The sequence below is a fragment of the Campylobacter sp. P091 genome (assembly GCF_002138935.1).
Lineage (GTDB): Bacteria > Campylobacterota > Campylobacteria > Campylobacterales > Campylobacteraceae > Campylobacter > Campylobacter devanensis.
The window spans coordinates 57,672-173,014 of record NZ_MJKZ01000002.1; the positions used below are offsets into that span (position 1 = coordinate 57,672).

At 33.3% G+C, this 115,343-nt stretch carries 112 protein-coding genes and 1 tRNA gene (2 of these 113 cut by a window edge); 64 read left to right on the forward strand and 49 right to left on the reverse strand.

Going from position 1 to position 115,343, the window contains the following annotated elements; all coding sequences use genetic code 11:
* The 4 genes in view from CIGNP91_RS02250 to CIGNP91_RS02265 are tightly spaced (at most 23 nt apart) and all read right to left on the reverse strand, a layout consistent with a single transcriptional unit that may run on beyond the window.
* A protein-coding gene (locus tag CIGNP91_RS02250) for an ABC transporter ATP-binding protein (RefSeq protein WP_086243904.1) crosses the window boundary here: on the reverse strand, positions 1-1,631 show its 5' portion. 88 nt of this gene lie to the left of the window's left edge; 1,631 of the gene's 1,719 nt are visible here — the first part of the coding sequence; it begins with the start codon at positions 1,629-1,631; its stop codon lies off the left edge, out of view.
* The gene (gene cysS / locus CIGNP91_RS02255; RefSeq protein ID WP_086253259.1) at positions 1,619-2,995 is read right to left on the reverse strand and encodes a cysteine--tRNA ligase; all 1,377 of its coding nucleotides are present in this window, start codon (positions 2,993-2,995) and stop codon (positions 1,619-1,621) included. Before cysS ends, CIGNP91_RS02250 begins: the two co-directional genes overlap by 13 nt.
* Positions 2,982-4,379, reverse strand: coding sequence for a murein biosynthesis integral membrane protein MurJ (gene murJ / locus CIGNP91_RS02260; protein WP_086253260.1), 1,398 nt, complete (start codon positions 4,377-4,379; stop codon positions 2,982-2,984). The genes cysS and murJ overlap by 14 nt, the downstream gene beginning before the upstream one ends.
* A gap of 23 nt (positions 4,380-4,402) precedes the next feature.
* Entirely contained in the window at positions 4,403-5,275 is an 873-nt protein-coding gene (locus tag CIGNP91_RS02265) for an EamA family transporter (protein ID WP_086228963.1), read from the reverse strand.
* A gap of 103 nt (positions 5,276-5,378) precedes the next feature.
* On the opposite strand from CIGNP91_RS02265, the gene CIGNP91_RS02270 reads away from it, so the two are divergent.
* The 4 genes from CIGNP91_RS02270 to CIGNP91_RS02285 are packed head-to-tail and all read left to right on the forward strand — an operon-like array spanning position 5,379 to position 9,216.
* The gene (locus CIGNP91_RS02270) at positions 5,379-5,783 is read left to right on the forward strand and encodes an RrF2 family transcriptional regulator (RefSeq protein ID WP_086253261.1); all 405 of its coding nucleotides are present in this window, start codon (positions 5,379-5,381) and stop codon (positions 5,781-5,783) included.
* A 2-nt stretch (positions 5,784-5,785) separates the two neighbouring features.
* Positions 5,786-7,954 carry a flagellar biosynthesis protein FlhA gene (gene flhA / locus CIGNP91_RS02275; protein ID WP_236847959.1) on the forward strand — a complete coding sequence of 723 codons (2,169 nt, stop codon included), beginning with the start codon at positions 5,786-5,788 and terminating at the stop codon, positions 7,952-7,954.
* 12 nt (positions 7,955-7,966) lie between these two features.
* Positions 7,967-8,980: a DHH family phosphoesterase gene (locus tag CIGNP91_RS02280; RefSeq protein WP_086228964.1), complete on the forward strand. Its 1,014-nt coding sequence runs from the start codon at positions 7,967-7,969 to the stop codon at positions 8,978-8,980.
* The gene (locus CIGNP91_RS02285; protein ID WP_086224584.1) at positions 8,980-9,216 is read left to right on the forward strand and encodes a hypothetical protein; all 237 of its coding nucleotides are present in this window, start codon (positions 8,980-8,982) and stop codon (positions 9,214-9,216) included. The genes CIGNP91_RS02280 and CIGNP91_RS02285 overlap by 1 nt, the downstream gene beginning before the upstream one ends.
* On the opposite strand, the gene CIGNP91_RS08570 is transcribed toward CIGNP91_RS02285, so the two are convergent.
* Entirely contained in the window at positions 9,202-9,372 is a 171-nt protein-coding gene (locus CIGNP91_RS08570; protein ID WP_179187299.1) for a hypothetical protein, read from the reverse strand. The genes CIGNP91_RS02285 and CIGNP91_RS08570 overlap by 15 nt on opposite strands.
* 244 nt (positions 9,373-9,616) lie before the next feature.
* Between CIGNP91_RS08570 and CIGNP91_RS02290 the strand changes: the two genes are divergently transcribed.
* The 3 genes from CIGNP91_RS02290 to dnaK are packed head-to-tail and all read left to right on the forward strand — an operon-like array spanning position 9,617 to position 12,826.
* On the forward strand, positions 9,617-10,405 hold the full coding sequence (locus CIGNP91_RS02290) for an HrcA family transcriptional regulator (protein ID WP_086253262.1): 789 nt from the start codon (positions 9,617-9,619) through the stop codon (positions 10,403-10,405).
* A gap of 38 nt (positions 10,406-10,443) precedes the next feature.
* Positions 10,444-10,932: a nucleotide exchange factor GrpE gene (locus CIGNP91_RS02295; protein WP_439097976.1), complete on the forward strand. Its 489-nt coding sequence runs from the start codon at positions 10,444-10,446 to the stop codon at positions 10,930-10,932.
* A gap of 22 nt (positions 10,933-10,954) precedes the next feature.
* Positions 10,955-12,826, forward strand: coding sequence for a molecular chaperone DnaK (gene dnaK / locus CIGNP91_RS02300; protein WP_086253263.1), 1,872 nt, complete (start codon positions 10,955-10,957; stop codon positions 12,824-12,826).
* A 16-nt stretch (positions 12,827-12,842) separates the two neighbouring features.
* On the opposite strand, the gene hemW is transcribed toward dnaK, so the two are convergent.
* Positions 12,843-13,877, reverse strand: a complete 1,035-nt coding sequence (gene hemW, locus CIGNP91_RS02305; RefSeq protein ID WP_086253264.1) for a radical SAM family heme chaperone HemW — start codon at positions 13,875-13,877, stop codon at positions 12,843-12,845.
* A gap of 114 nt (positions 13,878-13,991) precedes the next feature.
* On the opposite strand from hemW, the gene CIGNP91_RS02310 reads away from it, so the two are divergent.
* From CIGNP91_RS02310 to CIGNP91_RS02365, 12 genes are all read left to right on the forward strand, one after another.
* A complete protein-coding gene (locus CIGNP91_RS02310) occupies positions 13,992-14,462 on the forward strand; it encodes an RNA pyrophosphohydrolase (protein ID WP_086253265.1) in 471 nt (156 codons plus the stop codon).
* Entirely contained in the window at positions 14,462-15,679 is a 1,218-nt protein-coding gene (locus tag CIGNP91_RS02315; RefSeq protein WP_086253266.1) for an aspartate kinase, read from the forward strand. Before CIGNP91_RS02310 ends, CIGNP91_RS02315 begins: the two co-directional genes overlap by 1 nt.
* Positions 15,679-16,218, forward strand: coding sequence for a HobA family DNA replication regulator (locus CIGNP91_RS02320; protein ID WP_086253267.1), 540 nt, complete (start codon positions 15,679-15,681; stop codon positions 16,216-16,218). Before CIGNP91_RS02315 ends, CIGNP91_RS02320 begins: the two co-directional genes overlap by 1 nt.
* A complete protein-coding gene (locus CIGNP91_RS02325; RefSeq protein WP_236848362.1) occupies positions 16,215-16,838 on the forward strand; it encodes a DNA polymerase III subunit delta' in 624 nt (207 codons plus the stop codon). Before CIGNP91_RS02320 ends, CIGNP91_RS02325 begins: the two co-directional genes overlap by 4 nt.
* Positions 16,835-17,974 carry a dihydropteroate synthase gene (folP, locus tag CIGNP91_RS02330; protein WP_086253268.1) on the forward strand — a complete coding sequence of 380 codons (1,140 nt, stop codon included), beginning with the start codon at positions 16,835-16,837 and terminating at the stop codon, positions 17,972-17,974. The genes CIGNP91_RS02325 and folP overlap by 4 nt, the downstream gene beginning before the upstream one ends.
* Positions 17,971-19,917: an NAD-dependent DNA ligase LigA gene (gene ligA / locus CIGNP91_RS02335; protein ID WP_086253269.1), complete on the forward strand. Its 1,947-nt coding sequence runs from the start codon at positions 17,971-17,973 to the stop codon at positions 19,915-19,917. Before folP ends, ligA begins: the two co-directional genes overlap by 4 nt.
* Entirely contained in the window at positions 19,907-20,608 is a 702-nt protein-coding gene (gene tlyA / locus CIGNP91_RS02340) for a 23S rRNA (cytidine-2'-O)-methyltransferase TlyA (RefSeq protein WP_086253270.1), read from the forward strand. The genes ligA and tlyA overlap by 11 nt, the downstream gene beginning before the upstream one ends.
* The gene (locus tag CIGNP91_RS02345) at positions 20,577-21,470 is read left to right on the forward strand and encodes a bifunctional riboflavin kinase/FAD synthetase (RefSeq protein WP_086253271.1); all 894 of its coding nucleotides are present in this window, start codon (positions 20,577-20,579) and stop codon (positions 21,468-21,470) included. Before tlyA ends, CIGNP91_RS02345 begins: the two co-directional genes overlap by 32 nt.
* Positions 21,467-22,171 carry a carboxy-S-adenosyl-L-methionine synthase CmoA gene (cmoA, locus tag CIGNP91_RS02350; protein ID WP_086253272.1) on the forward strand — a complete coding sequence of 235 codons (705 nt, stop codon included), beginning with the start codon at positions 21,467-21,469 and terminating at the stop codon, positions 22,169-22,171. Before CIGNP91_RS02345 ends, cmoA begins: the two co-directional genes overlap by 4 nt.
* A gap of 202 nt (positions 22,172-22,373) precedes the next feature.
* Positions 22,374-23,807 (forward strand): catalase, encoded by a 1,434-nt coding sequence (locus CIGNP91_RS02355; protein ID WP_086253273.1) that lies wholly within the window; start codon positions 22,374-22,376, stop codon positions 23,805-23,807.
* Positions 23,808-23,890: 83 nt separating this feature from the next.
* A complete protein-coding gene (locus tag CIGNP91_RS02360; protein WP_086228037.1) occupies positions 23,891-24,367 on the forward strand; it encodes an ankyrin repeat domain-containing protein in 477 nt (158 codons plus the stop codon).
* Positions 24,368-24,413: 46 nt separating this feature from the next.
* Complete coding sequence (locus CIGNP91_RS02365; protein WP_086253274.1) at positions 24,414-24,827, forward strand: hypothetical protein; 414 nt, start codon at positions 24,414-24,416, stop codon at positions 24,825-24,827.
* A gap of 27 nt (positions 24,828-24,854) precedes the next feature.
* Here CIGNP91_RS02365 and cysK read toward each other — a convergent pair whose 3' ends face one another.
* Genes cysK through CIGNP91_RS02380 form a run of 3 tightly spaced genes read right to left on the reverse strand, consistent with a single transcriptional unit; the run spans position 24,855 to position 27,454 of the window.
* Positions 24,855-25,763 carry a cysteine synthase A gene (gene cysK, locus CIGNP91_RS02370; RefSeq protein ID WP_086228035.1) on the reverse strand — a complete coding sequence of 303 codons (909 nt, stop codon included), beginning with the start codon at positions 25,761-25,763 and terminating at the stop codon, positions 24,855-24,857.
* Between the two features lie 9 nt (positions 25,764-25,772).
* Positions 25,773-26,186, reverse strand: coding sequence for an RrF2 family transcriptional regulator (locus CIGNP91_RS02375; protein WP_086226983.1), 414 nt, complete (start codon positions 26,184-26,186; stop codon positions 25,773-25,775).
* Entirely contained in the window at positions 26,183-27,454 is a 1,272-nt protein-coding gene (locus tag CIGNP91_RS02380) for an O-acetylhomoserine aminocarboxypropyltransferase/cysteine synthase family protein (protein ID WP_086228034.1), read from the reverse strand. Before CIGNP91_RS02380 ends, CIGNP91_RS02375 begins: the two co-directional genes overlap by 4 nt.
* A gap of 256 nt (positions 27,455-27,710) precedes the next feature.
* Here CIGNP91_RS02380 and pseA point away from each other — a divergent pair, with 256 nt between their 5' ends.
* From pseA to CIGNP91_RS02460, 16 genes are all read left to right on the forward strand, one after another.
* Positions 27,711-28,847, forward strand: a complete 1,137-nt coding sequence (pseA, locus tag CIGNP91_RS02385; RefSeq protein ID WP_086253275.1) for a pseudaminic acid biosynthesis protein PseA — start codon at positions 27,711-27,713, stop codon at positions 28,845-28,847.
* A gap of 141 nt (positions 28,848-28,988) precedes the next feature.
* Positions 28,989-30,215 carry an argininosuccinate synthase gene (locus CIGNP91_RS02390; RefSeq protein ID WP_086232118.1) on the forward strand — a complete coding sequence of 409 codons (1,227 nt, stop codon included), beginning with the start codon at positions 28,989-28,991 and terminating at the stop codon, positions 30,213-30,215.
* A gap of 17 nt (positions 30,216-30,232) precedes the next feature.
* The gene (locus CIGNP91_RS02395; protein WP_086232117.1) at positions 30,233-31,294 is read left to right on the forward strand and encodes a tyrosine-type recombinase/integrase; all 1,062 of its coding nucleotides are present in this window, start codon (positions 30,233-30,235) and stop codon (positions 31,292-31,294) included.
* A 9-nt stretch (positions 31,295-31,303) separates the two neighbouring features.
* Positions 31,304-32,491 (forward strand): FtsW/RodA/SpoVE family cell cycle protein, encoded by a 1,188-nt coding sequence (locus tag CIGNP91_RS02400; protein ID WP_086235366.1) that lies wholly within the window; start codon positions 31,304-31,306, stop codon positions 32,489-32,491.
* Complete coding sequence (gene murG, locus CIGNP91_RS02405) at positions 32,488-33,504, forward strand: undecaprenyldiphospho-muramoylpentapeptide beta-N-acetylglucosaminyltransferase (protein WP_086253276.1); 1,017 nt, start codon at positions 32,488-32,490, stop codon at positions 33,502-33,504. The genes CIGNP91_RS02400 and murG overlap by 4 nt, the downstream gene beginning before the upstream one ends.
* A gap of 151 nt (positions 33,505-33,655) precedes the next feature.
* On the forward strand, positions 33,656-33,952 hold the full coding sequence (locus tag CIGNP91_RS02410; protein WP_086226990.1) for an HU family DNA-binding protein: 297 nt from the start codon (positions 33,656-33,658) through the stop codon (positions 33,950-33,952).
* Positions 33,953-34,051: 99 nt separating this feature from the next.
* On the forward strand, positions 34,052-34,297 hold the full coding sequence (locus CIGNP91_RS02415) for an RNA-binding S4 domain-containing protein (protein ID WP_086227203.1): 246 nt from the start codon (positions 34,052-34,054) through the stop codon (positions 34,295-34,297).
* Positions 34,281-34,679, forward strand: a complete 399-nt coding sequence (gene tsaE / locus CIGNP91_RS02420; protein WP_086226991.1) for a tRNA (adenosine(37)-N6)-threonylcarbamoyltransferase complex ATPase subunit type 1 TsaE — start codon at positions 34,281-34,283, stop codon at positions 34,677-34,679. The genes CIGNP91_RS02415 and tsaE overlap by 17 nt, the downstream gene beginning before the upstream one ends.
* Entirely contained in the window at positions 34,672-35,400 is a 729-nt protein-coding gene (gene lptB / locus CIGNP91_RS02425; RefSeq protein WP_086228028.1) for an LPS export ABC transporter ATP-binding protein, read from the forward strand. Before tsaE ends, lptB begins: the two co-directional genes overlap by 8 nt.
* A complete protein-coding gene (locus tag CIGNP91_RS02430; protein ID WP_086253277.1) occupies positions 35,400-36,638 on the forward strand; it encodes an RNA polymerase factor sigma-54 in 1,239 nt (412 codons plus the stop codon). The genes lptB and CIGNP91_RS02430 overlap by 1 nt, the downstream gene beginning before the upstream one ends.
* A gap of 50 nt (positions 36,639-36,688) precedes the next feature.
* Positions 36,689-37,723 (forward strand): 3-dehydroquinate synthase, encoded by a 1,035-nt coding sequence (aroB, locus tag CIGNP91_RS02435; protein WP_086253278.1) that lies wholly within the window; start codon positions 36,689-36,691, stop codon positions 37,721-37,723.
* On the forward strand, positions 37,720-39,273 hold the full coding sequence (locus CIGNP91_RS02440) for a mechanosensitive ion channel family protein (RefSeq protein ID WP_086253279.1): 1,554 nt from the start codon (positions 37,720-37,722) through the stop codon (positions 39,271-39,273). Before aroB ends, CIGNP91_RS02440 begins: the two co-directional genes overlap by 4 nt.
* Positions 39,270-40,514: a tRNA (N(6)-L-threonylcarbamoyladenosine(37)-C(2))-methylthiotransferase MtaB gene (gene mtaB, locus CIGNP91_RS02445; RefSeq protein ID WP_086253280.1), complete on the forward strand. Its 1,245-nt coding sequence runs from the start codon at positions 39,270-39,272 to the stop codon at positions 40,512-40,514. The genes CIGNP91_RS02440 and mtaB overlap by 4 nt, the downstream gene beginning before the upstream one ends.
* Positions 40,501-42,174 (forward strand): AAA family ATPase, encoded by a 1,674-nt coding sequence (locus CIGNP91_RS02450; protein WP_180383201.1) that lies wholly within the window; start codon positions 40,501-40,503, stop codon positions 42,172-42,174. Before mtaB ends, CIGNP91_RS02450 begins: the two co-directional genes overlap by 14 nt.
* A complete protein-coding gene (mog, locus tag CIGNP91_RS02455; RefSeq protein ID WP_086228022.1) occupies positions 42,164-42,691 on the forward strand; it encodes a molybdopterin adenylyltransferase in 528 nt (175 codons plus the stop codon). The genes CIGNP91_RS02450 and mog overlap by 11 nt, the downstream gene beginning before the upstream one ends.
* A 29-nt stretch (positions 42,692-42,720) precedes the next feature.
* Entirely contained in the window at positions 42,721-44,469 is a 1,749-nt protein-coding gene (locus tag CIGNP91_RS02460; protein ID WP_086253281.1) for a DUF262 domain-containing protein, read from the forward strand.
* 132 nt (positions 44,470-44,601) lie between these two features.
* Here CIGNP91_RS02460 and CIGNP91_RS02465 read toward each other — a convergent pair whose 3' ends face one another.
* Genes CIGNP91_RS02465 through CIGNP91_RS02505 form a run of 9 tightly spaced genes read right to left on the reverse strand, consistent with a single transcriptional unit; the run spans position 44,602 to position 52,673 of the window.
* Positions 44,602-45,621, reverse strand: a complete 1,020-nt coding sequence (locus CIGNP91_RS02465) for a bifunctional 3,4-dihydroxy-2-butanone 4-phosphate synthase/GTP cyclohydrolase II (protein WP_086234510.1) — start codon at positions 45,619-45,621, stop codon at positions 44,602-44,604.
* A 1-nt stretch (position 45,622) separates the two neighbouring features.
* Positions 45,623-46,501 carry a GTPase Era gene (gene era, locus CIGNP91_RS02470; RefSeq protein WP_086233172.1) on the reverse strand — a complete coding sequence of 293 codons (879 nt, stop codon included), beginning with the start codon at positions 46,499-46,501 and terminating at the stop codon, positions 45,623-45,625.
* Positions 46,498-47,820 carry an HslU--HslV peptidase ATPase subunit gene (gene hslU / locus CIGNP91_RS02475; RefSeq protein ID WP_086253282.1) on the reverse strand — a complete coding sequence of 441 codons (1,323 nt, stop codon included), beginning with the start codon at positions 47,818-47,820 and terminating at the stop codon, positions 46,498-46,500. Before hslU ends, era begins: the two co-directional genes overlap by 4 nt.
* A 3-nt stretch (positions 47,821-47,823) precedes the next feature.
* Positions 47,824-48,360: an ATP-dependent protease subunit HslV gene (gene hslV / locus CIGNP91_RS02480; protein ID WP_086224543.1), complete on the reverse strand. Its 537-nt coding sequence runs from the start codon at positions 48,358-48,360 to the stop codon at positions 47,824-47,826.
* Complete coding sequence (gene rplI / locus CIGNP91_RS02485; RefSeq protein WP_086253283.1) at positions 48,360-48,803, reverse strand: 50S ribosomal protein L9; 444 nt, start codon at positions 48,801-48,803, stop codon at positions 48,360-48,362. Before rplI ends, hslV begins: the two co-directional genes overlap by 1 nt.
* Before the next feature lie 39 nt (positions 48,804-48,842).
* Complete coding sequence (locus CIGNP91_RS02490) at positions 48,843-49,589, reverse strand: 4-(cytidine 5'-diphospho)-2-C-methyl-D-erythritol kinase (protein WP_086252451.1); 747 nt, start codon at positions 49,587-49,589, stop codon at positions 48,843-48,845.
* Positions 49,586-49,813, reverse strand: a complete 228-nt coding sequence (gene csrA / locus CIGNP91_RS02495) for a carbon storage regulator CsrA (RefSeq protein WP_086224540.1) — start codon at positions 49,811-49,813, stop codon at positions 49,586-49,588. The genes CIGNP91_RS02490 and csrA overlap by 4 nt, the downstream gene beginning before the upstream one ends.
* Positions 49,801-50,628 carry a tRNA pseudouridine(55) synthase TruB gene (gene truB, locus CIGNP91_RS02500; protein ID WP_086253284.1) on the reverse strand — a complete coding sequence of 276 codons (828 nt, stop codon included), beginning with the start codon at positions 50,626-50,628 and terminating at the stop codon, positions 49,801-49,803. Before truB ends, csrA begins: the two co-directional genes overlap by 13 nt.
* The gene (locus CIGNP91_RS02505; RefSeq protein ID WP_086253285.1) at positions 50,625-52,673 is read right to left on the reverse strand and encodes an ATP-dependent helicase; all 2,049 of its coding nucleotides are present in this window, start codon (positions 52,671-52,673) and stop codon (positions 50,625-50,627) included. The genes truB and CIGNP91_RS02505 overlap by 4 nt, the downstream gene beginning before the upstream one ends.
* A gap of 185 nt (positions 52,674-52,858) precedes the next feature.
* On the opposite strand from CIGNP91_RS02505, the gene CIGNP91_RS02510 reads away from it, so the two are divergent.
* Positions 52,859-53,725, forward strand: coding sequence for a LysR family transcriptional regulator (locus CIGNP91_RS02510; protein WP_236845018.1), 867 nt, complete (start codon positions 52,859-52,861; stop codon positions 53,723-53,725).
* On the opposite strand, the gene CIGNP91_RS02515 is transcribed toward CIGNP91_RS02510, so the two are convergent.
* Genes CIGNP91_RS02515 through sstT form a run of 3 tightly spaced genes read right to left on the reverse strand, consistent with a single transcriptional unit; the run spans position 53,712 to position 57,107 of the window.
* Complete coding sequence (locus CIGNP91_RS02515) at positions 53,712-54,158, reverse strand: hypothetical protein (protein ID WP_086227014.1); 447 nt, start codon at positions 54,156-54,158, stop codon at positions 53,712-53,714. The two genes, CIGNP91_RS02510 and CIGNP91_RS02515, sit on opposite strands and share 14 nt — an antisense overlap.
* Before the next feature lie 2 nt (positions 54,159-54,160).
* The gene (locus tag CIGNP91_RS02520) at positions 54,161-55,873 is read right to left on the reverse strand and encodes a M3 family oligoendopeptidase (protein ID WP_086228997.1); all 1,713 of its coding nucleotides are present in this window, start codon (positions 55,871-55,873) and stop codon (positions 54,161-54,163) included.
* 1 nt (position 55,874) lies between these two features.
* Positions 55,875-57,107, reverse strand: a complete 1,233-nt coding sequence (gene sstT / locus CIGNP91_RS02525) for a serine/threonine transporter SstT (RefSeq protein WP_086253286.1) — start codon at positions 57,105-57,107, stop codon at positions 55,875-55,877.
* 333 nt (positions 57,108-57,440) lie between these two features.
* Here sstT and metK point away from each other — a divergent pair, with 333 nt between their 5' ends.
* The 12 genes from metK to CIGNP91_RS02590 all read left to right on the forward strand — a co-directional run bounded on the left by metK (position 57,441) and on the right by CIGNP91_RS02590 (position 71,355).
* Positions 57,441-58,634: a methionine adenosyltransferase gene (gene metK / locus CIGNP91_RS02530; RefSeq protein ID WP_086253287.1), complete on the forward strand. Its 1,194-nt coding sequence runs from the start codon at positions 57,441-57,443 to the stop codon at positions 58,632-58,634.
* A 4-nt stretch (positions 58,635-58,638) separates the two neighbouring features.
* Positions 58,639-60,411 carry a protein-disulfide reductase DsbD gene (gene dsbD, locus CIGNP91_RS02535; RefSeq protein WP_086253288.1) on the forward strand — a complete coding sequence of 591 codons (1,773 nt, stop codon included), beginning with the start codon at positions 58,639-58,641 and terminating at the stop codon, positions 60,409-60,411.
* A 10-nt stretch (positions 60,412-60,421) separates the two neighbouring features.
* A complete protein-coding gene (locus CIGNP91_RS02540) occupies positions 60,422-60,808 on the forward strand; it encodes a rhodanese-like domain-containing protein (RefSeq protein ID WP_086253289.1) in 387 nt (128 codons plus the stop codon).
* On the forward strand, positions 60,805-61,122 hold the full coding sequence (locus tag CIGNP91_RS02545) for a hypothetical protein (protein WP_086228009.1): 318 nt from the start codon (positions 60,805-60,807) through the stop codon (positions 61,120-61,122). Before CIGNP91_RS02540 ends, CIGNP91_RS02545 begins: the two co-directional genes overlap by 4 nt.
* Complete coding sequence (locus tag CIGNP91_RS02550) at positions 61,115-61,729, forward strand: HAD family hydrolase (protein WP_086224530.1); 615 nt, start codon at positions 61,115-61,117, stop codon at positions 61,727-61,729. The genes CIGNP91_RS02545 and CIGNP91_RS02550 overlap by 8 nt, the downstream gene beginning before the upstream one ends.
* Positions 61,730-61,852: 123 nt before the next feature.
* Complete coding sequence (locus CIGNP91_RS02555; RefSeq protein WP_086253290.1) at positions 61,853-63,529, forward strand: acetolactate synthase large subunit; 1,677 nt, start codon at positions 61,853-61,855, stop codon at positions 63,527-63,529.
* 2 nt (positions 63,530-63,531) lie between these two features.
* A complete protein-coding gene (gene ilvN / locus CIGNP91_RS02560; protein ID WP_086224528.1) occupies positions 63,532-63,996 on the forward strand; it encodes an acetolactate synthase small subunit in 465 nt (154 codons plus the stop codon).
* Positions 63,996-64,943 (forward strand): UDP-3-O-(3-hydroxymyristoyl)glucosamine N-acyltransferase, encoded by a 948-nt coding sequence (gene lpxD, locus CIGNP91_RS02565; protein ID WP_086229002.1) that lies wholly within the window; start codon positions 63,996-63,998, stop codon positions 64,941-64,943. The genes ilvN and lpxD overlap by 1 nt, the downstream gene beginning before the upstream one ends.
* Positions 64,944-64,958: 15 nt before the next feature.
* Positions 64,959-67,049, forward strand: a complete 2,091-nt coding sequence (locus CIGNP91_RS02570; RefSeq protein WP_086253291.1) for an RNA degradosome polyphosphate kinase — start codon at positions 64,959-64,961, stop codon at positions 67,047-67,049.
* A gap of 418 nt (positions 67,050-67,467) precedes the next feature.
* Positions 67,468-69,729: a 5-methyltetrahydropteroyltriglutamate--homocysteine S-methyltransferase gene (gene metE, locus CIGNP91_RS02580; RefSeq protein WP_086253292.1), complete on the forward strand. Its 2,262-nt coding sequence runs from the start codon at positions 67,468-67,470 to the stop codon at positions 69,727-69,729.
* 52 nt (positions 69,730-69,781) lie between these two features.
* Positions 69,782-70,732 (forward strand): methylenetetrahydrofolate reductase, encoded by a 951-nt coding sequence (locus CIGNP91_RS02585; RefSeq protein ID WP_141081094.1) that lies wholly within the window; start codon positions 69,782-69,784, stop codon positions 70,730-70,732.
* Between the two features lie 344 nt (positions 70,733-71,076).
* The gene (locus tag CIGNP91_RS02590; RefSeq protein ID WP_086227028.1) at positions 71,077-71,355 is read left to right on the forward strand and encodes a hypothetical protein; all 279 of its coding nucleotides are present in this window, start codon (positions 71,077-71,079) and stop codon (positions 71,353-71,355) included.
* 148 nt (positions 71,356-71,503) lie between these two features.
* On the opposite strand, the gene glnA is transcribed toward CIGNP91_RS02590, so the two are convergent.
* The 3 genes from glnA to CIGNP91_RS02610 all read right to left on the reverse strand — a co-directional run bounded on the left by glnA (position 71,504) and on the right by CIGNP91_RS02610 (position 73,960).
* Positions 71,504-72,931 (reverse strand): type I glutamate--ammonia ligase, encoded by a 1,428-nt coding sequence (glnA, locus tag CIGNP91_RS02600; RefSeq protein ID WP_086227029.1) that lies wholly within the window; start codon positions 72,929-72,931, stop codon positions 71,504-71,506.
* 87 nt (positions 72,932-73,018) lie between these two features.
* Positions 73,019-73,798, reverse strand: a complete 780-nt coding sequence (locus tag CIGNP91_RS02605) for a histidinol-phosphatase (RefSeq protein ID WP_086253293.1) — start codon at positions 73,796-73,798, stop codon at positions 73,019-73,021.
* A gap of 85 nt (positions 73,799-73,883) precedes the next feature.
* Positions 73,884-73,960, reverse strand: a tRNA-Arg gene (locus CIGNP91_RS02610).
* A gap of 158 nt (positions 73,961-74,118) precedes the next feature.
* Between CIGNP91_RS02610 and CIGNP91_RS02615 the strand changes: the two genes are divergently transcribed.
* Genes CIGNP91_RS02615 through CIGNP91_RS02655 form a run of 9 tightly spaced genes read left to right on the forward strand, consistent with a single transcriptional unit; the run spans position 74,119 to position 81,296 of the window.
* Positions 74,119-74,856, forward strand: a complete 738-nt coding sequence (locus CIGNP91_RS02615; protein WP_086253294.1) for a chemotaxis protein — start codon at positions 74,119-74,121, stop codon at positions 74,854-74,856.
* A complete protein-coding gene (locus CIGNP91_RS02620; RefSeq protein ID WP_086253295.1) occupies positions 74,853-76,124 on the forward strand; it encodes a peptidase U32 family protein in 1,272 nt (423 codons plus the stop codon). Before CIGNP91_RS02615 ends, CIGNP91_RS02620 begins: the two co-directional genes overlap by 4 nt.
* Positions 76,125-76,631 (forward strand): 5-(carboxyamino)imidazole ribonucleotide mutase, encoded by a 507-nt coding sequence (gene purE, locus CIGNP91_RS02625; RefSeq protein ID WP_086224519.1) that lies wholly within the window; start codon positions 76,125-76,127, stop codon positions 76,629-76,631. It begins immediately after the preceding gene.
* Positions 76,628-77,113: a DUF3972 domain-containing protein gene (locus tag CIGNP91_RS02630; protein WP_086224518.1), complete on the forward strand. Its 486-nt coding sequence runs from the start codon at positions 76,628-76,630 to the stop codon at positions 77,111-77,113. Before purE ends, CIGNP91_RS02630 begins: the two co-directional genes overlap by 4 nt.
* Positions 77,110-77,964: a glycine--tRNA ligase subunit alpha gene (gene glyQ / locus CIGNP91_RS02635; RefSeq protein ID WP_086229008.1), complete on the forward strand. Its 855-nt coding sequence runs from the start codon at positions 77,110-77,112 to the stop codon at positions 77,962-77,964. The genes CIGNP91_RS02630 and glyQ overlap by 4 nt, the downstream gene beginning before the upstream one ends.
* Positions 77,965-78,690: a Nif3-like dinuclear metal center hexameric protein gene (locus tag CIGNP91_RS02640; RefSeq protein WP_086253296.1), complete on the forward strand. Its 726-nt coding sequence runs from the start codon at positions 77,965-77,967 to the stop codon at positions 78,688-78,690.
* 13 nt (positions 78,691-78,703) lie between these two features.
* The gene (locus CIGNP91_RS02645) at positions 78,704-79,417 is read left to right on the forward strand and encodes a zinc ribbon domain-containing protein (protein WP_086233190.1); all 714 of its coding nucleotides are present in this window, start codon (positions 78,704-78,706) and stop codon (positions 79,415-79,417) included.
* A complete protein-coding gene (gene waaA / locus CIGNP91_RS02650; protein WP_086253297.1) occupies positions 79,414-80,529 on the forward strand; it encodes a lipid IV(A) 3-deoxy-D-manno-octulosonic acid transferase in 1,116 nt (371 codons plus the stop codon). The genes CIGNP91_RS02645 and waaA overlap by 4 nt, the downstream gene beginning before the upstream one ends.
* A 2-nt stretch (positions 80,530-80,531) precedes the next feature.
* The gene (locus CIGNP91_RS02655; protein WP_179187352.1) at positions 80,532-81,296 is read left to right on the forward strand and encodes a pseudouridine synthase family protein; all 765 of its coding nucleotides are present in this window, start codon (positions 80,532-80,534) and stop codon (positions 81,294-81,296) included.
* A gap of 144 nt (positions 81,297-81,440) precedes the next feature.
* On the opposite strand, the gene tgt is transcribed toward CIGNP91_RS02655, so the two are convergent.
* The 5 genes from tgt to hsdR form a co-directional block, all read right to left on the reverse strand.
* Positions 81,441-82,568 carry a tRNA guanosine(34) transglycosylase Tgt gene (gene tgt, locus CIGNP91_RS02660; RefSeq protein ID WP_086253298.1) on the reverse strand — a complete coding sequence of 376 codons (1,128 nt, stop codon included), beginning with the start codon at positions 82,566-82,568 and terminating at the stop codon, positions 81,441-81,443.
* Between the two features lie 291 nt (positions 82,569-82,859).
* A complete protein-coding gene (locus CIGNP91_RS02665) occupies positions 82,860-84,440 on the reverse strand; it encodes a restriction endonuclease subunit S (protein WP_180383202.1) in 1,581 nt (526 codons plus the stop codon).
* Between the two features lie 131 nt (positions 84,441-84,571).
* Positions 84,572-85,702: a Fic family protein gene (locus CIGNP91_RS02670; protein WP_086252460.1), complete on the reverse strand. Its 1,131-nt coding sequence runs from the start codon at positions 85,700-85,702 to the stop codon at positions 84,572-84,574.
* A gap of 8 nt (positions 85,703-85,710) precedes the next feature.
* Entirely contained in the window at positions 85,711-87,201 is a 1,491-nt protein-coding gene (locus CIGNP91_RS02675) for a type I restriction-modification system subunit M (RefSeq protein WP_086253300.1), read from the reverse strand.
* An 88-nt stretch (positions 87,202-87,289) separates the two neighbouring features.
* Positions 87,290-89,743, reverse strand: a complete 2,454-nt coding sequence (gene hsdR / locus CIGNP91_RS02680) for an EcoAI/FtnUII family type I restriction enzme subunit R (RefSeq protein ID WP_201790878.1) — start codon at positions 89,741-89,743, stop codon at positions 87,290-87,292.
* Positions 89,744-90,087: 344 nt separating this feature from the next.
* Between hsdR and CIGNP91_RS02685 the strand changes: the two genes are divergently transcribed.
* Genes CIGNP91_RS02685 through trmA form a run of 3 tightly spaced genes read left to right on the forward strand, consistent with a single transcriptional unit; the run spans position 90,088 to position 93,372 of the window.
* Positions 90,088-91,509 (forward strand): COG3400 family protein, encoded by a 1,422-nt coding sequence (locus tag CIGNP91_RS02685; RefSeq protein WP_086253302.1) that lies wholly within the window; start codon positions 90,088-90,090, stop codon positions 91,507-91,509.
* Positions 91,510-91,518: 9 nt separating this feature from the next.
* Entirely contained in the window at positions 91,519-92,265 is a 747-nt protein-coding gene (locus tag CIGNP91_RS02690; RefSeq protein ID WP_086253303.1) for an SDR family oxidoreductase, read from the forward strand.
* A gap of 9 nt (positions 92,266-92,274) precedes the next feature.
* Positions 92,275-93,372 carry a tRNA (uridine(54)-C5)-methyltransferase TrmA gene (gene trmA, locus CIGNP91_RS02695; protein ID WP_086253304.1) on the forward strand — a complete coding sequence of 366 codons (1,098 nt, stop codon included), beginning with the start codon at positions 92,275-92,277 and terminating at the stop codon, positions 93,370-93,372.
* 848 nt (positions 93,373-94,220) lie between these two features.
* On the opposite strand, the gene CIGNP91_RS02700 is transcribed toward trmA, so the two are convergent.
* From CIGNP91_RS02700 to rpe, 19 genes are all read right to left on the reverse strand, one after another.
* Positions 94,221-94,700 carry a hypothetical protein gene (locus CIGNP91_RS02700; protein ID WP_086253305.1) on the reverse strand — a complete coding sequence of 160 codons (480 nt, stop codon included), beginning with the start codon at positions 94,698-94,700 and terminating at the stop codon, positions 94,221-94,223.
* A 231-nt stretch (positions 94,701-94,931) separates the two neighbouring features.
* Entirely contained in the window at positions 94,932-95,282 is a 351-nt protein-coding gene (gene acpS, locus CIGNP91_RS02705) for a holo-ACP synthase (protein WP_086253306.1), read from the reverse strand.
* Positions 95,279-95,794: a flagellar basal body-associated protein FliL gene (fliL, locus tag CIGNP91_RS02710; protein WP_086232079.1), complete on the reverse strand. Its 516-nt coding sequence runs from the start codon at positions 95,792-95,794 to the stop codon at positions 95,279-95,281. Before fliL ends, acpS begins: the two co-directional genes overlap by 4 nt.
* A 56-nt stretch (positions 95,795-95,850) precedes the next feature.
* Complete coding sequence (locus tag CIGNP91_RS02715; protein ID WP_086253307.1) at positions 95,851-96,720, reverse strand: fumarylacetoacetate hydrolase family protein; 870 nt, start codon at positions 96,718-96,720, stop codon at positions 95,851-95,853.
* Positions 96,717-97,871: an aminotransferase class III-fold pyridoxal phosphate-dependent enzyme gene (locus tag CIGNP91_RS02720; protein WP_086253308.1), complete on the reverse strand. Its 1,155-nt coding sequence runs from the start codon at positions 97,869-97,871 to the stop codon at positions 96,717-96,719. Before CIGNP91_RS02720 ends, CIGNP91_RS02715 begins: the two co-directional genes overlap by 4 nt.
* A gap of 3 nt (positions 97,872-97,874) precedes the next feature.
* Positions 97,875-98,498: a trimeric intracellular cation channel family protein gene (locus CIGNP91_RS02725; RefSeq protein WP_086253309.1), complete on the reverse strand. Its 624-nt coding sequence runs from the start codon at positions 98,496-98,498 to the stop codon at positions 97,875-97,877.
* Between the two features lie 24 nt (positions 98,499-98,522).
* Positions 98,523-99,008 (reverse strand): flavodoxin domain-containing protein, encoded by a 486-nt coding sequence (locus CIGNP91_RS02730; RefSeq protein ID WP_086253310.1) that lies wholly within the window; start codon positions 99,006-99,008, stop codon positions 98,523-98,525.
* A gap of 120 nt (positions 99,009-99,128) precedes the next feature.
* Positions 99,129-99,683: a 2-oxoacid:acceptor oxidoreductase family protein gene (locus CIGNP91_RS02735; RefSeq protein ID WP_086224498.1), complete on the reverse strand. Its 555-nt coding sequence runs from the start codon at positions 99,681-99,683 to the stop codon at positions 99,129-99,131.
* On the reverse strand, positions 99,680-100,525 hold the full coding sequence (locus tag CIGNP91_RS02740; RefSeq protein ID WP_086227983.1) for a 2-oxoglutarate ferredoxin oxidoreductase subunit beta: 846 nt from the start codon (positions 100,523-100,525) through the stop codon (positions 99,680-99,682). The genes CIGNP91_RS02735 and CIGNP91_RS02740 overlap by 4 nt, the downstream gene beginning before the upstream one ends.
* A 2-nt stretch (positions 100,526-100,527) precedes the next feature.
* On the reverse strand, positions 100,528-101,649 hold the full coding sequence (locus tag CIGNP91_RS02745) for a 2-oxoglutarate synthase subunit alpha (protein ID WP_086224496.1): 1,122 nt from the start codon (positions 101,647-101,649) through the stop codon (positions 100,528-100,530).
* A 9-nt stretch (positions 101,650-101,658) separates the two neighbouring features.
* Complete coding sequence (locus CIGNP91_RS02750) at positions 101,659-101,964, reverse strand: 4Fe-4S dicluster domain-containing protein (protein WP_086224495.1); 306 nt, start codon at positions 101,962-101,964, stop codon at positions 101,659-101,661.
* Positions 101,965-102,161: 197 nt separating this feature from the next.
* A complete protein-coding gene (locus tag CIGNP91_RS02755; RefSeq protein ID WP_086253311.1) occupies positions 102,162-103,061 on the reverse strand; it encodes a lactate/malate family dehydrogenase in 900 nt (299 codons plus the stop codon).
* 3 nt (positions 103,062-103,064) lie between these two features.
* Positions 103,065-105,257, reverse strand: coding sequence for an NADP-dependent isocitrate dehydrogenase (locus CIGNP91_RS02760; protein ID WP_086253312.1), 2,193 nt, complete (start codon positions 105,255-105,257; stop codon positions 103,065-103,067).
* 98 nt (positions 105,258-105,355) lie between these two features.
* Positions 105,356-105,841, reverse strand: coding sequence for a SixA phosphatase family protein (locus CIGNP91_RS02765; protein WP_086253313.1), 486 nt, complete (start codon positions 105,839-105,841; stop codon positions 105,356-105,358).
* Positions 105,838-106,626 carry a ferritin-like domain-containing protein gene (locus tag CIGNP91_RS02770; RefSeq protein WP_086253314.1) on the reverse strand — a complete coding sequence of 263 codons (789 nt, stop codon included), beginning with the start codon at positions 106,624-106,626 and terminating at the stop codon, positions 105,838-105,840. The genes CIGNP91_RS02765 and CIGNP91_RS02770 overlap by 4 nt, the downstream gene beginning before the upstream one ends.
* Positions 106,623-107,141, reverse strand: a complete 519-nt coding sequence (locus tag CIGNP91_RS02775; RefSeq protein WP_086253411.1) for a rhomboid family intramembrane serine protease — start codon at positions 107,139-107,141, stop codon at positions 106,623-106,625. The genes CIGNP91_RS02770 and CIGNP91_RS02775 overlap by 4 nt, the downstream gene beginning before the upstream one ends.
* An 18-nt stretch (positions 107,142-107,159) precedes the next feature.
* Positions 107,160-107,780: an NlpC/P60 family protein gene (locus CIGNP91_RS02780; protein WP_086253315.1), complete on the reverse strand. Its 621-nt coding sequence runs from the start codon at positions 107,778-107,780 to the stop codon at positions 107,160-107,162.
* Between the two features lies 1 nt (position 107,781).
* Positions 107,782-108,594 (reverse strand): 3'-5' exonuclease, encoded by an 813-nt coding sequence (locus CIGNP91_RS02785; RefSeq protein WP_086253316.1) that lies wholly within the window; start codon positions 108,592-108,594, stop codon positions 107,782-107,784.
* A gap of 15 nt (positions 108,595-108,609) precedes the next feature.
* Complete coding sequence (gene rpe, locus CIGNP91_RS02790; protein ID WP_086253317.1) at positions 108,610-109,251, reverse strand: ribulose-phosphate 3-epimerase; 642 nt, start codon at positions 109,249-109,251, stop codon at positions 108,610-108,612.
* A 129-nt stretch (positions 109,252-109,380) separates the two neighbouring features.
* Here rpe and rseP point away from each other — a divergent pair, with 129 nt between their 5' ends.
* Both rseP and CIGNP91_RS02800 read left to right on the forward strand, forming a co-directional pair.
* Entirely contained in the window at positions 109,381-110,487 is a 1,107-nt protein-coding gene (gene rseP, locus CIGNP91_RS02795; protein ID WP_086253318.1) for an RIP metalloprotease RseP, read from the forward strand.
* 1 nt (position 110,488) lies between these two features.
* Complete coding sequence (locus CIGNP91_RS02800; protein WP_086253319.1) at positions 110,489-111,109, forward strand: YggS family pyridoxal phosphate-dependent enzyme; 621 nt, start codon at positions 110,489-110,491, stop codon at positions 111,107-111,109.
* Positions 111,110-111,159: 50 nt separating this feature from the next.
* Here the strand turns inward: CIGNP91_RS02800 and CIGNP91_RS02805 are convergent, their stop codons facing one another.
* A complete protein-coding gene (locus CIGNP91_RS02805) occupies positions 111,160-113,733 on the reverse strand; it encodes an ATP-dependent Clp protease ATP-binding subunit (RefSeq protein ID WP_086253320.1) in 2,574 nt (857 codons plus the stop codon).
* Positions 113,734-113,898: 165 nt separating this feature from the next.
* On the opposite strand from CIGNP91_RS02805, the gene CIGNP91_RS02810 reads away from it, so the two are divergent.
* Both CIGNP91_RS02810 and purC read left to right on the forward strand, forming a co-directional pair.
* Positions 113,899-115,176: a S41 family peptidase gene (locus CIGNP91_RS02810; RefSeq protein WP_086229038.1), complete on the forward strand. Its 1,278-nt coding sequence runs from the start codon at positions 113,899-113,901 to the stop codon at positions 115,174-115,176.
* Between the two features lie 11 nt (positions 115,177-115,187).
* Positions 115,188-115,343: the 5' end (the start) of a phosphoribosylaminoimidazolesuccinocarboxamide synthase gene (purC, locus tag CIGNP91_RS02815; RefSeq protein WP_086229039.1), read on the forward strand. The gene runs 558 nt beyond the window's last position; the window shows 156 of its 714 coding nt (coding positions 1-156); its start codon is at positions 115,188-115,190; its stop codon lies beyond the right edge, outside the window.

A 115,343-nucleotide genomic window follows, 5' to 3' on the forward strand; every position in this document is an offset into this window, starting at 1 on the left:
TGACCTATAACAGCAATTTTATCAGCATTTTTGATAGTTGATAGACGGTGAGCAATAACAAATATAATCTTATCTTTGCTTAAATTTTCAATAGCTTTTGTTATTTCTTGTTCGCTTTCATTATCTAGTGCGCTAGTGGCTTCATCAAATATTAGAATTTGTGGATTATGATAAAGAGCTCTAGCTATGGCGATTCTTTGTCTTTGGCCACCGCTTAAATTTGCGCCATATTCATCTAAAGTTGTATAGATTCCATTATCTAAATTTTGAACAAAACTATACGCATTTGCCATCTTAAGTGCCATTATAACTTTAGCCTCATCTAGTGGAGCAGCATACGCCACATTAGCTGCTATTGTATCGTTAAAGATATATACACGCTGAGTAACTAAACCAATATTTTGCCTTAGGCTATCTAGTTTAAATTCGCTTAAATCATTATCATTGATTAAAATCATTCCAGAATTTGGGTCATAAAATCTCATTAATAGATTAATAAGTGTGCTTTTACCGCCACCACTACTACCTACTAGTGCTATCATTTGACCCTTATAGACTTTAAGATTTATTCCATTTAGTGCAGTTTTATCACCGTAGCTAAATTTTAAATCTTGGATTGTGATTGAATTTACCTTAGCTGGGAAATTTATATTTCCATCAACAATACTTGGCTGCATATCAAGTAATTCAAATGTTCTTTGGCTAGCTACTACTGCATCTTGCATTTGATTATATATATTTGTTATGCGTTTTATAGGCGTATAGAGCATAAATAGCGCTGTAAGAAAGCTAAAAAAGCTACCTACTGTAATTTGTCCATCAATAACTTGCTGGCCGCCTATAATTATAGTAACTGCGATTCCAACTGAGCCTAATGTTTCCATCATTGGACTAACTAAAGCATTTACCTTAACGCTTTTTAAATTTAAATGAAATATTTTAGTATTGTGATTATCAAATTTGCTTAGCTCTTTTTCTTGGGCACTACTAGCTTTAACTATTTCGATATTTGAGAAAATTTCATTTAACACCGATGTGATATCGCTAGAAGTTTCTTGTGATGTTCGGCTAAGTTTTCGCATTCTTTTAGCTAAGCGTGAAAGCGGATAAAAGGCTGCTGGTAACACAATAAGTGAAAATAGTGCTAAAGTAGGGCTTTGATAAATTACAACACAAAGTAATCCAATAATAGTTACAAACTCACGCACCAGTTCAGGAATGAGCGATGAGACGATATTGCGAATACGCTCAATATCACCCATGATCCTACTCATTAGCTCGCCAGTGCGATATTTATGGAAAAAACTCATATCTAATCCAAGTAGATTATCAAGTAGTTTGTATCTAAAACGCCTTACCATATCTTGTCCGATATAAGCGGTAAAATATACCTGTAGATATACTCCAAGGCTTTTTATAAAATATATTGCAATAATCGCATATGGAAGCAAATATAAAAGTGTTTCATTTTTTTCAACAAATATATAATCAAGCACAGGTTTAACTAGCCATGCAGATACTGCTGTGCCAATGCTAGCCATAATCATTCCCAAAATTGCAATAGCAAACTGCCACACATACTCTTTATAATAGGATTTAAACCGTCTAAAGACTTCTGTTATTCCGTCCATATTTTCTCCCATTTTACTCCATTTGGCGTATCCATTATCGCTACACCAAGGGCGGTTAATTTATCTCTTATAGCATCAGCTTTAGCATAGTCTTTAGCAGCCTTAGCGCTATTTCTAGATTCTATTAAATTTGCAATTTGCTCTTTTTGTTCTAAGCTAAATCCATATTGAAACCACTCAAACTCATCTATATAAAGAATTCCTAAAATCTCTTTTATAAATTCTAAATTTGCCATTATATCAGCTTTTAGTGCTTTGTTTTTTGGTTCTTTATCTAGATTTGTATTGGCTATATTTACCATTTCATCAATTTTTGCTAAGGCTTCTGAAATATTTAAATCATCGCTTAGGGCTTCTATAATCGCATTTTTAAACTCTAAATTTATCTCTCCAGGAGTTACGCCGCTTAAGCGTTTTTTAAGTCTATAAATTTTATCGAGCCGTTTTTTACTAGAGAGTAAATCTCCTATATCGTAGTTGAAATTTGCCCTATAATGACTACTCATCAGATAATATCTTACCGCTTCACCCGGAGCAATAGCTAAAGCATCTTTAACAAAAAATGAATTGCCAAGACTTTTGCTCATTTTTTCGTTATTTACTTGAATAAATCCATTATGTAACCAATGTTTAGCTAGCTCTTTATGATTGGCACATCGGCATTGTGCAGCTTCGTTTTCATGATGTGGAAAGAGCAAATCAGCTCCACCAGCGTGAATATCAATGCTTCCATTAAAGATCTCTTCAATCATTGCTACACACTCAGTATGCCAACCAGGACGCCCCTTGCCAAACGGACTATCATACCATTGTTCATCAAATTTCCATAGCACAAAATCTTTTTCATCTTTTTTAGCTCCACTGCTAGTAACTCTTGCGATTAGATTTTCGTCTTTTCTGCCGCTTAGACTAAGATATTTTTGATCTTTGCTAGTATCAAAATAAATTCCATCATCTAGCCTATACGTAGCGCCATTTTGTTCTAGTTTTTGAATATAATTTATGATCGCATCAAGCGACTCTGTGGCTTTAGGTTCTATATCGGCATTTAGGACATTTAAAGCGTTCATATCGTTTTTATATCTATCTATATAGTAGGTCGTTATCTGCTCTAAGCTTTGATTACTAGATTTCATTTTAGCTAGAATTTTATCATCTATATCAGTAAAGTTTTTGACAAACTTAACCTTATACCCAAGAGCTATTAAAACTCGCCTAAGCAGATCAAAGCTAATACTAGATTTTGCATGCCCTAGATGAGCATCATCATAAACAGTTGGTCCGCAGACATAGATATTTATATCATTGCCATTAAGTGGAACAAGTTTAACTTTTTGTTTTAAAACTGTATCATAAATTTGCATATATTATATTCCTTAATTCTATTAATAAATAGCCAAAAATTACTGCTAAGATTATAGTTATTAGATTTATCCTATTAAAGATTATATCCAAAAATTGCCTAATTCCAAATACAAAAATCGCATATCCTAGTAAAAATAGTCCGCTAATACTCCCAGCAAGTGCTAGTCCGCTTGCTCCTAAAGGTTTAAAAAGAAGCAAGCATAAAGCAGTATTTATAAAAAGTGAATATATAGCTATTTTAGCAGCGATTTTTTGTTGCATTTTAGCATATAGCCAGAGCGAAAAGAGCTTATAAAGCCCAAAAGGTAAAAGTCCTAACATATACATTTGCAAGACCTTAGCTGATTCTATAGTATTATTAGTGTTAAATTCACCCCTTTGAAATAGCAGCCAAATAATCTCATTAGCTAAAACAAATCCGCCAATAGTAGAAAATAGTAGTAAAAAAAATAGTAAACTAAAGCTTTTTTTTAGCAAATTTATGGCGTTTGTATCGTTTTTAGATTTTATTGCTTTGGCAATTTTAGGAAATATTGCTGTAGAAAGTGCGATAGCAAAAAGTGCTAAAGGCAATTGAAAGATTCTATTTGCGTAGTATAGATAGCTAATTGCCCCAGTAGCTAGAAAGCTAGCAATAAAAGTGGAGATAAAGTCACTTAGTTGATTGGCGCTACTACCAATAATTCCATGGCCAAAGTTTTGCCAAAAACCTTTAGCTTTAGCTCTTTTGCCTTTGGCAAATTTGGCTATACCAAGAGTTAATAAACGGAGTAAATTTAATCTTTTAAGTGCGATAATATGAGATAAAACCTGCAACATCCCTCCAGCTACAACCCCCCAGCTAAGATACATTGCAGCACTTTTTTGGTCTAAATTTAATGCTAAAAGCAAAGCAATTATCATCGATATATTTAGCAAAGCTGTACTAAAAGCTGTAGTGGCAAAGTGGTTTTTATATTGAAGAAGCGCTGAGAGTAGTGTAACAATAAAAATTGCCAAAAGATACCAAAAATTTATTCTTACTAGTGGAACAGCTAGAGCAATTGTCTCGGGACTAAATCCAAATGCAAGCGCCTTAGTAACTAAAGGAGCAAAGAGCATTACAATAAGACTAAGACCAAGCATCGCAAGGCTAAGCTTGATTAAAATTTCAGTGCAAAATAACCCTTTTTGACTAACTTTTACTAAATTTGGCATAAAGGCTTGAGAAAATGCCCCCTCCCCAAAGAGTCTACGAAATAGATTAGGTAGCTTAAACGCTACAAAAAATATATCGCTCCAAATGCTTGCACCAAGAGCATTTGCCGTCATTAAATCTCTAATAAATCCAAGCACTCTAGAACATAAAATTCCGATACTATTTGTAAAGAAATGTCGCAGCAACTATCAAATCCCAAATTTAAAAACTATGTATTATACTTAAAATTAATTTGATTTTTATAAAATGTCTCAAACTTACTCTGTAAAAATAGGGCTAAAACAATCAAAAATCCACCGATTGTCATCTTATAAATATCAAAATCTACTCCCCAAAAAATTGCATTTACCAAAATTGCTATTGGAATTATAGCATTATTCATAATTGCTAAAGTGCCACTATCGACCATAAGCGAGCCACTACTCCACAAATAATAGCCAAACCCAGAAGCTACTACACCAAGGTAGAGTAAAACTACCCAGCTTTGCAAATTTTGTGGAAGCATTGTAAAATTCCCAAAGAGAATAAAGCTAACCCCTGAAACCAAAACCGCCCCAAGATAAAAATATCCAAAATTTGATCTATTATCTTTTAAATTTTTACAAGTAAGCTTATAAAATGCTTGTGCTGCCCCAAAGCAGATATTTGCCATCTGCACGAGTATAAATCCATATAAAGAACTAAGGCTCCAACTTTCAAATTTAATAATAAAAGCACCAATTATACATAAAGTAATGCTAATTAAGTATAGTTTTTTAAATTTGCACGATATAAGATCATAGATTAGGCTTAGATAAAATGGTGTAAATATAGTAAAAAGAGCAACTTCGCTTACGCTAAGATATAAAAATGAATGATAGTAAAATATACTCATAAGACCAATTTGTAGGCCACCAATAGTGATTAATTTTAGCTTTAAATCAAATTTTAACTTTAAATTTAAAAATGGTAAAAATATCAAAAATGCTATACAAGAACGAAAAAGTATAGCAAAATAGTTATCAACAACTCCGACGATATAGTATCCAATAAGCGGAAATGAGAATGCCCATATAAAAGTTGTTACCCATAAATTGGCCATTTTTTATCCTAAAATTGAAATTTGATTTATAGTATCACTAAAAAAAGTTAATATTAATCTATTTTTTAGTAAAATATCCGATTAAAAATCTTAAGGAGTCTAGGTGTTATTTACCAAAGCCAGTGAATATGCTATGCTATCATTGATTTTATTATCACAAGCTAATCACCCAAAAGATGTAGATACTATATCGTCTGAACTTGGAATTTCAAAAAGTTTTTTAGCAAAAATTTTGCAAAATTTAGCAAAAGAGGGTATATTGCACTCCTTTAAAGGTGCAAATGGTGGGTTTGTTTTAGCCGATAAACCATCAAATTTAAGCATTAAGCGTATTTTAGAGAGTGCTGAAAAGCGTAAGGTAAATGTATTTGAGTGCGCAAATTCTAGATGCGATTGTCCTAGCAGCAAAGGCGATGAATGTAAAATTTGGCCTATGTTTAATGATTTACAAGGTCGAATTGATGACTTTTTAGACCAGATTACCTTAACTGATATTATAAAGAAATAACCTTGGCTAAGCGCAATATTCTAACAATGGTGGCGCCATTTTTAGCGCCAGTGATGAAGGCAAAGAGTTTAACTGTAGTTTTTGTTATTGTAGCGATTTTAGCTATTATCATTGTGCCATTACCTAGTGCTGTGTTAGATTTTTTCTTAGCACTATCTATAGCTATATCTGTTCTTATAATATTAATATCTATTTATATACCAAAGCCTACAGACCTTAGTACATTTCCTACTCTTGTTTTAATTGTTACTCTATTTAGATTAGCGCTAAATATTGCAACAACTAGAATGATTTTAAGCGAAGGGCATAATGGACCAGAAGCTGTAAGTGAGATTATTGCTAGTTTTGGTGAATTTGTTGTCGGTGGAAACTATGTAATTGGGGTTATTGTATTTTGTATTTTAGTTCTTATAAATTTTATGGTTGTAACTAAAGGCTCAACTCGTGTAAGTGAAGTTCAAGCTAGATTTACCCTAGATGCGATGCCTGGTAAGCAAATGGCAATTGATGCTGATTTAAATGCTGGATTAATAGATGAACAAACAGCCAAGCAAAGACGCCAAGATATCATATCTGAGGCGAATTTTTATGGAGCTATGGATGGTTCTAGTAAATTTATAAAAGGTGATGCGGTAGCTGGGATTATTATTACTATTATTAATATTATTGGCGGATTTTTAATTGGTGCATTTCAATATGATATGGCTATCAAAGATGCAGCAGCTACATATACTATTCTTACAATTGGTGATGGATTAGTGAGTCAAATTCCTGGACTTATTACTTCAACTGCAACAGCAATTATAATTACTAGAGCTAGTAAAGATGAAGATAATTTTGCTGAAGGTGTTGTAAGTCAGTTACTTGGTGAGTATAAGACGCTTTTAATTGTCGGTTTTATACTATTTGTATTTGCTTTAGTGCCAGGTCTTCCAACATTCTCTTTAGGATTTATGGGCTTATTATTTTTAGGGATTGGATTTATTTTAAAAATGATAGAAGAGGGAAAAATAGATTTTAGTGCTGTCAAAACCGATAAAAATGGCTCCCAGCAAGCTGGAAATGGTAATAAGGCTGCACCATCGGCTAATAAACTACCTAAGAAAAGCGAAGAAGAGATTGCCCTTGAAGAACAAGCTAAGATTGATGATATATTAAAGATTGAAATTTTAGAGTTAGATTTAGGTTATGGACTTTTAAAACTTGCTGATGGGGATTTGGTTGAGAGAATCCGTGCTATGAGGCGAAATATGGCTACAATGTTAGGATTTTTGATGCCTAAAATTAGATTAAGAGATAATATCTTGCTTGGGCCAAATGAGTATAAATTTAAATTAAAAGGCGTAGTAATCGGCTCTGGCGTAGTATATCCTGATAAATGTTTAGCAATGGATAGCGGTTATGTAAGTGCTGATATTGATGGAATTGCAGTAAAAGATCCAGCCTTTGGGCTTGATGCATTATGGATTGATCAAAATTATAAAGAGGATGCAATTTTAAGTGGTTATACAGTAGCTGATGCAGCTAGTGTTATCTCAACCCATATGAGCGAGTTAGTTAAGCAAAACGCTAGTGAGTTACTAACAAAACAAGAGGTTCAAAATATCCTTGAAAAGGTAAAATCAGAATATTCTGTAGTTGTAGATGATGCTCTAAAAGTAGTTGGCGTGGGCGTTATCCAAAAGGTATTAAAAGCTTTGCTTAAGGATAATATCCCAATTAAAGATATGCTAAGTATACTTGAGGCTATTAGTGATGTAGCTGAAGTTAGTAAGAATTTAGATATGATTATCGAACATGTACGTGCAGCTCTAGCTAGAGTTATTACCTCTATTTATACAGATGAAAATGGTCAGTTAAACTTCTATATTTTAGATGCACCAGCCCAACAAAAGCTAATTGATAGCCTAAGTTATAAAGATGGAGCGTATACCTTAATGATAAATGTAGCCCAAACCTCAGCTATAGTTAGCGCACTAAGGGCAAAAAGAGAAAATAGACCTATAAGCGAACAAGGCGATATGGTGCTTTGCGTTGAACCAAGTATTCGTAAATTTATAGCTAATATAGTTCAAAATTTTTCAATCGATATAGCAGTGCTAAGTTTTGCTGAGATTGCTCCAAATACTCAGTTTGAAACACTTGGCACTATAGAGATACCAGAACTTTAATAAAGGAATAAAATGAAGATTTATCATCTTAGTCACACTGATTTAGATGGATACTCTTGCCAATTTGTTAGTAGTTTTTATTTGAAAAATGTCGAATTTTATAATTCAAACTATGGTAAAGAGATTGATAAAAAGATGTCGCATATAATTTCAAAGATAGGCGATGAAAAGGCGGTGATTTTAATCACTGATCTAAATTTAACCAAAGCTCAATGTCAAAGCTATCAAGATCAGCTAAAAAACAAAGATGTTAAGCTTATTTTGCTTGATCATCATCAAACAGGAGCTGAGTGTGCAGCAGAGTTTTCTTGGTATTATTTAGATAATGCTAGAAGTGCGACAAAAATTTGTTATGATTTTTTTAGTGCAATTTTTGGCAAAGATGAGAGGCTAGGAGCATATTGTGATGTGGTAAATGCTGTCGATATATGGCTAAAAAATGATCCAAATTTTGAACTTGGCAAGGTCTGTATGGGTGCAATTGCTGGGGCAAAAGAGATAAATAAGGTAATGTTTGAAGATGAGCATATAGAGTATATTTTTTATCTTATGAGAAGCTTTTGTGAGTTTTTAAGTCTTAATAATGCCCATATTGAACTTGATAATAGACTCCATGGGATTAAGAAGGAGTTTTTTTACCTTAAAAATGATGATACTTTAAGTAATCTAAACTCTAGTTATCTAGTTAGACGTCTTGAAGCTAATAAGGATAAATTTAGTATAAATTACCGTGGTAGTAAAGGGATATTGACTTATAATATTGGTAGTGCAAGTGTGATTGGTAATGATTTTTTAGTAGCAAATCCTGAATTTGATTTTTTTATAGATATGACTAGTAAAAAAACTATGAGTTTTAGATCAAATGGCGAATTTGATGTGAGCTTAATGGCAAAAGAGCTTTGCGATGGTGGAGGGCATAAAAATGCCAGCGGTGGATTTTTTGCTGGATTTGTAGATAGCTATAATTATGATGAGATAAAATCACAAGTTGTAAATTTGATAAACAAAAAAACAGGAGAATTATGATGAAAAATTACGAAAATGATGTTACGCTAGAAGAGATGAGCTATGAATTGGAGTTAGCTACTCTTGGAATGCTTTACTACGCTGGAGTAAAAAAAGAGCGTTTAAATGACGCCTTTGATAGATATATAGATGTTATAGATGATGTATTAGAAAACAGCGATGCAAATGGCGTTGATGAAGTTATTACTGTGATTGAACATCTCAAAAAGAGCTGCCCAGAACTATTTAAAAAATAGTCTTTTGCTCTTAAATTTTAGTAATCTGATCGCTAGTTGACCTTTTTTATTTAAGATTTTATAATAGTTCCAAATATTAAAATTAAATCTAGCGATCTGAATTTGGGCAAAGATTTGCTCTAAATCATCTCTTTCTTTTGCAGTTAAACTATTCATCAAATTATCTCCTTTGAATTAAAACGAAATTATACTTGATAGCTTATTAAAAATCAATAAAATTTAGATTGTTTATATTTTATATTTTTATTTTGTATAGATAATATTTAATAAAATAAGCAATCAATCATATAAATTGCTAAATAAATTTACAAATTTTAATCTTTTTGCTTAAAATACTTGACAAAGATAGGCTCAATGTTGTATAATTATCTTAGCAATTAAATATAAAGAGTGCTAATAAATGAAACTAGATAAAAGAGATTTGATATTAGAATCTATCATTCATGCTTATCTTGAGGTTAATGAACCAATCGGCTCTAATGAGCTTGGCATGAGAATGAATGTAGCGATTCCAGCATCAACTATTAGAGTCTATTTTAAAAAGCTTAGCGACGAAGGAGCGATCACTCAACTTCATATTAGCGGTGGTCGCATACCAACAGCTAGTGCGATGGAGTTTTATTGGCAAAATAGGCTAAAATTTAGCTCTGTTTTATCTATTAATAATATAGATTTGCTAAATTTATTAGTTTATAAAAATGATATTTATTGCATGATTTTTAAAGATCAAAAGCTATTTTTACAAGATGTTTTAAATCTCAAAGATCGCTTTTTGGTGCTTGATTTTCTTACTGAGAGCATATCAATTAAATTTAGCTCAAAAGTTGAAAGATTTTTAAGTAACTTAATTGGCGTTAGCTTAGAAGAGCTTGAAGATATCTCTATACAAGTGGGATTGAGCGAGTTAAGAGCAAAGATTAAGGCTTTAAAAAGAGGCGAGATTTTATTTCAAGAAAATGAGAAAATTGCTTTTGAAATTTGTAAAGATGATAGCATAAAGGCGATTTTAGATCCATCATTTGGTGATAATTTTAATGGAAATTTAGCCTTTAGTCCGCTATTTTCTACTGGCTATATGGGGTTAAAAACTGATGTATTATATCAAGGTAAGCCCGCTGTAATGGTCTGTGCTAGTAGTGTGTATAGTGATTATGAAAAGTTTTTTAATATGTTAAAGGAGGCGGCGTGAGTCAAAACAAAAAAGAAAATTTAGATGAAAATCCAGCTTTGGATGAGCAAGATTGCCAAGAGTGCGAATCAGATGGGCAAGATTGTCAAGATGATTTAGCAGATGAGCTTAATAAAGTTAAAGAAGATTTGATAAGGGCTACGGCTGATTTTGAAAATATCAAAAAGCGTTTAGAGCGTGAAAAGGCTGAAGCTTTGAAATTTGCAAATGAGAGCTTTGCTAGAGATCTTTTGCCAGTTATTGATGCTTTGGAGATTGCTGCGAATTTACAAAGCGGAGATGATGAGATAACAAACAAGATAAAAGATGGGATAAATCTAACTATCGAGCAGTTTAAAAAGTGCTTTGAAAAGTATGGTATAAAAGAGATTGATACCAATGTTGAGTTTAATCCTGAATTTCATAACGCTATAAATTATATAGAGACAGACGAGGTAGAAAGTGGCAAGATAGCTACTGTTTATCAAAAAGGCTATCTATATAATGATAGAGTTTTAAGACCTTCAATGGTTGTAATAGCAAAATAAATTTTAATAAAAAGGATACAAAATGAGTAAAGTAATAGGAATTGACCTAGGAACAACAAATTCATGCGTAAGCATATATGAGAGAGGCGAAAGTAAAGTAATACCAAATAAAGAAGGAAAAAACACAACTCCTTCTGTGGTGGCTTTTACTGATAAGGGTGAAATTTTAGTTGGTGATACTGCTAAACGACAAGCCGTAACAAACCCTGAAAAAACCATATTTTCTATCAAAAGAATTATGGGTCTTATGATGAATGAGAAAAATGCTAGCGAAGCCAAAGCTCGCCTTCCATATCATATCGTAGATAGAAATGGTGCGTGTGCTGTTGAGATAGCTGGCAAAACATACACTCCACAAGAGATTTCGGCTAAAGTATTGATTAAGCTAAAAGAAGATGCTGAGGCGTTTTTGGGTGAGAGTGTTACTGATGCGGTTATAACTGTGCCTGCATATTTCAACGATAGTCAAAGAAAAGCTACAAAAGAAGCAGGAACGATAGCAGGATTAAATGTACTTAGAATCATAAATGAACCAACAGCAGCGGCTTTGGCTTATGGTTTAGATAAAAAAGAGGCCGAAAAAATCGTAGTTTATGACCTAGGTGGCGGAACTTTTGATGTAACTGTGCTAGAAACTGGCGATAATGTGGTTGAAGTTTTAGCTACTGGTGGTAATGCGTTCTTAGGTGGTGATGACTTTGATAATCGCTTAATTGACTTTTTGGTAAATGAATTTAAAAGTGAAAGTGGAATAGACCTTAAAAACGATGTTATGGCTCTTCAACGCTTAAAAGAAGCTGCTGAAAATGCCAAAAAAGAGCTAAGTAGCGCTATGGAAACAACTATAAATCTACCATTTATCACAGCTGATGCCACTGGACCAAAACACCTTACAAAGAGTATTAGTAGGGCTAAATTTGAAAGTATGATAGATGATTTGGTATCTCAAACAATATCAAAAATTAGCGAAGTTGTCAAAGATGCAGGTGTGAGCAAAAGTGATATAAAAGAAGTAGTTATGGTAGGTGGCTCAACTCGTGTGCCTTTGGTACAAGAAGAGGTTAAAAAAGCATTTGATAAAGAGCTAAATAAATCAGTAAATCCTGATGAAGTAGTGGCAATTGGCGCAGCTATACAAGGTGCGGTAATTAAAGGCGATGTAAAAGATGTGTTGCTATTAGATGTTACACCTCTTAGCCTTGGTATTGAGACTCTTGGTGGAGTTATGAGTAAATTGATAGAAAAAGGTACCACAATCCCAACTAAAAAATCTCAAACTTTCTCAACTGCTGAAGATAACCAAAGCGCCGTTACTATCAATGTTTTACAAGGTGAGCGTGAATTTAGCCGTGATAATAAAAGTCTTGGTAATTTCAATCTTGAAGGCATTATGCCAGCACCAAGAGGCGTGCCACAAATTGAAGTTACATTTGATATAGACGCAAATGGAATTCTCACAGTCTCTGCTAAAGATAAAGCTAGTGGAAAAGCTCAAAATATCACCATTTCAGGTTCAAGCGGTTTAAGCGAAGAAGAGATAAATAAAATGGTAAATGACGCTGAATTACACAAAGAAGAAGATAGAAAGAGAAAAGAGGCCGTTGAAGCTAGAAACGCAGCTGATAGTCTAGCTCACCAAACTCAAAAATCTCTTGATGAACTTGGTGAGAAAATTTCAAGCGAAGATAGAGCTAAGATTGAAGCAGCCTTAAATGATTTAAAAGAGACATTAAAAGATGAGAGCGCCACAAAAGAGCAGATCGATGCGAAGGTAAAAGCCCTAAGCGAAGCAAGCCATAAGCTAGCTGAGGCAATGTATCAAAATCAAACCGCTGGCGCTAACGCACAAGATAAGAAAAAAGATGATGATGTTATCGACGCAGAAGTAGAGTAAATTTATAAGCTGGCCTTTAAGGCTGGCTTAAATACAAAAATATCTCATCAGCTAATAAAAAATTTGGATTATAGATTCTCTTATTTTCTAATATCAATTTTTTCTCTTCAATTAATATTTTAGCTCTTTGTCTCATCTCTAAGCTTAAATCTAATAAATCAATCCCAACGCAACTCCTAAGCCCCAAAAAGACTCTTTCATCTCTTTTGTTTTCATCATTTAAAATTTCAATAGATTTTTTAAAGGGATTATCGATATAATTTTTAAGATTAGTAGCACCTTTGTATCTTTTAAATCCAGTTGTCCCCACAGCATACGCACCAAATCCATAGTAATCATCGCCACGCCAATAACTTAGATTGTGGTTACAAATTTGACCAAAATTTGATATTTCATACTGCTTAAATCCGATATTTTCAAGTGAATTTATAAGATATTTAGCTAAGATTGGGCTATCTTTTTGATATGATTTTTTAGAGCTAAACTCACTCTCAAGCATTAAGCTATAAGCTGAAATATGCGTAATTTCTAGCTCTTTTAGGGCTTGAATTTCACTAGATAGCAAGGCTTTTGTATCAAGCTTGGTGCCATACATTATATCTACATTTATATTTGTAAAACCAGCTATTTTAGCATCTTTTATGGCTTTAAAGACTCTTTTTGAGTCGTGAATTCTACCTAGAAATTTAAGCTTATTTTCATTAAAGCTTTGCGCTCCAAGGCTTAGGCGATTTACACCGAGTTTTCTCATATATTTTAGCCAATTTAAATTCGCTGAGTTTGGGTTTGCTTCGCTAGTGATTTCGCAATTGATATCTAAATTTGGCACTAAATACTCAAAAATCTCATCATATAATCCAGCTTCAACGCTACTAGGGGTGCCACCACCTATGAAAATTGTAGAGATTTTATCTTTGAATTTTATGCTTTTTATCTCTTTGGCTAGAGCTTTAAAATACTCTTTAGTTATATTAAATTTATCACTATGAGAGCCAAAAGCACAATATGGGCATTTTGATTCACAAAATGGAATATGGATATAAATATGCAACTTTTGTCCTAAAATTTATTCTAAATTTAACAAATAATTTATTAAATTTAGTTGATTTATTAAACTTTAAACGCTTTTAAGGTAGGATTTTACCAAATTTTTAGGAACAAAAAAATGGATAAAGGCAAGAGATATCGCCCAAATGTAGCGGCTATTATCTTATCTCCATCTTATCCTTTAGAGTGTAAGGTATTTATCGCCCAAAGGCACGATATTAGCGGTGCTTGGCAGTTTCCACAAGGTGGAATTGATGAGGGTGAATCACCTAAGGAGGCTCTTTTTAGAGAGCTTGAAGAGGAGATAGGAACAAATGAAATAGAAATTTTGTGTGAGCATCCTAAGTGGCTAGAGTATGATTTCCCTAAAAGCATAGCTAAAAAGATGGCTCCGTATGATGGACAGACTCAGAGATATTTTTTGGTTAGATTAAAGCCAAATGCAAAAATAGATCTAGCGACTAAACACCCTGAATTTGATGATTACTGCTTTATGCCTATAAATGATGTATTAAGCAAGGTTAATCACTTTAAAAAGGGTGCTTATGCTAAGGTGCTTAAATATTTTAAAGATGAAGGGTTTATATAATGCTAATTGTACAAAAATATGGCGGAACTAGTGTTGGAAATTTAGAAAGAATAGAAGAAGTAGCTAAGAGAGTAATCGCTACAAAAGATGCTGGAAATGATGTAGTAGTAGTGGTTTCAGCTATGAGCGGGGTAACTAATCAGTTAATAGAATATGCTGAGCATTTTGCTAAAATTCAGCCACAAAGTGCTGATATGGATATGCTACTTAGCTCTGGTGAGAGAGTTACAAGCTCACTTCTTTCAATAGCATTAAATTCAAAAGGTTATAAGGCTGTAGCATTTAGCGGTGATATGGCTGGGATTATCACTAATGATGATTTTACTAAAGCTAGGATTATCGATATAGATGGCAAAAAGATGAAAGAGGCGCTAAAAGAGGGCACAATAGTCGTAGTAGCTGGATTTCAAGGGGTCACAAAAGATGGAGATATAACAACTCTTGGGCGTGGCGGGAGCGATCTTAGTGCTGTGGCTGTGGCTGGAGCGTTGGACGCTGATTTGTGTGAAATTTATACCGATGTAGATGGGGTATATACCACAGACCCAAGAATCGAGCCTAAGGCTAGAAAACTTGATAAAATCAGCTATGATGAGATGCTAGAGCTAGCTAGTATGGGGGCGAAGGTATTACAAAATAGAAGTGTAGAATTAGCTAAAAAATTAAAGGTGAAATTGGTCACTAGAAGTAGTTTTAACAATAATGAAGGAACACTAATAACAGGAGAAGCGGATATGAATACATCAGGAATGGAACAAGCACTAATAAGCGGTATAGCACTAGATAAAAATCAAGCAAGAGTAACTATGAGAGGGGTTATAGATAAGCCAGGAGTTGCTGCTAGTATCTTTAAAAAATTAGCTGATAAAAATATAAATGTAGATATGATTATCCAAAATACAAGCCACGAAGATGGCACTACAAGTCTTGGCTTTACAGTGCCTCAAAATGAGATGGAAGCGGCTAGAAATGTTGTTGATGATGGTAGCGCAAAATCTATTGAGATAGATAGCGAAGTAGTCAAAGTAAGCGTAGTAGGCGTAGGTATGAAAAGTCATAGCGGTATAGCATCTATGGCGTTTTCTGTGTTGGCAAATGAGGGGATTAATATTCAGATGATCTCTACAAGTGAGATTAAAATTTCAATGATAGTAGCAGCAAAATATGGTGAATTAGCTGTTAGAGCACTTCATAAAGCTTATGAGTTAGAGAAGTAATGGATCTAATCAAATGGAGTTTGGACGCTATTAGGAGTTCAAGCAAGGAGCTAAGCTGGATGGAAGAGAGGCGTCTAGAGTGGGCGCCACTACTTGCATCTAGGCTTAGATATTTGATTGATGGAGCGCCGTTTATTGTAATATGCGATGAAGATAGAGAGTGGTTTGAGAGCTATTTTTTACGCAGTATTAATCGCAAAGGCTCTCATCGCCCCATATTGCCATTTATCTCGCTTAAATCTTTATATCCAAGATTAAATGATATAAATTCCAAAGAGGAGATAAGCTTGCTTGATGATATGCTTAGTATCGCATTTCCAAATGGATTTGTATATTTTTACATTGGTAAAAGTAGCTCAAAGCTATGCGCAATAGCCAAAAATCGCACCAGTAGCTATATGTGGTTATTTGACGAACAAGCAGAAAATAGCTTCTATCTTAGCTCTACAGATGAGAATTTGGATTTTAAGCTTTTATCTATGTTTAGGCTATTTGATCGCACTATTGATGCTGTGTTATTTGGTCAGGTTGAGCTTTGAGTATAGATAGTAAGATTATCATTAGTGATGATTTTGAGAGTATTAAATCTGAGTATGTCTCTATTTTAAAACCTGAATATTTAAAAATTTTTGAATATGAGAGTTTATTGATAGACGGAGTCAAAGAGATAATATCTCAAGCCTATATTGCAGAAAAAGAGCCAAAAGTTTTGCTAATTATGGCTAATAAATATGGCATTGAGTCACAAAATGCTCTACTTAAAATCCTTGAAGAGCCACCAAGAAATATAATCTTTGTCTTAGTCGCACCAGCTAAAAATATATTTTTAGCTACAATTCGCTCTAGATTAAGTATAGAAAATAGGGTTAAATTAACCAAAAGTGAGCCAACGGGGATAGACTTTACTAAGCTAAGCTTAAGTTATATCAATGAGTATGTATCTACTCAAACAGCACTTGAAAAGAGCGATAAATTAAGCAAAACTCAACTTCTAAATTTACTTAAATCCATAATAATAGACGCAGTCAAAAATGGGGTTAAATTTACCCATGAAGATTATATATACTTTAATAAATTATATAGAATTACAGATCTAAATTCCAAAGCTCAAACCACGCTTTTACCGCTACTTTTACTAATAATGCAAAGGATAAAATGAGAGCGTATAAATTAAATACAGATAGCGATTTTGACCAAATTTGCCACTTTATATCACCGCATAAAAGTGGGGCGAAAATTATGAGAAAAAAGGCAAATTTAAATTTCATTTTAATTAAAGATATAAAGGCTGTAGCTGTAAATATCTTAAAGCAAGATGCCCTTAGTATCGGTGCTGAATTGGTAAGTTCTCATAACGCAATTTTTGGTGGAGTAGAGTTAGAAAACGCACTTTTAATAGCAAATGATAAGCAAATTCAAATTCTAGCCAAAAAGGAGCTAGCTCAAGATTTTGGCCTAGATAAATTGGCTAAATTTCTATCAAATTCATTTACAAAACCATCAAAATGCGAGATTATGGCGGTTTTAAATTTCAATAATGATAGCTTCAATCCAGCAAGTAGAGTTGGCATTGATGATACGATTTTGCGCATTGAGAGTGTGATTGATTTGGGCGCCGATTATATAGATATCGGTATGGTAAGCTCACGGCCAGGGAGTGAATATATCGGTGCTAAGGCTGAATTTCAAAGAGTCAAGCCAGTTATAGATCTAATCTATGCTAATAAGCTTTATGAGAGGGTGGAGTTTAGCCTTGATAGCTTTGATCCATTGTGTTTGGAGTATGCCTTAGATCATGGATTTAGCTTTGTTAATGATATAACCGCAGATCCAAATTTGGCTTTTTTAGCCGGTAGATACAATGCCAAGTATTGTCTAATGCATAAAAATGGCGATCCTAAAACTATGCAAATCAATGTCAAAGATAGCGATATTTTAGAGCTTATAAGTGAGTTTTTCGCTCAAAAATTAGAAGAGATTAAAGAGTCTAAGGCTAAGCAAATTTATCTTGATATAGGTATAGGATTTGGCAAAACTGCTCGTGATAATATGGCTTTGATTAAGCATTTGGAGCATTTTTTGTCTTTTGGATATCCGCTTTTAGTGGGTGCTAGTAGAAAATCTATGATAGATTATTACAGCCCAAGTAGCGTAGATGAGCGCTTAGCTGGGAGTTTGTATCTACATCAAAAAGCGATAGAAAATGGAGCTAGTATCATTCGCACACACGACCCTAAAGAGCATATACAGATGTTAAAATTGCATAATGCATATAAGGATTTAGAGATAGTATGAATCAAAAAGAGTATTTAGAAGCAGTAAATAAGCTAAATGATTGGGCTAGAGCCTACTACACAGATGATACACCTATGGCAAGTGATGATGAGTATGATGCTTTGTATCATAAGGTGGCTGAGTTTGAGAGCCAAAATCCAAATTTAAAAGCGATATTTTCGCCTACTAATAGAGTTGGTGGCGAGATTTTAGAGCAGTTTGAGAAGCTAGCCCACAAAGCTAGAATGTGGTCGATGGAAGATATCTTTAGTGATGATGAGCTTTTGGCGTGGATAGAGCGCGGGGATAAACGCTCACAAAGATTTTTTGTAGAGCCTAAATTTGATGGGGCGAGCTTGAATTTAACCTATGAAAATGGAGTTTTAAAAAGCGCAGCCACAAGGGGTGATGGATCCATTGGTGAAGATGTTACTAGCAATGCTAGGGTTATTAGTTCTGTGCCTTTACAGATTCCATATAGCGGTCTTATTGAAATTAGAGGTGAAGTAGTTATAACTAAAAGTGATTTTGAAAAGATTAATGCTAATCGTGCTAAAGATGGCCAAAATTTACTAGCTAATCCTAGAAATGCAGCTGCTGGTAGCCTAAGACAATTAGACTCAAGTATAACAAAATCAAGAAAATTAAAATTTTACCCATGGGGCGTGGGTGCAAATGATCTTAAATTTGATACTCACAGTGATATGATGGATTTTGTTAGATCTTTAGGATTTTTAAGGGATGATTTTGTTAGGGTTTGTAATAGTATAGATGAGATTAGACAAGCTTATGATGAGCTTTTATCTTTCAGAGATGAAAAGCCTATAATGATGGATGGTATGGTAGTTCGTGTTAATAGCTTGGCAAAATGCGATGAATTAGGATTTACAGTAAAATTTCCTAAATTTATGGTAGCTTATAAATTTCCAGCTATTCAAAAATCAGCTAAGCTTATAGATGTAGCCTTGCAAGTTGGTAGAACAGGTGTAGTTACACCTGTTGGAGTTCTTGATGGGGTTGAGATTGATGGGGCTTTTGTTAGAAATGTTACATTGCATAACTTCGATGAGATTGAGCGTCTAGGTCTTATGAAGGGCGATATGGTTTGCGTGATTAGAAGTGGCGATGTAATACCTAAGATTACTGATGTATATAAGGCTAGAAGAGATGGCCAAGAAGTAGCGATAAGTCGTCCATGCAAATGCCCTGAGTGTGGAAGTGAGCTTTTAGATGAAGGGGCGTTTATTAAGTGTCAAAATTTAAGTTGCAAGGCTAGAGTTTTAAGCTCTATTATATATTTTGCTTCTAAGAAGTGTATGAATATAGATGGTCTTGGTGATGCAATTATAGAGCTTCTTTATAAAAATGGTAAAATCTCAAGTATAATTGATATATATAGATTAGATAGTTCTAGTTTTGATAAATTAGACGGTTTTAAGAGTAAAAAAATTGAAAATACTCTAAATGCTATAAAAGCAAGTCAAAGACCACCACTTCATAGATTTATAACTTCGCTTGGGATTGAACATATTGGTGAAGTAGCAGCTAAAAAGATAGCTACAGTTTATCCTAACAAATGGCTAGATCTTAGTATGGATGAGCTTTTAAATTTAGATGGTTTTGGCGAAGCGATGGCGCTTAGCTATTTGGAGTTTATGCGTGTTAATCATATCAAAGTAGTAGAGTTATTAGAGTATATAACTCCAATTATAGATGAAATAAACACTACTCAAAATATATTTAGCGGTAAAACAGTAGTAATAACTGGCACTCTTTCTCGCCCTAGAGATGAGATTAAGGCTGAATTAGAGAGCTTTGGAGCAAAGGTTAGCGGGTCAGTATCATCTAAAAGTGATTTTGTATTAAGTGGAGAGTCAAGCGGAAGTAAATATCAAAAGGCTCTATCTTTAGGTATTAAAATAATAGATGAGATAGAGTATGAAAGATTAAAAAATGAGAGCTGATCTAGCTGTATCAAAGGCTTTAAATATTAGTAGAAATCAAGCAGCTGGACTTATAGAAAATGGCGTAGTATTGGCTGATTCAAAAATTATCAAAAAAGCTAGCCAAGAGATTGATAAAGATCAAATCATAGAGATAAAATCTCAAATTTATGTTAGTAGAGCCGCACTTAAATTGGCTGGATTTTTAGACGAGATTAAGCTAAATTTAAAAGATAAAATTGCTTTAGATATTGGCTCAAGCACAGGAGGCTTTGTGCAAATTTTATTAGAAAATGGCATTAAGCAAGTTACAGCTCTTGATGTAGGAACTATGCAACTTAGTGCAAATTTAAGAGATGATAGCAGAGTAATAATTCAAGAAAATAGAGATATTAGAGATTTTGTAAGTGAGTTTAAATTTGATCTTATTACTGCTGATGTGAGCTTTATTTCGTTGTTAAATATTATTATGCATATTGATAGGCTTGCACTTGATGATATTATACTATTATTTAAGCCGCAGTTTGAGGTGGGAATAAATGCTAAACGCACCAAAAATGGTGTAGTAAAAGATGAAAAAGCTATAAATAAAGCGATGATAAATTTTGAGATCCAGTGTAATGCTTTAGGTTGGAAGTTAATCAAAAAAAGTGAATCAAAAATAAAAGGCAAGGAAGGCAATATTGAACTATTCTACTATTTCAAAAAGTAGTGTAAAATCTGTAGCTATTGGAAGTTTTGATGGTATTCACAAAGGACATAAAGAGTTAATTAAAAAGCTTGGCGATGGTGGCGCTTTGGTTGTAATATGCAATGGCAGAGCCTGTTTAACTCCAGGAGATAGACGCCAAGAGTATAGCGGTGTGCCGTGTTTTTACTATGATTTAGATGATATATCTGAGCTTAGGGGTGATGAGTTTATAGATATGCTTAAAAAAGATTTTGTGAATTTAAAAAAAATTGTAGTTGGATATGACTTTAAATTTGGCAAAGATAGAGCATGGGATAAGCACGATTTAAAGCATCTATTTGATGGTGAAGTGGTTGTGGTAGATGAGTTTTGCTTTGATGGGCTTGGAGTGCATAGTTCAGCTATAAAAAGATTTTTACGCGATGGTGATATATATAGGGCCAATAGGCTTTTGGGGCGTGAGTATAGTGTAGTTGGCAAGGTGATAGCTGGTCAAGGAATTGGCAAGAAATATCTATATCCAACTTTAAATTTAGATATAACCCCATATCTAGTGCCTAAAAATGGCGTCTATGCCACAAGAACAAAGATAGATGATATCACTTATAGCTCTATAACTTTTATCGGTAATAGACTTAGTACCGATGGAGAGTTTGCGATTGAAAATCATATTTTAGATAAAAATATCGATTATAGGCCAAATTTTGTCAGAGTTTGCTTTGTTGAGTGGATTAGGGATAATATGAAATTTGATAATTTAGAAGATCTAAAAAGGCAAATTTCAAAGGATATAATAATAGCTAAAAATGTTGCTAAAAGCTGTGATTTGAGCATAGATGAGATAAGCTTGCACTCAAGAAATTTAGAAGGGGTTTATAAGTGAGAGATGAGGTCTTTAAAAATGTAATAAGCAAGCAGTTTGAATTTGATGAAAGTGTAGCTAGTGTATTTGATGATATGGTATCTAGATCAGTGCCATTTTATAAACAGACTCAAGAGCTTATTGTTTTATTTTTATCTAAAAGATTAGAGCAGGGTGCTAAGGTTGTCGATCTTGGATGTTCTACTGCTACTACGCTTTTAGAACTTTATAGATTGCGTCCTGATCTTGAACTTGTAGGTTTAGATAGTAGTCCTGCTATGTTACAAAGAGCTACAAATAGGGCTAATGGATATGGTGCAAAGCTTAATCTTATACAAGCTGATATTTTAGAATATGATTATGGCAAGGCTGATGCAGTGCTTTTAAATTATACATTGCAGTTTATTAGACCTATTAAAAGAGATGATTTTGTAAAGAAAATTTTTGCTAGTTTGGAATATGATGGTTTATTTGTATTTAGTGAAAAGCTAGTATATGATGATAAAAAGCTAGATTTAGAGATGATTAATATATATCAAGAGTATAAAGAAGCTCAAGGTTACTCTAAATTTGAGATAGCTCAAAAGCGTCAAGCGTTAGAAAATGTTTTGATACCATATAGTGAAAATGAGAATAAAGAGCTATGTAAAAATGCTGGATTTAGCAGCGTAGAGACATTTTTTAAATGGGCAAATTTTGCTTCTTTCATAGCTTTTAAATAAATTATTAATTAAAATGGGTTAATATTTAATTTTAATATCAATTTTAATCATACTAGGATTGCACTAAAACCAATATTTATAAAATATCCCCAGCAAAAATAGTTTTATATTTTGTAAATAATAATTTTTATTATTTACAAAATATTTTAAAAAAAGCCATATAATTTTGCTACATATTAAATTTATTAAAAAGGAAAATCATATGGCAAAACAATTAAATACAGCTAGCGGAAATCCGATTAGCTCAAATCAGTTTAGTATCACAGCAGGTGCTAAGGGCCCAGTATTACTTCAAGATTATCAATTGATTGAAAAACTTGCTTTTCAAAATAGAGAGAGAATCCCAGAAAGAACAGTTCATGCTAAGGGTAGTGGTGCATATGGTGTTTTAGAGATTACTGAAGATATTAGTAGATATACTAAAGCAAATGTACTTCAAAAAGGTGAAAAAACTAAATTATTTTTACGCTTTAGCACGGTTGCTGGTGAGGCTGGTGCAGCAGATGCAGAAAGAGATGTTAGAGGATTTGCAATTAAATTTTATACTAAAGAGGGCAATTGGGACTTAGTAGGTAATAATACACCGACATTTTTTATCAAAGATGGTATGAAATTCCCAGATTTTATCCACTCGCAAAAAAGAGATCCAAGAACACACTTAAGATCGGCAAACGCTGCGTGGGATTTTTGGACGCTAAATCCTGAGACAATGCATCAAGTTATGATCTTAATGAGCGATAGAGGAATTCCAGCAAGTTATCGTCATATGCATGGATTTGGCTCTCATACTTATAGTCTTATAAATGATAAAGGTGAGAGATTTTGGGTTAAATTTCACTTCAAAACTCGCCAAGGTATCAAAAACCTAACAAACAAAGAAGCTGCTGAGCTTATCGGTAAATGCCGTGAGAGCCATCAAAGAGATCTATATGAAGCGATTAATAAAGGCGATTTTCCTAAATGGGATTTTAAAATTCAAATTATGAGTGAAGAACAGGCAAATAATGCTAAATTCAACCCATTTGACCTAACCAAAATTTGGCCACACGCTGATTATCCGCTAATACCAGTTGGTGTGATGACCTTAAATAAAAATCCTGAAAATTACTTTAACGAAGTAGAGCAAGCAGCATTTAGCCCAAGCAATATAGTGCCAGGTATCGGATATAGCCCAGATAGAATGCTACAAGCTAGAATTTTTAGCTATCCAGATGCTCAAAGATATAGAGTTGGTGTGCATTATCAACAACTTGAAGTTAATAAGCCAATAGTTGAAGTCAATAACTACTATGTAGGTGGAGCTATGAATAATGGTAGCTATGCACAAGAAAAATCAGCATATTATGAGCCAAATAGCTTTGGTGGGCCAGTAGAGAGTGCTAAATTTGCTGAGCCAGATTTGGCTATTGGTGATATAGCGCAAAGATTTAGCCATAGAGAGCATTATGCTGATTACTACACAGATGCAAGAGCTTTATATAAGATACTTCCGGCTGATGAAAAAGATAGATTATACTCTAATATCGCTGAGAGTATGGAAGGGGTCAAAGATGAGATAATCCAAAGAGCGATTAATCACTTCGAACAGATAGACCCAGAATACGCAAAAGGCGTTAAAGCGGCTTTGGCTAAATAATAAAACATCCCCCATATTTGGGGGAGATATTGTAAATTTAAGTATCATAAAAATGGAATTTAAATTTACAATAAGGATAGAAAATGATAACTCCAGAAGAAGAAAAACGCTATGAAGAGCTTTGCGGATATGCATTTAACTTTGCTAGAAATAATGAATTTGCTCAGCTAGAGTTAATGCTAAATGCAGGATTAAATGTAAATCTTAAAAATCATAAAGGCGATAGTTTGTTAATGCTAGCTAGTTATAATGGCTCATATGAGACAACTAAGATGCTTTTAGAGCGTGGTGCAAATGTTGATGAGAGAAACGATCGAGGTCAAACCCCGCTAGCTGGAGTATGCTTTAAAGGGAATCTTGAAATAGTTAAGCTACTTGTAGAAGCAGGAGCTAATATCGATGCAAATAATGGAATGGGGCTTACTCCATATAGTTTTGCTATTATGTTTAATAGAGCAGAAATTGCTAAGTATCTATTAAGTAAGAGTAAAAAAAGAGGTATATTTAAAATAATAAGTGCTAAAATACTTGGAATATTTAGTAAAAATAGTGCTGCTTAAGGAATAAAAATTGCTTATTTTATCTAATAATTATTAAGGATAAAATATGCAAATAAATAATATATCAAAAAATCAAAATGAAGTATATGACACTTCAAAGCATTATAAAAGCGATGCTGAATTTAAAGATATATTATCTCAAATGCTACAAAGTGATAGCAAAAGTAGTAGTGTAGATAGCGTTGATACTTTTAGAGATAATATAAATAAATACGGTATAATGAATACTGTAAATATTATGAATAATGAGAAAATTGAAAAGCAATTAGAGATCAAAAGAGCCGAGCTTTTAAAGGCATTAGATGTTTCAAATATGAATCCATCTGATAAAGCAGCAGCGCTTGCTAGTATCGAAGAGACACTAGATAGGTATAAAAAAGATTTACAAAAATTAAATTCAGCCTACGATAGTGAAAAATTAGAAAATAGCAGTCTTAAAAAGTTATTTGCAGTTATATGATTTGGAGTGAAATCACTCCAAAAAATTTTAATCATAAAGCACAGTTGATAGATATCTCTCGCCAGTATCGCATAAGATTGTTACGATTGTTTTGCCTGGATTTGCCTTTGCTACTTGGCTAGCGGCGTATATATTTGCTCCACTTGATATCCCGACTAATAATCCTTCTTTTTGAGCTAATGCTTTAGCAGTTGCGATAGCATCTTCATTTGAGACAGTTAAAAACTCATCTATAACATCTCTATTTAAATTTTTTGGTATGAAGTTAGCACCTATACCTTGGATCATATGTGGGCCGGCTTCGCCTTTGCTTAGAAGTGGTGATTTAGCTGGTTCAACTGCGATTACTTTGATATTTGGATTTTTAGATTTTAGTATCTCACCAACACCGCTTACCGTCCCGCCAGTACCAAATCCAGCGACTAATATATCGACTTTACCATCTGTATCATTCCAAATTTCAAGTGCGGTTGTCTTTTTATGCATTTCTGGGTTTGCAGGGTTATCAAATTGACTTGGGATAAAGCTATTTGGTATCTCTTTTGATAGCCTTAATGCTTCATCTACAGCGCCTTGCATACCATATTTTGGATCTGTTAATACTAGCTCAGCACCAAATGCTTTAAGTAATTTTTGGCGCTCAATACTCATTGAGCTTGGCATTGTTAAAATAATTTTAAGCCCACGCTCAGCTGCTATCATAGCTAGGCCTACACCTGTGTTGCCACTTGTTGGTTCTATGATTGTAGTGCTTTTATCAATTTTATTAGTTGCGATTGCGCTCTCAATCATATTTAAAGCGATTCTATCTTTAACCGAGTGGCTAGGATTTAGAAATTCGCATTTAGCTAAAATATTAGCCTCAACGCCGAATTTATTTATTTTGATAAGCGGAGTGTTGCCGATTAATTCGCTTACGCTATTTGCAATTTTCATCTTTATTCCTTAAATTATATAGTTCAGATATTTACCAGCTTGAGCTTGATCTATTTTAATACTGCTTAAAGGCTGCATAAAAAGCTCTTTTAACTTATCATTATACTCTTTGAAAAATAGATTATATAGATTATTTTCTAACTCTATATTTATTAGATTAAATTCATTTTCTAAGCTGTTAAATAGATCATAAAGGGTGATCTCATCTATAGGTTTGCTAAGATAATACCCACCCCTAATTCCTTTAATACTACCTACTATTCCATCTTTGCGAAGACTATTTAGAAGTTGTTCTAAATAGTTTTTTGAAACATTTATAGCTAATGAGATATCTTTTAAGGAGATAGGATTGCTTCTATCTCCTTTTGATATCTCAAGAATAGCCATCAAGCCATACACACCTTTGGTTGTAAGCAGGCTCATTTTAATGCTTCTTGAAGATCGCTTATTAAATCATCAGCGTTTTCTAGACCTATGCTTAATCGTATTAAGCCTGGACTAATGCCAGTGGCTGCTAATTCATCAACTGGAATTTGCTGATGAGTTGTGCTAGCTGGGTGAGTGATTATAGATTTGCTATCACCGATATTTACTACTACGCTAAAGATTTTGACGCTATCTAGCACTTTTTTAGCTGTTTCATAATCAGCTACTTCAAAGCTCAAAAGCCCACTAGCTAGGCCATCTGTGAAATTAGCTTTGACATATGCATTTAAATTTGAGCTTTTTAAGCCTGGGTAATTTACAGATTTTACCTTTGGATGAGATTCTAAGAACTCAGCTACTTTTAGCGCGTTTTTAGAGTGTTCTTTGACTCTGATACTTAGAGTTTCTAAGCCTTGTATTAATTGCCAAGCGTTAAATGCTGAAAGTGTAGCGCCAATATCTCTTAATAGACTTAGGCGAATTCTCAAAGTATATATATCAAAAGCCTCAACCAAATCAGCATATACTAGGCCGTGATAGCTCTCATCGGCTAGATTGAAGTGGTCATATCTTTTGTTGCCGACTAATTTTTGGTTTAGTTGTTCGCCAGCTACGATGGCACCAGCTACGCTAATGCCTTGTCCGCTGATATATTTGCTAGCACTATGAACTACGACATCTACACCTTTTTTGATTGGGTTAAATAAAATTGGAGTTGCAACTGTGTTATCAGCTACTGTCACTACGCCATATTTGTTGGCTATTTCAACGATTTTTTCTACATTTGCGATAGCTATTTGCGGATTTGATAGAGTTTCAAAGAATATAGCTTTTGTTTTATCATCTATCAAGGCTTCTAAATCATCAGCACTATCAGAATCAAAAATTTTAGCTTTTATACCAAATCTTTTAATAGTGTGAGTTAGAAGTGTAGTGGCACCACCATAAATTTTCTTAGCTACTATTATATTGTCGCCAGCTTCAGCTAAATTCGCAATTGCAAAGAATATCGCCGCTTGACCACTTGAAGTGCTAATAGCTGCTTTCCCATCTTCAAGGGCTGCAATGCGAGCTTCAAATATATCAAGAGTTGGGTTTGTAAGACGAGAATATATAGGCCCAAGCTCTTTTAGAGCAAATCTATTTGCCGCAGTCTCAGCTGTACCAAAATCATAAGCTGTGCTTTGATAAATAGGCACTGACATAGCACCTGTGCCAACCTTTGTATCATAACCATAATGTGTTGCTAAAGTTTCTTTTTGCATTTTATCTCCTTTTTACTCAAATTAATAAGCAAATTGTAGCAAAAAAATTTAATAATGTCAAGTAAATCAATAATATATCTATATTTTATTAAATTTATTTAATTTTTATCGGTAAAATGGATATTAAAATTATATACTATATTTATATTTATTTTTAAATATATCTATATATATGATTATAAATTTTAATTTTTTATTTTTTTTTTTTTTCAATTCAAGGTATAATTTGGCAAAAATTTTAAATTTAGGAGTTTTAATGAAATTCTGTAAAAGATGTGTCATGCCAGATACCAAGCCAAATTTAAATTTCGATGAAGATGGAATTTGCGATGCTTGTAGATCTCAAGAGGCAAAAAATAGTGATATTGATTGGCAAAGTAGAAGGGCTGAATTATTAGAGATTGTTAAAAAGTATAAAAAGCACCCAATTTATGATTGTGTGATTGGAGTAAGTGGTGGCAAGGATTCTACTTTTCAAGTTTTAACAATGTTAAATTTGGGTCTTAAACCACTTTGTGTATGCTTTGAGCCGACTATTCCAACAAAAGTAGGTCGCAAAAATTTAAAGAATTTAAATAGCATAGGTGTAGATATCATCCATATAAAAAGAGATCCAAATGTCTATAAAAAACTTGCCAAAGCAGCTTTTAAAAAAACTGGAGATAATGAGTGGCAAAACCATCTTGGGATATTCTCTTGTGTGCCACGCATTGCTGTGAGTTTTGGAATTCCATTAATAATTTGGGGCGAAAGTCCGCAATTAGAGTATGGTGGCCCAGCTTCATCAAAGGATAATAATATCTTAGATAAGGCTTGGCTAGATAGATTTGGCGGGCTTTTAGGAAGTAGTATAGAAGATATGATAGGTGTAGATGGCCTTACGCAAAAAGATCTATATTTTTACACTTATCCAAGTGATGAAGAGTTAAAAAGGGTAAATGTAACTGGTGTATTCTTAGGATATTATGTAAAATGGAATTATAAAGAGAATTTAAGAATTGCCAAAGAGCATGGCTTTAGCTGTTCTGATCGCCCAGTAGAGACTACATATGAAAATTTTGAGAATTTGGATTGCTATTCTAATCATCTACATGACTATTTAAAATACTGTAAATATGGCTTTGGTAGAGCCACTGATAATGCGTGTATCGATATTAGATTGGGTTATATAGATAGAGAAGAGGGCGTAAGATTAGTAAATAAATATGATGGCAAACCACCTAAAAAGGCTATTAAAAAATATCTTGAGTATAGCGGATTTAGCGATGATGAGTTTTGGAAAATTGTAGATTCATTTACCAATAAAGATATATTTAAATGTGATGAAAATGGCAAATTTTTGCGTGATATAGATGGCTCATTAATCCGCAAAGAGAATACAATACTCAAATAATTTTATAAATTTGGAGCAACTCTAGCTCCAAATTTAACCAAGCTTCATAATAACTTAAATTCAAAATAACCAAATCATATAAAATATCAAATTTTAAGCATATTTTGGCTACAATACCCCATTTTATTTAAGGGAGCAAAGATGAAAGCAAAAGATGTCAAAAAGGTAGTTTTGGCCTATAGTGGCGGACTTGATACTAGTATAATTTTAAAGTGGCTACAAGATGAGTATAAATGCGAAGTTGTTACATTTACAGCTGATATCGGTCAAGGCGAAGAGGTAGAGCCAGCAAGAGCCAAAGCGATTAGCCTTGGTATAAAACCTGAAAATATATTTATTGAAGATCTTAAAGAGGAATTTGTGCGTGACTTTGTATTTCCTATGTTTAGGGCAAATGCTATATATGAAGGTGAGTATCTTTTAGGCACATCGATTGCTAGACCATTAATAGCTAAAAGACTTGTAGAGATAGCAGCAAAGACTGGGGCTGATTGTATCAGCCATGGCGCTACGGGCAAGGGAAATGATCAAGTTAGATTTGAGATTGGTGCTTATGCTTTAAATCCAAATATCAAAGTTATTGCCCCTTGGAGAGAGTGGGATCTAGATAGTCGTGAAAAACTTCTAGCTTACGCTGCAAAACATGGTATAGATATTAGTAAGAAAAAAGGTAAATCTCCATACTCAATGGATGCGAATTTGCTTCATATATCTTATGAAGGGTTGATTTTAGAAAATCCAAATAACGCACCTGAAGATGATATGTGGCGTTGGACTACAAGCCCAAAAGATGCTCCAAATGAGAGCGAAATTATAGAAATTACATACAAAAATGGCGATCCAGTAGCGCTAAATGGCAAAGAGCTAAATCCTAGCCAAATGCTTCAAGAGCTAAATAGACTTGGTGCTAAACATGGTATTGGCAGACTTGATATAGTCGAAAATCGCTATGTAGGGATGAAAAGCCGTGGCTGCTATGAAACCCCAGGTGGGACTATAATGCTAAAAGCTCATAGGGCAATTGAGAGTATAACCTTAGATAGAGAGGCAGCGCATTTAAAAGATGAATTAATGCCAAGATATGCTAAATTAATCTATAATGGATATTGGTTTTCTCCAGAAAGAAAGATGCTTCAAGCTGCTATCGATGAGAGCCAAAAGCATGTAAATGGCGTAGTAAGAGTAGAATTATATAAAGGCAATGTTATAATAATTGGTAGAGATAGCAAGAGCGATAATCTATTTAACGAAGCTTATTGTACCTTTGAAGAAGATAGTGTATATGACCAAAAAGATGCAAATGGATTTATCAAACTAAATGCTCTTCGTTTTATCATCGCTGGTAAAAATGGTAGAAAAATTGATTAATAGAATTTAACCAAGCTATGAAGTATAAGTTAGATTGTAAAGATAATTTCAAAAGCTCTATGCTATTTTGGCTTGGTAGATTTGTAAAGTATAAGTTAAATTCTTTATCAAATAAAGAATTAAAAGATCCTAAAGCCCTAGCTAGTATCAATTTAGCTCTATCAAAGAATATAGATAATATTGATGAGCTTGATATTTTAGCAAAGGCTGCTAGAAATGCAGGATTAACAGGGATAAATACATATTTTAACCCACTGAAAAAAATTTACGAAACGCTATGTTATTATGAATTAGAAAGCATTACACAGATTGATGAGGATTTAATCAGTGAGGTGTTAGCTAGTTGCACTGGCTCATTAAGCGATGCGAGTAAGAAAAATTATAGAATAGCAGCTATAAATTTCTTTGGCTATTTAAGCAAACAAAATGAAGAAAATGGCAAATCTCATATATTTGATATTGAGCTTAAAAATTGGGGTGGAATTAGCGGAAGGCGTGGTGCTAAGCTACCTGAATTTATGGGTGAAGATGAAGTAAAGAGATTTATAGCGGCTATTGATACGGCTGAATTTAAGAGCAATACGCATAGAAATAGATTAATTATAAAGATTATTATTTTTACTGGAATGCGTGTGAGCGAAGCTATAAATTTAAAACGAAAAGATATTAGCCAAGAGGGTGATTTGTATATCATTAGGATACGAGGTAAGGGTAATAAATATAGGGTTGTGATGGTCAAAAAACATCTCATAGATACACTTTTAGACTCTATAGCTATCAACTATATAAATCAAGATGGATATATATTTGTCAATCGCAATGGTGGGAAATTAACCCAAGCTTATGTGAGTAGAATAGTGGAGCAAATTTTGTTTCAAGCTGGCATTAGAAAGGGCAAAAATGGCGCTCACATGCTTAGGCACACATTTGCCACAATGCTATATAAAAAGCAAAAAGATCTAGTCTTAGTCCAAGAAGCGCTAGGTCACGCTAGTCTAGACACATCTAGAATTTACACACATTTTGATAGTGATAAGCTCAAATTAGCCGCCAAAGTGGCTGAAGAGTTAAATGATTAGGAGAGCTAAATGTATGAGGTAGATTCTAGGCTATTTTATGCTTGTATTGTGCTAATTGCTATTGGAATGATATTTTCGCTCTCATTGCCAGCTTTTACTGTGCTTTATTACGATTATTCTAGTTATCACTTTTTCCTTAGGCAGTTCGTGGTTGGATTTGTGGGGATTTTTATTATGTGGAAGCTCTCACAAATAGACCCAGATAAGCGTTGTATTGGTTCGCTTACAACATTTGAAGTAATTGGTTTTACGCTATTTTTTGGTTCATTTTTAGCAATGATTGTGATGCAATTTTTACCCACATCGCTTGTACCAGTTACTGGTGGGGCAAAGCGTTGGATACGGCTTGGTCCAATTTCTCTCTCTCCGGTTGAATTTTTTAAAATCGGTTTTGTGTTTTTTTTAGCATGGAGTTTTACACGTAAACTAGATCACAATAAAAAGCGTTTAAAAGATGAGTTTGTCTTACTTTTTCCATATTTTATTTTATTTGCTATTGCGGTATTTTTGATTGCAATTTTGCAAAAAGATCTAGGTCAAGTGGTGGTTTTAGCACTAACTTTGATAGTTTTGGCGACATTTGCTGGGACTAGTAAGAGATTTTTTGGTTTGTTTGGTTTGGCTGGGGTGATTTTGGTGTTTTTTGCTATTATAACCCAAGAGCATAGGATTAGGAGATTTCAGTCTTGGTGGGTAACAAATCAAGATTTTGTATTGTCATTTTTACCTGCTAGTATGGCTGATATTTTAAGAGTTAGTGGAGCAGAAGAGCCATATCAAATAGGCCACTCTCTAAATGCAATTTATCATGGCGGGTTTTTTGGTGTGGGGCTTGGTAATGGGACTTTTAAGCTTGGATTTTTAAGTGAGGTTCACACAGATTTTGTGCTAGCTGGAATTGCTGAAGAACTTGGATTTATTGGTATTTTTTGTATTACTTTGATGATGATTTATGTAATTTTTAGAATACTTAAGATCTCTTCAAGAAACAAAAATAGAGTATATCATCTATTTGGGCTAGGTGTTGGTACGATTATTACTATGGCATTTTTGATTAATTCATATGGTATTACATCAATTACGCCAATTAAAGGGATTGCTGTTCCGTTTTTAAGTTATGGTGGTAGCTCTATTTTAGCACTTTGTGTAGGAATTGGAATGGTACTTATGATTAGTAAAAAGGCGGATTTATCATGATAGCGATAACTGGCGGTGGAACTGGCGGGCATTTGGCTATTGCTAGAGCGCTTGGGCGTGAGCTAAATTTGCGTGGCCTTAAAGCTATTTTTATTGGTTCAAGTAGTGGGCAAGATAGAATGTGGTTTGAAGATTCAGATATATTTAAAGCTTGCTATTTTTTAGATAGTAGTGGTGTAGTAAATAAACGTGGATTTGGCAAGGTATTATCTTTAGTTAATATTTTAAATTTAGCATTTAAATGTAAGCATATTTTTGATACTCATGGCATTAAAATGATAATTAGTGTAGGCGGATATAGTGCAGCACCTGCGGCTATTGGAGCGATTATATATAATAAAAGGCTATATATTCACGAGCAAAATGCAATAATTGGTAGATTAAATTTATTGTTAAAACCGTTTGCTAAAGGATTTTTTAGCTCATATTTTAAGCCAAAATTTGATTATCCAGTAGATGATAGATTTTTTAAAATTGCTAGAATTAGGCAAGATTTTAAAGTAATTTTATTTTTAGGTGGTTCACAAGGAGCTAATTTTATTAATACTTTAGCATTAAATTTAGCTCCAAATTTAGCCCAAAATGGTATAAAAATTATTCATCAATGTGGCCAAAAAGAGTATGATGCAATGATACGTAAATATCAAGAACTAAATATAGAGGCTGAAGTTTTCGCTTTTAGTAAAGATATTGAACATTATATGAATAGAGCTGATTTTTGTATTAGTAGGGCTGGAGCTAGTACTATTTGGGAGCTTTGTGCGGCTGGGTTACCTACGATTTTTATTCCATTTCCTTATGCGGCTAATAATCATCAATTTTATAATGCAAAATTTTTGTGTGATCAAGGTGCTGGAATGATTGTAAGTCAAGATGAGTTAAATTTAGATAGTGTAAAAGAGATGATTTATAATGCAAATTTAAAAGAAATTTCTCAAAAACTATTAAATTTAATAGATAAAAATGGCTCAAAAATTATCATTAATGAGATTTTGAAAAATTGTAAAAAATAGTGATTTTATGGTTATTTATTTAGAAGTTTTAAATTTATATCAAAAAATTGTGCAAAATGGCTTAATTTTTATGTAAAAATGGACTAAACCCTTGAATTTAGCGGTAAAATAGTGTAGAATTAGAATGTAAATTTCCACATAAGGATTAACAATGACAAAAGCAGAATTTGTAAGCCTAGTAGCTGCTAAAGCCAGCTTAACTAAAAAAGATGCAGAAGCTGCACTTGATGGTGTGCTTGAGACAATCAGCGAAGTGCTAACAAAAGGCGATAGCGTAACTTTTGTTGGTTTTGGTACTTTTAGTATATCAGAAAGAGCTGCTAGAACGGCTAAAGTTCCAAGTACTGGTAAAGAAGTTAAAGTTCCAGCTAAAAAAGTTGTTAAATTTAAAGTTGGTAAAAATTTAAAAGATGCAGTTGCTAGCTGCAAAACTTGTAAGAAAAAATAATCTTCTCCCTCTTCACTTGAAGAGGGTTTTATGTTATATTCCATCGTAAAATTTATAAATTAAAATCAAAATTCAGCCAAATTTAGCTAAAATATGTCTATGAGAGTAGATAAATTTTTAAATACAGTTAATATTACTAAGCGTAGAGCCATTAGCGAAGATATGTGTAAAAGTGGCGTTGTGAGTATCAATGGTATTGTAGCAAAACCTAGCAAAGATGTTAAAATTGGCGATAAGATTACGATTAAATTTATTGCTAAAGAGGTTAGCTATGAGGTTTTAGCTATTCCAGCAACCAAATCAATTCCAAAAAGTGATCAAAATAGCTATGTTAAAGAGATTTAAGTTAGGCTTAAATGAGCTAGATGCTCTTATAAATGAGTTACCAAATAGTGGAATTATTGCCCTTAGAGGTAATCTAGCCAGTGGCAAAACAACACTTAGTAAAGCTATCATAAATAAGAATAATCCAGCCATTGTAACCTCTCCAACTTTTAGTATAATGCAAGATTATGGTCAAATTTACCATTATGATATTTATCAGGGCGGATTTGAGGCTATTAAAAGAAATGGTCTGTATGAGAATTTATATGAAGATGGTTTACATATTGTTGAATGGGCTGATGATGAGCTGCTTAAATTTGCTAACAATAATGGGTTAGATATATGTATTGTAGATATTATAGTTAGTGGCAATGAGAGAGTTTATGAGGTAAGATATGCATAGATTAGAAGTCTTAAATTTAAAGAAAAATATTAAAAAAACAAATATTATAAACGGTGTTTCGTTAGAGATTAAAAGCGGTGAAGTCGTAGGACTTTTAGGGCCAAATGGTGCTGGTAAAACTACGACATTTTATATGATTTGCGGATTAATCTTGCCTAGTAGTGGACAGATTATGCTAGATGGTAAAGATATAACTTCTAATCCATTACATAAAAGAGCTATGCAAGGTATTGGCTATTTGCCTCAAGAAAGTAGTATTTTTAAGGATTTAACAGTTGAAGAAAATCTAACTTTAGCAGCACAAATAGTATATAAAGATAGCAAAAGCATCGATGCAAAGGTTGAAGAGATGCTAAATTTGCTAAATATAGAGCCGATTCGTTCTAGAAAAGGGCTTAGTCTAAGTGGCGGTGAGAGGCGAAGATGTGAAATTGCTAGAAGTTTGATGATTATGCCTAAATTTTTACTACTTGATGAACCTTTTGCTGGGGTTGACCCAATTGCAGTAGCTGATATTCAAAATATTATAAATGATTTAAAAAAGCTAAATATTGGAATCTTAATCACTGATCATAATGTGCGTGAAACTTTAGCAATCTGCGATAGGGCTTATGTAATAAAAAGTGGAACGCTACTAGCTAGTGGAAGCGCAAACGAGGTGGCAAATAATCAGCTTGTTAGAACCCATTATCTGGGTGAAGAGTTTAGATTGTTAGACTAATGAAACTATCTCAAAAACTCACTACTAAAGCTAAATTAAATCAAACTTTACGAAGTTGGTTGCCTATTTTACAGGCTTCTAGTGATGAGTTAAAGGAGACTTTAGAACCATTTATCGAGAAAAATCCATTTGTACAGCTTGAGCCAAATCCAAAAAGTAGATCGTTAAATTTCTATAACGACCTATACAAAACCAGCATAAGCGATACGATAGAATCAAGTATAGTTTATAAAGAGAGTCTTTATGAGAAATTATATAGGCAAATTGATGATAGATTATTTCCATCTAAAAAATCCAAAGAGATTGCAAATTTGATCATAGAGTGTATTAATAGTGAGGGTTATTTTGAGTGGGATGATGGAATTTTTATAGGATTTAGTAAAGATGAAGTTGAGCGAGTTCGTGCTAGATTTGCCTATTTAGAGCCTGTTGGGGTAGGGGCCGTAGATTATAAAGAGAGTTTTATATTTCAACTTGATGAGCTTTGCGATGATGATGAGATTTATGAGCTGTGTGTTGAAATTATTCAAAATTTTGAAAATATAAGTAAATTTACAAAGCGTAAAAATTATGAAGCTGCTATGAGCTTACTAAAGAAATTTAAAAATCCTCCAGCAATTGAGTATATGGATGATGAGATGTTGGTAATACCTGATATATTTGTCTATGATAGTGATGGCGGGATTGAAGTAGCTATAAATGATGAATTTTATCCAAATATTCATATAGATATTGAAGGTATAGATGAAAAAAGTGAATTCGTCTCAAGTAAAATAAAAGAAGCAAAAGATCTAATTGATGCTTTAGAGATGCGTAAATCCACACTTCACAAGATTGGCTTAATGATAATAGAGTATCAATATGACTACTTTTTTGGTGGCGATATAAAGCCGATGAAATTAAAAGATATTGCTGAGGATTTAGGTAGAAATCCATCTACAATTAGCCGTGCTATCCAAAATAAATATCTAAGCTCAAAGCGTGGAATCGTCCCGCTTAAAAACTTCTTTGCAGCTGCAGCGTCTCAAGAGGTTTCAAATGCTGCTATTAAGGAATTTTTATTAAATTTAATTAAAAATGAAAATAGGGCTAAGCCACTTAGTGATGAGGCGATTTTGGCTAAGATTGAAGATGAATTTAATATCAAGCTAGTTAGAAGAACAATAACTAAATATCGCAAAATGCTAAATATCGCTAGCTCAAGCGAACGCAAAAAATTATACGCAATTCAAGGATAATTAAAGAGTAATTAAAGGTGAGTTGGATAAAATCAAAAAAAGGATAAAATATGCAAATTGATATAAATTTAGACAAAAATAGCTACAAAGTATATATAGATGAGCTTTCTAAGCTTAAATTCAAAGGCAAAGTCGCAATCATCACAAATTCCAAAGTCGGTGGATTATACCTAAATGATATCTTATCAATAGTTGAAGCTGATGAAAAGTATGTAATCACCATAGCAGATGGAGAAGAGTATAAAAATTTAGCTACAATCGAAGATATTTTAGAACAGCTTTTTGTAAGTAGATTGGATCGCTCTAGCACTATAATTGCTCTTGGTGGTGGGGTGATTAGCGATATGAGTGGATTTACGGCTAGTATTTATGAGCGTGGGATTGACTTTATTACTATCCCTACTACTCTTTTGGCTCAAGTTGATGCTAGTGTGGGTGGCAAAACTGGGGTAAATAATAAATTTGGTAAAAATCTAATCGGTAGTTTTTATCAACCTAAGGCGGTCTATTGTGAGAGTAGATTTTTAAAGAGTTTGCCTAAGCGTGAATTTGCCGCTGGGATCGCTGAGGCGATTAAGATGGCTATTATGTTTGATAGAGAGTTTTTTGAATTTTTTGAGAGTTGTGATATAAATAATCAAGATGATTTAACCAAAATTATCAAACGATGTGTTGAGTTAAAAGCTATGGTAGTTAGCCAAGATGAGCGTGAAAAGGGGCTTAGAGCAGTGTTAAACTACGGACATACCTTTGCTCATGTGATAGAAAACGAGCTAAATTACAAGGGGCTTTTACACGGCGAAGCGGTGGCTATAGGGATGAATATGGCAAATAGATTAGCTCTAAATTTAGGGCTTTTGAGTGTTAAGGAATTTGATAGGATAGAGAATTTATTAATCAAATTTGATCTACCAACAAAGTATAAAATCAAAGATGAAAACGCATTTTATAACGCATTTAGTCTAGATAAAAAGAGTGAAAATAGCGTGATTAAATTCATCCTACCTAATGGAATTGGCAAAAATCTTATAAAAAGTGATATTTCTAAAGAGCGAGTATTAGAAATTTTAGGGCTATTTAAATGAGTAAAATTATAAAAATTTTGCTATTTTTGGCTCTCTCTTTGATGGCTGAGGAGAGTCAAATTTCGATACTAAATGAGAATATAAATAGATTAGACGCAACTCTAAAAGGCAATATCTGGCTGATAAAATATGCCAATTACAACACATACCAAAATCTTCTTTTGGAGTTAGAACAGGCTCAAAATCAATTAAAAAATGGTAAATTTGAACAAAATAAAGATGAATTAAATAGCAGAGTTTCAAGCTTAAAAGAGCAGATTGAGTTATTAAAAGAGTATGAAAAATCTCCATTTCAAAGTATGCTAGCTGTGCCAGATGTAGAAGAGGAGTATAAGATCACAAATCCAATTGCAATAATTGGAGGATTTTCGTATCTTAAGAGATTAAAAGGACAAAAAAGTGAGTATTATAGTCGCTTAGCTCAGCTTGAAGTAGCTGTAGATATTCTTAGCAAGAAGCAAAATTTGCTTCAAGAGCTATATGATTTAAATAAAACAGCAACAAATTACGCAAATTTAGTTGAGATTAATAGAACTTTAAGTGAATTTAATATCGCCAAAGAGATTGCCACAACAACATTTGGAGTATATCAAACTAGATTAGATGAGACAATTAGCCGTGCTACTGATAGCCTAACTTCACAGATCAAAGAGACATTAACTATATTTTTTACTATTATTATTGTGATTTTGATTGGATTTTTACTTAAATTTACAGCCAAAAAATATGTAATTGATAATCAAAAATTCTACACTATAAATAAATTTATAAATGTTATAAACTTTACTATTATTATTTTTATTTTACTTTTTGCATATATAGAAAATGTTAGCTATATGGTTACGATTCTTGGTTTTGCCTCTGCTGGTTTGGCAATTGCTATGAAAGATATGTTTATGAGTTTGCTTGGGTGGAGTGTGATTATCTTTGGCGGGACATTCCATGTGGGCGATAGAATTCGTGTAAGGTATCAAAATGGAGATTATGTAGGTGATATTATAGATATTAGCTTACTTAGAATGACAATTTATGAAGACATTACACTAACGACATATAAAGTAAATCGCAGAAGTGGTAGGATTATATTTATACCAAATAACTATATATTTACAGAACTCATTGCCAACTACACTCACAGCGGTATGAAAACCGTATGGGATGGGATTGATATAATGCTAAGTTATGATAGCAACCACAAAAAAGCGATGCATATAATCAAAAATATAGCAAGAAAGTATTCAAAAGGTTATACTGATATAGCTAAGCAGCAGATGAATAAATTACGAGATCAGTATAATATAAAAAATACAAATGTAGAGCCTAGAATATTTAGCTTTTTTGAGCCTTATGGGATTAATATTAGTGTTTGGTATATGAATAATTCTTATGGTACATTAGCTCTTCGTAGTACTATTAGTGCTGAGATTATAGAGGCATTAAATGCTGAAAATGATATCAAAATCGCTTATCCGACTCAGACGCTATTTATGGGAAGACATACTGGTAAAATCGAGCAACAATTAGAATTAGATAAGGAAAATTTAGATTGAGAGTATATTTTAAAACATTTGGATGTAGGACAAATATCTATGATACTGAGCTTTTAAAAAGTTATGTAAAAAATTATGAAATAGTTAATGATGATAATATCGCTGATATTATAGTGGTAAATTCATGTACTGTTACAAATGGTGCAGATAGCGGAGTAAGAAACTATATAAATAGTATGCGTAATAGCGGCAAAAAAGTAATCTTAACTGGTTGTGGAGCAGTTAGCAAAGGTGATGAATTATTTAAAAGTTCAGCTATTTTTGGAGTTCTTGGTGCTAGTAATAAGAGTAAAATTGATGAAATGTTAGGTAAGAGTGAGCCGTTTTATGAGCTAGGAGATCTAAATTTCATCGATAAAAATATAGTAAGTAACTATGAAAATCACACCAAAGCTTTTATTAAAATTCAAGAAGGATGCGATTTTGCCTGTAGCTACTGTATTATTCCAAGTGTTAGGGGATTTAGTAGAAGTATAGATGAGGATATAATATTAAAAGAGGCTAAAATTTTAGCAAGTAATGGCTATAGCGAGATAGTATTAACTGGTACAAATATCGGTAGCTACGGCAAAGGTGTTGGAACTAGTCTTGGCAGATTAGTAGCGCATTTGGGTAAAATTAATGGAATTAAGCGAATTCGTCTTGGAAGTATTGAACCAAGTCAGATTGATGAGAGTTTTAGAGAAATTGTACACGAGCCATGGTTAGAGAGACATCTACATATAGCACTTCAGCATACCAGTCAACAGATGCTTACTATAATGAATAGAAGAAATAGAGCCTTAAGAGATTTAGATCTATTTTGTGAGCTAAGCTCAATGGGGTTTGCGCTTGGGACTGATTTTATCGTAGGGCATCCAGGTGAAACGCCGCAAATATGGAATGAAGCTATAGAGAATTTTAATAAATTTCCATTAACGCATATTCATGCCTTTATCTTTAGCCCACGAAATGGCACCAAATCAGCCACAATGCCTATGGATGTTGATTCTCAAATTGCTAAAGAGCGGCTAAAAACGCTTCAAAATATCGTAGCACAAAATAATCTAAAATTTAGACAAAACAATGCTGATAGACCGCTAGATGTGTTAGTAGAGAAGCAATCAAATGGAGATATCTATGAGGGTTGGGATCAATATTATAATAAAATCAAAATTAAAAGTTCTAAAAATATAGCAAAAGAGTGGATACATATAACAGATTATGAAATTATGCAGGAATCTAATTATGCTCAAATTTAGCCAAATAAAGCTACCTAAATTTAATAAAAAATCAGCCATAATCGCAGCTAGTATTGTTTTAGTATTGCTATTTGTAATTGCTATTTTTCGCTCAATGCCTAGTAAAATTACCCTATTAGAGTATGATAATTTTTTGCAAGCCGGAGTTATTCAAAATGCTATAATAGATGGCGATAGTGTGATAATTAAAGCATTAAATAGAAGTTATATAATTCCAAAAGAGATGATAAGCTTAAGCGAGTTAGGTCAAAGGGTCGCAGTAGAGAGTAGTGGTGATGGTGGCTTGATTTGGGTAGTTTTGATTTTAATGCTTTTAGCTGTAGTTGTATTTGTGGTTATTAAATTTACACCATTTATTAAGGTGGCAAAAAAACCACAAGAAAAAAGTGAGTCAGCCAATCTACTTGAGGGTGTATCTAATCAGATAACTCCAGTAGTCTCAGATATCTCATTTAACGATGTTGCAGGGATTAAAGATGTAAAAAGTGAGCTAATTGAGATAGTAGATTTTTTAAAAAATCCAACTAAATATTCAAATTTAGGCATTAAAATGCCAAAAGGCGTGCTAATGGTAGGCCCTCCAGGTGTTGGCAAAACACTAATAGCCAAAGCAGTAGCCGGAGAGGCAAATGTGCCATTTTTTTACCAAAGTGGAGCAAATTTTGTTCAAATTTATGCTGGAATGGGGGCAAAGCGTGTCAGAGAGCTTTTTAGTATGGCTAAAACATATGCACCAAGTATAATCTTTATTGATGAGATTGATGCTGTAGGCAAAGCTCGTGGTGGCAATAGAAGCGATGAGAGAGAGGCTACACTAAATCAGCTCTTAACTGAAATGGATGGGTTTTTAAGCAGTAGCGGTGTAGTTGTAATAGCAGCAACTAATAAGATTGAGATGATGGACGAAGCTTTATTGCGTAGTGGAAGATTTGATAGGCGTATATTTGTAGGAATGCCTGATATTAGCGATAGAAATGATATACTTAGTATATATTTGCAAGGCAAAAGACACTCAGTAGATATTGGTTTTGTAGCTAGAAGTACAACTGGATTTAGCGGAGCAGCACTTGCAACACTAGTAAATGAAGCAGCCATAAATGCATTAAGAAATGGCAGAGAGATTATAAATAATGATGACTTCAAGGCAGTGGAAAATAGGGTAATTGATGGTAAAAAACATCTTCATAGTCTAAGTCAAAACGAAAAGAAAATCCAAGCTATTTATCAATCAGCTAAGGCACTAATGGCTGAGTTTTGCGGTATTAATTTTAATCAAATTTCACTTTTAAATGATAAATTTGGTGCTAGCGATACATTTTTAAGCTCAAAAAGTGATCTTTTGGGGCTTATTAAAGTTCATTTAGCTGGTATTTGTGCGATGAATTTAATCACTGGTGAACTATATACTAATTCCAAAAATGATATAAAAATAGCTAAAAATATCGCTAGGGAACTAGTAATGGAGTATGGAATGGGGGATAGGATTATGCCTAGTGATGATGAGACTAGAGAGCTTTTAGAACGAATTCGCAGCGAAGTAAATGAGCTAATAGATAAGATGAGATCTGAGATAGATGCCTTGGCTAAATTTTTACTAGAAAATGAATTAGCAAGTAGAGCTGATGTAATAATGATAATACAAAGGATAAATAATGGCTAAAATAGGAGTATTAACACTAAGCGATAGAGCAAGTGCTGGAGTCTATGCAGATGAGAGCGGTGTGGCGATTCAAAATATACTAAAAGAGTGGGTAATAAGCGATTTAGAGTTTATTTATAGGGTTATACCTGATGATTATAAGTTAATAGTAAATAGTCTAGAACAAATGTGTGAGCAAGGTTGTGATATAGTATTTACTACTGGCGGGACAGGGCCAGCACCTAGAGATGTAACACCTGAAGCAACTGAAGCTGTATGTGAGAAAATGCTACCAGGATTTGGTGAATTAATGCGAAGTAGTAGTTTAAAGTATGTTCCTACAGCTATTTTATCTCGCCAAACAGCCGGCATTAAAGACCAGAGCTTAATAATTAATCTACCAGGTCAACCAAAAGCAATTAAAGAGTGTTTGGAACCTATTTTCCCAGCAATTCCATATTGTCTAGACCTAATTGGTGCGGCTTATATTGAGTGCGATGAGAATATTATGAAAGTATTTAGACCAAAGAAGAAGTAGATAATTAAAAATAATAAAAGGAATATTAAATGGCAGAAATGAGAGCGGAAAGAAAGAGTATATTTGAGTATCTATCAAAAAATAAATTTTTAATCCCTATGTATCAAAGAAATTATGTCTGGAGCGAAGATGAGTGCGAACAGTTATGGGAAGATGTTTATAATTTCTTTGAAAATAAGGAAGAAGATGAGGAATATTTTTTAGGTTCTGTGGTGATTTATAAGGAAAATGGCAAACAAAACATTATTGATGGACAACAAAGAACTACAACTTTATGTTTATTTATTCGTGCATTATATGAAAAGGCAAGAGGGCAAAATGGTATTGATAAACTAAAAGACAATTTGGCTTCTTGTCTTTGGGATATAAACTCTTTGACTGGAAATATTAATTTTGATGAAGCTCATTTTAAAAGCGAGGTGGCTACAGATTTAGACAATCAAAGCTTGGAAAATATTTTTAAAGATAACTTAATTATTGATAAAGAGAGTAAAAAACTATCTTTATATGAGAAAAATTTTATATTATTTCAAAATAAAATTGATGAATTAGCAAAAGACAAACCTACGGAGTGGTTTAATTTTTGTTTATGTTTATTGCAAAATTGTGTAATTTTACCAATTGAATGCGATGGTCGTGATAAAGCTTTAAGAATTTTTAATACATTGAATAATAGAGGTGTCTCTTTAAGCCCGGCTGATATTTTTAAAGGATTGATTTTTACTAATAAAAATGATAAAGATAGGATGGAATTTGCAAAAGAGTGGAAAGCTTTAGAAAATCAAATTCAAAACTCAAGCTATCTTAAAAAAGAAGATATTAGTTTCTTATTTACTCAATATGAACACATCATTAGAGCGCAGTATAGTGAGGTTGATACAGTTATTCCTGGCGTGCTTGAGTTTTGGACTAAAAAAGATAAAGAAAACTCTAAAAATAAAAAAGCGAATTTTGCTGCAAATGAAGATTTATTAAATAAAGAAGAAACTTTTGAATTTATTAAACAATTGGGTGAGTTTTGGTGCAATCCTTATAATTATTTAAATCCACAAGCTCAAAAATATTTTGCGATTTTAAATGCCTTTCAAAATAGATTATGGCAAATGGTTGTAAGTGTGTGTTTTTATGAGTATAAAAAGAATAAAAATAGTGATATTTTTGATATAATCTTGCCGCAACTTGTAGCGTATAATGCATTGGGGCTTATATATGGAAAAGGTGGAAGTTCTGGATTATTCTGGGGTCTTATGAAAGCAAATGTAAATATTATTAGAGAAAATAAAAGAACAAATATTTTTGAGCCAAGTATAAATTTACCAGATTTAAAAATACCATCATTAGAAAATTTTATAGACTTCTCAAAAAAAGCTAGACCTCAGCAAATTCGCTATATTCTAGCTCTTTATGCTATTATGTATAATCAAAATCAAGTAATGGAATGGAATAAAGATAATAAAAATTATAGTTTAGTAAAAGCTGAGATCGAGCATATTTTTCCTAGAAATTGGCAAAATACAAATTATAATGGCTGGGATGAAAAAGAAGCACAAGAATATTTAGAACAAATTGGTAATAAAATGTTTTTAGAGAAAAAATTAAATATTCAGGCTGGAAATGGGTATTTTAATAAAAAGAAAGAGATATACAAAGATTCTTATTTTATAGAAGCACGAGATTTATCTGCAAGTTCACAAAAGGATTGGTTAAAATGCGATATCGAAAAAAGAAATAAGCAAATTTATGATGCATTTAGTAAATTTTTTACCAGTGTATTTTAAGAACTTTTATCATGAGGATAGATATAAAGCTATTAAGATTTTACCTGGTTTAATTTGATAAAATCTAGCTTAAATTGATTAGAATATTTATAAAACTTATAAATATTCTAACATTATAACTTTCAATTGATTTTATTGTGATTTTTGTCCTAAAATATTTAACCCAAATCCACTAATAGCTACAAACTCTTTAAATTCGCTCGAACTTAAAATCTCAATATCGCTAGCACCGAAGTATTTTAAAATCTGCGCTCCTATACCATAGTTTTTAATAAGTCCGCTATCATCTTCATTGCCGGCTAAAAATATCAGTATTCCGCCTTCACTATCTAGCAACTCTATATGAGATAAAAACTCATTAAATTTATATGAATTTAAAAGTTCTATATCATCTTTTATCTTGTGAAATTTTACATTCGTTTTAGAAGCTATTTGACCAAAAATAAAGGCGTAATGTTTATTTCCAAGGTGATCTATTATGCTATACTTGATTGCTTTTTTACCAGCTATTTGCGACTCTCCTAGCTCATCAACACTAATTAATTTTTCATGATGTAGGCGATACTCTATAATCTCGGCTATGCTTACCATATTTAGATTAAATTTATCGCAGAATTTTTCTAAATCATCGCGTCTAGCCATCGTACCATCATCATTTACTATCTCGCAGATTACAGATACTGGAGCAAGACCAGCCAATCTACATAGATCTATACTGCCTTCAGTATGTCCAGTTCGCTCTAACACGCCACCACTTTTAGCAATTAGTGGAAATATATGACCTGGACGGACAAAATCATCAGCCTTTGTGGCACTATCTACTAACATTTTAATTGTCATATCTCTTTCATATGCGCTTACTCCAGTGGTCGCCTTTTTAGCATCAATGCTAATAGTAAATGCTGTCTCATGAGAGCTAGTATTTGCTCCAACCATAGGATATAGATCAAATTTATCAGCTAACTCTTTACTAAGTGGGGTACATAAAACACCTCTAGCGTGAGTGATCATAAAATTGACTTTTTGCACATCACTAAAGGCTGCAGCAAATACTATATCACCCTCATTTTCTCTATCTTCATCATCTACCATGACTATCATTTTGCCATTTTTTATATCATCTATAGCTTGCAAAACTCTCTCAAAAGCCATCTTAATTTCCTTTTAAATCTAAATATTTTTTAATGCTATTTTCATTAGTATGCCAGTTTTTATCTATCTCTACATTTAATTTAATAAATACTTTTTGATTATTAAATTCACTTATAATTTTGCGAGCCACAATTCCAATACGCTTAATAGTAGCACCATTTTTGCCTATTAAAATTGCCTTATGGTGGGTATTATCTGTTATAATTTTAGCCTCGATTTCTAAGATATCGCTCTTTTGTTTTACCTTTGATACAATCGCATCAGAACTATATGGCACCTCTTGACTAACACACTCAAATATAGCCTCTAATATAAAATCTCTATAAATATCTTTTTCATTTGTTGTGGTGATAAACTCTGGATCATAGTAATGAGGATGCTCTGGAAGCAGGGGGGTAAGAGCATCTAAAAAAATCTTTCTATAGGCTTGCTTTTTAATAGTTATTGGGACTATAGCTTGAAAATTATTTGAGTATTTTTGATACTCATTTAACTTTTGAAATAGCTTATCTTGGCTCGCTTCATCTATCTTTGTAAGTGCGATTATATGAGGTAAAGTAGTATTTAAGCTTAAGAACTTTTCGTAATTTTCTAAACTATCAAAAACACTAGCTACAAATACTACTGCATCTGCATCACCTAAAGATTTAATAGCGCTTTGAACCATTAGTTTGTTTAATGTCTTAGCGCTATCATGAAGACCTGGGGTATCTATAAAGATTGCTTGGTCTTGCTCATTCATTACAATGCCTAAAATTTTTCGTCTTGTAGCATTTTGCTTATGTGAGACCATTGATATTTTTTGATCAAGCAAATAATTTAAAAGGCTACTTTTACCAGCATTTGTTCTGCCTATTAAGGTTACAAATCCGCTTCTCATAATATATATTTTGCCCTATCTTCATCTTGGCAAATTTGCCCTAATTTTTCATCAACTAACTCTTTTGTTATGCTAAATTTCTGGCCTTTATATTCATCAGCATTAAAGCTAATATCCTCAAGTAGTTTTTCGATAACAGTATGAAGTCTTCTAGCTCCGATATCTTCTACTTTTTGATTGGTACTTTGAGTTAGTTTAGCAATTTGCCTTAAAGCATCATCACTAAATTCAAGTTCTACACCCTCTACATTAAGTAAGGCTTGATATTGATTTAAAAGTGAATTTTTAGGTTTTGTTAGAATTTCATATAGGGCATCTTCATCTAAGCTATCAAGACTTACACGCAGTGGAAATCTACCTTGAAGCTCAGGAATTAGATCGCTTGGCTTTGAGATATGAAATGCTCCAGCAGCTATAAATAGTATATGATCAGTTTTAATAGTTCCAAATTTAGTAGATACATCACTACCTTCTACAATAGGCAAAAGATCTCTTTGAACGCCTTCTTTGCTAGGGTCTTGGCGAGATGAACCAGAGCTACTTACAGCAACTTTATCTATCTCATCAATAAATATTATTCCTTCATTTTGAGCTCTTCTTAATGCTTCGGCTTTAATGCTTTCCATATCTAATATTTTTTCGCTAGCTTCGTTTTTTAGACTCTCTTTGGCGTCTTTTACTTTTAGCTCTTTTTTGACTTTTTTGTTTGTAATTCCAATTACTTTTATAAAGCTCTCTTGCATAGCTGCCATATCAGGTGGCAAATTCGCCCCAGCTTCAAAGCTCGATTGATCTACTTCAATCTCGATTGTAAGGTCATCAAGTTTGCCATCTTTTAGTTTTTGTTTCATCTTCTCATAGCTGATTTGGTATTGCTCTTTTTTCTCATCAGTTGCGCCATTTGGTAGTGGTGGGAGGAGCTTTTCTAGAATTCTCTTTTCTATATACTCTTCTATTTTATCACTATTTTTCTCTCTATGCTCTTGCTTGACTAAATTTAGCGCCGCCATCGCTAAGTCTCTTATCATAGACTCTACATCTCTACCTACAAAACCAACTTCTGTATATTTACTAGCTTCAACCTTTATAAATGGTAAGCCAAAAAGCTTTGAAAGACGCCTAGCAATCTCTGTTTTACCTACGCCTGTTGAGCCTATCATTAAGATATTTTTAGGCACTATATCATCTTGAATATCGCTTGGTAATTGCATACGCCTATAGCGATTACGAAGTGCGATAGCAATAACTTTTTTAGCATCATTTTGACCAATCACATAATCATCTAGAAATTTTACTATATCTTTTGGTGTTAAGTTCATATTTTAATCCGTTAATGTATAAGTTTTTATATTTGTATTTGTATAAATACAGATCTCTCCGGCTATTTTTAGACTCTCTTTTACCAATTCCTCACTACTAAGAGATCCAAATTTATCTAAAGCCCTAGCAGCTGAGAGTGCGTAGTTTCCACCACTTCCAATGGCTGCTATCTTGCCATCTTCTGGTTCTACTACATCTCCAGTTCCACTTAGTAAAAATATATGATCACGATTTAGTACTAACATCATAGCCTCTAATTTTCTTAATACTTTATCTTTTCTCCACTCTTTGCTAAATTCAATTACAGCCTTAAGTAAATCACCCTTGACTCCATCAAGAATTCTCTCAAACATATCAAAAAGATTAAACGCATCAGCGGTTGACCCAGCAAATCCAGCTAAAATTTTCCCGCCATATAGCTTTCTTATCTTAACAGCATTGCCTTTTAAAATTGTAGAACCAAAGCTTACTTGACCATCGCCACCTATTACAGCAGCATCTTTGCCTCTATAAGCTAGTATAGTAGTAGCATGAAACATTACTCACCTACTATTTCAATCTTAAATTTAGCGTGAATTTGATGGGTTAATTTAACTGAAATTTCATGTTCGCCAAGTGATTTGATATTATCACACTCTAGGGATTTTTTCTCTATTTCATAGCCTTTTTGCTCTTTTAATGCTTTTGCAATCTCATCTTTGGTAATGCTACCAAATGGGCTTCCATTGGCGCCTAATTTTGTTTTTATAGTGATTTTGACCCCAGCTAGCTCATCTTTTAACTTCTCATTTTGGCTAATCTCATACTCTTTAATTTGAGCTTCATTTCTTTTGGCTGCTTCCCATTGTCTTAGCACAGCGTCTGTAGCGGCCTTGGCATATCCTTTGCCTATTAAAAAATTATTGCCATAGCCATCTTTTACCTCTTTTACCTCTCCAGCCTTACCTAGACCTTTGACATCTTTTATTAGTAGTACTTTCATTACTTTTCCTTTAAATTTGATTTGGGTTATTTTACTTTTTTATGTTAAATTTTTGGTTTTAAATTTAGTGCTTCCACTTCCACTTAAAAACTCATCGTTAGCAATATCTAGCTCACGATAAATCTGCTGACATGGCTTTAAAAGATCATTTAACTGTATATTTGTAAAATTTACTAAAATTTCGCTACTTTTTAGCTTTTTTAAATCTCTAGCTAAATTCTCATCAAATCCATTAAAATTAGCTCTATATTGGTTAAAAACTTTTGGAGTAGAGCAAAAAATAGGGCTAGTGATAATATCTAAATTTGGTATATCATCATCAAATTCTTCTACAATTTCACCAATTCCACTTACATTTGCAGCTTTAAATTTGCTTACAAAAAATGCTACATCAGCACCAATTTTATGAGCTATTTGCATTAATTTTTTTTGTGAAATATTTAAATTTAATGTATCATTTACTAAGTGTAAAAAGGTTGCTGCATTACTGCTACCACCACCTAAGCCACCACCAACTGGAATATTTTTAATTAGACTTACTTGATGGAATTTAAAAAACTCTTCAAGCTGTTTGCTAAAACCAAGCGCTACTAAAGCATCATAAGCCTTAAAGATAATATTATCGCTAAATGGATTATCTATAATAAGACCATCGCTTATTCGTTTAACTAGTTCAACCTCATCATATAACCAATCACAGATAATAAATCTAGAGCTTATTTCATGATAGTTCCCACGAAATCCAGTAATTTTTAAGAAAATATTAATTTTAGCAAAACTTCTCATTTAAATATCTTTTTGGCTAGAATTTCTAGCAAATTTTGCTTTGGCTCGCTAGCAACTGTGTTATTATCGGCAATCTCTCTTACTAACTCTTTGCGTAGAATTAAGATATCTTTTGGTGCTTGAATTGCTATTTTTACATTTTGTGTACCAATACCTAAAATTGTAATTTCGATATCATCTCCAATTTTGATTGATTCTGTAACTTTTCGTGTTAATATAAGCATTTTTCCATCCTATTTATTGCGTATTTTACCTCTTGATTTTCTATTTTAATTATGCTAAAAGTATCATCTAATTCAATTAGATACTCCCCATCGCTACTAGTTTCAAAATCACTACATTTAAGTTTTTTACCTAAAACTATATCTAAAATATCGCCTTTATAGCTATTTTTAGTTAAATTTAGATATTCTAATGGATTTAGTGGAGTTTCGTTTTGAAATTTAAATTTTCCTTCACTGATTCTTTCAAGCGCACTTAATGTACCTATTAATCCTAAATTTTTTGCTAGAATTTGTGCATAAGAGCGTATATATGACCCAGCTGAAACTGCTATATCAAATGTGATAAATGGGTGGCAATAGCTTATAAATTTAGTACTAAAAACTTCCATTTGACACTCTTTTAACTCAAATTCACTCCCAGCCCTAGCTAGTTCATAAGCTCTTTTGCCATCAATTTTTTTAGCACTAAATTTTGGTGGTATGTAGTTTATTTTGCCTTGAAGATTTTGTAAAGCGTTTTTTATCTGTGCTTCATCTAGAGTAGGTGGAAGGTGAATTTGGTTGATATTTTCATTATCTCCACTATTTGAACTAGCCCCTAGCCAGAGCGTGGCTCTATATACCTTAGGCTCAATTTTAAGATAGTTAAATAGCCTTGTATATGCTCCAAATGCCACAATCAAGCATCCGCTCGCAAATGGATCTAAAATCCCAGAAAATCCAGCCTTTTTGACTCCATATTTTCGTTTAAGTCTGCTTAAAAAGTGGTTTGATACCATACCTTTTGGCTTATACGCTACAAATAGCCTATTCATATAACCTTCTCTACAAATGATGACATTATATCTTTGATATTTCCACCAAAATTTATTTTTAGTTTAAATTCATTTTTGATTTTAGCCACCTCTACAACTCGTCCGATACCAAAAATTTTATGCTTGATTAGATCGCCTTTTTTAAACTCATTTTGGCTCTCTATCTTTAAAGAGCCTTCGCAAAGGCCAGCTTCACTTAGAAATCTTGATCTATTTAGCCTTGATCTTTGGCCTTTGTAAAACCGTGAATTTGAGTATGATAAATTTAAGCCCCTTTTAGCCCTAGTGATGGCTACATACGCTAGGCGTCTCTCTTCTTCTATATCGCTTCCATCGCCAAGAAGCGGGAAAAATCCCTCTTCAAGCCCAATTACAAATAGATGCTCAAACTCAAGCCCCTTGCTAGCATGCACACTCATAATAGATATAGCATCATCGCTAATTCTATCTTGTTCGCTCTCAAGCGCAAGCTCATTTAAAAACTCTTCTAAATCAAATTCAGGAGTATTTAATATATGATCTTTCAATAAAGCATAAAATTCATCAATATTTATAACCCTCTCAGCTCCATCAGGCAGACTCTCATAATAGGCCTTAATACCAAATGTAGAGTCAAATCTACTTATCAAATCGTATGGTGCTAGAGTTGATAGCTCTTTTATATTGTTTGCTAGTTCAATTAATGTTTGGCTTAATTTCTTGCTCAATACATCCTCACCAGCAATATATATCGCATTATATAAAGAAGTTTTGCTATCAAAGGCAAATTTCTCTAATTTAGCTAGGCTTACCTTGCCTAGACCCCGTTTTGGGCGATTGATAATGCGAGTTAGAGAGAAGTCATCATTTGGATTTAAAATCAGCCTTAAATAGCTTATGATATCTTTGATTTCAGCTCTTTCATAGAATTTGACTCCGCCTACCATTTTATATGGAATTCTAGCTTTGTTTAATCCATCTTCTAAGCTTCTTGATAGAGCATTAACTCTATATAAAATAGCAATTTCGTTAGCCGATACACCACTTGATAGGAGTTTATTTATCTTTGTAGCGATGTTTTTAGCTTCAGCATTTTCATCACTATGCTCTAAAATTTCTATAGGATTTTCATCTGCTAATTGACTCACTAGTCTCTTACCAAGCCTTGTTCTATTGTGATCTATTAGCTCATTAGCGGCATTTAGTATAGATGGGGTAGAGCGGTAATTTGTCTCTAATTTGATTAGTTTGACGCTACTAAATTGATCTTTAAAATTCAAGATATTTTCTATCCTCGCACCTCTCCATCCATATATGCTTTGGTCATCATCGCCTACGACAACTAAATTTTGGTGATTATAGCAAAGCTGGCGAAGTAGTTTGTATTGTAAATCATTTGTATCTTGATACTCATCTACCATTATATACTTATATCTATCTGAAATTTGATCGCTCAAATCTGGATTTTTAGCCAAAATATTATAAGTCAAGCACAAAAGATCATCAAAATCAACTAAGTTATTGCTCTTTAAATACTCTTCATATAATTTATAAGCTTTGGCTATTTTTTCGTAATTTGTCTTTGTGTATTGAGCGTCTAATTTGGAGCTATCCATAACAGCTTCAACACTTAAAAGCATATTTTTGTATTTTGATATCTCATTTGCTACTATGGCGGTTTGGACTTCGCTCTCTATCTCTTTTATAATCTTTTTTTTATCATCAGTATCAATTATTATAAAGTTATTGCTTCTATCTAGTTCATTTATATGAAATTTTAAAAATAATAGACCAAACTTATGAAATGTGCAAAGCAATGGATTTGTATTATAATTACCAAGCATAGCCATAGCACGCTGTTTCATAGTAGTGGCTGCTTTATTAGTAAATGTAAGTGTAAGAGTGTTTAGTGGATCTATGCCAACTTCACTTATTAAATAGGCTAGACGCGAAGTTATGGTTTTTGTTTTACCGCTTCCAGCTCCAGCTAAGATTAGCATTGGGCCATCTATATGGGTGGCGGCTATTTTTTGATTTTCATTAAGTGAATTTAATAAATTGTTCATAAATTACTCTTTTTTGTTAATAAAGCTAAGATTATATCAAATTTTAACTTAATAATAATACGTGTTACAAAAAGTTACAGATTAATTATTAAATATTAATATAAGTAAACATTATATAAAATTAAAATCTAGTTTAAGGATTAAATTAATAAAATTGAAAAAGTAAATTTACTAAAGGGGTTGTTTTGATAGATTTTAATAAAATATATACATTTATGACGATTGTTAAAGAAAAAAGTTTTTCAAAAGCTTCAGCCACTTTAGGCCTTTCTCAGCCAGCCGTTACTTTACAGATTAAAAAGCTTGAAGAAATGTTGCAAACTACGCTTTTAGTTAGGCGTAAAAATGGGATTGTTTTAACAAAAGAGGGGGATAGATTTTATAAATTATGTCTTAAATTTGAAGGAGCTATGTTTAGATTTAAAGAGGAAGCTCATAGAATAAAAGATGAGAAATTTAAAATCTCAATTGCTACAAACTTACTTATAGCTCATGCTATTTTGCCATTTATGTTAGATAAAATTTGCAATGTTATAAATAGCGATTTAGATGTAAAAATAGCCGATACAAATAATGATCTAGTATCAAGTTTAATGGATAAAAGATGCGATATTATAATGACTCAAGAGAGATTATATAATGATCATTTGATATTTAAAAAGCTATTTGAATATGAGATAATCTTAGTTTCAAATAAAGTCCCAAATCAAAAAATAACTCCAGCAAAGCTTAGTGAATTTAACTTTATCACAGATAGAACGAAGGCATTTTTAAAAGGGTATTTTGAGCAATTTGGTGTAAATTATGATGATCTACACACTGTCTATACTCTTGATGGCGCTATAGCTACTAGGTGCGCAATGCTAAATAATAAATCTAGGGAGTATGTAGCGTTTTTGCCTAATTTTTTGGTGAAAAAATCAATTGCCAATGGCACTTTATTTCCAGTAGAAATTGAGGGTGTTAATATTATTCGTCCAGTATTTATAGCAGGACTCAAAGAGAATGAGTCCATACTAGAAAAGGTTAGTAAAATATCTATTGACCTTTAAAAATATCTCTATTTTTAGGGTTATTTAAAAATATCTGCTTTGAGCGCTCCTGTTTTGTTTTGGAGTCGCTTGGGCTATATGTAGCAAAATTTATTAATATAGGATTTTCATCTATACTAATTCTGATAATAGCACCAATTGGTATGTTTACTACGCTAGCAAAATTATCTGGCCCAAATCCAGCTTCAAATTTTATCTCATCTTTAATAATTTCAACACTGCTTAGCGAATATCCAGCTAGACTAAATAAAATAACAGATGGATTAAAACTAGATTTGATTTCATCGGGCAATTCGGGATTAAAGCTTACAAATTTAGTATTTACTAAAATATCAAATGTAGCCCCTTTTTTTATCAAAAAATTTAATAAATCATAAACATTTCTATGCATCATAGATGCAAACTCACTATCTTTTAAAAACTCTTCAAGCACTACTACTCTCCTTGTATAAACTCATCTACTAAATTTGCTACTTGAGCAATTCCTACACTCCAAAACTTCTCATCATCAATATCAAATCCAAACATAGCGACAAGCTCTTTTGGACTCTTGCTACCGCCAAGAGATAAAAACTTAGTATATATCTCTATAAAATTTTCACATTTTCCACTTTTATATAGTCCAAAAAGAGCAAGCACTAAAAGCTGAGCGTATGAGTAGGCATAGCAATAAAATGGTGAGTGGATAAAATGCGGTATATAGCTCCACCAAATTTTATAATACTCATTTAATTCTAAAGAGTCGCCAAACATCTTTTTAGACTCTTCTAGCCAAATTTGATTTAGCTCATCGCTACTTATTTCGCCATCATAAGCATGAACTCGTCTTTCAAATGTAGTAAAATTAATCTGTCTATAAAGTGTAGCAAAAATATCTTCTATTTTGCCAGCTAGTAGGGCAGTTTTTTGCTCTTTTGGTAGAGTGTTTTTAATATATTCAAAAACCAACATCTCACAAAATACTGAAGCTGTCTCAGCAGTAGTAAGCGGAGTATGTGAGTTAAGATAGCCTACTTCATAGCTAAGATATTGATGTATGCTATGGCCTAGTTCATGTGCTAAAGTAAAAAGATCACGCCTTCTACCTGTGAAATTTAAAAGTACAAATGGATGCACATCGCTACTAGCAGAGTGAGAAAATGCTCCAGCTTGTTTATTTTTATCTGGATATACATCGCACCAATTCTCATTAAAAGCTCTCTTGGCCAAAGTGCCAAAAAGTGGATTAAAACTATTAAAAGCATCAATTACAATCTCTTTAGCCTCTTCATAACTTATCTGTTCATCGCCACCAAGAGGTGCGTATCTATCATAATCATATAGTTTATCATAACCTAATATTTGACGCTTTTTATTATAAAATTTAGCCACTAGATCAAAGCTATTTTCACTAGCTTTTATTAGCGCATCTACGCTAGCTTTTTCTATTTGATTGCTTAGGTGTCTACTTGATTCACCTAGCTCATATCCGCGTAACTCACAGCTATTTTTTAGATCTGTTTTTATCATATTATATATGTATGTTAGTAGGTGTTGCATCGGCTCTAAACCTTTGCTTAGTGAGTATGCAGCATCTTTTCTAACGCTTCTATCATCGCTACTAAGCTTAGATAAAATCTCCTCTTCTTTTAAGCTTTGCCCACGAAACTCAAATCTAGCTCTAGCCATACTCTCATCAAACAATCTGCTAAATGCACTAGCACCAGTATTTGCAGTTCTTAGTAAAATTCTCTCTTCTAAAAAACTCAACTGATGAGCTTTATTTTTAGCTAGATTTTCTAAGTAGTAGCTAAATTTAGGATTTATGGCTATAAAGCTAGATTGTCTATCTTTATCAAGCTCATTAAATTCAATCTCAAAAAATAGAATTTGCTCTTCAATCTTAGTACAAATCTCTTCATATTTAGCCAAAAACGCCCCTTGGCTTGTATCTTTGGCAAATTTTAAATACGCATAGCTCATTATCTTGCCAATATCAGCTAAAATTTGCTCATATTCACTTATTGCAGTTTTAAATTCATTAGGCTTTAATGAGTTTAGATTTTTATTAAATTTAGAATTAAACTCATTGGCATTTTTTTGTAAATTTAAACAAAATATATCTAGCTCATCGCTACTAGTAAAAAATTTAGATAGATCCCATATCATATCATACTCCCTTAGTGTTATTTGATGCAATAGCAGTAAATAAAACATCTGTAGAGCTATTTAATGCAGTCTCTACTGAATCTTGAATCACTCCAATAATAAATCCTATAGCTACAACCTGCATAGCTATATCATTGCTAATTCCAAATAATGAACATGCCAATGGAATAAGCATAAGCGAGCCACCAGTTACACCGCTAGTACCACATGCTCCAATTGCTGCTATAATGCTAAGTAATAAGGCATTCCAAAATCCAACTTCAATCCCTAAAGTATAAACTGCACTAAGAGAAAGCACAGCTATAGTAACAGCTGCACCGGCCATATTGATAGTAGCTCCAAGAGGTATAGAGATAGAGTATAGGTCTTCATTTAGTTCTAATTTTTTACATAAATTCATATTTACAGGGATATTTGCAGCACTACTTCTGGTAAAAAACGCCGTAATAGCACTCTCTTTTATACATGTCATTATAAGTGGATATGGATTTTTTCTAGTAACTATAAAAGCAATAACAGCATTTATCACAAAAGCCACAAATAGCATAGTCCCTACAAGAACAAATAAAAGCTTTGCATATCCACCAAGTGCGGCAAATCCAGTCTGAGCTACGCTGATGCTTACAAGACCAAAAATACCAAATGGCGCTAGACGAATTACAAATTTAACTATTCTTGTAATTGCTTCACTAATATCTTTAAATACTTTTTTTGTTTCATTGCTACAATGTCTAAGAGCCAAACCAGTTGCAATAGCCCAAGCTAAAATCCCAATATAATTACCAGTTGCAATAGCATTTAGTGGATTATCTACAATCTTATATACTAAATCTTTTAATACCACTGCTATATTACTAGGTGCTGTGCTCATAGCTACAGATGTATTTTGTAACACTAAAGTAGTAGGAAATATAAAGCTAACACACACAGCAGCCAAAGAGGCTAAAAATGTGCCAATTAGATATAATATTATCACATTTTTCATTCCATTAGTACGGCCAAATTCTCTAAGTACTATAGAGGCGCTTACTAACACAAATACTAAAACAGGCGCCACAGCTTTTAGCGCACCTACAAAAAGAGAGCCTAAGATCGCTGCTAAATCAGTTAAATTTAGAGCAAATGAATTACCACTATGAGCTATAAATCCTAAAATCCCACCAAGAACAATACCAACTAAAATTTGAATTATCAAATTCCCATCTTTATATCGCTGAGCAATATGTCTAATCATTAAAATCCTTTTTAATTAATAAAAACTAATATTATATTTGAAATTTAATTAAATTTGGCTTTACAAAACTTTAAAAAATACACTAAATTTTTAACTTAATTTTATATTGTTCTAAATACAATAAGTTACAAATTATTTTATATTTGTCGTATTATTTATATTGTTAATTATTTGAATATAGATTAATCTAATATTTTATATTATTAAATTTTTAAAATCTATTAAAAAGATATCCAAACCATTGCTACTATTAATTTAGGGTATAGAATTAATATATAATTTACAAAATTATGTTAGAATTGCGCCCAAAAATCAAATATAATAAGGAAAAATATGTATCTATTTACAAGTGAAGTTGTAAGCCCAGGACATCCAGATAAGTGCGCTGATATCATAGCTGATAGCATTGTTGATGCGATACTTTCACAAGATTCAAAAGCAAGAGTAGCTAGTGAGGTTTTTGTCGCTGGAAAGCATATTGTAATTGGCGGCGAAGTCAACTCAAGTGTAAATTTAAGCCACCAAGAGTACAGATCTATAGTAAAATCAGCTTTAGCAAAAATCGGTTATAATGGTAATCCACACTTTAGCAAAGCTCAATGTCTCCATCCAGATGATATTGAGGTAGATGTATTTTTAAACCAGCAAAGCCCAGATATCAATCAAGGCGTAGATCAAAGCAGTGGTGAAATTGGCGCTGGAGATCAAGGTATAATGTTTGGATTTGCTTCAAGTGAGACTGAAAATTTAATGCCAGCAGCGATAACTTACGCAAGAGTGCTTTGTGATAAAGTCTATGAATACGCTCTTAAAAACCCTGATAAATTAGGCGTAGATATAAAGACTCAAGTTACAATAGACTATGGCACAAAATCAAATTTTGAAAATTGCAAACCAGAAAAAATCCACACAATAGTAGTCTCAGCCCCAAGCGTTGAAAGCTTAAAAATAGGAGAGGTAAGAGCCTTAATCCAAAGCTTAATAGACGACGCCGGACTACCAAAAGAGCTTTATGATAAAGATAAAACCATAATCTATATAAATCCAACAGGTAGATATGTAAATCATAGCTCACTTCATGATAGCGGTCTAACAGGTAGAAAATTAATAGTAGATAGCTTTGGTGGATACTCGCCAATAGGTGGTGGCGCACAAAGTAGTAAGGATTATACAAAAGTAGATAGAAGCGGCCTATATGCTGCTAGATGGATAGCTAAAAATATAGTCGCAGCAGGTCTTGCTAAAAAGTGTATAGTCCAGCTAAGTTACGCTATAGGTGTGGCAAAACCTGTTAGCGTAAGCGTGGATTGTATGGGTACAAATATAAATAGTGATGATGATAAATTATCTGAGTTTGTACATGATAAATTTGCCCTAACTCCAAAATGGATAACGGATAAATTTGGCCTAGATAAACCTAGCAAAGATACATTTTTATACGCTGATGTAGCAGCTAAAGGGCAGGTTGGCGATCCTAGTTATCCATGGGAGCAGCTAGATGCTATAGAGTTATTCCAGCAAATTTAAATCTATGAAAAAACTCTTATATATTTTTTTATTCTTTGGGATTTTGTGTTTTGGTAGTGTACTAGATCCCAAAGATGCTTTTAAGCTTAATATTAGCGGAGATAATCAAAGTGGTATAATAGCTAAATTTGATATTGCAGATGGTGTATATTTATATCAAGATAAAATCAAGATAATGCTAGATAATAACGATATCACAAGACTTTTAAATATTCCTAAGGCGATAAAATATGAGAGCTATGATATTTATAGGGATTTAGAGATTTTTATCCCAGCAGGAATTGTATTGGGTAAAAATAGCTTTAATCTTGATATCTATTACCAAGGTTGCAGCGATAGTGGCTTTTGTTATCAGCCATTAAAGGATGGCTTTGGAGTTGAATTTGACTCAAGTGGTAGCGTTATATCTAGTAGATATCTAGTAGACTCTACAAACAAAACAAATTTAGCTACTAGAAATGATGAAGAATTAGTTAGCTTATCTAAAGATATAGCATCAGGCCAAAATTTGTCTAATCAAAAAACTCAAAATGAGCAGTCACAAATAGCTATAAATTTAGCAAACAATTCCATCTTTTGGGCAATATCAACATTTTTTATATACGGCGTTTTGCTATCTCTTACCCCATGTATTTTTCCAATGATTCCAATTCTCTCAGGCTTGATTGTCGCTAAAGGGGCTAAAAGTGCCAAAAGTGGTTTTATAATCAGCCTTATATATGTATTAGCTATGAGTGTTACATATGCTATAGCTGGAGTATTAGCAAGCTCTTTGGGTGCTAGTGTCCAAGGAATGCTTCAAACTCCAGTAGTACTGATTGGTTTTAGTATTGTTTTTATTGTATTAGCACTTTCAATGTTTGGACTTTTTGAGATAGAATTACCAAAATCATTACAAGCTTACCTAAATACTAAAAGTTCTAAATTTAGCGGAATGGGTGGCGTTATTTTTATGGGAGTAGCATCAGCTTTAATAGTAGGACCATGCGTGGCAGCACCGCTAGCTGGAGCGTTACTTTATATCGCAAATAGCGGGGATATTGTTATTGGCGGATTATCTTTATTTGTAATGAGTTTAGGTATGGGGCTTCCACTTTTGGCTATTGGGCTTGGTGGAGGTAGGGTTTTACCAAAGCCAGGTGAGTGGATGGTAAAAATTAAGATTATATTTGGCTTTATTATGCTTGCGATGGCACTTTGGATTATTTCACCCGTAATTGGCGATGAAATTTCGTTGCTAGGGCAGGGCGTTTTAGGTGTTATTTTAGCCGTGATTTTTGGTGCGTTTGAAAATGCTAGCAGTATAATTCAACGTGCAATAAAAGGAGTAATGCTTATAATTTTTGCTATTAGTATGGTGATAGTTATTGATTTTAGTGTGAGTAAATTTGGATCAAATTTAAAATCAAGTTTGCTAATTACGCAAGATAAAAGTAATATTAATTTTAAATATGTAACCAATTTAAAAGAGCTAAAAGAGATTATAAAATCTAGTCAAAAGCCAATTTTGATAGATTTTTGGGCGAGTTGGTGTGTTAATTGTAAAGAGCTTGAAAGTGATGTTTTGACCCAAAGCGATGTGGCTAAGAAGCTTAATGAGTTTATACTAATAAAGATTGATTTAAGCCAATCAAGCCCAGAAAATGAGGAGCTAATGAGAGAGTATCAAATTTATGGACCTCCAGTTTTATTAATATATAATAATGGTGAGCTAAAATCTCAAATTACTGGATTAATTAGTCCTAATGAGTTACTACAAAGGCTAAATCAAATTTAAGGCAAATTAAATGATAAAGGTGTTAATAGTGATGTTTTTGGCAACTTCGATGGCGATGGCTAAATATATTTCTGTAGATATTAATAAGAGTATAATGAGTGATAATAGTATACAGATTATCGATATTAGAACTTCAAATGAGTGGAAGCAGGGCGTTTTAAAGGGTGCTATTTTAGTAAATTTAACTGATAACAATGGTGAATTTAATGAGAAATTTCTAGAAAATATCAAGGAGAAAATCGATCTAAATAAGAAAATTGCTATAATTTGTCGAAGTGGAGTACGTAGTCTAAGAGCCTCTGAATTGCTAGTTCAAAATGGCTATAAAGATGTGATAAATCTCTCTGGTGGTATGATACTAGCATCGCAAAAAGGGTTAGATATAGTAAAACCATGAATGATAAAGTAAAGCGAGTTAAATATCTGCGTGGGCTTGAAAAATTTGCTAAATTAGTTATAAGAAATCTAAAGCGTGATGACTATGATAGTATTAAATTTCGCACGCTAGTAGAAAAAAATGCAGAAATTTTAGTTAAAATAGAGCCAGTTTATCTTGATCAACCATATGCAAAATCACTTTGTGAATTTGTAAATTTAGTCATTGCCATAGATGATAAGGCGATGCTTTTAAAGGCTGCTAATTCACTTGAGAAGCTCAAAAATTCAAAAAGCTATAAAAAAGATAAGCATAAAGGTCATGTTTATGAGTAAAGTTATAATTTTTGATATGGATGGAACGCTAATTAATAGCACGCAAGCTATTTGTGAGACTATTAATTATATGCGCTTAGGGTTAAATTTAACTCCGCTTAGTTATAGTTATATTATCGAAGTTATCAACAATCCGGCAAAAAACTATATGATAGAGTTTTATGGTGTTGATAAAATCAGTAATAATATGATGAAAATCTTTGAAGATGAGTATCAAAAAAATTACTTTTTACATGCTAAAGTATATGATGAGGCTATGGCAGTTATGGAGTATTGCGAGGATAAAAATTATGCTATGGCAGTAGCATCTAATGCACCTAATTCTAGTCTAGAGATAATCTTAAAAAATGCTAAAATTCTAGATAAATTTAAGATGATTATAGGTGCTAGTAATAAAGTTCCATGCAAGCCAGCCCCTAATATGTTAAATTTGATTATGGATAGCCTTGGTAAACGAGCCATTTTTATTGGTGATAGCTATAAGGATTCTATGGCGGCTAAAAACGCAAATATAAAATATATAAATGTAACTTGGGGTAGAGATATCCAAATTTTAGGTGAGATAAATTGTAAAAACGCTAACGAAGTTATAAAAAACATAGGCTAACTGTGTAAATTCGATACATTTAGAAATTTTATTTAACTAAAATTCATATTTTTAAACTTTATGATTAAAATTTAATGCTATAATCAAAGAATTTGAAAATCAAAGTTAATTAAAGGTAAAAATATGAAAAAGCTAAATGGCTCGCAAATGATAAGCGAAGCGCTAAAACATGAAGGTGTTAGCGTTGTTTTTGGTTATCCTGGTGGCGCAGCATTAAATATCTATGATGAGACATATAAACAAGAGTATTTCACCCATATTTTAACCCGCCACGAACAAGCAGCCCTACATGCAGCCGATGGTTACGCAAGAGTTAGTGGCGAAGTCGGCGTGGCATTTGTAACTAGCGGCCCAGGATTTACAAATGCTATAACCGGTCTAGCTACGGCGTATGCTGATTCCATCCCATTAGTTTTAATTAGCGGTCAAGTTGGCCTACCATTAATCGGCACAGACGCATTTCAAGAGATTGACGCCGTAGGCATATCAAGACCTTGCGTGAAGCATAATTTTTTAGTCAAAAGTATTGAAGAGTTGCCACTTATCTTAAAGCAAGCTTTTTATATAGCAAGAAGTGGCCGCCCAGGCCCAGTCCATGTAGATATACCTAAAGATGTAACGGCTGCTATTGGCAATTTTGAGTATCCTAGCGAGATAAAGATGAAAACATATAAGCCAACCACAAAAGGCCATCCAAATCAGATTAAAAAGGCCTGTGAAGTCATTATGGCATCTAAAAAACCAATAGCTTATATAGGCGGTGGCGCTGTAAGTAGCGGGGCTAGTGATGAGATTAGAGAATTTATCCAAAAGACCCAAATTCCAGCAGTAGAGACGCTAATGGCACTTGGAGTTTTAACCCCTGTTAATCCTTTAAATTTAGCTATGGTTGGTATGCATGGTAGCTATGCTGCAAATATGGCATTAAGCGAGGCTGATCTGATCATCTGTCTTGGGGCTAGATTTGATGATAGAGTTACAGGCAAACTAAGCGAATTTGCCAAAAATGCCAAAATCATACATATAGATATAGACCCAAGTAGCATTGGTAAAATTGTCAAAGTAGATTATCCTATCGTTGGCGATTTGAAAAATGTAATGATAGAATTAAATGAGAAGATAAATTTAAATGGCGATGAATTTAGCGCTTGGAGAGATCAGATCGAAATTTACAAAAAGCTTCACCCGCTTAATTATAAAGATAGCGATGAAGTCTTAAAGCCTCAATGGGTGATAGAAAAAATGGGAGAAATTTTGCCAAAAGAGAGCATAATCGCCACAGATGTCGGCCAACACCAAATGTGGGTTGCGCAATTTTTCCCATTTAATCGCCCTAGACAGCTACTTACAAGTGGTGGTTTAGGCACTATGGGATATGGACTTCCAGCTGCGATGGGGGCTGCTTGGGCTAGTGATGCGCCTGTTATTGCTGTTAGTGGTGATGGTGGATTTTTGATGAATATCCAAGAGCTAATGACCTTAGTAGCGAATAAAAAACGAGTGATAAATATCATCTTAAATAATAATTTCTTAGGTATGGTGCGTCAGTGGCAAACATTTTTTTACGATGAGAGATACTCTAATACCGATCTTAGCATTCAGCCTGATTTTGTCAAAATTTGCGAAGGCTTTGGTGGTAAGGGATTTGTAGCTACTACAAAGAGCGAATTTGAATCTGCTTTAAATGCCGCTTTAGAGTGTGAGTGTGTGAGTGTGATTGAGGTTAAAATAGATAGATTTGAAAATGTCTTGCCTATGGTGCCAGCCGGTGCGGCTATTTATAATATGATATTGGAGTGAGAATGAGAAGGGTTATTTCTGCAATTGTATTAAATGAACACGGGGTTTTAAGCCGTATAGTTGGGCTATTTTCAGGGCGTGGGTACAATATAGACTCTTTGACCGTGGCTCCTGTGCCAGAGAGTGAATTTTCTAGAGTTACGATCACTACAAGTGGCGATGCTAGGGTATTTGAGCAGATTGTTAAGCAACTTCACAAACTCATACCAACTTATAAAGTTATAGATGATAGTGGCGAATATGTAGAAAAAGAGATGGCACTTATCAAAATTTCGCTAAATGAGGATTTTAGCGGACTTGATGCGATACTAAAATCATATAACGCTATAGTAGCTAACGCAAATGAACAATACATAATAGTAATGGGCTGTGATAACTCTGCTAGAATTGATTGTTTTATTAAAGTTATGAAAAAATATAACCCAATACAAATAGTCCGAAGCGGCTCAGTAATGATGGAAGTATGATGAAATTAAGTCAAATTTACTCTATTTTGGGATTAGAATTTAGCGGTGATGATATCGAGATTGTCTCTCTTAGCTCCTTAGCGTTAGCTCAAAGGGCTCAAATGAGCTATTGCGATTCACCTAAAAATACAAAATATCTAGCTGATTGTAAGGCTGGTGCCGTGCTAGTGAGTAAAGATATGGTGGATATGGTAAAGAGTAGGGCGGTTGTGGTAGAAAATCCCCATCTTGCTTTTGCCATCTTATCAAAGTACTTCTCAAAGCCATTGATTAGAGAATTCAAACCATCAAATATAGATGAGAGCGTAACTATAATGCCAAATGCCTATATAGGAAGTGGCGTAACTATCGGCAAAAATAGCCTAATAATGCCCGGAGTATATATAGGTGATAATGTAACAATCGGCAATGATTGTATAATCCACCCAAATGTTACAATCTACGCTGATAGCGTAATAGGTAATGAGTGTATAATTAACGCAAATTCAGTCATCGGTAGCGATGGTTTTGGCTACGCACATACCAAAACTGGCGAACACATTAAGATATATCACAATGGATGGGTAATCTTAGAAGATTGCGTAGAAATTGGCGCTTGTACCACGATAGATAGGGGAGTTTTTGAGCCGACAATTGTGCGTAAATACTCAAAAATTGATAATCTAGTCCAAATAGGCCACAATTGCGAAATCGGCTATGGCAGTATCTTGGTCTCTCAAGTTGGTTTAGCAGGTAGCACAAAGCTTGGTCGCAATGTAATAATGGGCGGTCAAAGCGGAACCGCAGGGCATCTAAGCATAGGTGATTTTGCTAAGATTGCTGGGCGTGGCGCTGTATCAAAGAGTATTGAAGGCTATAAAGAGTATGGCGGATATCCACTTATGGAGCTTAAAGAGTGGTTTAAAACACAGGCTAGATTCTTGCGTGAATTTGGTAGCAAAAAATAGCAAAAAAGGTAAAATATGGAAAATAAGGATCAATTTATAAATCGTGAATTATCTTGGCTTAGGTTTAATTCTAGAGTTTTAGCACAATGTAGCAAGGATCTTCCACTACTTGAAAAACTTAAATTTATAGCGATTTACTGTACAAATTTGGATGAATTTTATATGATCAGAATCGCAGGACTTAAACAGTTATTTGCTGCTGGTATCGTAGTAAGCGGTAGCGATGAGATGACTCCACTAGATCAGTTAAGAGAGATTAGAAAATACCTAAAAGATGAACAAGAGATAATAGAAAATTACTATAAAGATACAGTTAGCAAGCTTGCAGGACATGGATTATTTATCCAAAATTATGAAGAGTTAAGTGACGAGGTAAAATCTAGAGCAGATGAATATTTTTTCTCCAATATTTTACCTGTTATTGTGCCAATTGCTGTTGATCCTACACATCCATTTCCGCATCTTAATAACCTTAGCTTTGCTTTAGCAGTTAAACTTTGTGATGATGCTCACCCTGAGATTATTAAGTTTGGTATGATTAGAATTAGTAGAGTTTTACCTAGATTTTATTATGCTGGTGATGGAATTTATGTGCCAATTGAGAGTATAGTTCATAGGCACGCTGAAGAGATATTTCCGGGTTATAGATTGCTTAGTAGCTGTGCGTTTAGGGTTACTAGAAATGCTGATATGGTAATTGAAGAAGAAGAAGCCGATGATTTTATGATGATTTTAGAGCAGGGGCTTAAGCTTCGTAGAAAAGGGGCATTTGTTAGACTTCAAATAGATTCTGGATGCGATCCTGAGATTTTAGATTTTCTAAATTTACATATGAAAATCTTTTATAAAGATATTTATGAATATAATATTCCACTAACGCTTGGAGCGCTTTGGCAAATTATTGGGGATAAGGAATTTTCTCATTTACTACTTCCGCCATACACACCAAAGACTTTACCGCCATTTGGGCAAAATATTTCTATGTTTGATGCTATTGATAAAGAAGATGTGTTATTATTTCATCCATATGAGAGTTTTGATCCTGTTACGCAGTTTATTAGAGAGGCAGCTAAAGATCCAAAGGTTATATCAATTAGAATGACCTTATATAGAGTGGAGAAAAACTCAGCTATAATTCAAGCATTAATAGATGCAGCAAATGACGGCAAGCAAGTTACTGTAATGGTTGAATTAAAAGCGAGATTTGATGAGGAAAATAACCTTCATTGGGCAAAAGCACTAGAAAATGCTGGTGCACATGTAATATATGGTATTACAGGGTTTAAGGTGCATGCAAAGGTTAGTCAAGTTATTCGTCAAGTAGGTGATAAGCTAAATTTCTACATTCATTTAGGTACCGGTAATTATAATGGTAGTAGTGCTAAGATTTATACCGATGTAAGCTACTTTACCTCTAGAGCCGATGTAGCAAAAGATACCACAACATTTTTTCATATTTTATCAGGCTTTAGTAAAAATCGCCGCTTAAATGGATTGTCAATGTCGCCAATGCAGATTAAAGAGCGTGTGATTGCAATGATTAAAAACGAAGCTAAAATGGGTAGTGAGGGCAGAATCATAGCTAAGATGAATGCGCTAGTAGATAGCGATGTAATAAAGGCGCTATATGAAGCTAGCAACGCTGGTGTACAGATAAATTTAATAATACGTGGTATTTGCTGTTTGCGCCCTGGTGTGCCTGGAATGAGTCAAAATATCAAGGTTAGATCGATAATCGGTAAATACCTTGAACATGCTAGAATATTCTATTTTAAACACGCTAATCCTAAATTTTATATAAGTAGCGCTGATTGGATGCCAAGAAATCTTGAGCGTAGATTAGAGTTGATGACTCCAATTACTGATCCGGTATCTCAAGGTAAATTGAGTGAAATACTACGCTTGCAAGTTCAAGATAATGAGTTGGCATTTGAGCTAGGTAGTGATGGGGAGTATCACAGCATAATAAAATCTGAAGGCGAAAAAGTAGTAAATAATCAAGAGTTTTTTGAGGGTTATCTAAATAAAATTTTCAAAACAATGAAAAAATCTAGCGACCAAGACAAAGTTCAAATTCTAGCCTCAAAACTATTTAAAGAGAGTTAATAGCCCTTGCTTTATCAGGGCTATTTCAGCTAGTATTTATAAGATTTTTGCTAAAATTCCCGCCAAATTTTAAATTTTTTAAGGATATAAAGGCTATGAGCTGTCCCATGTGTGCTTGCTTACCGTGCTATTTCTAAAGCTTTAAATAGTGATAAATTTACATTTTTAGCTAGATTACAGCTTTCATTTGTTAATGCTATATCCTATTTGGCTTTTGTGGTCACTTTTCCAGTGCATTGCAATTGTATATTTAAGCGAAAAACACGTATAACTCTATTAAAGCTAAAAAATTTCTATTGTAGTGATTTTAGTCAATTTTATAGATTTCATGGACTTCAACCGCCACTTGTTTTGTTTGAAATGTGCCATTCATACAGCCAGATCAAATAAATTTAAAAATATATAAAAGGATAATAAAATGTCAAAAAGTTTCGTAACAGGATTTCCAAGAATTGGCGAGCAAAGAGAGCTTAAATTTGCTCTTGAGAGTTTTTGGGCTGGTAAAACTAGCTTTGGTGAAGTAGAAAAAGTAGCTACTGAGTTAAAAAAACGCCATTGGAATTATCAAATAGACGCAAAAGTAGATTTAATTAGCGTAAATGATTTTTCATATTATGATTTAATGCTTGATAATATTGTAGCTTTTGGTGCGATTCCTCCACGCTTTGCTGGACTTAGCGGCTATGATTTATACTTCTCAATGGCTAGAGGGAATGCAAATAGCGTAGCTATGGAGATGACAAAATGGTTTAACACAAACTATCATTATATAGTTCCTGAACTTAGTCGTGATGTTAAATTTAATCTAGATAGCAGCAAGATTGTTGCTGAATATAAAGAGGCAAAAGAAGCTGGTGTAGAAAATGCAAAAATAAATTTAATTGGCCCTATAACATTCTTAGCTCTTAGTAAAACAACAGATGGTAGCAATGCGCTTGATCATTTAGATGCTTTAAGTAGTGAGTATGTAAAGCTAATTGCTGAACTTTCAAAGCTTGATAATGAGATTATTATTCAAATAGATGAACCAATATTTGTAACAGATAGAGCAGCTGAGTTAGCTAGCAAAATTGTACCTATCTATGACACGCTTGCAAGTGTTGCAGATAATGTTAAAATCATATTTATGACATATTTTGAGCATGCAAATGAAGCTGTAGCTCAAGTAGTAAAGAGTAAAATTTGGGCTATAGGTTTGGATTTTGTCCATGCAGCTTGTCAAGAAGAGGCTCTAAAACTACTATCAAATAGCGATAAAGTGCTTTTTGCTGGATTAATAGATGGTAGAAATGTATGGGTAAGCAATCTAGATGCTAAAGCTGAAATTGTAAATAAAATCAAAGCATTTATCCCAGATGAACGCCTATATATTGGTACTTCATGCTCACTTTTACATGTGCCATATACTTTAAAATATGAAGAAAATTTAAGTATAAAAGAGTGGTTAGCATTTGCTGTTGAAAAGCTTACAGAGCTTAGACTTCTTAAAAAATTGGTAAATGGTGGTGATTTTTGTGAGATTGGTAGCTCATTGATTGAGGCTAATCGCTCGGCAATTGCTTCAAGAAAAACTTCAGAGTTAATCAATGATATAAATGTTCAAAATAGAGTAAAATCTCTAACTAAATTTGATAGAGATACAGCATATGAAGAGCGTATTAAAATCCAAAAAGCCGCCTTTAATCTACCTGATCTTCCAACTACAACAATTGGTAGCTTCCCACAAACTCCAGAGCTTAGACAAGTCCGCAACGCATATAAAAAATCTCTAATCACAAAAGAGTCATATGAGAGTGAGATTAAAAAATATATTGATGATTGTATCAAATTCCAAGAAGAGTGCGGATTGGATGTATTAGTCCATGGTGAGCCTGAGAGAAATGATATGGTTGAGTACTTTGGTGAGCAATTAAAAGGCTACGCATTTAGTGCTAATGGTTGGGTTCAAAGCTATGGTAGTAGATGCGTTAAGCCACCACTTCTATTTGGCGATGTAAGCCGCCCAGCACCTATGACAGTTGATTGGATTACATATGCTCAAAGTCGCACATCAAAAATAATGAAAGGTATGCTAACAGGCCCTGTAACTATACTTAACTGGAGCTTTGTAAGAGATGATAAACCAAGAAGTGAAATTGCTAAAGAGCTTGCACTTTGTATATATGATGAGATAGATGACTTGCAAAAAGCCGGTATTAAAATAATCCAAGTTGATGAAGCAGCATTTAAAGAGGGATATCCACTTCGTAAAGAAAATATCCCAGCATATGAAAAATTCGCAGTTGATTGTTTTAAGCTAAGCGTTTGTGCTGCTAATGCTTTTACTCAAATTCACACACATATGTGCTATTCTGAATTTAATGATATCATCAAAACTATTGAAGCAATGGATGCCGATGTAATTAGCATTGAAACAGCTAGAAGTGGTAATGAACTTCTAAAAATCTTTAAATCTGTAGGCTATAAACAAGAAGTAGGGCCAGGTGTCTATGACATCCATAGTCCTAGAATTCCTACGGTTGAAGAGATTGCTGCACAGATCAATGCCTTATTAGAAGTTTTACCTAAATCTCAACTATGGATTAATCCAGATTGTGGGCTAAAAACTCGCAAATGGCCAGAGGTAAAACCAAGCCTAGAAAATATGGTAAAAGCAGTCAAAATCATTCGTATGAGTTAATTTATTTATAGAGCTAACTTCGGTTGGCTCTCTTAAGTAAATTTGGAGTCATATGCTAAAAACTAAAATAAAGCAAGGTAAATCCGGAATTGTTCTATATGGTCTTACACCGCCTAAGATTAGCTTAAGTCATGATGAGGCTAAAGAGATAGCACTTAGACAACTTAGTAGGCTTGATGGTATAAAGATAGATGGTCTTGTAGTATACGACCTTCAAGATGAGAGTAATCGCAACTCTAGCAATAGAACATTTGAATTTGTCCGTACGATAAAACCTGAAATTTATGCTAAAGATTATCTGCAAAATCGATATGAAGCTGTAATTTATAAGGCTATAGGCAACTATAATGAGGCTGAATTTAAAGAGTTTTTACAAACTCATAGCGATGCAATTAGTGTATTTGTGGGGGCTAGTTCGGCTATTGATACGCCAAAGCTTAGTCTAAATGATGCATATAAGATGAAAAAAGAGATCGCTAACGATCTAACACTTGGTGGCATATGCATTCCTGAGAGACACACTAAAAAACACGATGAAGATTTGCGTGTGGCATCTAAGCGTGTTAAGGGTTGTGAGTTTTTTATCACACAGGCTGTTTATGATATTGAAACAGCTAAGAAATTTTTAGATGATTTTGCCGCCTTAGGAATCAAAAATACTCCAATTATATTCACATTTACACCGTGTGGTAATATAAAGACTTTTGAATTTATGCAGTGGCTTGGTATTTCAGTTAGCGAGTTATCACGACATAGGATTTTTGATAGTGATGATGCACTAGAGAGCTCAGTCAAGCTTAGCCTTGATATGTTTGAGTTTTTATATAAATATGGCTTAGCTAAGGGCATAAGTGTAGGGGCAAATATTGAGAGCATTTCTACTAGAAAGGTTGAGATCGATGCTTCGATTGGGTTATTAAAAGGGATAATTGCAATTATAGAAAACCATTCATTAGAAAATACAAAGAGTAAAATTCAAAGCGCTTCTAAATTTGATGAATAAATAATTTTTTTAAGATAGATATTATATAAAATCATTTAAATTTATTGGATGATTTTATATAATCTAATATTAATATTTAGTTTTGATGTTGTCTCATATTATAAGCTATTATGTAAAGAAGTATTTAATCTAATAAAAATAGCTTAAACTTTAATTTTAGCGATGTTTGAGAGTATTTTTAGCAAAATCAAAATAATAGCTTTTGTTTTACATTTTTTACATTCTTTTTTTATAAATTTTGCAAACTTTAAAAAAATATTTAAATGTTGATTAAACGGCTTTTAATTTTTTTAATTCTCTTAATAATAAGATATATTATTAAAAAATTTATTAAGGAATTTATAATGAAAATAGAAGTTGAAAAAGGTGATTTATCATATGCAAATGATATAAACATGACTTTAGTATTTCCAGAGAGTTTTACTGCTTCGGACTTTAATATGTTTTTTACTTCGATAAAAGCTTATAGAAATAAACAAATATCGTCATTAGAAGTAAATAAAACAGCTAAAGAATTTTTAGCTTTAGTAGATACTTATATTTTAATCTACATGAATTTTGTGGTATTAAAAGCAAGTATTCAAAATCTGTTTTTAGAATACTTATTCAGTTTAAAAATGTAAAATCAAATTTTAAAAGTAAAAAAGAATTAACCTTGACTAAAAAACAATTTAGAAATTTATTATCTATTCCAATTAATTTTCTTAAAAGTAGTCAGATTTTAAAGTTATAGTATAAAATCACCCTTGAGCTTTGCCCAAGGGTGGTATGTTAGCAAGAATATACAGTTTTAAACTCAAACGGAGTAGGGCGTTGCTCATATGGCCATACTTGAGTCTCAAATTTATAGTGTTGATAAGTCTCTATAAAGTGATCTGTCATTATAGCGCTTAAGTATTTATTATCACGGATTACAGCTTCTAGACTTCCTCTTAGTGTATGAGGTAGCTGCTCAATTCCACGCTCTCTAATTTCATCAAGAGTTAGCTCAAATAGATCCTCATCCATTGGCCCTACTGGCTCAATTTTGTTTTTGATACCATCAAGTCCTGCCATTAACATAGCTGCAAATGCTAGATATGGACAAGCGGTGCTATCAGGAAATCTAAACTCAGCTCTTACACTTTTTTCTCCTGATCCATAAGGAATTCTACAACTAGCACTTCTATTTTGGCAAGAGTATGTAAGAATGCTTGGTGCTTCAAAGCCAGGAATTAATCTTTTGTAGCTATTTGTGCTTGGATTAGTAAATGCAGCTACGCTTCTGGCATGTCTTAATACGCCACCGATATACCATCTAGCCATATCGCTTAAATTTGCGTATGTTCCAGCTTTATAGAATAGATTTTTGCCATCTTTCCATATACTTTGATGGACATGCATGCCACTACCATTGTCGCCATATAGAGGTTTTGGCATAAATGTAGCCGTTTTGCCATTTAAGTGAGCTACCATTTTGACTATATATTTATAAATTTGCACATTATCAGCAGCTTCTACTAATGTTCCAAATTTCACACCGATTTCGCCTTGGCCTTGAGCGACTTCATGATGAACAACAAAGGTTTCAAGACCAACTTGCTCCAATACATTTACCATCTCAGCTCTTAAATCCACCATTGAGTCAATCGGCTGAACTGGATAGTATCCACCTTGCGCTCTTGGGCGGTGGCCGCTATTATAACCATCTTTATAGTCTTTAGCATCATTCCATTCGCCTTCTTCGGTATCTACTTCATACATTGCGCAGTTTTGTTTGTCTATAATTCTGACATTATCAAAGACAAAAAACTCATTTTCAGGCCCGAAATACGCTACATCACCGATTCCGCTCTCTTTTAAGTGCTGCATAGCCTTTTTAGCAATTGAGCGAGGGCACTTCTCATATAGATCATTTTTATAAATATCATAAACATCGCATATCACAATGATAGTTGTATCAGCAGTAAATGGATCTAAAAACGCAGTCTCAACATCAGGTATAAGCATCATATCTGATTTATGTATAGGCTGCCACGCATCAATCGAGCTACCATCAAATGGAATCCCATTAAAAGAATCTTTATTAATTGCTTTTATATTATATGATACATGGTGCCATGTTCCTTTGAGATCAGTAAAGCGAAAATCTACAAATTTAACTTCATTTTCATCACAATATTCAAAAAATTCATCAACGCTATTAACAAATCTACCCATAGGCAAACTCCTTAAAAATTAAAATTTTGAAATTATAGCATAAAATATCAATTTTAATTTTAAATTTATATTGAAATTCATACTATTTTAAATTTTTATCATCTTTTTATCACGATTTTGATATATCGCAACCTCATTATAGCCAAATTTTTTAGCTTTTTGTATAGTTTTATCCATATTTAAACCAACTTGCTCTACAGAGTGCGCATCGCTTGAAAGAGTGATATCAATCCCCATTTGAGCCATCATCTCTAATATCTCATCTCCGGGATAAATTTCGCCTACTGGCTTGCGAAGACCAGCACTATTTAGTTCTACTGTCATACCTCTTTTTTTGATCTCATTTAAAGCATCTTTAGCGATAATTCTTATATCTGTTTTTGGCTTATAGTTAAATACCTTGATAAGATCAATATGACCAACAATATCAAATTTGCCAAATTTTGCCATCATTTTAATAGCGTCAAAATAATCAATATAAATTTGATCAATATCTCTATTTTTATACTCTCCAATAAACTCAGGATTATCAAATCCCCAACCATTTAAAAAATGTACCGAACCAATTAGATAATCTACATTAGCATTTAAGACTCTATCATCTATAAATCCAGGTAAATAATCAACCTCATAACCAAATAATATCTCCATTTTGCCTTTGAATTCAGCCTTAAGCATCTCAATTGCCTCTTTATAGTCATCCATATCCTTAAAGCTCATTCTATATTTTTGGTCAAAATTCATTGGTGCATGGTCGCTAAATCCATAAAATTTACACCCTTGATTAAAAGCAGCTTTGGCATAGTCTATTGGAGTACCTGTTGCGTGATTGCATAGTGGAGTATGATTGTGTAGATCTACGATCATGAAAAAATCCTTAAAAAATACAAAATTAATAGAAGAATTATATAAAATAAAAGATTAAATTTAAATTGAATCAATGATTAAATAGTGGTGCGCCCTAGAGAATTCGAATCTCTGACCTTTTGAACCGCAATCAAATGCTCTATCCAGCTGAGCTAAGAGCGCACTAAATTAAGTTAAGAATCGGAATTATACAAAATGATTCCTTAAAGTTAGCAAAATTTAAAAATATTTTTTGAAATATTAAATGATTTTTTGTAATGTAAAGCAAAATTTATCTAAATTTAGATACAATCACGCAATTACGTTCCTAAGGAGATCTTATGACACAAGAAGAATTAGATGCTTTAATGGCTGAAGATTTAAGCGATTTAACTAGCAGTGTAGATAATACAGATACAGATAATGTAAGCGATACTAGTCTTGATGAGCCAGATTTAACCGAAGATGCTGATGCTGTGGTTCAAAATAGCGGCCATGTCGTTACGCACGATAATTATAGAGTAAGTTCAATAAGTGCGTGGCCACCACCACCACCGACAGATGATCATAAAGTCGTTAATCAACTAGATGATGTTACAAAGGATTCTGAAAAAAAAGCCACTGAGATGTTTGATAAGCTTGAAACTATTAGTGGATTTTGTCTAGATGCAGAAAACACATCAAATGATGCTAAAACTTGCATTGCAAGAAATATAGAGGTTTTTGAAATTTTGCATGAAAAATTTCCAAATGTTCAAACATTTAGCGAACTTTTAGAGCTTAATAAAAATCTAGACAATAAAATAGATAATATTATAAGCAATGTTCAAATGGGACAAGATGAAATTATGATGACGATGGATATGATGCAATATCAAGATATCCACCGCCAAAAAATAGAAAGAGTTATCAATGTAATGCGTGCGCTAAGTAAATATATGAATAGCCTATTTGAAGGTAAAATTGATGATGAAAAACGTGTTGGTTCAGCTATGCATATTGAGGGCGATACAACAACTGAAGATGTTGTAAGTAATGCTGATATAGAAGCTTTAATCAACTCATTGGGTAAAAAGTGAAAAAGCCAGAACTTTTAAGCCCAGCTGGAAATTTAACCAAACTTCAAATTGCTCTAGCTTATGGCGCAGATGCTGTGTATGCAAGTGTGGGTAATTTCTCTTTGCGTCAAAGAAGTGCAAAGGAATTTGATCTTGAGAGTTTTGAAGAGGGCGTGAGATTAGCACACGAAAATGGTGCTAAATTTTATGCTACGGTAAATGGTTTTCCATATAATACTCAGCTTGATAACCTTAAAAAACATATCAAAACAATTAGCAAATTTGGCGTTGATGCCTTTATAATCGCTACGCCTGGGGTTATGAAACTTGCTAAAGAGATCGCTCCAAATATAGAGATACATCTATCTACTCAAGCAAATGTAATGAATTATCTAGATGCTCAAATTTACCATGATATGGGTGCTAGTAGAATAGTAGCAGCTCGTGAGATGAGCTTAAAAGATGCTGTATTAATTAAAGAGATGATTCCAAGCCTAGAATTAGAGATATTTTGTCATGGCTCGATGTGTTTTGCATATTCAGGTAGATGTCTAGTCTCAGCAGTACAAAGCGGTAGATTAAGTAATCGTGGAAGTTGTGCTAATGATTGTAGATTTAACTATGAATTATATGCTAAAAGTCCTGAAAATGGAGCTTTATTTCGTTTAGAAGAGGATGAGCATGGTACGCATATAATGAATTCCAAAGATCTAAATTTAAGTAAGCATATAGAGCGAATTCTTCAAACCGGCGCTGTAGATAGCCTAAAAATTGAAGGTCGAACAAAAAGCGAATACTACGCAGCTTGCGCTACCAAGGCTTATAGAATGGCTATTGATGATGCAATTGCTGGTAAATTTAATCCAGAAATTTATGCTGCAGAGTTAAATACACTTAAAAATCGTGGATTTAGCGATGGTTATCTTATTCATAAACCATATGAGAGAGATGACACGCAAAACCATACTACTAGTATAGAAGAGGGTACGCATCAAGTTCATGCTATTAGTCTAGATGGTAAAAGTTTTAAGACTAAATTTAAAATTGATACAAAGCATGAGTATGAGATTTTTGCTCCTGTAAATGCAGTGATAGATAGTGTAGAAAATGAGCTTGGTGCCATCTATAAAAAAGATGATAATAAGTATTATGTTAAATTTAAAAAGCTAATAAGTACTAAAGGTAAGGAATTTGATGAAATTCATAGCGGAAATGAAAACGAGATCAATCTCCCTGCAAACTTGCCAGAATTTAGCTTTTTGCGTAAAGAGATTATAGAAGGAGAGTAGATGAAATTTGTAAGCATTATAATGGGTAGCAAAAGCGACTACGAGATTGTAAGCGAAACGGCTAAAATCTTAGAAGAATTTGATGTAAAATATGAGATGATTATCAGTTCAGCTCACAGAAGCCCAACTAGAACTCATCAATATGTCCAAGATGCCGATGCTAGAGGCGCAGCAGTATTTATCTGTGCAGCGGGTATGGCAGCTCATTTAGCCGGTGCAGTTGCTGCTTATAGTCTAAAGCCAGTGATTGGTGTGCCAATGGGAGGTTCAGCAGTAAATGGCGTAGATGCGCTATATTCAACTGTTCAAATGCCAGCTGGTATGCCAGTAGCAACTCTAGCAATTGGCAAGGCTGGAGCTAAAAATGCAGCATATTTAGCAATGCAAATTTTAGCTCTAAGTGATGAAAATTTGGCTTTAAAACTAAAAGAAGATAGAGAAAAACAGGCCAAATCACTTGAAATGGATTCTAAAAAAATCGAAGTTTTATTAGGTGGTGCTAAATGAAAACATATCTAGCCATTGATGAGTTTTGTCAGCTAGTACATCTAAAGCGTGAAGTTGTTGATGGTATGATTGAGCGTGGTGCATTAAATACAAAAATAGATAATGATGTAATATATATAGAGGCTAACGAAGGCACAATGAGTGTTGTACCAGCGCACAATGGTGAGATAGTTGCTAGTACCGAGCAACATACTTTACCAGGTGAGAGCTTTGTCGAAAAGACAATTGGAACGATTTTAAATTTACACGAAAAAGTCCTAGATGCTAAAGATGAAACATTAGATGTGCTTAGAAATGAAAATCAATTTTTAAAAGAAGCGCTTTATTCTATGCAAGAGTTATATGATGAGGATAGAAAGACGGTTGAGACGCTTACTACTCAGCTTAAAAATGCTCAAGAAGAGGTTGAATTTTTAAAGCGTAAATATAAGTTGATGTGGAATAAGGCCATAGAGAATTTTAATAATAAAGGAAATTCATGACATTTAGTCAGATAATTTTAACCTTGCAACAATACTGGAATGAGCAAGGCTGTATTGTCGTTCAACCATACGATATGCCAGCTGGCGCTGGAACCTATCACCAAGCAACATTTTTACGTTCATTAGGTGATAAACCATGGAATGTAGCCTATGTAGCTCCATCTCGCCGTCCAACAGATGGTAGATATGGTGAGAATCCAAATAGACTTGGAAGCTACTATCAGTTTCAAGTAATAATGAAACCAAGTCCAAAAAATATTCAAGAGCTATATTTAAAAAGCCTTGAAAGACTTGGCCTTGATCTTAAAAAGCATGATATAAGATTTGTAGAAGACAACTGGGAGAGCCCAACTCTTGGCGCATGGGGTCTAGGCTGGGAAGTTTGGTTAGATGGTATGGAAGTAACTCAATTTACATATTTTCAACAAGTCGGCGGAATTCCGTGCGAATTAATAAGCGCTGAAGTAACATATGGAATTGAGAGATTGGCTATGTATCTACAAGATAAAGATAGCGTATATGATATCATATGGGATGATCATGATGGCAATGTAGTAACATATGGCGATGTGCATAAACAAGGTGAATTTGAATTTAGCAAATATAACTTTGAAATTGCTGATACTGCTAAACTCTTTGCATGGTTTGAGTCTTACTCTAATGAGTGTAAGGCGATTTTAGAGCATGGATTAGCACTTCCAGCATATGATTATTGTATGCTTGCAGCGCATACATTTAATGTACTTGATGCACGTGGAGCAATTAGCGTTACACAAAGGCAAGACTATATTTTAAAAATTAGAGAACTAGCTAAAGGCTGCGCATTAGCTTATAAAGAGAGTTTAAAATAGGTGAAAATATCTGAAATTTATGCTATGCTTGATAGCATAGCGCCATTTGATTTACAAGAGAGTTGGGATAATTCTGGACTTATAATAGGTAGTATGAATGATGAGTTTAATAGTATTACTTTAAGTCTTGATTTAGATAGTTCACTTATAGCTCAGGCTAAGCCTAGAACACTTTTTATAACACATCATCCGTTAATTTTTAAAGGTTTAAAAAGGATTAATAGCAGTGAATATCCAGCAAATTTAATCAAAGATATGATTAAAAAGGATATTAGCTTAATCTCTATGCATACTAATTATGATAAAGTGGCTTTGAATAAATTTGTATTAAGTGAGGTTTTAGGCTATAAAAATTATGAACAAGATAGTGAATTTGTGTTTAAATTTGAGGTAAATAAGAGCTTTGAAGAGTTTGTAACTGATATAAAATCCAAATTAAATTTAACTACTATAAGAGTAGTTAAAGGATGTGATTTTATCAAAACAGCAGCCATTTGTACTGGAAGTGGAAGTGAGCTAATTGGTAGTTTTAAAGCCGATTGTTTTTTAAGCGGAGATTTTAAATATCATACAGCACTTCAATCTTATGAAAATTCACTTAGTTTGATTGATATTAATCATTTTGAAAGTGAGCGGTATTTTGGGGAGTCTTTGGCGCTAAACTTGCAAAAGTTTAAAGTTTTTGCTACAATCACAAATTCAATAAACCCATTTGAATATAGATAACCAAAGGAAATCAATGAATAAGTATTTACAACAACTTGTGAATTTATCACAAATCGACCAAAAAATAGATAATTACGCACCAAGAATTGAGAGTATTAATAGAAATTTACAACTTAAAAAAGATGAAATAACAACTATAGATGAAAATATAGAAAAAGTTGATACAGAAATATCAGAGTTAAAGGCACAAATTGCTAATACAAATTCTCATATTAATGAATTTAATGCCAAAATCAAAGATATTAGCAAAAAATCTTCAGCTGTCAAAAGCGAAAAAGAGATAAAAGCTCTAAATTTAGAAGAAGACCTAGCTAAAGATCAACTTGAAGCAGCTAATGAAGAGATTGGCAGACTTGAGAGAATAATAGATAGTAAAAATGAGTTAAAAACTGAACTAGAACAGAAAAAATCTAATGCTCAAAGTGCATTAGATAGCTTAAATAGCGAAGTAGCTGATGAGTTAAAAGCTATTGAAAATGAAAGAAGCAAGATTTATGATCAAAAAGAGAAATTACTAGCTGATATGAATCAAAAAGTACTTACATTTTATGAAAAAATTCGTAAATGGGCAAAAAATACAGCAGTTGTACCAGTTAGAAAGCAGGCGTGTTATGGTTGCTTTATGAAAATTAATGATAAAACATATGCTAATATTATTAAAAGTGAAGATATCACAACTTGTCCACATTGTGGTAGAATCTTATATAAAGAGACTATTGAGGAGTGATTTATACTCTATTTACGGCACTTTTGCTCGGAATTTGCTCGCCGTTTTTATGGCTTTTAAGTTTTAAGCAAAAGTTTGTCCGTAGCCTTAGGGCTAGATTTTTCTTATATCGCAATCCAAAGCCTAAATTTGCTAAATACCATTTTCATGCTTGTAGCTTTGGTGAGGCTTGTGCTATTGAGCCTTTAGTAAAAGAGTTAAAAGATTGTAGAGTAAGTGTAATTACCCAAACTGGATTTGATAAGGCTAAGGGATATGCAGATTGTAGGTTTTTACCATTTGAGTGCTTTTTGCCTTTTTGGTTAAGCAGATCAGATGTTTTAATAGTTTTTGAAGCAGAATTATGGCTAAATTTATTTAGAGTAGCTAAATCAAACGGCTCTAAAACTATACTTTTAAATGCTAGAATTAGTGATAAAAGTTATAAAAATTATTTAAGATTTAAATTTTATTATAAATGGCTTTTTAAATATGTTGATTTAGTTTTAGCACAAAGCCAGACAGATAAAGATCGTTTAATAAACCTAGGGGCTAAAAATATCAAAGTCGTAGGAAATATCAAATCAGCCAATCTACCAAAGCCATCAAAGCAATATAAAAAACCAGATAAAAGAGTGATAATAATAGCTAGTTCACATGAAAATGAAGAGAAAAATCTATTAGCTAATCTAATTCTTAAGGATAATGACCAGCTTTTTATAGTTCCGCGTCATCCTGAGAGATTTAATAGCGTTTATAATATTATTAAAGATAGTATTAAAAATATAAGCTTTGAGAGATTTAGTGATAATATGGGGTTAAATTCGCAGATTATTCTTGTAGATACTCTTGGGGAGCTGGTTAATTTATATGCAATTGCTGATATTGTCGTGCTTTGTGGTAGTTTTGAAAAGGGCATTGGAGGGCATAATCCTATAGAGGCAGCTCAATTTAAATGCAAAATTTTAAGCGGAGAGTATATCCATAATCAAAAAGATTTATATAAAGCAGTAAGCGGGATTGAGTTTTGTTCATATGATAATGTGTGGCAAAAGATAAATTCAAATTTAAAAAACACAAAAATTATAAATATGTGCGATATGGATAAGATAATAAAAGAGATAAAAGGATAAATATGCAAAAGGCTTATAAACTTCTAGCAATTCAAGAGGGCATTTCAAACAACGAAGCCAAGGAGTTAATAGACGCTGGACTAGTAAGCGTAGGCGGCCAAAGGCTTGTGCTTGCTAGAGGACTTTTAAAAGAGAGTGCTAAATTTAAGATAACAAAACTAGCCAAACCAGTGAAAATTTTTGAAGATGAAAATATAATAGCAATCAACAAACCGCCTTTTATCACGAGTGAAAAGATCGCTGAAATATTTAAATTTCCACTTTTAAATCGTCTAGATAAAGAGACTAGTGGAGTGATTTTGCTATATAAAAATGAAGATTTTCAACAGCGTGCTATTAAAGAATTTGCACAAAATAGGGTAGGTAAAACCTATCTTGCAGTTGTTAAAGGTATAGTTTGTGAAAGCTTTACTATAAACCAGCCACTAACAACTATAAAAACAAAATCTGGAGCCTTTAGCAAAATCGATCTAAAAAGTGGCAAAACAGCTATCACGCATATCACTCCAGTAGCAGTCGAAGGTAAAAAATCACTACTAAAAATAGATATAGAAACTGGTAGAACTCATCAGATTAGAGTGCATTTAGCAAGTAGTGGATTTGGCATTGTCGGAGATGAAAAATATGCCAAAAGTAGCTCAAAAAGACTATATCTACATAGCTTAAGAACTAAGATTTTTGATTATGAGTTTTATGCTCAGCCTGATAGTGGATTTTTTGATCAAGGATTTGAGCAAATTGATAAAAATATTTTAAAAAATTTATAAGATTATATAAAATACCGCATTTTGTATATCTTACATTGCATAGATTTAAATTTAAAACTATTAAATTTAAATCTATTTTATTAAGTTTTTAAAAGCTATAAAAAGTATTAAAATTTTTAGTGATACTCTAATTATAGTCTTTAGCTATTTAGTTAAAGCCCTTTTAGCATAAAATTCCATCTTAAACTCTATAAACTTATCAGCCAAGATAGCCTCTCTCATCTCTTTCATTAAATTTAAATAGTAGTGTAGATTATGTAAGCTTGCCAATCTAAAAAATGTAAGCTCTTTAGCCTTATATAGATGGTTTAAATATCCACGGCTATATCGTTTGCAAGTGTAGCACCCGCACTCATTATCTATTGGTTCATGATCGTTTATAAATGCTGCTGCTTTGATATTTAACTTACCAAAGCTAGTAAATAGCGTCCCATTTCTAGCATTTCTTGTAGGCATCACACAATCAAACATATCAACCCCACGACTAACATTTTCTACTAAATCCTCTGGGGTACCAACGCCCATTAGATATCTTGGGCGATTTGGATCGATATATGGCATTACACCTTCAACTGTATCATACATCTGCTCGTTTGATTCCCCCACGCTTAGCCCACCTATAGCAAGACCATCAAAATCCATATCGCACAAGGCCATAGCACACTCTTTTCTAGCGTTATAGTCAGTCCCACCTTGTATTATTCCAAAGAGATTTTGATTAACTCCAACTCCATTTGCTTTTTGATTTTTATGATAAATTTCAGCCTCTTTGGCCCATTTTATCGTGCGTTTTAGGCTTAGCTCTATGCGTTCTTTTGTCGCTGGTAGCGCTACTAAATCATCTAAAATCATCATAATATCACTACCCAAATCATACTGAGTATCTAAAACGCTTTTTGGTGTGAAGTAGTGAAGGCTACCATCTATATGGCTTTTAAATTTAATCCCATTTTCATCTGGTTTAGAGCGGTGCGATAGAGAAAAAGCTTGAAATCCACCACTATCAGTAAGAAAATTCCCATTAAATCTACTAAACCCATGAAGTCCGCCAAATCCCCTTATAACCTTACTTCCGGGGCGTAAATAGAGATGATAGGTATTAGCTAAAATTATCTTAGCTTTTAAAATTTCACCCATATCAATCGCATCAAGACTCTTAATCGCCCCAAGTGTGCCAACAGGCATAAATACTGGAGTTTGTACAACTCCGTGAGCCATCTTAATAGTACAAGCTCTGGCGTTTTGGCTTATTTTATCTATCTTAAATTCCATATAAATCCTTATTAAATCGGCGTAATTTTAGCAAAATCTTGCTTAGAATTTAGAATAATTAAACTGATTTAAAAAGCAAAACACAAGGTATTAAGATATATAATATTAAATCGCTTTATCAATATAATAAATTTAGAATATGCAAAATTTCTTATAGTTTTGAGTTTAAAAGTCTCATATAAAATATACTTTAAGTTTAAAGCAGAAGTTAGCTATAAAAAGGCTTTTAGATTATATTATTCTCTTTAAATATCTAAAATTGCTTTTCTTATTCTTTCATCAAAACTCATTTTATCCACCCAACTTTTCACATAAAGGCAACATCTGTTCTATTATTTCTACAATCTTTTCTTGCTCGGCAAGTGGTGGGAGTGGAAATAGCATTTCTTTTATTTTATTAATACTTACACCACCAATTATTCCATTAATATTATCTTTAAATGCATCTATAAAAACTGTACTTTGCAGAAAATAGAATAAAAACTTTTCAACTTCATATTTATATGGATTAAAACAACAAAGTTTATTTCCAAAACATACATCTTGATTTGTAAAAGCAATTTTTCTTCCAGCGCTACCACCTTCAATACACATTAAAACTGTATTTTTAGGTGCAATGCGAAAAGTGTCTTTTTCAAAAGGAATTTTTATACCATTATCGTAGTTTATTGTTTGATCAAATCCCACATCTTTTGTTCCAATATAAACCCAACCATCTTTTATATTTGTATATTTAAGTTTTTTTTCAGTTTCATTAATGCTATTACCTGTATAAAGATTGCAGAGATTTGATAATCTACACCAACACCAGCTTTTAGGAATTTCAAAGGGGATTTCATCTTCTGTAATTTCACTTGCGGCAATTGGAGCGGGCTTTTTGGCTTTTGGGTTTTTCTTCTTTGCTTCTTCCCAATCGGCTAGAAGTTTTGCGTTGCGTTCTTCTATAATTCTATCTAAAAGTTGTTTGCCACTTTCTTCTATTGTGGCAGTTTTTCGCCAAGATTCTGTGAGTTTGCCTTGTATTGCCTCTTGTAAAATGGCTTTTTTTACTTTGTCTGGAAGAGCGGTTTTTAATTCCTCTTTTTGGAGAACCGCATTTTCGTAAGCATCAACCAATGGCAGCACTTCTTCAAGTTTTGCAACAATGGCATTTTGCACGGCAAGTGGTGGGAGTGGGAATAAAAATTTAATTAAATCACCAGCAGCTAAATTTGGTTGTGCAGTTCCATTGTTAAATCTTTTTATTTCTTCATAAAAAAAACCAGAACATAAATAATAATAAAGATACTTTTTGTTAATTATTTCATTTGCTCTAAGAATTACTAATGAAGATGCAATTGCTCCAACTTCTAATGGATAAAAACAGAATTTACCTAATGAACCTCTTATACAAATTGCAAAATCTTCTTTTTGTAATTTTCCAGTCCGAAGTAAATCATATTGCTTTTGTGAAACATACAATAGATTATCTTTTCTCAATGTTGTATTTTCAAAATTTATTGCACTTACAAAAGGTATTTCTCCATTGGATGACAATTTTTCTTTTGATGGATAATTACTTCCTCTATCCCCATTAATAAATGTACCCAAATTTCCCAATCTACACCAACACCAGTTTTTAGGAATTTCAAAGGGGATTTCATCTTCTGTAATCTCACTTGCGACAATTGGAGTAGGCTTTTTGGCTTTTGAGTTTTTCTTTTTTGCTTCTTCCCAATCGGCTAGAAGTTTTGCGTTGCGTTCTTCTATAATTTTGTCTAAAAGCTCTTTGCCTGTTTTAGTTTCCCCTTTTACATTACTAATCAACTGGCCTGTTATGGCCGCTTGGAGAATTGCTTTTCTTAAATTTGTATCTTTTTTTATCTTTGCCAATTTAGTTTCCTTTTTTATGTTGCCAAATTCATCAAATTGGGTACATAATGTCATCAATATGTACCCAAAAACAATATTTTGGGTACATATACGAATGAGCATGTACCCAAAATCGTTAAATTGGGTACATATTACGATTTTACAGATTCAATAGTTTCAACTTCTGATACAACTTTTCCTTGATTTAGAAATAATTCAAATAAAGCATTATTAATATAATAATTAGATGATCCTTTTTTCATTTTTGTCAAAAGTTTTAAATCTACAATCATATCAAGATATTTTGCTGCCGTTTTGCGTTGAACATTCATATCCCGTTCAATAAATTCAATCTTTGTATACGGATGGAAAAATAAATTATTCAAAAGTTCATGTTTATATGTTTTTCCAAATACGGGTTTTAAGATTACTTTATATTGTGCCATTAATTGCGCAATACCATTTATTAAAATAATTGTTTCTTTAGAAGTAACTTCTATTCCTTTAAGAATAAACATAACCCAATTCTGCCAATCCTTGATATCTCCATCATTATCGCGGACAGCTTGAATCAATTTGTAATAATCGGCTTTATTACGAGTGATATAACGACTCAAATATAAAATTGGTAAATCCAAAAGTCTATTTTGTACTAAATATAAAACAGAAATAATACGCCCAGTTCTTCCGTTACCATCATAAAAAGGATGTATACTTTCAAATTGGTGATGTATTATTGCTAGTTTAATCAATGGATCTAAATCAGATAATTCAGAATTGTTAATAAATTGTTCAAGATTTGACATATAATGTTCAACTTCATCTCCTGTTTTTGGAGGAGCATAAACAATTTCTTGCTTAGAATTTTGTAATGTTACAGCACTTGTTCTAAACCCAGCTTTATTTTTTTCAAGCTTTTCTTGAATATTTTTAATAATGTTATTTGTAAGAAGCATATTTTCTTTTACTCTTGAAAAACCTTCAAGCATAGCTTCTCTATAATTCATAACCTCTTTTGCTGCATTGCTAACTGCATAATTACTTACAGAAAGATCTGCTTGAAAAATCTCATCATGGGTTGTTACTATATTTTCTACTTCGGAACTTTCCTTTGCTTCTTGTATAACAAGAGAATTAATCAAAACACCTTCATTTGGAATTGTATGAGCAACTCCTTTTAATTCTGCTAACGCTTTGTTTGCAAGATTAACTTGTTTGAGTATTTCTTTTGTTTCAAGGTCAATTCCAAGTGGTAATTTAGGAATAGTATAAGTCTTTGCCAATTTTTCTCCTATAATTCAATTCCAAGGATTTTAGTAATTTTTGCTAGTGTTACATTGATTTTTTCTTCTGCAGCTTCACTATGCTTTTTATAATTTATGATTGTCTCTTTTATGCTTAAGATTTCCTCTTCCTCGTGAGGATAACCGCAAAGGTCAAGGTTATAGCCACCTTCTATAAGCTCGTAAGAAGTAAAGCATTTTGCCTTTGGATTTCCTTCTTCATCGGCTATTTCTTTACGATTATTCCACCATGCAACACAATCATCAAAATCAGAAAGTTTCATCGGTTTAGTTTTAGAAAAGTGTTTAATTCCATCTGGTATATCTACACGATAAAACCATGTTTTACCGGTTGGTTCTTCATTGTTGAAAAAGAGAATATTTGTTGTAATGCTTGTATAAGGAGAAAAGACACTTTGTGGCAACCGCACCACGGTATGTAGATTATATTCTGTTAGCAGCTTCTTCTTGAGATTTATCTTTGCGTTATCATTGCCGAACAAAAATCCATCAGGAATAATTACAGCGGCACGACCATTTTTCTTTAGACGATACAAAATAACAGCTATAAAAAGATCTGCTGTTTCGCTTGATTTTAAATCAGCTGGAAAGTTTTGCTTGATGTCTTCTTTTTCGCTTCCGCCATAAGGTGGATTCATAAGAATTACATCAAATGCATCTTTTTCTGTGTAGTCCAAAAGTTTTTTTGTAAGTGAGTTATCGTGAAATACTTTTGGATTGTCAATTCCGTGAAGCAACATATTTGTTACGCAAAGCATATATGGGAATTGTTTTTTTTCGATTGCGTAAATTGAATTGTAAAGCTTTTCAGAATCTTCATTGCTGATTGATCCTTTTGCGTCTTTGATTGCCTCAAGTTCTTTTATCCAACTTGAAAGGAAGCCTCCTGTTCCACAGGCAAAATCAGCCATTGTTTCGCCAATTTGTGGTTTAATCATTTTTGCCATAAACTCTGTTACGGCACGTGGAGTGTAAAATTCACCCGCAGAACCTGCACTTTGAAGTTCTTTTAAAATAGTTTCATATATTTCGCCAAAGGCATGGGTTTCTTCGTAGCTTCCAAAATCAAGCTCATCAATAATATTGATAATCTGACGGAGAAGCACTCCATCTTTCATATAATTGTTTGCATCTTCAAAAGTTGTGCGCACAATACTTTGACGAATTGGTGTATCTGAATTTATTTCAAGTTTTCTTAATGTTGGGAAAAGTTCATTATTTACAAAATTCAAAAGCTGGTCTCCGGTAAGTCCATCATGTTGATTTTCTACATGAGCCCAATTTCTCCAGCGTAATTTTTGGGGAATTATAGATTCAAATTGTTCATCATCAAATTCCCAGTCTTCTTCTTTTGCGTCATAAACTTTTAAGAAAAGCATCCAGGTTATCTGTTCAATTCTCTGGGCATCACCATTGATACCGGCATCGTTCCGCATTACATCACGGACTCTTTTTACAAAACCACTTAAGTTGCTCATTTATTTATTCCTTTTATTTTGTCGCACGGATTTTTGATTTCCTTTTTTCAGATTTTGTGTTAGCAAAATCCAATCCGTGTGACACACCTTATGCTATTTTATATAATTCATTTTCTAATTCACGAAGAGCTGTTCTATACTCATCATTTCCCCCAAACAAGGCTGCAATCCGAGAAGGTTTCCCAAACTTTGTAAATGGACTCTGCTTGAGAATTTCGGTTGACTCAATGTCGTAAATGCCAAGTTGGGCATATTTATCCAGCAGCGCATTGATCACCTCTTTTGCAGCTTCTCCATATTTACCAAAAAGATCTCGCTTCTTTACCCTTTCTGCACGCTCACGACGAGTCAAGGGCTTTTGGTCAAATGCGATATGGCATATAAAATCAAAGTCATCCACATCCATCATATTTTGATCTTTTTTAATGAGTTCTAAATCTATACCACGCTCTTTAAGCATATTGCGGATGACTTCTTTCTTCTGCTCTTCATTCCAGGTCTGGATAAAATTTTCAAGGGTTTGATATGTTCCAAGAATACTTTCTTTTGTGTAATCTTCGATGCTTTCTTGCTTCAGAAGTTTGCCATCTGTATCGTAGATAGAAACTACTCTTTGTAGAACCTGTACAGTAACGCTGCCTTTTTTAACAAACTGAATTTCTTTCCTACCATTGTGGCTCCCCTTATCATCACTGCCATCTCCAAAATCACCCTCATATTCGCCTTCTGGCTGTGGATTTGGATTATAATCGTCATCTTGTTCAATCTCTCCATCCCATTCTGGGTCGGCAAACAAACGGCTTACACGGCGAAAATCCATTATTGTAAAATGAGTTTTTCCCTCATCATATCTAAGACGAGTTCCACGGCCAATTATCTGCTTAAACTCTGTCATTGAATTGATTAGCTCATCTAAAACGATGAGTTTTACCATTTTGCAGTCGCTTCCAGTAGAAAGAAGCTTTGATGTAGTTGCAATAACGGGATATGGCTGCGAAACTGAAATGAAATAATCCAGCTTTTCTTTTCCATATTTATCACTTCCAGTGATACGGACAACATACTGCTCTTTTACATTGCCCTGATTATCTTTTAGAATCATATCAGTATTTAAATTGTTCAGTGCAACTCGCATGCGTTCTGCGGCATCTTCTGTGGGACAAAATACAATTGTCTTGGACATACGGTCTGTTTCTTTTAAGAATTTTGTAATTTCTTGGGCAACTTCATCAATTCTATCTTGAATGATGATATTGTAATCATAGTCAGAAAGGTTGTATTCTCGGTCTTCGATTTCTACTCCGTTAATATCCTTTTGACCTTGTTTTGGTCTCCAGCCATCATCAATACTAGTCCGAACATGTATTACCTTGAATGGAGCAAGAAATCCATCTTCAATTCCTTGTTTAAGACTGTAGCTGTAAACAGGTTCTCCAAAATAATCGATGTTAGAAACATATTTTGTTTCCTTTGGTGTAGCTGTCATACCAATCTGTGTAGCACTGCTAAAATAATCAAGAATCTTTCGCCAGCGAGAATCAGCCTTTGCAGACCCACGATGGCACTCATCAACAATAATAAGATCAAAGAAATCTGGTTTGAAGAACTCTTTATATTTGGCAATTTCTGCTTCTATTTCAGCTTCTGTTTCTTCAACTTCCTCTCCTAGGTGCTTTGCGGAATCCAACTGTTGATAAAGGGCAAAATAGACCTGATATGCTGAAATTTTTGATTTATCTTCTTTTTGGAAATTGATTTTGTGGATTACTTTTTCTAAAGGCTTAAAGTCACCGTTAATAGTCTGATCTACGAGATTATTTCTATCAGCAAGATAGAGCACTTTCTTCTTTGCTCCAGACTCAAGAAGTCTCCATACAATCTGAAAAGCCGTATAGGTTTTTCCTGTTCCAGTTGCCATTACAATAAGAATTCGAGTTTGTTGTTGTGAAATTGCCGCAAGGGTTCTATTTACCGCATTTCGCTGATAATACCTAGGGGGATAACAATTTGAACCAGAATAGAAAGGCGTATTCAAAAGATTTTCTTCAAAACAAAGTGGAACATCATATGCTTTTGATTCTCCATCCATCACATATCGTTCTCGGTTTTCAACTTCTAGAATTTTTGTTGCATCAACACCTTTCCACCGGGCATAAAGTTCATCTGCAGTGGGAAACTCCAAAAGGGGAAATTCTTTTTCAAGCCCAGTTGTAAAATCGTGTTCAAAAAAGCTATCTCCGTTTGATGTATAGACAAAAGGAACATTCATCATAATTCCATAGGAAATGGCTTGTTGCATACCAAACGATGTCGAATGATTATTATCTTTAGCTTCTACAATCGCAAGTGGAGTCCCTTTATTATACCAAAGAACATAGTCACATCTTTTCCTTTTATCACGACTTGGCACATTTCCTTTAATAAGAACCTTCCCATCCGTGAAATTATTTACAGGAGCCGTCTCCATGGTGATTTTTTTAGTATCCCATTTTGCCGACAATGCTGGAGTAATAAATTGAAATTTAATATCTTCTTCTGTCATTTCCGATTTTGGTAATATGTGGTGAGTTTCCATACAATTATTCTTTCAATAATACAAATTATAAAAACATTATAACACATTTATAAGAATTTTACTAACTACGAAAAATCATAATATCTCAACTATTTATTATTAATATATTTTATACGATAATGGCAAAAACAATAATATCTCTATTTAAGAGTTTAATATTTCATACTTTTAAGTTATTATCGTATTTTTAATTTTATTTGACTTTGTTTAGCTTTATAATAATGAGTTAGGTACAGATATTTAAAATCCACATTTTATCTATTTTAAATTTCAATTATGATAATATAAGGCCATATTTTTATGGAGAATTGATGAAAAATATCTTGATTATTGCTGATGGAATTTTAGCCAAAAATTTCTTAGAGCGACTATTTAATAGCAAAAATAACGCCTTACACAACTACACAGTAATCACCTATAATGAAGAGACAATCCCTAGCTGGGATGTGAATTTTGAGAATTTTATATTTTATAACTTTGACCCAACTAGCCTTGGCAAGCTTAAACTACATTTAAAAACCGAATTTGAACAAGCTATGGTGATAATGCAAAATGAATTTGACATAATATGCGTTTGTGAAAATCTGCGTCAAATTTATCCAAATTTAGAGATAGATGTGCTGGATTTATGGGGTATGAGAAGGCATTTTAAGGGCGATAATCTAATATCTATAATTGATGCTAGAAAGATTCTAAGCTCTAGATTTATGGATTTCTTGCCTGATGTGCCAGTAATCGCTGATAATATCGGTCTTGGGCTAGGGGAGATTATGGAAGTTCAAGTCCCACATGGTAGTAGCTATGCTTACCGCCATGTAGGTAATATCCGTAAAAAACGCTGGAAAATTGCTATGATATATCGCAATGGAAGTTATACAATAGCTACTTCTAATACACTAATCTTGCCAAATGATACTTTGCTAGTAGTTGGAGAGCCTAGAATTTTAGAAAATGTATTCCGTGCGATTAAAAAAGAACCTGGTCAATTCCCAAATCCATTTGGCAATAATATCTATTTAGCCTTGGATATGAAGCTAATGAGCAATAACGATATAGAAAGATTGCTAAGCGATACATTAGAATTGCATAAAAAATTAAATAGCAAAAAGCTATATATAAAGGTAGTAAATCCAACTCTTAGCAAAATTTTTAGCGATATTAAAGAGCTTAGATCGGAGAGTATTTTTATCAAAATTGACTACTTTAGCACTACAATATCGATTCAAAAATCTAAAATGAATGAGCTTGATATCGGTCTAGTAGTTACTAATGGTAGAGCATTTAATCTATATAAAAAGGGCTATGAAGCTCTAAAAGTTCCTGTATTAAAAATAGGCACAAGTGGATTAAATAGTGTTAAAAGAGGTGTAATTTTAGGCGATAAAACCGATGCTGAGAGCAACTCTAGCGTAATTATGGATTGCTGTAAGCAGCTTGATTTTAGTATATATTTTTACCATTTTGATAACAAATTTGATGATGATAGCAAAGAGCTAAGGGAGCATTTTGAGAGCTTATCAAAAATCTTTGATAAAAAGGTAAATATCGTAAATGATGGCACAAATCCACTACTAAAGCTTAAAAATAATGAAAATATTTTACAATTTTTAAGCTTTAGTAGCAAGATTATGGATGGTAAATTTGGAGCGATTTTTTCTAAAGATATTAATCGTTTGCACTATGTTTTGGGTGATAGCTATCAACTATTTATCCCACAAAATGATAAAATTTAAGGATTAAAGATGAAAAATACAGCTTTTATAACTGGGGCTACATCTGGCTTTGGAGAAGCGATGGCTAGGGCTTTATCTAAAGATGGATATAAGCTAATACTACTTGGTCGCCGTCAAGATAGACTTGAAGCTTTAGCAAATGAGCTAAAAAATACACATATAATAGCTTGTGATATAAGGGATAAAAAAGCAGTGTTTGATGCCGTAGATAGTCTTCCAAGTGAGTTTAGAGATATTGAAATTTTGATTAATAATGCTGGGCTGGCTCTTGGGCTTGAGCGTGTAAATGAGGCTAGTTTAGATGATTTTGAGACTATGATAGATACGAATATCAAAGGGCTTTTATACGCTACTAAGGCTATTTTACCGATTATGACAAAGCGAAAAAGCGGATATATCTTTAATCTTGGCTCCGTGGCTGGTCAGTGGCCATATCCTGGCGGAAATGTCTATGGTGCTACTAAGGCCTTTGTAAAGCAGTTTAGCTTTAATCTTAGAAATGACTTAAAAGGCGATAATATACGAGTTACAGAGATCGCACCTGGCATTGCTAAGACTGAATTTAGCCTAGTAAGATATAAAGGCGATGAGCAAAAGAGCGATGCGGTATATGATGGAACTGAGTATTTAAAAGCAGATGATATCGCTCAAATCGTGCTTGATTGTATAAATTTACCAAAACATGTCAATATAAATAGCCTTGAAGTTATGCCGACAACGCAGAGTTGGGCTGGATTTTTCTTTGAAAAAGAGTAGGGTATAAGCGTGGATTGTAGGTATTTAGGAGATTGTGGAAGTTGTGTTTTGACTCTTAGCTATTGTGAGCAAAAGCAGCTTAAAATCGCTAAGATAAGGGAGCTTTTTAGCAAGTTTTGGAATGGAGAATTTGAGTTTTTTGACTCAGATGAGAGTGGATTTCGCTCTAGAGCTGAATTTGGCATTTGGCATGAAAATAACGATATAAGCTACTGTATGCGTAGTCAGCAAAATATTAAATTACCGATACAAAGCTGCCAGATAGTAGATACTAAGATATCAAATATAATGCCAGAACTTCTAAAAACAATAAAAGAAGATAAGGCTCTAGTAGAGCGATTATTTGGCGTAGAGTTTATCAGCTCAGCCAAAAGTCTTATAGTAACACTTTTATATCATAAAGATGTAAATAGTATAAAAGATAATCTAGCCAATATACAATCTAAGCTAAAAATAGGTCTAATAGCTAGGAGTAGGGGAGTAAAGCTAGAATTTGGCGATACAAAAATAAATGAGATTTTAAATATAAATGGGCGTGAGTTTAGCTATATTATGAGCGATACGGCATTTATCCAGCCAAATAAAAAGATGAATGAAAAAATGATTTCATGGGCTGTAAATGCAGTAGAAAATGCAGCAGATTTAATAGAGCTATATTGCGGACATGGGAATTTTACTATACCAATTAGTCTTAAATTTCAAAAAGTTTTAGCTACTGAGATATCTAAAAGCTCAATTGATATGGCTTTAAAAAATTGCCAATTAAATAGTGTAAATAATATCAAATTTGCTAGACTAAGTGCTACTGAGATAATGAGCGCAATAGCTAAGGAGCGAGAGTTTGAGAGATTGCGTGGTGTAGATTTAGATAGTTATAGATTTAGCCATATATTAGTCGATCCACCAAGGGCAGGGTGTGAAGATAGGGTTTTAGATTTTATGAGCAAGATAGATAATATAATTTATATATCATGCAATCCACTGACATTGCAAAATAACTTAGAGATACTAAGTCAAACACATAAAGTGGTAAAATTTGCAATATTTGACCAATTTGTCCATACTAATCACATTGAATGTGGTGTAGTTTTAAAAAGAATCAAATAAACACTAGCTGCAATAAGTGACAAAATAAATTTATAATCAAGATTAAATTTAGATTATATTAGTAATTTTTATCTTGGATGAATTATATATTTTTAGTTGTCATTTACTGTAGTTATAGGTAAAATATATTGATTTATTTAGCTTTTATATCTTTTTATATTTTAATATAAATTTCAGTTTAATTCAAATTTTGGCTCAGTTTTTGCTTATACTAAATAGAATATAATTTTGATTTAAGTTAATTTCTTGGTTTATGTATTGTAAAATTTTACATAAAATAATACATAAAATTTCAAGAATAATTTTACTTATTATTTTAATGAAAATAATACATATTTTACTATGTATTATTATACATACATCCTATAAATAGTGGTAAAATGGGGATTTTTTAGTATCAAAAAACCCAAAATAGGTGAATTTATTTTAGTTTGAAAATTATAGTTTTCAATACTATATATATAAAATAGTGCTTTTTATATATATTTTTAATTATATTATAATAATTATAGCTTTGTTTGTCAAGCGTTTGTTTTCAATCATTTTATGTTTTTATTTAATCTTTACCAATCAACCATTGTTATCATCTATGATAATTGTAGTGTAATTAAAAAAAGGGTGTGGGCTAATGAAGCAATAATACAGAGGTAAAACTAAACAATAATAATTGTAGTTGATATATATGCTCTTACTATTTTAAATTTCAATAATTTAAATCTAAGATATAAAATTTACTTACCACCCTACTTTATTATATTTTTATTTAATATGTAAACAAATCACCAACTAAAACTTAGCCCATAAACACCCCAAAAAAGCCAATTTAGATCACAACTAGCCTCACCAATTCACCCATCAAACTCAATCTCAATACTATTTCCCCTACTATTTAGCGTATGCCTTATGCTTGTTATGCTAAACTTTTTTAGCTCTATATCGCTGTTTGTATTTTTAAACACTATAGAGCCGCCAGTAATGATATTAGCCCCTGCTAGGCTACACCTACCGCTGATACCGCCTTTTTTAAGCTCGTTTAGCTTTGCATTTGCTTTAGCGTATGCCTCGCCATCGCTTTTAGGCTGGCTTATTCTCATATTATAACTAGGCTCGCCACTACCAGCACGAAGATGGCGCATAGCCCCACTGCTAATATCTTGCCACTGCAAAACAACGCTTTGATATACATTTCTATAAGCTTCATTAATTTCAAGACTATATAGCTCTTTTGTGTCTATTTCATATTTTGGCGCATTGCTTACTCCAAAATCTATCTTTTTAGCTATAATCAAAGTAGAGTTTTTAACTGCAAATGAAAAACAAAAACTCATAGTTTGATTTTGCTAAAAAATATTCCCAAATAACGTTAAAATGAATCACTAATCTATTTTTATATCAATTATATTTATAAATTTAAATTTTTTAGTAAACTAATCAATTTGAATTTTATTAAGCAAATATTGATTTTGGTAATTATACTATTATATATTTTCAGATTTTAATTTAATAAAATAAGGATTTAAAATTTAATTTGAATTATTTAATATTACAAATTATATGGCTTAATATCGCTCAATTATCACTGCAGCAATTGCAAATCCACCATCGTGAGTTATACTAAGAGAAGTATTTTTAATATTAAATTTATAAAGTGTTTCTGTATTAAATTTGATCTTTGGCGCACCTTTATTATCTTTATAAATTGTAGCATCACCAAATCCAAATTCAGCTCCGATACCACAACCAAGCGCTTTACTAATAGCCTCTTTAGCAGCCCAAAAACCAGCTAAAGTTTCATCGTTTTTAGCTAGCTCAATTTCACTAGGATTTAAAAATTTATGTAAAAAAAGATCGCCGTGCCTAGCCTTGGCTGCAGCGATCCTTTTAATACTGACAATATCAATACCTATCATTGTACAATAAAATCAGTAAAAAATACATTTTTGATATATCCATCTCTTAGGACTTCATTTATTCTAGTTACCAATTCATCTTTGAGACGCTCTTTGCCTTTAGCTGTGCTTACATCTTCATAAGTTTTAGCCGAAAGAGTTCTAATGATTATATCTCTAATTAGTGCTTGTTTTTTATCTATTTCTGGACTTAAAGTCTGTTCACTTAATTCCAAATTCATAGTAGTTTTTAGATATCTTGTACCACTCTCGCTAAGTAAATTTACTACATACTGATCCATTGGGTACATAGGGCCGATGTTAAAAAAGTCATTTGACCTCTGTTTTGGAGCCATATGTGATGCTGGTGTATCAGCTGCTTGAGACACTTGTTTATCATCTCCTCCACCCATCAAAAGCATTGCAACAATTACTCCAATGATAAGTAAAAAGACCACTACGCCTATAATCGCTATTAGTACCACTGGACTCTTTTTACCTTCATTTTTTACATCTTCATCTGATGCTGCCATTTTTTCTCCTTTTTTCTATATTATATTTTAAATTTGCTTAAATATCCCAACACTGCTTATTTGCCGACTATGTTTTTTAATACGCCAATCCCTTCGATTTCGCACTCTACAATATCATCTTTTTTGAGATATTTTGGTGGAGTAAAACCCATTCCAACACCACTTGGTGTACCTAAAGAAATTATCGTTCCAGCCTTTAGTGTCATTCCAGCACTTAAATCGCTTATTACATATGCTGCATCAAAAATCATATCAGCAGTATTTGCATTTTGACGCAATTCTCCATTAACTCTAGAAGTTATTTTCAAATTTGATATATCTAGATTAGTCTCAATCCATGGCCCCATAAGTGTTGAGCCATCTAGGCTTTTACCATAATACCACTGCTTATATCGATTTTGGATATCTCGTGAGCTGATATCGTTTAAAATTGTATATCCAAAAACATATTCTAGCGCCCTATTTTGCACTACATTAGTTGCGTCTTTGCCAATTATTAGTGCCAACTCAACCTCATAATCTAAAGTTTGTGTAATATGACTATGACTTGGGAATATTGCCCTATCACCTAAAATATAATTTGCTCGTTTGCCAAAATATACAGGAAATTCTCTTTTGCCATCAAATTCAATCTTTTTAAACCTATAAGACTCCTTAGCGTGTTCCATATAGTTAATTCCAAGACAAATAATATCTTGAAGAGGCGATAATATTGGTGCTAAAATCTCTACACTGTCATATGGTTCACCACCTGTTTTTGTACTAAGGTCTTCTAAAATTTGACGTTCATCTTGACTTAGTGTGATGATTAATTCGTTCATATCCTTTTTATTTATTCCAGCATAACTAATATCAATTATGCGGTTATTTGCACTTAATATGCCAAGCTTTATATTTTCATCTTTTTTATAGGTGATTAGCCTCATTTTTTAGCCTTATTTATAGCTAAATTTAATCTTATAAAGCCCTCTTTTAGCTCTTTTTTGCTTAAATTCAAAGGAGGTAAAAATCTTAATGTATCCTTACCAGATCTTAAAATCAACAGCCCACACTCTAGTGCTTTAGCCACTATTTTAGCTAGAAATTCAACATCTTTTACTACTATACCTTGCATAAGGCCAATGCCAACTCTTTTTTCAAAAATATCACTATTTTTACTAACTAATTTCTCTAAATTTTTTTCAAATTTAGCTATAGTTTTATTTAGTTTTCCACTACTCTTTAGTGTCTCTAACTCGCTTAAGACGAACTCAGCTACACTTGTAACCAAAAATCCACCACCAAAGGTGCTACCATGATCTCCTGGCGAAAATATAGATTTTCTAGTTGCACACGCACTAATTGGCACACCATTACCAAGCCCTTTGGCAAATGTGATGATATCAGGTGCGATATCATATAGCTTAGAGGTGACAAACTCCCCTGTGCGATAGACGCCACACTGGACTTCATCAGTAATTAGTAAGATATCTTTTTGATTTAAAATTTTAGCTAAATTTTGAACTTTATCCTTATCAAGTGGATTTATCCCGCCTTCACCTTGAACTAGCTCTATTATCACAGCTGCGGTATTTTCATTTAAATTTGTAATAATTTCATCTATGCTATCATAAAATTTAAATCCATCTGGATAAGCACCAAATTCATCTGGATGAAATTTATCCTGCCCTGTCATCGCTAAAGTAGCGATTGTCCTGCCGTGAAATGAGTTTTTAAGGCTGATAATTTCGCTTTTTCTACCCTTGCTAAAACCAAATTTTCTAGCTAATTTTATCGCACACTCATTTGCTTCAGCACCACTATTAGCAAAAAATAGCTCATATCCACCACCAAGTAAATTTGATATCTTATCAGCAAGTTTAGCTTGCGGGGCGATATTATATAAATTTGAAGTGTGCAAGAGAGTTTTGGCTTGTTTTGCGATCACTTTCGCTACGCCTTTGTGGCTATGACCTAAAGCACAAACCCCAATCCCACTAGCAAAATCTATATAATCTTTACCACTATTATCCCATAAAATAGCACCATCTCCACGCACAAAGCCCACATCGGCTCTAGAATAGTTATTCATTAGCATAAATTAATCCTTATAGTGAATTTGCGGCAAATTCCAATTTCTATAGTATGCTACAAGCCGCCATGTAACACCAAATGTAAATAACACAAAAATACAATAAATATTAGTTAGTCCTGCTAGATGCATTAGATAATAAATCGCTCCAACACCCATACTAATCGTACCATATAATCCGGTTTTTAAAAACCAAGGAACCTCATTTAATAGTACATCACGCATAATTCCGCCACCAACACCATTAAAAAACGCCACCATAATCACGCCAAAAATATTAAGCCCAAATTCCAAAGATACAATAGCCCCAACAATAGAAAAGCTTACTACATCTACTGCATCAGTCATAATAAATATAAATTTTTTATCTAAATTATTTCTATCTTTTTGGTGAAATTTAAGCAAAAAAGCCAAAATCATAACAGCCAATACAATACAAACAGGAGTATAATGCGTAAAAGAATATGCAGGGCGACCCACGATAATATCACGAATCAATCCTCCGCCAAGTGCAGTTAAAAATGCTGCTAAGAATACGCCTAGCCAGTCACAGCCTCTGCGTATTCCAAACAAAAATCCGCTCAAAGATGCTGAGGCTATACCGACATATTCTGCAAATAAAAAAGCTTCCATTGCTAACTTTGAGCTTTATAAGATTTAGAATTCAGATTTAATAGATTCAACCCATTTATCAGCTCTAGCTTGCCAATCTTTGTCATTTTTATAATCAATCGCAAGACCAATAAATTTGCCATTTATAAATGATAGTGAATTTTTAAACGCATATCCATCAATATCAGTAGCACCAACAAGTTTAACACCACGAATTAATGGTAAAAACTCTACTAAACCATCAAGAAATGTAGTAGGATGTTTAACCTGTCCGCCTACACCTACTAAAGCTAGAGTTTTACCACCAAAATCAGCTTCATTAATGATATTTAATTTGGCTCTAAAATCTTTTTGTAGTTCTCCATGGCCATGTGTAGAAGCTGCGAAAATCAACTTATCATATTTGATTAAAAAATCAATCGTAAGATCTTTTGCGTCAATTACTTCACTATCAAAACTCTGACCTATATACTCTGCTACAACTTTAGTATCTCCAGCATTTGAGCCATATACTATACCAACTTTTGCCATTTTATTTCCTTTAAGAGTTGAATTTAAGCTAGATTATATCAAAGCAAACTCTAAAATTTGCTTAATTGTATCAACATAAAGAGCAACCAAAGCCAATAATTAGGCTTTGGTTTGTGAAGATTATTGCATACATTTAGCAGCGTATGCAAGTCCTAGATCATAAGCTTTATTGTTTGCTTCTTTTACCTTATCTGGAACTGAGCTTAACATCTTATTTCTTACGATCTCTTCATCCATAACGCCTGTGAATTTAACAGCTACACCAAGAGCGACAACGCTTTGAGTAATCACATTTCCAACTTCATCTTTAGCAATTGAGATAATAGGAATTTCATAGATTTTCCAGCGTTTTTTGTCCTCTTCACTAGGCTTAACCAAATTTGGCTCTACTACGATTATACCGCCCTCTTTGACACCATCTTTAAATGCGTTATAGCTATTTTGAGCAGTTGCTAACATAAAGCAAATTTCGCCCTCATTAGCATATGGATATTTGATCTCTTCATCGCTTAAAATTATATCAACCTTTGTTGGGCCACCACGAACTTGAGAAGTATATGTTGAGGCCTTGACTCCATATCCACCAGCTTCAATTTTAGCTGCTGATAAGATCTCTCCAGCCAATATAACACCTTGACCACCAACACCGACAAATCTTAACTCTGTTAAACTCATATTATCTCCTCAAAATTCACTTTTGTCTTATTTTGAGCTGCTTCTTTAACCTTAGCATATGCTTTACAATACTCTATGCGATTTTCATCTTTAAATAGTACACCAGTAGGGAATTTACCTTTTTTCTCTTCATCGCTTAATGCTTCAAATTTAGCCTTAGGTAGAGTTCTCTCATCTATCCATTTAACCATCTGAGTAGCTTCGCCCATTTTGTTTTTTCTACCTAAATTTATATGGCAGTTAGAGAATATATCAAAAAAGCTATAACCCTCGTGTTTAAACCCTTCGATTAGCATTTTTTCTATTCTAGTTGGGTTAATTACAGTCTCACGACCGACAAATGTCGCACCGGCTGCTGTTGCTAATTTAGCAGCGTCAAAATTTGGATCTATATTTCCCCATTGAGCTGTAACAGTCCAAAAGCCTTGTGGAGTTGTAGGGCTTGTTTGTGAGTTTGTAAGGCCGTAAATAAAGTTATTAATTAAAATGTGATTAATATCTATATTTCTGCGACATCCATGGATTGTATGGTTACCACCGATTGCTAAGCCATCGCCATCACCAGTTATTACTATTACATGCTTATCTGGATTTGCTAGTTTGATACCTGTAGCATATGCGATCGCACGGCCGTGAGTTGTATGGACTGTGTTGCAATTAACATAGCTTGAAAAGCGTCCGCTACATCCGATACCACTTACCACGCAAACATCATCCATATTCCATCCCATCGCATCTATAGCACGGATAACACTTTTTAAAATTACACCATCACCACAACCCCAGCACCAAAGTGTTGGCATTTTGCTTGTTCTTAAATAATTATCATAATTAAAAGCCATAATTAAAACTCCTTGACTTTGCTAATAATTTCACTCGGGCTAATCGGTCTGCCGTTTGCTTTTAATAGTGTTTTAAAATCATCTCTTAAAGCACATCTTTGTATCTCGCCTAGATATTGTCCCATATTTAACTCAGTTACTAAAATATTTTTAAATTTAGAGCATATCTCTTTGATTTTAGCTTCTGGGCTTGGCCATATAGTAATAGGTCTAAATATACCTACTTTTATACCTTCATCTCGAAGTTTATCCACTGCTTCTTTAGCTGCTAAGCTCACACTTCCGTAACAAATGATACAAATATCAGCATCTTCTAGCTTATACTCTTCAAATTTTATCACTTCATCTAGGTGGGCGTGAATTTTATTAAATAATCTTTTGATATTATAATCAACTATTTTGCCATCTTCTGTAGGGAATCCTGTAGGGCCGTGATGTAAGCCTGTGATGTGATAGCGATAACCTTTGAAAAATGGATTTAGCGTAGCTGGCTCATCCTCTTTGGCTTCATATGGATTATACTCTGCTGGATCGCCTTTAAATTCTCGTCTAGGCTCGATTACTAAATCCTTAACATCTGGTATAGTAGCCTTGCCTTGCATATGACCTATAGTCTCATCAAGTAGTAAAAATACAGGGGTGCTAAATCTATTTGCTAGATTAAATGCTCTTACTGTTTCAGTGTAAATTTCATCTAAATTTCCTGGCGCTACTGCAATAGAGCAAAAATCCCCATGGCTTGGGCTTTTAGCTTGTAAAATATCTCCTTGTGCCACACGAGTTGGAAGACCAGTTGATGGGCCACCACGCATTACATTTGCGATTACCAAAGGAATTTCAGCGATAAATCCAAGGCCGATTTGTTCAGCTTTGAGCGAAATACCAGGACCTGAGCTTGCTGTCATAGCCTTCGCTCCAGTCATACTAGCACCAAGTGCTACTGAGATACCACCAATCTCATCTTCCATTTGGATAAAATTACCACCGCTTTTTGGTAGTGCTACGCTTAATTCATGTGCGATTTCGCTTGATGGGGTAATAGGATAACCACCAAAAAAATTACAGCCACACTCGATAGCTGCTTTTGCTGCTAAAGCATTTCCTGTCGTTATTAACTCTCTCATTTTATATCCTTAATTAACTTTCCTAAAATGATTTGCCTTGATTGCGGCTGCTCTCTCTTTAGCTTCAGGGCTAAGTTTTGCGAATTTAAATCCCTTTTCAGCCACATAAATAGCAAAATCAGGGCAGTGAAGCTCACAATCCCTACAGCCGATACATGACTCTGGATGGCTAACCTCTATCATCATTCCTTGAATAGCGTGGATATCTTCTTTCATATTTAAAACACCAGCAGGACAATAGCTTACGCAAATATCGCAAGCTTTACACCTACTCTCATCGACCCAAACAGCTGTATTAAGCGGTTGTTCTATCATTACTATCTCCTAATTAAATTTAAGTCTAACTTAAATCAAATTTCAAGCTACAATTGTAGCGACTCAATTACTTGAAAAATCAAGCATCCAAATACCTAAATTTTGCCAAACGCAAAACTAAATTTCAAAACTTTTTACGAAACTTTATCTGAAAAAAGTTAATAAAATAGATAAATAAAAAAACTAAAATTTTATCTTTAGCTAAAGTTAATATTATCACCATTTATATTAAAATTTTTAATATAAATTATAAATTCTTCTATGCTTTTATCTAAAATTTCTCTATCTTTTGGCTTTAAATTCAACTCTAAAATCTCTTTTACGCCATCTTTTGAAATTTTAACCAAACGACTAAAAGCTATCAAATTATCATCCAAAACCGAGCAACTAAGCACCTTAGAGTCCTCATTTATCAAGGCTTGACAGATATTTATAACCCCAGCTGCTGGCGCATAAAATGCAGATGTATTCATCAATTTAACTATTTTAGCTCCGCCATTTATGGTTTGAGATCTGATATTTTCATATTCATCTATACTTAAATTTTCATCAACCAAGCATATCATATCATCATTATGCATACCTATTACGCAAGATTTTGAGTCAGTTACACTCGTGCCTAGATGATTTTTTAAAGCAAATTTAAGTCTAGCACTATCAAGTTCTCCAGCCATTCCAATAATCTTTCTTCTATTAAATCCACTAGCTTTAAATGCTACATATACCATTATATCAAGTGGATTTGTCACGACAATTATAGTGGAATTTGGGGCAAATTTAGCGATTTGACTAGATGCTTGAGCTACTATATTAGCATTAATTTTAGCAAGTTCAGCCCTACTTTGGCCATCTTTTCTAGCTACTCCGGCTGTGATGATAACAATATCAAAATCACTTAAAAGCTTATAATCATTACCACCAATTACCATAATATCCAAGCCCAAAGCAATCGACATTTGTGATAGATCAATTGCTTTGGCATTAGCTAAATTTTGATTGATATCAATGAGTGCTATCTCATCACACATCTGCTTAGAAATGAGGAGACTAGCTATGCTAGCTCCTACATTTCCGGCGCCTATTATTGCTATTTTCACAACTTATTTCTTTAAAGATTCGTTATATATGGCACTTGGTCTCATCACGGCTGAAACCTTCGCATCATCAAAGATATAGTATCCACCGACATCTACTTTGTTTCCTTGAGAGCCGTTTAACTCATCTGTAATTTTAGCTTTATTCTCATTTAAAGCAGCTGCTATACCAGCAAATTTAGGCGCTAGATCGCTTTTTGCTAGTTCATTAGCCCAGTATAGAGCTAGATAGAAGTGGCTACCGCGGTTATCATTTTCACCTACATTTTTGCGTGGTGAGTTGTCATTTTTAAGATAGCTTACAATTGCTTTATCTAAAGTATCGGCTAGTATTGTAGCCTCTTTTTTACCGCTTACGCTAGCTAAATGTTCCAAACTCGCACCAAGAGCTAAAAATTCACCCAAGCTATCCCAGCGAAGGTGATTTTCTTCTATTAGTTGTTGAGCGATTTTAGGCGCACTTCCACCAGCACCAGTTTCAAATAAGCCACCTCCATTTAAAAGCGGGACTATTGAGAGCATTTTCGCACTCGTTCCAAGCTCTAAAATCGGGAATAAATCTGTCAAATAATCCCTTAATACATTACCTGTAACGCTAATAGCGTCTTTGCCAGTTCGTATTATAGAGATTGATTTTTTGATCGCTTCAGTTGGGGCTGCGATACTAATATCTAGGCCATTTAGATCATAATTTTTAAGCTCTGAATTTACTATTTGGATCATACTAGCATCGTGTGCTCTAGCACTATCTAACCAGAATATCGCAGTTGAGTGTGTGGCTTTGGCTCTATTGATCGCTAGTTTAATCCAATCTTTAATCGCTTCGCTTTTTGCTTGCATAGCTCTAAATATATCGCCATTCTCAACTTCAAATTCCATTTTATCGCCATTTGTGCTACTAAGTGTGAATTTGCCATCTTCACTAGCTATAAATGTCTTATCATGGCTACCATACTCTTCTGCTTTTTTCGCCATCAAACCTACATTTGATACGCTACCGATAGTTGCCGGATTTAGTGCTCCATTGGCTTTTAAATCATCAATTGTCGCTTCATAAATTGTCGCATATGTGCGATCTGGGATTACTGCTAGAGTGTCGGCTGTTTTGCCGTTTTTATCCCACATTTTACCACTATTTCTTATCATTGCTGGCATTGAAGCGTCTATTATCACATCGCTTGGGACATGTAAATTTGTAATTCCTTTATCGCTATCTACCATCGCTAAATCTGGGTTTTTGTCTAAAATTTCATTGTATTTTGCTATGATTTTGTCTTTTATAGGCAAGTTTTCTATTTTAGCAAATAGATCTTTTAAGCCGTTATTTGGCACCACGCCAACTGAATTTAACTCACTTCCAAACTCATCAAATATTTCAGCGAAAAACACTTTCACAAAGTGGCCAAACATAACCGGATCGCTTACTTTCATCATTGTAGCTTTTAGATGGACTGAGTAGAGTAAAGACTCTTTTTTGGCTTCTTCTATGGTTTTAGCGATAAATTTATCTAGTTTAGCAACACTCATAAATGTAGCACTAATCACATCACCAGCAGCTGCTTTTATACTATCTTTTAATACTTTTGTGTTGCCATTTTTGTCTGTAAATTCGATTTTAAATTCGGTTGGTTCTTTGACTATTACAGATTTTTCATTGCCATAAAAATCTCCACTATCCATATATGCCACTCTTGTTTTAATAGTGCTATCCCAAGCACCATTTTTGTGTGGGAATTCTTTGGCGTAAGCTTTGACGGCACTAGCACATCTTCTATCTGAGTTACCCTCTCTTAAAACTGGATTTACCGCACTTCCTAAAACTTTAGCGTATCTTGCTTTAATATCAATCTCTTTTTCATTTGATGGATTTTCAGGATAGTTTGGTACATTAAATCCTTTTGATTGAAGCTCCGCAATAGCCGCATTTAACTGCGGAAGTGATGCTGAAATATTAGGAAGTTTGATGATATTTGCTGTTTTTTCTTTGGTCATTTCACCTAGAATTTCTAGATAATTTGGCACCTTTTGATTATCTTTTAAATTTTCAGGGAAATTAGCCAAAATTCTACCAGCTAATGAAATATCCATAGTATCTATACTGATACCACCACGACTTAAAAACTCCTTAATAACAGGAAAAAGTGAAAAAGTAGCCAATGCTGGCGCCTCATCTGTGTAAGTGTAGATTATATCTGCCATTTATGTCCTTTATTTAAAATTTTTCTTATTTTATCAATTTTTAACTAAATTAAACCATTAAACTATAAATAATTTTTATAATTAATCTAAATTTAAGTTTATTCTATCTTTTTTGGGTAATCAAAGAGCAAAACTCTCCCAATTTTAGCCCTTATATCTTTAAATTCATTCACATCAAACTCAATACCAAAAACTCCACCCGTAGGGATATCGCCGATATGGCTATCGCTTAAAATCTCGCAAATTTGAGTTAAAGTATCGTTGTGACCTACGATGAATATGGTATTTAAAGAGCTATCAATATGATTTATGATATTTAGATAATCTTGCGTTGTGGCCTCGTAAAGTGAGTTTGAAAACTGAATTTTACCACTAAAATTTATATTTTTAGCGATGATTTTAGCCGTTTTAGCCGTTCTCTTAGCTGGTGAAGAGATGATAAGCTCTGGTAAGATATTTTTGTTTTTTAGCCTAGTGGCCATCACTTTTGCAGCCTCTTTGCCTTTGGGGCTTAACGCCCTATCAAAGTCAGTAGCGGCGACTTTTTTAGCCTTTGCGTGGCGAATAAAATATATAGTTTTCATGCTCTCTCCTGAAATTTTTGAATTTTATCAAGCTCGGCTTTGCTAAAGCCTGCTAATAATCTATGCTCTATATCTAGTGCTCTTTTTGCTTCAAATGCCTTTGGATAGCATTTTCGTACTATTTCAATCCATGAATTTGGATCTACATTTGCTATTTTACAAGCGAATTTAAACCACTTATCACCCTTTTTGACATGTTCTATCTCCTCTTTGTGGATTACCTTTAATATCTCTAAAATACCATCTCTATCACCATTTAAAGCCAATTTTTTCATCATAAAAAGATTAGCATCAAGACCATTGGCCTCCATATATCTAGGCAAAATCGCCATACGATTTATGAGTGAATTTTGGGTTTTGATTAGAGCGATAAATAATCCATCATGGACGATATAATCACCATATCTTACCCCTAAAGACTCCATCTTATCAGATATCATCTTAAAATGTCTAATCTCATCATTAGCTACTTCTAACCAATCAAGATAATACTCCATCGGTAAATTTCTAAATCTATAGCAAGCATCCAAAGCAATATCAATCGCACTATACTCAATATGAGCAATTGAGTGTAAAAAAGCCTCATTAGTGTGCTTTTGCTTTATCTCTTTCATAGATTTTATAGAGCAAATCTTAGAATAACTAGGCGCACTAAGCTTAAAAATATCGCTATTAAAGTTCATATCACAACTATGAAAATTGCTATAAATTTGGCTAAATTTAAAAAATTTTTGCTCCAAATCACAAGAGTTCAAGCACTCCCAAATCTCATCAAAAAATCTCATCTAAATACCTTTAAAAATCCAGCCAAATATCCCACGCCAAATCCTATCAAATGAGCATACCACGCTACACTAATCCCCATTAAAAGCGGCGCAAAACTAACTAATAATATAACTACTATAAGCCCTTTGCGATTAAATTTATCAATACAAGCTAAAAATCCAAGCAACACCGATATAGCCCCACTCGCACCGACTAAATTCACACTCTCAAAAGCTAAATATCCAAGGCTTAAAAATCCAGTTATAACCCCACCAAAGATATATAAAATGCCAAATTTAATCCACCCCAAATATCTCTCTAATATCATCCCAAATTGATAAAGCACTATCATATTCATCAAAATATGCATAAATGAGCCGTGGATAAACATAGATGTAAGAATCTGCCAATACGCCCCAGCAAAAAATAGCTCATTAAGACCAAAAAATATACTAAATTCATAAGGATTATATACAAAATATTCTAAAAAATATACCACACAATTTAACGCTATCACCGCTGCTGTAAAATTCATATTTCTCATATCAACCCACTATTTCACCGCTATATCTTGGCTGATTTTACCAAAGCCAGAAAATCTATTTGATACTAAGCAATTTATATTTTTACAATTAGCTATTATATATGCATTTACTTTTTTACCATCAATTCGATGGGAATTTTTGTGGTTTAAGTTCATCACGCTTAATATATTTTTACCCTTAAGATTGTGTAAAAAGACGATTGTTCCATCATCTTTTATCTTTTTTACAACTCCTATGTGAGTTATATTGTGGCTAGTTTTATTTTTTGTGGATTTGGTTGTGTTGTTAAAAAATATTAGATCTCCAGGCGATGCGTTTTGGTAATTTATTTGATTTTTACTCTTATAAAGATTATAGATAGCTTGAGAGCGACGACCATCCTTACTATAATGTGAGCTTAGATCGCTTAGAGAGTAGATATTATTATTTTTTCTATTTATGGTTGTAACTAATGATGAACAATCGGCTGATTTTTTGCCTACATATTTGCTTAAATTTAGAGTATATTCACTCTTTTTAATACTATTTTCTCTATTAATATGAGTGCTATTTGGAGCATTTTGTTCTAAAATTTTAGAGCTACATCCACTAAAAATCATAGCAAAAACGAATAAAATAGCAACTCTCATATCAACCTCTTAAATCTGTTTTAGGTGGATTTATCTGTTCTATTACATTTGGGGTTTTTAGCGTCTTTGCTGTTTTGCTAAATAGTATGAGATCTTCTACGCTTTGGACATGCCACGGCACCCTTTTGATACACTCTTTGAAAATTTCACACGCTGCGATTGCGTCATTTAATGCTCTGTGATGAGCATTATCAATACCAAAAATTTGTTTAAGTGCATCTAGGCCATATCTATTTGACTCTATAGTTCTTCTAGCTAGATCAATGGTACAAATCTTGCGATTTAAGAGCATTCCAAACCCAAGCTTTGCTAAGCTAATACTGATAAAATCATAATCAAATTTAACATTATGCGCTACAAATACAGAATCAGCCAAAAATAGCCTAAAACTCTCAAGAGCATTTGCCAAATGCGGAGCATCTACTAAATCAAGCTGATAAATTCCAGTTAATTCGCTGATATTTTGCGGAATTTCACTAGCCCAAACTAGCGTCTCAAACCTATCAATCTCCTTGCCACCTTGGATTTTAACCGCACCTATTTCGATGATTTGACCGCTTTTTATACCACCATTTGTCTCGATATCAACGATACAAAACACCTGTTCATTAAAATCTCTAAATCTAGTTGGCATAACGATTTTGCCATTATCCAAACGCTCTAGCTCAAGACCTAAAAGCCGCCAATCGGCTAAATTTTTAGGCTCTATGATATCAGCTAATTCATCTATATCATTTGCTTTTTGTATAAAATCGTGATAATTAAGATTAGTTTTGGCTAATAAATCTATAAAATTATCTAATTTATTTTTCAAATTTACTCTTTGTGATTAAATTTTTAACGCTTTTATCGCCCCAGCATAATCATTGCTACCAAAGACAAAGCTTCCAGCCACGACAATATCCACGCCAGCAGCATCTAGATCAGCTACATTTAGACCATTTACTCCGCCATCTACTTCTATCATACATTTAGCATTTCGTGAGTCTATTAACTCTCTTAATTCTATAGCCTTTGATAAGACTGAAGGGATAAATTTTTGTCCGCCAAAACCAGGATTAACACTCATTAAAAGCACCATATCAACTTCATCTATGATATGTTTTAAAGAGCTAACAGGTGTGTGCGGATTAAGAACTATAGCGGGATTTACTCCATTTTTACGGATATGATCGATAAGCCTTAATGGGTGCTTCTCTTCTTCTATATGAAAGCTTATAAATTTAGGTTTTAAAGGCAAAAATAGATCTACAAAAAATGGGACATTTTCTACCATTAAATGAATATCAAGTGGCTTTGTAGATGCCTTAGCTGCTGCCTCTACTACAAGTGGGCCGATTGTAAGATTAGGCACGAAGTGGCCATCCATAACATCTATGTGTATCAAGTCAGCCCCAGCCTCACAAACAGCCTTAATCTCTTTAGCTAACTCTCCAAAATTCGCTGATAAAATACTTGGAGCTACATACATTTTCTACCTTTTTATTTAAGTGGGGTATTTTACTCAAATTTTAATAAAATTACCTTTATAATTGTAGATTATTGTAGATTTTTTGTTATACTTACGCAATTTTCACATAATTTTTTATAAAGGTAGAATTTGAGAAGTTTGATCTTTGTTTTAATACTTTTAATAGCTAGTTTTTGGTATTGGGGGGTGCATTTTGGTATCACCATATTGTCGCTATCATTTTTAATATTTTTTCATGAGCTTGGGCATTTTTTGGCTGCTAAATACTTTGGTGTCTTTGTAAAGACTTTTAGCATTGGTTTTGGAGAGAAAATTTATAGCAAAAAATTGGGCAATACTATCTATTGTATAAGCGCTATACCACTTGGTGGATATGTTCAGCTAAAAGGCCAAGATGATACAAATCCAAAAGAGAAAAATTATGATAGCGATAGTTATAACACACTAAGCCCATTAAAAAGAATTATAATCTTATTTGCTGGGCCGTTTTTTAATATCTTATTAGCTTTTATACTATATATAATGCTTGGATTTATCGGTGTTGAGAGATTATCACCTGTTGTTGGTAGTACCTTAGCAAATTCAGCCGCACAAAGTGCTAATATAGAAAAAAATGATAAAATCCTAGCTATAAATGGGGTTAAAATTAAGGAGTGGGATGAGATAAAAAAGCATATCACAACTAATCCTACAGATATACTTATTAAGCGTGGTGAAAATGAGCTTCATATAACACTAACCCCGCAACTCTCTCAAACCAAAAATATATTTGGCGAGAATATAACCACTCCATTAATTGGCATAACACCAAGTGGCGAGAAAACAACTATATATAATAGAGGCTTTGATAGCATTAAATTTGCCTATGATGAGACGATTAATGCCTCAACTCTAATCTATCAAGGATTAGAAAAGCTCATCACAGGCGTAGTCCCTATAGACCAAATGGGCGGTATAGTCGCAATGGCTGATATCACTACAAAAGCTAGCCAAATCAGTATATCTGTGCTTTTAATAATAGTAGCTTTGATATCTGTGAATTTAGGTATATTAAATTTGCTTCCGTTTCCAGTTTTAGATGGTGGGCATATAGTTTTTAATCTATATGAGATGATATTTAAAAGAGCGGTAAATGAGCGTGTTTTTGTAGGGCTTAGCTACGCTTCTATGGCGTTGTTATTTGCTTTAATGATATTTACTATTATCAATGATATAGTTAGATTAGCAGGAGAGTAAGATGAGTTTAGATACTATTTTAAATCAGATTAATGGCAAGGCAAGATTAATCGCTGTAAGCAAAAATGTAACCCAAAATGAGGTAATATCGCTATATAATCAAGGTCTTAGAGAATTTGGTGAAAATAGAGTCCAAGAGCTAAAAAGAAAGAGTGAAATCCTCTCAAATTTAGATATCAAATGGCACTTTATCGGTCGCTTACAAAGTAATAAGATAAATCAGCTTATATCACTTCATCCAGCTTTATGGCAAAGCTGTGATAGCTTAGAGATAGCACTTGAAGTCAATAAAAGGCTAAATTATAAGCTTGATACCTTGCTTCAGATAAACTCAGCCAAAGAAGAGAGCAAGCAAGGTGTCGATCCTAGCGATGCTATAGAAATTTATAAAGATATACAAAATAGATGTGAGAATTTAAATTTAATAGGCGTGATGAGTATAGGCGCTAATAGCGAAGATGAAAATGAGATTAAAAGAAGTTTTGATATAACTAAAAATATATTTGATAAATTAAAGCCACAAGGAGCGCTAATCTGCTCAATGGGAATGAGTGGGGACTTTAATCTAGCTATAGAGTGCGGGTCTAATATGGTTAGGCTTGGGACAATTTTGTATAGATAAATTTATAGACTTTGTTAGATGATTTTTGTATCATCTAACAAGCTAAGATATTAATCTTTGGTTATGATGATTTGATCATCTTTAGCGTCAATTTTTATGCTATCGCCACTTATGATTTCATCTTTTAAGATCATATCAGCCACAAGGTCTTCTACAAGCTCATATAAGGCTCTGCGAAGTGGCCTAGCACCATATACAGGGTCAAATCCAGCTTGAGAGATTAAATTTATAGCTTCGCTGCTAAGTTGTGATTTTATCCCACGAGCCAAAAGCTTACTCTCAAGCTCTTTAAACATTATTTTTACAATCTTGCTTAACTCATCTTGACCAAGTGGATTAAATATCACGCAATCATCTAATCTATTTAAAAATTCAGGTTTAAAATACTCTTTTAAAGCAAGTTTAACCGCTTCATCTCTCTCTTTGCCACTTAAATCCATAATCGCCGATGAGCCGATATTGCTAGTTAAAATGATAATTGTGTTTTTAAAATCCACAGTTACGCCCTTGCTATCAGTAGCCCTACCATCATCTAAAATTCCAAGCAAGATATTAAATACATCCTTATGAGCTTTCTCAACTTCATCAAACAAAATCACGCTATATGGTTTTCGTCTAACTGCTTCAGTGAGCTGTCCGCCCTCTTCAAATCCCACATATCCAGGAGGCGCACCAAGAAGTCTGCTAACGGCGTGTTTCTCCATATATTCACTCATATCAAATCTTATCATCGCTTTTTCATCATCAAAAAGAAATTTCGCCAACGCCTTCGCACTCTCAGTCTTACCCACGCCCGTAGGCCCAAGGAATAAAAAGCTACCGATCGGGCGATTTTGGCTACTTAGGCCAGCTTTATTTCTCTTAATAGCCCTAGATAGTGCGTGTAAGGCTTCATCTTGACCTATTACGCTATCTTTGAGATGTTTTTCTATATTTAGATATCTCTCTTTTTCGTTTGTGAGCATTTTGCCAGCTGGGATTCCTGTCCATTTGCTTAAAATTCCAGCTACCATATCTTCATCTACTTCATTTCGTAGTAAAACTCCATCTTTTTTCATCTCTTTCCATTTTAATTCTAGCTCTTCAATGCTTTTTTGAGCTTGTGGAATTTGGCTATATCTTAGCTCGGCGACCTTTTCGAATTCGCCTTTTCTTTGATACTCATCAGCTTGAATAGATAAAGAATCTATCAATTTTTTACTCTTGCTAATTGAGTCAAATACATCTTTTTCATTTTTAAATTTCATCTCTAACGAGCTTCTTTTTTCGCTTAAATTTGCTATCTCTTTTTCTATCTCACTTAATCTATCGCTATTTTTATCTTCGCCCTCCATTTTTAAAGCCTCTTTTTCGACTATTAAAGTCTCAATCTCTCTTTTAGTCTTAGCTAGCTCAAAAGGCTCACTCTCAATTTGCATTTTTAACTCTGCGGCCGCTTCATCTATAAGGTCAATTGCCTTATCAGGCAAAAATCTACCACTAATATATCTATGACTTAGCTTTGCTGCTGCTACTAAAGCGCTATCTGTGATGGTTACATTGTGATGGACTTCTAATCTATCTTTTATCCCACGAAGAATTTGTAAAGCTTCATTTACGCTTGGTTCTGCTACACTTACAGGCTGAAATCTCCTTTGTAAAGCGGCGTCTTTTTCAAAATATTTTCTATACTCTTTTAGCGTTGTAGCCCCAACTGTGTGTAGCTCTCCACGAGCTAAAGCTGGCTTTAATATATTAGCAGCATCCATAGAGCCTTCACTAGCTCCAGCACCTACTATTGTGTGAATTTCATCTATAAATAAGATTATATTTCCAGCTTTTTTGACTTCATCAATTATCGCTTTTAATCTATCTTCAAACTCACCTCTATATTTGGCCCCAGCGATCAACGCACTCATATCAAGAGCTATTACCCTTTTATTTGCTAAGGTTGTAGGGACTGCCTTTTTAACAATTAGTTGAGCTAAACCCTCTACAATAGCGGTTTTACCAACTCCAGGCTCACCTAATAATATCGGGTTATTCTTAGTTTTTCTAATTAGAATTTGCATCATTCTTGTAATCTCTTCATCTCTACCGATTACTGGATCTAGCTCACCACTAGCGGCTTTTTTAGTTAAATCAATTCCAAATTTATTTAAAGAGTCTAAATTTTCATCAGCAGTTTGCGTATCGATACTCTTGCCACCACGCATTAACTCTAACTCTTTTTTAATCTCTAATAGATCAATGTATTTAGACAAAATTCCCTTCATAGGCTCACTATCTAAATTCGCAATTATCCAGCTATCAACCGCTATAAATTTATCCCCCATTCCGATCATTACGGCCTTAGCACGCTCAAAGCTATCTATTAATTCATTTGAAATTTGGATATTGTTTTTTGATACATTTGAGCTTTGTGGCAGTTTATCAGCGTGGCTTTTGATATCCAAAACCAAGGCTTCTTTGCTCACATTTACCTTATTTAAAATTTGGTTTAAGAGCGAGTTGCTATCAGCGCTTAAAGCCCAAAGCATATGTAAAGGCACGACTTGCGGATTTTTGTTTCCGATAGCTAAGGATATTGCGCTATCGATTAAATCTTGACTCATTGATGTGAGTTCATTAAATATATTTGCCATATTTTTCTCCTTAAACTTTATATGAGTGGTATTATATAACTTTAGTCTATATTTGTCAAGGTTTGGCCAAATTTAATCCAATTTAGATTTAATTTGATTAATATTTTTTACTTTAAATTAATATATTTTTGGGTAAAATTATTGATTTTAATTTTTTGGAGTTATATGTTGAAAAGTAGTAAAATTTTACAACTATCTGGTTTTGTAAGCGTGATGGCTGCTAGTGCTATTGCCCTAAATGCTCAAACCTCCCAAGATAGTAGAATAGAAGCCCTATCAAAGCTAACCAAAACAATAGCCGTAGTAGAAAAATACTATGTAGATGATATAAATTTTACCCAAATCGTAGATAAAACCATATCTGGACTCTTAACAAACCTAGATGCTCATTCTGGATATTTAGATGAAAAAGCATTTAAAGATATGCAAATTCAAACTAAAGGCGAATTTGGAGGACTTGGTATTACTGTAGGAATTAAAGATGGAGCTTTAACTGTAATTGCACCAATAGACGATACTCCAGCTTATAAAGCCGGGGTGAAATCTGGCGATGTAATTTTAAGAATAGATGGCGAATCTACTATAAATATCACAATTGATGAAGCTGTAAATAAAATGCGTGGCAAACCAAATACACCTGTACAAATAACTATCGTAAGACAAGGCGAAAAAAAGCCATTTGATCTAAATATAATAAGAGATATAATCACCGTAGAATCAGTTCAGGCCAAAATGATTGAAGATGAAAATATCCTATATCTAAGAGTTACAAATTTTGACCAACATGTAACCAAAAAAGCTAGAGAATTTATCAAAAAATATCCAAAAGCAAAAGGCATTATTCTAGATCTTAGAAATAATCCAGGTGGTTTATTAAATCAAGCTGTTGGGCTTACAAATTTATTTGTTGAAAGTGGCGTTATAGTCTCTCAAAAAGGTAGAGACAAAAATGAAGATGAGATCCACTCAGCACAAAAAGGCAACTTCATAACAAACGCTCCATTAGCAGTCCTTATAAATGGTGGAAGTGCTAGTGCTAGTGAAATAGTCAGTGGTGCATTGCAAGATCTAAAAAGAGCTGTAGTAATTGGTGAAAATAGCTTTGGCAAAGGAAGTGTCCAAGTCATTATGCCAGTAGATAAAAAAGAGGCTCTAAGATTAACAGTAGCAAGATATTATCTTCCAAGTGGTAGAACTATTCAGGCTGTAGGCGTTACACCAGATATAATAGTTCATCCTGGAAAGGTACCAAATGATGAAAATGAATTTCATCTAAAAGAGGCTGATTTAAAGCAACATTTAGAGAGTGAATTAGATAAAATTGAACCAAAAAATAAGAAAAAAGAGACAAATAACAAAAACATAATAACTCAAAAACAAATTTATGATGATATTCAGTTAAAAACTGCAGTAGATTCCATAAAAATTTTAAACATCAAGTAAGGAGAAAAAGTATGGAAAAATCAGAATTACTTTACGAAGGTAAAGGTAAAAAAATGTGGAGTGTTAAAGGCAATGATGAGCTATTAATAGCTGAATTTAAAGATGATCTAACAGCATTTAACGCTGAAAAAAGGGGCAACGAAGCAGGAAAAGGTGCGCTAAATAAT

Excerpts from the sequence above, each read along its gene's own strand:
- cysS (WP_086253259.1), bottom strand. The coding sequence starts at position 2,995 with ATGCAAATTTATGATACAGTTTTAAAACAAAAAGTTAAACTTGTTCCA.
- CIGNP91_RS02265 (WP_086228963.1), bottom strand. The coding sequence starts at position 5,275 with ATGGCCAATTTATGGGTAACAACTTTTATATGGGCATTCTCATTTCCG.
- CIGNP91_RS02280 (WP_086228964.1), top strand. The coding sequence starts at position 7,967 with ATGAAGATTTATCATCTTAGTCACACTGATTTAGATGGATACTCTTGC.
- CIGNP91_RS02285 (WP_086224584.1), top strand. The coding sequence starts at position 8,980 with ATGAAAAATTACGAAAATGATGTTACGCTAGAAGAGATGAGCTATGAA.
- CIGNP91_RS08570 (WP_179187299.1), bottom strand. The coding sequence starts at position 9,372 with ATGAATAGTTTAACTGCAAAAGAAAGAGATGATTTAGAGCAAATCTTT.
- CIGNP91_RS02290 (WP_086253262.1), top strand. The coding sequence starts at position 9,617 with ATGAAACTAGATAAAAGAGATTTGATATTAGAATCTATCATTCATGCT.
- dnaK (WP_086253263.1), top strand. The coding sequence starts at position 10,955 with ATGAGTAAAGTAATAGGAATTGACCTAGGAACAACAAATTCATGCGTA.
- CIGNP91_RS02310 (WP_086253265.1), top strand. The coding sequence starts at position 13,992 with ATGGATAAAGGCAAGAGATATCGCCCAAATGTAGCGGCTATTATCTTA.
- CIGNP91_RS02315 (WP_086253266.1), top strand. The coding sequence starts at position 14,462 with ATGCTAATTGTACAAAAATATGGCGGAACTAGTGTTGGAAATTTAGAA.
- CIGNP91_RS02320 (WP_086253267.1), top strand. The coding sequence starts at position 15,679 with ATGGATCTAATCAAATGGAGTTTGGACGCTATTAGGAGTTCAAGCAAG.
- folP (WP_086253268.1), top strand. The coding sequence starts at position 16,835 with ATGAGAGCGTATAAATTAAATACAGATAGCGATTTTGACCAAATTTGC.
- ligA (WP_086253269.1), top strand. The coding sequence starts at position 17,971 with ATGAATCAAAAAGAGTATTTAGAAGCAGTAAATAAGCTAAATGATTGG.
- tlyA (WP_086253270.1), top strand. The coding sequence starts at position 19,907 with ATGAGAGCTGATCTAGCTGTATCAAAGGCTTTAAATATTAGTAGAAAT.
- CIGNP91_RS02355 (WP_086253273.1), top strand. The coding sequence starts at position 22,374 with ATGGCAAAACAATTAAATACAGCTAGCGGAAATCCGATTAGCTCAAAT.
- CIGNP91_RS02360 (WP_086228037.1), top strand. The coding sequence starts at position 23,891 with ATGATAACTCCAGAAGAAGAAAAACGCTATGAAGAGCTTTGCGGATAT.
- CIGNP91_RS02365 (WP_086253274.1), top strand. The coding sequence starts at position 24,414 with ATGCAAATAAATAATATATCAAAAAATCAAAATGAAGTATATGACACT.
- cysK (WP_086228035.1), bottom strand. The coding sequence starts at position 25,763 with ATGAAAATTGCAAATAGCGTAAGCGAATTAATCGGCAACACTCCGCTT.
- CIGNP91_RS02375 (WP_086226983.1), bottom strand. The coding sequence starts at position 26,186 with ATGAGCCTGCTTACAACCAAAGGTGTGTATGGCTTGATGGCTATTCTT.
- CIGNP91_RS02380 (WP_086228034.1), bottom strand. The coding sequence starts at position 27,454 with ATGCAAAAAGAAACTTTAGCAACACATTATGGTTATGATACAAAGGTT.
- pseA (WP_086253275.1), top strand. The coding sequence starts at position 27,711 with ATGAAATTCTGTAAAAGATGTGTCATGCCAGATACCAAGCCAAATTTA.
- CIGNP91_RS02390 (WP_086232118.1), top strand. The coding sequence starts at position 28,989 with ATGAAAGCAAAAGATGTCAAAAAGGTAGTTTTGGCCTATAGTGGCGGA.
- CIGNP91_RS02395 (WP_086232117.1), top strand. The coding sequence starts at position 30,233 with ATGAAGTATAAGTTAGATTGTAAAGATAATTTCAAAAGCTCTATGCTA.
- CIGNP91_RS02400 (WP_086235366.1), top strand. The coding sequence starts at position 31,304 with ATGTATGAGGTAGATTCTAGGCTATTTTATGCTTGTATTGTGCTAATT.
- murG (WP_086253276.1), top strand. The coding sequence starts at position 32,488 with ATGATAGCGATAACTGGCGGTGGAACTGGCGGGCATTTGGCTATTGCT.
- CIGNP91_RS02410 (WP_086226990.1), top strand. The coding sequence starts at position 33,656 with ATGACAAAAGCAGAATTTGTAAGCCTAGTAGCTGCTAAAGCCAGCTTA.
- CIGNP91_RS02415 (WP_086227203.1), top strand. The coding sequence starts at position 34,052 with ATGAGAGTAGATAAATTTTTAAATACAGTTAATATTACTAAGCGTAGA.
- tsaE (WP_086226991.1), top strand. The coding sequence starts at position 34,281 with ATGTTAAAGAGATTTAAGTTAGGCTTAAATGAGCTAGATGCTCTTATA.
- lptB (WP_086228028.1), top strand. The coding sequence starts at position 34,672 with ATGCATAGATTAGAAGTCTTAAATTTAAAGAAAAATATTAAAAAAACA.
- CIGNP91_RS02430 (WP_086253277.1), top strand. The coding sequence starts at position 35,400 with ATGAAACTATCTCAAAAACTCACTACTAAAGCTAAATTAAATCAAACT.
- aroB (WP_086253278.1), top strand. The coding sequence starts at position 36,689 with ATGCAAATTGATATAAATTTAGACAAAAATAGCTACAAAGTATATATA.
- CIGNP91_RS02440 (WP_086253279.1), top strand. The coding sequence starts at position 37,720 with ATGAGTAAAATTATAAAAATTTTGCTATTTTTGGCTCTCTCTTTGATG.
- CIGNP91_RS02450 (WP_180383201.1), top strand. The coding sequence starts at position 40,501 with ATGCTCAAATTTAGCCAAATAAAGCTACCTAAATTTAATAAAAAATCA.
- CIGNP91_RS02460 (WP_086253281.1), top strand. The coding sequence starts at position 42,721 with ATGGCAGAAATGAGAGCGGAAAGAAAGAGTATATTTGAGTATCTATCA.
- CIGNP91_RS02465 (WP_086234510.1), bottom strand. The coding sequence starts at position 45,621 with ATGGCTTTTGAGAGAGTTTTGCAAGCTATAGATGATATAAAAAATGGC.
- era (WP_086233172.1), bottom strand. The coding sequence starts at position 46,501 with ATGAGAAGCGGATTTGTAACCTTAATAGGCAGAACAAATGCTGGTAAA.
- hslU (WP_086253282.1), bottom strand. The coding sequence starts at position 47,820 with ATGAACTTAACACCAAAAGATATAGTAAAATTTCTAGATGATTATGTG.
- hslV (WP_086224543.1), bottom strand. The coding sequence starts at position 48,360 with ATGTTTCATGCTACTACTATACTAGCTTATAGAGGCAAAGATGCTGCT.
- rplI (WP_086253283.1), bottom strand. The coding sequence starts at position 48,803 with ATGAAAGTACTACTAATAAAAGATGTCAAAGGTCTAGGTAAGGCTGGA.
- CIGNP91_RS02490 (WP_086252451.1), bottom strand. The coding sequence starts at position 49,589 with ATGAGAAGTTTTGCTAAAATTAATATTTTCTTAAAAATTACTGGATTT.
- csrA (WP_086224540.1), bottom strand. The coding sequence starts at position 49,813 with ATGCTTATATTAACACGAAAAGTTACAGAATCAATCAAAATTGGAGAT.
- truB (WP_086253284.1), bottom strand. The coding sequence starts at position 50,628 with ATGAATAGGCTATTTGTAGCGTATAAGCCAAAAGGTATGGTATCAAAC.
- CIGNP91_RS02505 (WP_086253285.1), bottom strand. The coding sequence starts at position 52,673 with ATGAACAATTTATTAAATTCACTTAATGAAAATCAAAAAATAGCCGCC.
- CIGNP91_RS02520 (WP_086228997.1), bottom strand. The coding sequence starts at position 55,873 with ATGATATGGGATCTATCTAAATTTTTTACTAGTAGCGATGAGCTAGAT.
- sstT (WP_086253286.1), bottom strand. The coding sequence starts at position 57,107 with ATGATTAGACATATTGCTCAGCGATATAAAGATGGGAATTTGATAATT.
- metK (WP_086253287.1), top strand. The coding sequence starts at position 57,441 with ATGTATCTATTTACAAGTGAAGTTGTAAGCCCAGGACATCCAGATAAG.
- dsbD (WP_086253288.1), top strand. The coding sequence starts at position 58,639 with ATGAAAAAACTCTTATATATTTTTTTATTCTTTGGGATTTTGTGTTTT.
- CIGNP91_RS02540 (WP_086253289.1), top strand. The coding sequence starts at position 60,422 with ATGATAAAGGTGTTAATAGTGATGTTTTTGGCAACTTCGATGGCGATG.
- CIGNP91_RS02545 (WP_086228009.1), top strand. The coding sequence starts at position 60,805 with ATGAATGATAAAGTAAAGCGAGTTAAATATCTGCGTGGGCTTGAAAAA.
- CIGNP91_RS02550 (WP_086224530.1), top strand. The coding sequence starts at position 61,115 with ATGAGTAAAGTTATAATTTTTGATATGGATGGAACGCTAATTAATAGC.
- CIGNP91_RS02555 (WP_086253290.1), top strand. The coding sequence starts at position 61,853 with ATGAAAAAGCTAAATGGCTCGCAAATGATAAGCGAAGCGCTAAAACAT.
- ilvN (WP_086224528.1), top strand. The coding sequence starts at position 63,532 with ATGAGAAGGGTTATTTCTGCAATTGTATTAAATGAACACGGGGTTTTA.
- lpxD (WP_086229002.1), top strand. The coding sequence starts at position 63,996 with ATGAAATTAAGTCAAATTTACTCTATTTTGGGATTAGAATTTAGCGGT.
- CIGNP91_RS02570 (WP_086253291.1), top strand. The coding sequence starts at position 64,959 with ATGGAAAATAAGGATCAATTTATAAATCGTGAATTATCTTGGCTTAGG.
- metE (WP_086253292.1), top strand. The coding sequence starts at position 67,468 with ATGTCAAAAAGTTTCGTAACAGGATTTCCAAGAATTGGCGAGCAAAGA.
- CIGNP91_RS02585 (WP_141081094.1), top strand. The coding sequence starts at position 69,782 with ATGCTAAAAACTAAAATAAAGCAAGGTAAATCCGGAATTGTTCTATAT.
- CIGNP91_RS02590 (WP_086227028.1), top strand. The coding sequence starts at position 71,077 with ATGAAAATAGAAGTTGAAAAAGGTGATTTATCATATGCAAATGATATA.
- glnA (WP_086227029.1), bottom strand. The coding sequence starts at position 72,931 with ATGGGTAGATTTGTTAATAGCGTTGATGAATTTTTTGAATATTGTGAT.
- CIGNP91_RS02605 (WP_086253293.1), bottom strand. The coding sequence starts at position 73,798 with ATGATCGTAGATCTACACAATCATACTCCACTATGCAATCACGCAACA.
- CIGNP91_RS02615 (WP_086253294.1), top strand. The coding sequence starts at position 74,119 with ATGACACAAGAAGAATTAGATGCTTTAATGGCTGAAGATTTAAGCGAT.
- purE (WP_086224519.1), top strand. The coding sequence starts at position 76,125 with ATGAAATTTGTAAGCATTATAATGGGTAGCAAAAGCGACTACGAGATT.
- CIGNP91_RS02630 (WP_086224518.1), top strand. The coding sequence starts at position 76,628 with ATGAAAACATATCTAGCCATTGATGAGTTTTGTCAGCTAGTACATCTA.
- glyQ (WP_086229008.1), top strand. The coding sequence starts at position 77,110 with ATGACATTTAGTCAGATAATTTTAACCTTGCAACAATACTGGAATGAG.
- CIGNP91_RS02645 (WP_086233190.1), top strand. The coding sequence starts at position 78,704 with ATGAATAAGTATTTACAACAACTTGTGAATTTATCACAAATCGACCAA.
- CIGNP91_RS02655 (WP_179187352.1), top strand. The coding sequence starts at position 80,532 with ATGCAAAAGGCTTATAAACTTCTAGCAATTCAAGAGGGCATTTCAAAC.
- tgt (WP_086253298.1), bottom strand. The coding sequence starts at position 82,568 with ATGGAATTTAAGATAGATAAAATAAGCCAAAACGCCAGAGCTTGTACT.
- CIGNP91_RS02675 (WP_086253300.1), bottom strand. The coding sequence starts at position 87,201 with ATGAGCAACTTAAGTGGTTTTGTAAAAAGAGTCCGTGATGTAATGCGG.
- hsdR (WP_201790878.1), bottom strand. The coding sequence starts at position 89,743 with ATGACAGAAGAAGATATTAAATTTCAATTTATTACTCCAGCATTGTCG.
- CIGNP91_RS02685 (WP_086253302.1), top strand. The coding sequence starts at position 90,088 with ATGAAAAATATCTTGATTATTGCTGATGGAATTTTAGCCAAAAATTTC.
- CIGNP91_RS02690 (WP_086253303.1), top strand. The coding sequence starts at position 91,519 with ATGAAAAATACAGCTTTTATAACTGGGGCTACATCTGGCTTTGGAGAA.
- CIGNP91_RS02700 (WP_086253305.1), bottom strand. The coding sequence starts at position 94,700 with ATGAGTTTTTGTTTTTCATTTGCAGTTAAAAACTCTACTTTGATTATA.
- acpS (WP_086253306.1), bottom strand. The coding sequence starts at position 95,282 with ATGATAGGTATTGATATTGTCAGTATTAAAAGGATCGCTGCAGCCAAG.
- fliL (WP_086232079.1), bottom strand. The coding sequence starts at position 95,794 with ATGGCAGCATCAGATGAAGATGTAAAAAATGAAGGTAAAAAGAGTCCA.
- CIGNP91_RS02715 (WP_086253307.1), bottom strand. The coding sequence starts at position 96,720 with ATGAGGCTAATCACCTATAAAAAAGATGAAAATATAAAGCTTGGCATA.
- CIGNP91_RS02720 (WP_086253308.1), bottom strand. The coding sequence starts at position 97,871 with ATGCTAATGAATAACTATTCTAGAGCCGATGTGGGCTTTGTGCGTGGA.
- CIGNP91_RS02725 (WP_086253309.1), bottom strand. The coding sequence starts at position 98,498 with ATGGAAGCTTTTTTATTTGCAGAATATGTCGGTATAGCCTCAGCATCT.
- CIGNP91_RS02730 (WP_086253310.1), bottom strand. The coding sequence starts at position 99,008 with ATGGCAAAAGTTGGTATAGTATATGGCTCAAATGCTGGAGATACTAAA.
- CIGNP91_RS02735 (WP_086224498.1), bottom strand. The coding sequence starts at position 99,683 with ATGAGTTTAACAGAGTTAAGATTTGTCGGTGTTGGTGGTCAAGGTGTT.
- CIGNP91_RS02740 (WP_086227983.1), bottom strand. The coding sequence starts at position 100,525 with ATGGCTTTTAATTATGATAATTATTTAAGAACAAGCAAAATGCCAACA.
- CIGNP91_RS02745 (WP_086224496.1), bottom strand. The coding sequence starts at position 101,649 with ATGAGAGAGTTAATAACGACAGGAAATGCTTTAGCAGCAAAAGCAGCT.
- CIGNP91_RS02750 (WP_086224495.1), bottom strand. The coding sequence starts at position 101,964 with ATGATAGAACAACCGCTTAATACAGCTGTTTGGGTCGATGAGAGTAGG.
- CIGNP91_RS02760 (WP_086253312.1), bottom strand. The coding sequence starts at position 105,257 with ATGGCAGATATAATCTACACTTACACAGATGAGGCGCCAGCATTGGCT.
- CIGNP91_RS02765 (WP_086253313.1), bottom strand. The coding sequence starts at position 105,841 with ATGAAAACTATATATTTTATTCGCCACGCAAAGGCTAAAAAAGTCGCC.
- CIGNP91_RS02770 (WP_086253314.1), bottom strand. The coding sequence starts at position 106,626 with ATGAGATTTTTTGATGAGATTTGGGAGTGCTTGAACTCTTGTGATTTG.
- CIGNP91_RS02775 (WP_086253411.1), bottom strand. The coding sequence starts at position 107,141 with ATGAATTTTACAGCAGCGGTGATAGCGTTAAATTGTGTGGTATATTTT.
- CIGNP91_RS02780 (WP_086253315.1), bottom strand. The coding sequence starts at position 107,780 with ATGAGAGTTGCTATTTTATTCGTTTTTGCTATGATTTTTAGTGGATGT.
- rpe (WP_086253317.1), bottom strand. The coding sequence starts at position 109,251 with ATGTATGTAGCTCCAAGTATTTTATCAGCGAATTTTGGAGAGTTAGCT.
- CIGNP91_RS02800 (WP_086253319.1), top strand. The coding sequence starts at position 110,489 with ATGAGTTTAGATACTATTTTAAATCAGATTAATGGCAAGGCAAGATTA.
- CIGNP91_RS02805 (WP_086253320.1), bottom strand. The coding sequence starts at position 113,733 with ATGGCAAATATATTTAATGAACTCACATCAATGAGTCAAGATTTAATC.
- CIGNP91_RS02810 (WP_086229038.1), top strand. The coding sequence starts at position 113,899 with ATGTTGAAAAGTAGTAAAATTTTACAACTATCTGGTTTTGTAAGCGTG.